Source organism: Pelomonas cellulosilytica (genome assembly GCF_021353265.1).
In the GTDB taxonomy this organism is placed as follows: Bacteria; Pseudomonadota; Gammaproteobacteria; order Burkholderiales; family Burkholderiaceae_C; genus Pelomonas; species Pelomonas cellulosilytica.
On record NZ_JAJTWU010000003.1, the window covers coordinates 1 to 115,343 of the forward strand.

The following is a 115,343-nucleotide window of genomic DNA, read 5'->3' on the forward strand; positions in this document are numbered from 1 at the left end:
GTCGACTTCATGAACCGCGACGACCAGGACATGGTGGCCTTCTACCAGCGCGTGGCCGAGGCCACCGCCAGGCGCCACCTGCTGCTGGACCTGCACGGCGCTTACGTGCCCGCCGGCCTGCAGCGCACCTATCCGAACTTCATCACGCAAGAAGGCGTGCTGGGCGCCGAGTGGAACAAGATGGACCGACGCGTCACGCCGCGGCACAACCTGATGCTGCCGTACACGCGCATGCTGACCGGGCCGATGGACTACACGCCCGGGGGCTTCCGCAACGCGACGCCGCAGACCTTCGAGGTACGCGCCGTCATGCCGCAGACGCAGACGACGCGTGGCCAGGCGCTGGCGATGTACGTCGTCTACGACAGTCCGCTGCAGATGGTGTCCGACGACCCGTCCAACTACCGCGGCGAGACGGGATTCGACTTCATCAAGCGCGTGCCGACCGCGTGGGACGAGACCCGCTTCATCAGCGGCGAGCCGGGGCGCGACATCGTGCTGGCCCGCCGCAGCGGCAAGACCTGGTACATCGGCGCGATGACGGCCGAGGAGGCGCGCACGCAGCAGGTGCCGCTGGCCTTCCTGCCGCCGGGCCGGTGGCGCGCCACGATCTGGCAGGACGGCGAGGTCGTGCGCGAGGTGCGCCGCACGGAACACGTCGTGACAGCCCGGGACCGGCTGACGTTGACGCTGGCCATGGCCGGCGGTGCCGCCGTGGTGCTCGAGCCGCTCCCGTCCCCCTGACCCGACGAGAACACCAGGACTCCCTTCCATGAAACATCTCCAGATGCACTACAGCAGGCAACTCACCGTTCTTTCTCTCGTCGCCGCAACGCTCGTGGCAGGCTGCGGCGGAGGCGGTGGCACCACGCCGCCACCTCCGCCGGTGTCCGATGGCGGCACGACACCTCCTCCCCCTCCTCCTCCCCCCCCTCCCCCTCCTCCCCCGCCACCACCTCCCCCGCCTGACGGCGGTAGCGGGACTGCTGCCCCTGCCGCGAGCTGGACGAGCGTCAAGTTCGGCGGCGGCGGCTATGTCACCGGCCTCATCTATCACCCGACGACGCCTAACCTGCTTTACGCCCGCACCGACATTGGCGGTGCCTACCGCTGGAGCCCGGCAACGTCGTCCTGGACACCCGTCACCGACGGCGCGGGATTCGGCGGCGGCGAAGGCAGGTTCCACGGCGTGGAGAGCATTGCCCTCGATCCAAACGACGACCAGCTCGTCTACATGGCCACTGGCATGTACACCTTCGAAGGCAACGGGCGCCTCTACATCTCCAACGACCGCGGCGACCATTGGACGCACGTCCCACTGCCCTTCGCCCTGGGCGGCAATAACCCCGGGCGCGCCATCGGCGAGCGTCTGGTGGTCGACCCCAACAAGCCGTCGAACCTGCTCTTTGGCTCGCGCCAGGCCGGCCTGTGGAAAAGCACCGACGCCGGAAGGACGTGGACCCAGGTCACGTCGCTGTCGTCCGTCACGATGACGGCGGACCAAGTGCAGGCGGCGGGCGGCAGCGGCGTGGGCATTGGCGTGGTCGTCTACGACACCGGCACCCAGGGCAGCGGCACCGCCACACAAACAATCTACGCTGCCATCGCGCCGGACTACGTCAGCGCGGCGGGCTTGAGCTCCAGCCTTTACAGGTCCACCGACGGCGGCACCTCATGGGCCCCGGTCGCCACCCCGGTCACCGGCATGCAGATTCCGCACATGGTGCGCGCTGCGGACGGCATGTTCTACATCGTGTTCACGAAGGACAAGGGGCCGGGCGCGGGTGGCCCGGGCCGGCTGTACAGGTTCGACGGCAGCAGCTGGACGCTTCTCAAGAGCGAAGACCCGACCGCGGGGACGAACTTCGGCCTTGGCGGCGTGTCGGTCTCAGGCAGAGGCAGCAGCACGCGCATCGCGCTGGGCGTGAGCAACTCCTGGGGCAACTGGAACGGACAGCAGATCGTGCAGCTGTCCGACGACGCTGGCGCGACCTGGCGCGAGATCGAGGCGACGATGCCGGGCGACGTCACCTCGGGCTGGGTCGACGATGTCGAGATCGACCCGTCGGACCGCGACCACATCCTGCACGTGCATGGCGGCGGCATCGTCGAGACCCGCAACGCCTCGGCGGCCACGCCCGGATGGAGCCACACCGTCAAGGGGCTGGAGGAAACCGCTACGCTGGCGCTGGTCACGCCGCCCGCCAGCGCGCCGTACCGGTTCATCAACAGCGCGGGCGATGTGGGCACCTGGGTCCAGACCGACCTGACGGCGGCGCCGACCTACGGCCCCGGGCTGGGATGGAGCAACGGCAACTCGGCTGACATGGCGTGGAGCGACCCGCTTTATATGGCCGGCATCGGTGTCGTTAACGCCAGCGGAACCGTGCGTGGCTACTGGTCGGGCGATGGCGGCAAGACCTGGACCGACTTCGCCAGCCTGCCGGCCGGCGCGACGACCAGCGGCAGCGCCGAGGGCGGCATCACCGTCACGTCGCGCAACAACGCGATCTGGGCGCCGCCCAACGCGGTGCCCTACTACACCACCAACAACGGTGTGAGCTGGGTCGCCACCAACCTGCCGGCACTGACCGTCGTCGGCAACGGCTTCAACCGCGGATACCGCCTGGCCGCGGACCGTCAGAACCCGAACAAGGTCTACGCCTTCGACTCGGGCGGCGCGACGTGGAGCAACTTGCAGGGCAAGGTTTATGTCTCGACGGACGGTGGCCACACCTTCACGCTCAGCCAGGGCTCCGTGTCGGCCAGGATGGCCCCTGACTCCTGGTGGGCCACTTCGATCGCAGTGAACCCGAATGCGGAGGGCGATGTCTGGGTGGCCGACGGCAACACCGTCTACCACTCGACGGACTCCGGCGCGACCTGGAAGAAGCTGCCCAACTTTGCGACGGCCAACGACGCGTCCGGCGCCAGCGTCATCGCGCTGGGCAAGGCCAAGGCCGGGTCCACCTACTCGGCGGCCGTCTACGTCGTCGGGGTCATCAACGGCACGTGGGGTGTCTACCGCTCCGACGACGGCGGCGCCAGCTGGGCGCGCTTCAACGACGACACACACCAGTTCGGCGGCATCGGCGTCATGGCGGCCGACCAGGGCGTGTACGGGCGCCTCTACGTCAGCGGTACCGGCCGCGGCCTCCTGTATAGCAATTGAGCCCGCATGACCGCAACGCGCTCCGTCGCGATGACCATGGTGACTCGTGAATGAAACGCCGTGACCTCTTCGGCCTGGCGGCATGCGCCTCGGCGGGCGCGCTGGCGCTTCCGGCCAGCGCCGCTTCCCGCCCGTCGGCACTGGATGCCGCCGGGCAGTTGCGGGCGCTGCCGCTGCACGGGTCGCCCGATGGCTTTGCCTGGCGGCGAGTCGCCGAGGGGCTGCAGTTCCGCATCGGCGGGCTGACCAAGAGTGTGCTGCTCTACGGCCCTGGCTTAGTACGCGTGGCTGCCCACCTGGGCCAGTGCTACACCACGCAGCCCAGCATCGTCGTCGTGGCCCGTCCGCAGCCACCGGCCTTCGACGTGATGGACACCGGCGACCAGCTGGCGTTGACCGGCGCCGGCCTACGCGTGACGGTGGACAAGCTTAGCGGTGCGCTGACCTTCTTCGCAGCCGATGGCCGCCTGCTGACGCGCGAGCGCACCACGTCGCCCACCGAGCTGCAGCGCGTTGAGATCGCCGGCAGCCCGAGCTACGCGCTGACGCAGACCTTCGCGCTGACGCCCGACGAATCGCTGTATGGGCTCGGGCAGTACGACGAGCCCTACATGGACTACCGTGGTTGCGACGTGCGCCTGGTGCAGACGAACATCGGCATCGTCGTGCCCTTCATGGTGTCAACGCGGCGCTGGGGGCTGCTGTGGGACGTGTACTCCAAGATGGGCTTCAGCGACCGACCCGAAGGCTGCACCTTCACGGCCGAGAGCGCGCCCGCCGGCGCCGACTACTACCTGACCGCCGGCACCGACATGGACACCGTCATTGCCGGCTACCGCCGCTTGACCGGCGCGGCGCCCATGTTCCCCAAGGCCGCCTTCGGTCTGTTCATGAGCAAGGAGCGCTACCAGACGCAGCAGCAGCTGCTGGACGTTGTGAGGCGCTTCCGCGCGGAGCACTTCCCGCTCGACTACATCGTGCAGGACTGGCAGTACTGGGGCGGCGAGAAGAACGGCCCGAACGGGCCCGAATGGGACGGCCAATGGAGCGGCATGGTCTGGGACGCCGAGCGCTTCCCCGCCCCCGCCGCCATGGCCCGCGAGCTGCACGACCAGCTGCACGTCAAGCTGATGGCGTCCATCTGGCCCGGCGTCGGCAACGAAACCGAACTGGCCCACGAGCTGGATGCCCAGGGCCTGCGCTTCGAACCGCTGCACTGGATCTCCAAGAAGGCGCGCATCTACGACGCCTTCAGCGCCGAGGGTCGCCGCATCTACTTCAAGCATGCCAAGAAGGGCCTGCTGGACATCGGCGTCGATGCGCTTTGGATGGACGGCACCGAGGTGGAGGTGGGCGGTGCCGCCCATGACCCGCGCGAGGTCGAGGCCGACATCAAGGGCCTTGGGCGCAACGCGATGGGCGACTTCACGCGCTACCTGAACGTCTACAGCCTCGTGACGACCCGGGGCGCCTACGAGGGCCAGCGAGCCACGAGGGACAGGCGCGTGCTGACGCTGACCCGCTCGGCCTGGGCCGGCCAGCAGCGCTATGCGGCCATGGCGTGGTCAGGCGACACGACGGCCTCCTGGGCCACGCTTCGTGCGCAAATCGCCGGCGGTCTGAACGTCGCGATGGCCGGCCAGCCCTACTGGACGCAAGACACCGGCGGCTTCTTCGTCAACTTCGGCGGCGGCCAGCACAACCCGGCCTGGCGCGAGATGTACGCGCGCTGGAACCAGTTCGCCGTCTTCAACCCCGTCTATCGTATCCACGGCACCTCGGTCGACCGCGAACCCTACCTGTTCAAGTCGCTGGACCCGCAGGTCTACGCATCGCTGCTCGGCGCGGCTCAGCTGCGCATGCGTCTGCTGCCCTACCTGTACGGCCTGGCATGGCGCAGCACGCACGAGGGCTACACGATGATGCGGGGCCTGGCGATGGACTTCCCCGACCAGCCGGCTCTGCGCAAGGTGGACGACACGTACATGTTCGGCCCCGCTTTCCTGGTGCAGCCCATCACGCGGGCAATGTTCCACCCCGAGGCGCCGCCGCCGCTGACGGTGCCCGCCGCGCAGCTGCGCACGCCGGACGGCCAGCATGGCCTGGTGCTGGAGTACTTCGCCGGCATCAACTTCGACCAACCCGCCAGCCGCACCGTCGCCCCCCTCGTCGACCACCGCTGGCCCGATCCACCGCTGGGCAGCGTGCCGCCCGGCCTGTCGGGTCTCAACAACTTCTCCGCGCGCTGGACCGGCGAGATCACCGTGCCGGAAAGCGGCGACTACGAAGTCGGCGTCGAGGGCGACGATGGCTTCAGGCTGTGGCTGGACGGCCAGAAGGTCGTCGACGAATGGAGCGTCGGCGGTGCACGCTTCAAGGGCCAGGTCATGACCCTGCGCGAAGGCCAGGTGCTCAAGGTCCGCATCGACTACTTCCAGGCCGCAGGTGGGCGCTTGCTGCGCCTGGCATGGCGCACGCCGGCGCAGCGCCGCGAGCTCGCGGAAGCCCAGCGACACATCGACCAGCGCCAGGCGACGCTACTGCCAGGCGGCTGCGACTGGTTCGATTTCTGGACCGGCCAGCGCCACACCGGCGGCCGCAGTGTCCAGCGGGAATACACACTGCACGAGTTCCCGCTCTTCGTGCGGGCCGGCGCCATCGTGCCGCTCGGCCCGGTGCTGGAGTACACCGGCCAGCAGCCCGACGCGCCGTGGGAGATCCGCATCTATCCAGGCGCCGACTCCAGCTTCACGCTCTATGAAGACGACGGCGAGACCTACCGCTATGAGCGGGGCGAACGGGCCACCACCACGCTGCACTGGAACGACGCGCACCGCACGCTGAAGTTCGGTGCCCGCCAGGGCCGCTACCCCGGCATGGTGTCGCGGCGGACGCTGGAGGTGCGACTGATGGCGCCGCCCGGCCAGCACGAGCCGACCCGAACCGTCACCTACCGGGGCCAGGCGTTGACCCTGAACTTCGAGCCCATTTCCAAGAAGCCCTGACGATGAAGACCCCTATCTCCTTGCTGCTGGCCCTGCTGGCCGCGACCGCTCAGGCCGAGGTGCATCTGGCCGAGGTGTTCGGCGAACACATGGTGCTGCAACGCGATCGCCCGCTGAACATCTGGGGCCGGGCGACGCCCGGCAAGACGCTGGGCATCGACCTCGGTGGCCGCAGCGGCACGGCCCACGTCGGCGCCGATGGCCGCTGGCGCGTGCAGCTGGCCCCCCTGCCCGCCGGCGGCCCCCACCGACTCGTCGTGCGCGGTGACGAGACCGTCGTGCTGAACGACGTGCTCATCGGCGACGTCTGGCTGCTGGGTGGGCAGTCCAACATGGAATGGCCGCTCGCGCAGACCGACACCGGCCCACAGGAAGTGGCGTCGCCGCAGAACGCCCGACTGCGCCACCTGCGTGTGCCGCTGCGTGCAAGCGTCACGCCCGAGGCCGAGATCGCGCCGGCCCCCTGGGTGGTGGCAGAGCCCGGCCGGGTTGGCGAGTTCAGTGCCGTCGGCTACCACTTCGCGCGGCAGATGCAGACCGTGCAGGGCATTCCCATCGGTCTAATCGGCACCGCCTGGGGCGGCTCAATGCTTGAGACTTGGATGAGCCGCGAGGCCGCCCTGCGCGACCCCGACCTAGCGCCTGCGGTGCGTGCGCTGCCTACCGACAACGCCGCCTTCACCGCGGCCCTCGGTCAACGCCTGCTGCCCCGCGTCGCTGCCTGGCAGAAGGGACTGCCGCTCGACGGCGTGGACGCCACCGGCTGGTCCGCCGCGGCCGACATCGACGCCGACTGGCCCATGCTGGAGGCCCCTGGCAACTGGGAGGGCCAAGGGCTGGCCGACGTGGATGGCGTCGTCTGGATGCGCAAGCGCATCGAGCTGCAGCCGGCCCAGGTGGCCGGCGCGGCGCAGCTGCATCTGGCGAAGGTCGATGACTGCGACGAGGTGTGGGTCAATGGCCGGAAGGTCGGCGGCCAATGCGGCTGGGAACAGGCCCGCCACTACCCACTGCCGGCCGGCCTGCTGCGTGCGGGCAGCAACTGGATCGCTGTGCGTGTAACCGACACGGGCGGCGGTGGTGGCATCCACGGCAACGGCGCCGACCTGCGGTTGGACACGGCCGCTGGCCCGGTGTCGCTCGTGGGCGCCTGGCACGCCCGCGTGGAGAAGCTGGTGGCCGCCGGCGGCCCCGTGGCCAACAACGCGCCGGCGCTGGGCCACAACGGGCTGATCGCGCCGCTGCAAGGCCTGTCGGTGCGCGGCGTGCTGTGGTACCAGGGCGAGGAAAACGCCGGACGTGCGGCGGCCTATGCCGACGGCTTCAAGCGCCTCATCCAGGACTGGCGCCGCCAATTCGCGGATCCCGGGCTGCCCTTCCTCTTCGTGCAGCTGGCGTCGTGGATGCCCATGGCCGAGAACCGGCCCGACGGCAACGGCTGGGCGGAGCTGCGCGCCAGCCAGGCCGCGGCGCTGAGCCTGCCGCACACCGGCATGGCCACCGCCATCGACGTAGGCGACACGGCGGACATCCATCCGCGCAACAAGCGCACCGTCGGCCAGCGTCTGGCCGCGCTCGCGATGCATGAGCTGGGCCTGCGTGCCGCACCTGCCACGGGCCCGCGGCTGACCGGCCATCAGGCCAGAGGCGGCGAGATCGAGCTGCGTTTCGACACCACGGTCGGCGGCCTGCGCACCGCCCGCGCCGGCGAACCGGCGCGCGGCTTTTTCGTCGCTGGCGCCGACCGCCGGTGGGCGCCGGCACAGGCACGCCTGGACGGCGACCGCATCGTGCTGAGCAGCCCGGCCGTACCGGCCCCGGTGGCTGCCCGCTACGCGTGGGTCAACAACGCCAGCGAGGCCAACGTCGTCGGCGGCGAAGGCCTACCGCTGCCGCCGCTGCGCACGGACGACTGGCCACTGCAATCCGCCGGCCGTCGCTACGGCCGCTAAGCCCATCGAACTTCCCTCTTCCCGAAGGATCCCATGCACACGCTGTTCCGACGCGCCTTGCAGGCGCTCGCGCTGCTCGGCCTCATTGCCGCCGCACCCGCCCATGCCCACGAGACGCTCAAGCTCGAAACGCCAAAGCCCGACCTGGCGCCTACGCCGCCGATGGGCTGGAACTCCTGGAACAAGTTCAAGTGCGACGTCAGCGAGGCCCTGATCCGCAAGCAGGCCGACGCGATGGCCGAATCCGGCATGAGGGACGCCGGCTACCAGTACATCGTCATCGACGACTGCTGGCAGAAGAGCCGTGATGCCGACGGCAATATCCAGGCCGACCCCGAGCGCTTCCCGAGCGGCATCAAGGCGCTGGCCGACTATGTGCACGGCAAGGGCCTGAAGTTTGGCCTTTACTCCGACGCCGGCTCGCTGACCTGCGGCGGCCGCCCCGGCAGCGCTGGCCACGAGTTCCAGGACGCCCGCCAGTACGCCAGATGGGGAGTGGACTACCTCAAGTACGACTGGTGCCACACCGGCCCCCGCAACGCCGAGGCGGCCTACACCATCATGGCGAAGGCGCTACGCGAATCGGGCCGTGACATCGTGCTGTCCATCTGCGAATGGGGCACCGACCATCCCGAGCGGTGGGGGCCGACCGTGGGCCACCTGTGGCGCACCACCGGCGACATCTACGATGCCTGGGAAGGGCAGAAGGACTGGTCGATGGGCATGACCAACATCCTCGATCTGCAGGTCGAACGCGCCGCCGCGGCCGGCCCCAATGGCTGGAATGACCCCGACATGCTGGAGATCGGCAATGGCGGCATGACAGTGACGGAGTACGAATCGCACTTTTCGCTGTGGGCGATGCTGGCTGCGCCGCTGATCGCCGGCAACGACATGTCGAAGATGGACGCGGACACCGTGCGCATCCTGACCAACAAGGACGTCATCGCCGTGGACCAGGACCCGCTGGGCAAGCAAGGCCGCCGCGTACTGCGCCAGGGCGACCTTGAAGTATGGGTGCGTCCGCTGCAGGCCGGCGAGTTCGCGGCCGTGCTGTTCAATCGCGGCAAGGCTGCCGCCGACATGACACTGAACTGGGATCGCCTGGGCCTGCCCGCCACGCAGAAGGCCGATGTGAAGGACCTGTGGAGCAAGAAGGTCGCGAAGAATGTCAGCGGCAGCTACGGCGCCAAGGTCGCCTCGCATGGCGTGGTCATGGTGCGCGTCACGCCGGCACGTTGAGCGGCTGACGGGCACCGCCATGATCCACCTTCTACGTCTGGGCGTGGCTATATGCCTCAGCCTTCTCGGCGCCATCGCCGCCGCGGCGCCGCGTAGCAGCGAGCCGCTCAACCGCGACTGGATCTTCACGCTCGGCGACCCGGCCGGCGCTCAGGAGCCGGCGCACGACACCTCGACCTGGGCCCGTGCCGACCTGCCCCACTCGTTCTCCGAGCCCTACTTCCTCGGCACGGGTTTCTATGTGGGCCATGGCTGGTATCGCAAGACCCTGGACCTGCCCAAGGGTGCGATGGGACGGCGCATCTCGCTGGAGTTCGACGGCGTCTTCCAGGACGCGGCCATCTGGGTGAACGGCCGCAAGGCCGGCCGCCACGTGGGCGGCTACACCGGCTTCAGCGTCGACATCACGCCGTTTGTGAAGTCCGGTGCCAACCTGCTGGCGGTGCACGTCAACAACGAGTGGAACGCCCGCGTGGCGCCGCGGGCGGGCGAGCATGTGTTTTCCGGCGGCATCTACCGCAACGTGCGGCTGGTGATGACGGACTCGGTCCATGTGGCCTGGTACGGCACCTTCGTCACCACGCCGCAGGTGTCCGACGACGAGGCCACCGTGCGCGTGCAGACCGAGCTGAAGAACACGCGCTCCCGGGCGGTCAGCGTGACGCTGGTCTCCGAGGTGCTGGACGCCAGCGGCAGGCGCGTCGCGCAGCAGCGCAGTGAACGCTGGGTCCCGGCCGGTGGCGCCGCCATCGACGTCCAGACGCTGCCGCGCATCGCCCGCCCGCGCTTGTGGTCGCCGGAGACGCCCTACCTCTACAAGCTAGTCAGCCACCTGTCCGTGAAGGGCCGGCCGGTGGACCGCTTCGAGACGCCGTTCGGCATCCGTACCCTCAGGTTCACGGCCGACCAGGGCTTCTTCCTGAACGGCAGGCACTACTACATGGTCGGCGCCAACGTGCACCAGGACCAGGCCGGCTGGGGCGACGGCGTGACCGACGGCGCTGCGCGGCGCGACGTGCAGATGGTCAAGGACGCGGGCTTCAACTTCATCCGCGGCTCGCACTATCCGCACTCGCCGGCCTTCACGAAGGCCACCGACGAAATCGGCCTGCTGTTCTGGTCCGAAGCGCCGTTCTGGGGCATCGGCGGCTTCGGCGCCGACGGCAGCTGGCTGTCCAGCGCCTACCCGCCAGACCCGGCTGACCGCCCCGAGTTCGAGGCCAGCGTGCTGCAGCAGGCTGCTGAAATGATCCGCATCCACCGCAACCGGCCGTCCGTCGTCATCTGGAGCGCCAGCAACGAGCCGTTCTTCACCGTCGGCGAAGCGATGGAACCCATGCGCGAGTTCCTCAAGCGCGAAGTCGCCTTCATGCACGCGCAGGACCCGACGCGGCCGGTGGCCATAGGCGGCGCCCAGCGCGGGGGCATCGACAAGCTGGGCGACGTGGCCGGCTACAACGGCGACGGCGCGACGCTGTTCATGAATCCCGGCGTGCCGTCCGTCGTGTCCGAATACGGCTCCACGATGGTGGACCGCCCGGGCGCGTTCGAGCCCGGCTTCGGCCTGATGCCCGAGACTCCGGACCAGAAGGCCAGCCTCCGCCCCTTCTCGTGGCGCTACCCGTGGCGTTCCGGCGAAGCGCTGTGGTGCGCGTTCGACCACGGCTCCATCGCGTCCATCGAGTTCGGGTCCATGGGCTTCATCGACTACTTCCGCCTGCCCAAGCGCCAGTACCACTGGTACCGCACGCATTACCGCGGCGTGCCGGAGCCGGTGTGGCCGGTGGACGGCACGCCGGCGCAACTGCGGCTGCAGGCCCACCAGACCGTCCTTCACGGCACCCAGGGGCTGGACGACGCCCATCTCGTCGTCAGCGTGCACGACGCGGCCGGCCGCGCACTTAGCAACTCGCCGGACGTGACGCTGAGCATCGTCAGCGGCCCGGGCAAGTTTCCGACCGGCCGCAGCATCCGCTTCAGCAACAAGTCGCTGGTGGCCATCCGCGATGGCCAGGCGGCCATCACGTTGCGCTCCTACTTCGCCGGGGAGACGGTCGTCGAGGCCACGTCGCCTGGACTGAAGCCGGCGCGCATCACGATCACCACCACCGGGCCGGACCGCTTCATCGCGGGCCGGTCGCCGCTGGAACCGGACCGGCCGGTCATCGCCTACCCCGCGATCCACCGCCAATCGCTTCCCGACGACCCCATCAACGTGACAACCAGCCGCCCCACGGCCAGCAGCGGTTCGCAAGCCGGCCACGAGGCGCCGCTGGCCAACGATGGCGATGCAGCGACTTTCTGGCAAGCCGACGCCCAAACCGGCGAGGCGTACTGGATTGGCCACCTGGAGAACGTCTATGCGCTGCACTGGCTGTCGGTGCAGATGCCCGACGACCAGGGGCCGGACTTCGTCGTGGAGATCAGTACCGACCAGCTTGGCTGGCGCCAAGTCGCTGACGTTAAGGAACGCCGCCAGAACCATGAGATCGCGCTGTTCGATGTCGGTCACAAGGCGGCCTTCCTGCGCATCCGCTTCCCGGCCGTCACGCCGGATCATCCGGCGCGACTCAGTGAAGTTCGGGTGTTCGCCAAGCCCGATCACTGACAAGCTGTTCGGGCCATGAAGCAGCGCCGCGTGGCCGATGAGCCGACCACGTGCCGTCCTTGAACCGAGGTTTTCAAATGAATCCCATGAAGAAGGTCTTGCTGGCCTGCACACTTGTCGCATCGGCACTGGGTGGCGTGCAGGCCCAGAGTGCGCGAAGTCCCGAAGGCCGGCCCGACTGGCCCGGCGCCGGACAGCTCTTCGTCGGCGTGAACTACCAGCCGGTGGATCGCAGCCTGGACCAAGTCAAGCGCGATGTCGGCCTGATGAAGCAGTCCGGCTTCAAGGTCGTGCGCATGGGCGACCTGGCCTGGGACTACTTTGAACCTGCGGAGGGTCGATTCGATTTCAGGCACTTCGACGCGGTCATGGACGAGATGCACGCCGCCGGCATCCGGGTCATCCTCGACATTCCCGGCCTACCTGCGCCGATGTGGCTGCACCACCGCTACCCGGGCGTCGACATCACGAACCAGGCTGGCACGCGGCTGGCGCCGGCCGAGCGCTATATGGACAACATCGGCGACCCCGACTACCGGCGCCTGGCCGCGCGCATGGCCGACACGCTGACCCGGCGCTACGCCCGGCATCCGGCGCTGCTGGCTGTGGGCTATGACAACGAGATCGGCAACGGCTTCATGTCGTACGCCGAGGCCGACCGCCAGCGCTTCGTGGGTTGGTTGAAGAAGCGCTACGGCAGCACCGAGGCGCTGAACAAGGCCTGGGCCACGCAGCGCTGGTCGCGCCGCATCGGCACCTGGGACGAGGTGCGCCTGCCCTATGCCGAGGGCCCTGGGCCCGCCGAGCGCTACCTGGACCTGCGCCGCTTCTGGTCCGACCTGACCGTCGCGACGCTGGATGACCTCGAGGCCGTGCGCCGCCGGAACACGCCTGACAAGCCTGCACTGTCCAACTACTGGGACTGGTCGGGCCGCAAGGGCTTCGACTACCTGGGCAGCTACCGCCAGCACGCCACCTTCGGCGCGATGGGCTTCTATGCCGGTGAACCGGTGGGCGGCGCCTGGGAGGCGACGCTCATCAAGGGCGGCATGAGCACGCCTACCTGGTTCAACGAGTTCACCGCGGGCGGGGGCGGTGCCTATGGCAGCAAGGGCTGGTCGCGCATGTGGGCCAATTTCGTGCTGCTGATGGGCGGCCAGGCCGTGCTGGCCTGGACCTTTAACAGCCATCTCGGCGGCGAGGAGCAGGTGCTGATGGGCCTGCTCGACCACGACGACCGCCCCTCGTGGAAGCTGGACGAGTGGGCCCAGATCGCCAAGGACTACGCCCGGCTCGAGAAGCTCGGCTTTCCGCGCCACGTGGCGCCCAAGGTGGCCATCGCCTATGCCTTCGACAACACGGCCGCTCACAGCGCCAACGGTCCGTCCAACACCTCGCGCCAATACCTGAAGACGTCCTACCTAAAGCAGGCTCATGGTGCGTTCGAGCCGCTGCTCAAGGACAACATCGACGTCGCCATCATCAAGCTGTCCTACGAGGACCTGAGCCGCTACCGCCTCATCGTGCTGCCTGGCATGTACCTGCTGGACAAGGCTTCCACCGAAGCCGTGCGCAAGTTCGTCGCCGACGGCGGGACCGTCGTCATGACTGCCCAGTCGGCCAAGGTGAACGACAACAACCAGTGGCACGCCACGCCATTGCCGGGCGGCCTGACTGACGTCTTCGGCCTGCAGACCCATGAGTTCTACGACGTGGCCGGCACGATGAAGCTGGGCGATGAGGAGATCCGGAGCACGATCGAGCACTACGAGCTGCTGGAACCAGCCGGCGCCGAGGTCCTGGCACGCTTCACCGACCTCGACGGCCAACCGCCGGCCATCACCGTCCACGCCTTCGGCAAGGGTCGCGCGGTCTACGTCGCCACGCCGGCCCAACCCGCGATCATGCGGCCGCTGCTGCGCCGGCTCTGCGCCGACCTCGGCATAGCGCCCGGCCCCAGCACGCCTGACGGCGTGTTTGCGCGGGTGGTAGACGGCCGGGTGTTCTATGTGAACACGCACGCCACGCCCGTCGAGGTCGCCATCGACGGCACGTTCAAAAGCGTGCTGAGCAGCAAGCGCTGGACCGGCAGCCTGCGGCTGGAGGCACGGGGCGCCGAGTTGCTGGAGCGGTGACCCGAGGCGGCGGCGACGCGGCGTCGTGCGATGTGTCCATCGCGGCGCCCAACTGATCGGCCGGCACTGCTGCAGGGCACCACGGCTGCAGCATTGTTCACGCTACCATGGTGGCGGACATGCGGATTTCGCCATCGACAAGATGGAGTGCAAACCTTCAGTCCGAAGAGCGAAGGTAACGTCACGCGCCCTATCAATTGGCCTAACCAAAACACGGGTTCAGCGGCGAACTTGCTACACTGGTAAGACCATTGAACGCTACCACGCTGTCGCGTTCGCCCCCGTCCCCCTCCTTACCCCTGATCCAATGAAACTCCTCCGCTACGGCTCGCCCGGCCAGGAACGCCCGGGGCTGCTCGACGCCCTGGGCCGCGTGCGCGACCTCTCCCAGCATGTCGGCGACATCGCCACCGAGGTGCTCACGCCCGCCGGGCTGGACCGCCTGCGCGGCATCGACGAGACCACGCTGCCGCTCGTCTCGGGCGTGCCTCAGCGGGACCTGCGTCTGGGGCCCTGCGTCGGTCGCGTCGGCAAATTCATCTGCATCGGCCTCAATTACGCCGACCACGCGGCGGAATCCGGTCTGCCGGTTCCCACTGAGCCCGTCGTCTTCGCGAAATGGACCAGCGCGATCTGCGGCCCCGACGACAACGTGCAGATCCCGCGCGGCTCGGTCAAGACTGACTGGGAGGTGGAGCTGGGCGTCGTCATCGGCCAGGGCGGGCGCTACATCAGCGAAGCGGAGGCGATGAACCACGTGGCGGGCTATTGCGTCGTCAACGACGTGTCTGAGCGCGAATGGCAACTGGAGCGCGGCACGCAGTGGGACAAGGGCAAGGGCTGCGACACCTTTGGTCCCCTCGGCCCCTGGTTGGTGACGGCCGACGAGGTGCCCGACCCGCAGCAGCTGGACCTCTGGCTGGAGGTCGACGGCCACCGCTACCAGAACGGCAACACGCGCACGATGGTGTTCACCGTCGCGCAGATCGTCAGCTACCTCAGCCGATTCATGAGCCTGCAGCCGGGCGACGTCATCTCAACCGGCACGCCGCCCGGTGTGGGTCTGGGCCAGAAGCCGCCGGTCTACCTGCGACCCGGCCAGACGATGAAGCTCGGCATCCAGGGCCTGGGCGTGCAGACGCAGAAAACCGTCGCCGCCTGACCATGGCGCGCATCACCAGCCTGCGCACGGTGGACGTGCGCTTCCCCACGTCACGGCTGCTCGACGGCTCGGACGCGATGAACCCGGACCCGGATTACTCGGCCGCCTACGTCATCCTCGAGACCGACGCGCCTGGGCTCGAAGGCCACGGCCTGACGTTCACCATCGGCCGCGGCAACGAGATCTGCTGTGCCGCCATCGAGGCGATGCGCCACCTCGTCGTGGGGCTGGAGTTGGGCTGGATTGCCGCCGACATGGGCCGATTCTGGCGGCACGTCACATCGGACAGCCAGCTGCGCTGGATCGGTCCAGACAAGGGCGCCATCCACCTTGCCACCGGCGCCGTCGTCAACGCGGTGTGGGACCTGTGGGCCAAGGCCGAAGGCAAACCCGTCTGGCGGCTCGTGGCCGACATGAGCCCCGCGGAGCTGGTGCGCTGTATCGACTTCCGCTACATCACCGACTGCATCACGCCCGACGAAGCGCTGGCGCTGCTGACTCGCGCCGCCGAGGGCAAGGCCGAGCGCATCGCCACGCTGCAGCGCGAGGGCTACCCCTGCTACACGACGTCGGCCGGCTGGCTGGGCTATCCGGACGACAAGCTGCGCCGGCTGTGCCAGCAGGCCGTGGACGCCGGCTTCAACCACGTCAAGCTGAAGGTCGGCCGCGACCGCGCCGACGACATCCGCCGGCTGCGAATTGCGCGGGAGGTGCTGGGGCCGGACCGCCAGCTGATGATCGACGCGAACCAGGTCTGGGACGTGCCGGTGGCCATCGACTGGCTGAAGGATCTGGCCTTCGCAAGGCCCTGGTTCATCGAGGAACCGACCAGCCCCGACGACGTGGAGGGCCATCGTGCCATCCGCGAGGCGGTCCGGCCGATGAAGGTCGCCACAGGCGAGATGTGCCAGAACCGCATCCTGTTCAAGCAATTCATGATGCGCGGCGCCATCGACGTGGTGCAAATCGACAGCTGCCGGCTGGGCGGCGTTAACGAAATCCTGGCCGTCATGCTGATGGCCGCCAAGCTGGACCTGCCCGTGTGCCCGCACGCCGGCGGCGTGGGGCTGTGCGAGTACGTGCAGCACCTGTCGATGATCGACTACCTCTGCATTGCCGGCACCCGTGAAGGCCGCGTCATCGAGTATGTCGACCACCTGCACGAGCATTTCGTCGACCCCTGCGTGGTCCGCGACGCGGCCTACATGCCGCCCGCAGCGCCGGGTTTCTCGATCACGATGAAGCAGGCATCGCTGAAGGCTTACACCTTCGGGTCGTGAAGCGACCCGTGCCACGACACCGCCACCTGGAGCCGCCTAACCTGAATTTCCGGCGCACTTCATCCGTCGCTTGCCGAAGGGCATGGGGCGACAACTCAACGACGCGTCACCCAGCCCGCATGACCGGCCACCAGACGATGGCCAGCAGTACGGGCACAAGCAGCACCCAAGGATAGAAACCCACCCCACGCTTCGGAAACGGAAATCGCATGTTCATGAGCAGAGCCAGCACCAACGCGACTGCCCCGAGCATGGCCGAAGGCCAATGCAGCTGTTCCTGTGCGACCAAAGCCGCCATCAGCACGATAGCGGCCACGGAACTGGGCAGGCCAACAAAGCATTCACCGAATCGATTGCGAATCAGGCCGACCTCCGAATAACGAGCGAGCCGCACCACGACGGCCACTACGAAGGCGGCTGTCACGAGTGACACCTGGGCGTCAGGCTCCCAGGTCGGCCGCATGGCCCGGGCCGCAGCAAAGGCCGGCAGAACCCCGAAAGCCAGCAGGTCTGCCAGGCTGTCGAGTTGCGCGCCCATCGGCGAAGAAAGCCCCAACTTACGGGCGAGCTTCCCATCCAGCACATCGCAGACCAGGCAGACCGACAGACAAAGCATCGCCACCGCGGTTGCGGCCACACCGCCTGGCCGGCTCAGAGACAACAGGCCGATCACTGCGGAGACGACCGACCCCAGCGTTAGAAGGTTTGGCAAGAAAGCAAGGCTGGGCATGAGGGCAAGGCATGTACGACAGCACCGCCAGACGGCACCTGACGGCAGTTTGGCTCTTCAATTCGTGATGGGACGCCGACGTCGTTGAGCCTCTGTCAGCACTCGGGATGGGATGGAGCTCCACGCGTTCGACGGGCGCGAAGTATGAAGCACGCCATAGCGGCTCCAGATGCAGTTTGCGGTCAGATTGCGCAGCCCGAGCAAACGAGCGGAGTCAGTTGTGCCGGCGCATCCGTGGCCTTGGGCATGATCCCGGGTTTTTCTTTCCGGGCAGACGCTCTCTTGATCAATAACTTCTCAGCGATCTGGCGGTTTTCGCCTGCGCCGGGCACGCTCTGGACCCTCGTGGGCGGTGGCCTGATCGCCATCACCGCCGCTATCGCGGTCACACGGCTGCACCCTTCACTTCGGAACCAACCCCGCGTCCAGCAAGCCGTGCAGTCCTGGCTCCCCGTCATCCTGATTGCGGCCCTGACCGTACTTCTGGGGCCCGCCTTGACCTGGGTGACGTGCATGCTCACCTCACTGGCACTGCTTCGCGAGGGCATGAGGCTGTTGCCACTGCCCACCGCCCACCGGCGCCTTCACGGCGTCCTCGCAGGACTGCTGAGCGTGGTGGCGCATGCGTTGGCGGCCGCAGGTCAGGGTCCGTTGGCTCTTGTCCTGTGCTTGATCTACACCAGCCTTCTCCTCGCCCCGGTGCACATGCTGACCGCGGGCCCGGCACAGTTCCTCGCACGAGTCGGAGGTCTGATCCTAGTTATCAACGCGTGCCTCACGCTGTTCCTTTTCGTCTGCCTGCTGGTGTTGCAGGCCCCCGCCGGCCGGCCTTACGGGGGGCCAGGTCAGGGCTGCTTCTTCTTTGTGTTGATCATCTTCTCCGATGGCATGCAATACGTGGGCGGCAAGCTTTGGGGCCGCCATGCCCTGGCCCCGTCCATCAGCCCTGGCAAGACCTGGGAGGGCGTGGCGTTTGCGGCAGGCGTCTGTGCCGCACTGGGTGCGGCACTTGGCCCTTCGTTGTTGGCTCTTCCCACCTGGGCCTGCGTGCTGCTGGCGTTTTCCATGGTCGTCCTGGGGCTGATTGGAGACCTGCTCGTCTCCTGCTGGAAACGCGACATCGGCGTCAAAGACACAGGCTCCGTTCTTCCCGGACAGGGCGGCGTGCTGGATCGCTGCGACAGCATGATTTTTGTGGCGCCCTGGTTCTGGGCGCTCATGCAGGTGACCGCCTAGACAGAGCCCAATAGAACTTCACAGACCCGATTTCGCACGAATGCCAAAAATAACAATGGGGATTCAACCCTTCCCGCAAGCGCCGACAGACCAGTCGGCCGCGTCATCGCTGACTGCGCTGCGCGCACAGCTTGAAGCCGCTGGCTGCTTCGAGCGCAAGCCGCTGCGTGCCGTGGCCGAACTGGTCGCGAATCTGCTGGGCAGCGTGCTGGCGTTTCTCGTGGCACGCCAGCTGATGCGGGCCGGAGCGCCGTGGGCTGCGGCACCCATGTTTGCCGTCGGCAGCTTCCTTTTCTATCGCAACGGCTGGTTGATGCATGACGCAGCGCACGGCGGCAGTTGGCCCGGCATCAAGGCCAACCGCTGGTTCGCCGCCCTCGTCGCAGGCGTGCTCGGTGAATTTCCCAGCGGCTGGCGGCATGGGCACAACCGTCATCACGCCCGCACCAATGTGCTCGGCGAAGACTGGGACCAGCGCGAGCGTTGGGATCCCACGCGGCGGTACAGCTCGCGGTGGCGGGCTTGGATGGGACTGTTCCTGTTCACCCGCTATCGCGGCATCTATCTGCCTGCCTCGCTACTGTTCATGGGGCTGCGCGATGGCTACTACTGCAATCGGCACTACCGAGACCGCTTTGCGGCGGAGCTGACGGCCGTGATCATCGGCTTGGGGCTGCAGCTTGGGGGCTTCATCTGCCTGGCAGGGGTCTGGCAGGGCGTGTTGCTGTTCCTGCTGCACACGCACCTGGGCATGATCTATTTGAACTCGGCGTTTGCAGGCAATCACTACGACTTGGAGACCTTCACGCCAGAACAGGCCCGCGAGCTCGATATGGCCAGCCTGCAGGCCCGAACCACTCGCAACTACGCCGGGGGCTGGTGGACACACTATGTCTTCGGCGGACTAGAAAAGCAGCTCGAGCACCACCTCTTCCCTCATCTGCCCCGCCATCATCTGCATCGCGCAGCCCCCTACGTTCGCGACTTTGTGCGAGCACGTGGACTCCCGTACCACGAAGCGCCCTTTTGGCACTGCTACATGCGCGTACTTGATTTCCACGTGGACCCACCACGCACCCAGGCGCCGCGCACATGACAGCGGGGCGCCGCTGGACAGCATCCCGGCAGCGCTGGGCCCGCAACCTTGGCTTCCTGTCGTTTTCGTTCGCCAACACTGCGGCGATCACGGTGTTTGCCCAGCACCATTTCTGGCGTCATCCACAGGAAGCACTGTGGACTTCCGTTGTGCTGCTCGGCGGCGCCGTGGCCGCGTTGCTGGGGCTGTCCTGGAGCGAATTCGGACCGGGAGCCAATACGCGCGCCGCACTCTGGCTCGGCTGGCCCGTGTTTGCCACGTCGCTACTGCTGGCAGGTACCGACGCAGTGTCCGGCGCTCCCGGCTTTGCCGTGCTGATGTGGGTGCTGTGCTTCAGCACCAGTTTGCTGATGCAGGAGTTCGATGCAAGGTCGGTGGAGCAGGCAGGCTTTGACGAACGGGTCAGCAATGATCTGTGTATCTCACTACTGCGCTTTGTCGGCATGCTGCTCGCGCCGTGTGCCTTCAGCGTGGTCACTCCGGGAGGCTGGGGCGCTGCACTATTGATGCTGGCTCTGGCCTCGATAGTGGCCTTGAGCGGATGGCGGTTGCTCGCCACTGAATCACCGGCAGTTCAGCAGGCTGCGCAGTCTCCTGCGCACACGCAGCTTCGTTTGCGCAGCCAGGCGGCCAAGCTTTGCGGCGAGCAGCGAGCTCGCCCCCCGAGCGGCGCCTCCATGTCCTGGGCAGAGCGCAGGCTCTGGGCCGCCGGCGTTGTCGTGTACGCCAACTACTGCGTACTGGCCAGTGCAGCGCCATTTCTACTGCGCGACCTGCTGGTTCAGCCGCAAGCCATGGAGCGGGCTTGGGTGCTGGTGTCGCTGGTCTACGCAGCAGCCATGCTGTGCAACGGCCTCGTCCAATGGCGCCGCTGGCAGCCACGCATCGGCTGGCTGCGTGTCGCACCGGCCACCCTCGCGGTGGCGGCGGCATGTCTGTGCTCGCCGGGCGCCGCAGCGGTCGGCTCATGGTGGACGCAGGGCGTGGCCAGTGTCGCACTGGGCGCTGCGTTCGGCCTATTCATGATGGGTTACCGGAACCACGTCACTCGGCTGGCATTGGATGAAGGTCGGCCCGAGATGGTCTCCCGCTACAACCGGATGCCACGCTGGGCCACACTGCTAGCCTTCGCTGTGCTCGCGGCTCTTGCGGCGGGGTCCTCGCGCACCGCGCCATCACTATCGACGAGCGTTGCAGGCTACCTGCTGGCGTCGTCGCTGCTGCTGACGCTGTTCGCCACTCGATGGGCGGGCACGCCTCCCGGAGCGCTTCGCGCAGCTTGAGGCTGCAGCTTGTGAAGCAGGTGCCGCCGGGTGCCTTCGCACACGAGACGGATATATTGGTCACGCGGCATGTCAAAGGCAGCGTGTGGCGACAGCTCAAATTGATAGGTCCTGTGCGTGAAGTACTGAAAGGAGCGGAACACGCTCTCCAGCACCTTTTCAAGCCGAGCGGCCTGTCGACCAACGATCGGGTTTCGCGTGAGCCGGGCCCACCGCCCGGCCAGCCGCAACGGCAGCAGGTGATACCACCAGTGCTGCAATTCACGCCATCGGGTGTGGCGGTCAAACGCTTTCAACTGGACGGAGCGCTGCTGCGGATGACGCTTGAAGTACTCCACGGCAAGTTCGGCGAATCTGTCCAGCGGCAAGTTGCGAGGCCGGCCGGCGACTGCGTGCACGATGGCTGAACCCGCCTCTGGCGCGACATCGAATGCATGCTGACGGATCATGGATGCGACCTGATCAACAGGCACCACGTCGAGCTGCGCGCGGCGATCACCTGAGACCACGCGCAGGTAGCCCGCTGCCAGGCACAGCACGAAACCGGCCAGAGCAGCCGAGCTGTCGATCCAGCCCGGATGCGGGAACTGCTGGGCCACCGAAATGATGCTGGGGCGCAGCAACGTGACCGGCACTCGGGCGCGGCGAGCAAGCAGCAAGTGTTCGGCGAGGCACTTGGTGAAGGTGTAGGTGTTCGGGTGTCCGCACAAGGCCAACGCCTGCGCCTCGTCCAGCTGACCGGCGTCGATCGCAGCCAGCAACGCCTCGGCACCGCCCGTGCCTTCAGGCAGCGGCTGCAGGGTTTGCTGCAGCACGCCCTCGCGATGCGGCTGCACATAAGCGGTGGAAACGCTGAGCAGATGCGGCAAGGACTGACATTGCTCAGCGAGGGACTGGACCTCTAGCGTGCTGCGGACATTAGCCTGAAGGGCCTCTTTCAGTGGCAGGTTGAAGTCCACCGACGCGGCGCAGTGCACGATGTGAGTCAGCTCGCGCTTCAGCCTCGCGAGCATATCGGCCTCCAGCCCCAACAGAGGCCGGGCCACGTCACCAGGCACCGCGACGACATCCCGATGCCAACCTGGTTCGAACTCGCGGAACGCTTCCGAGGTCAACAGTTGCTCGTTGAAACGCTCGGCTGCCGTGCGCCCCTTCTTGGGCCGGATCAGTACATAGATGGCCGACAGCCCGAGCACCTCACGGTGACGCACGAGATCAGCGAGCACAACCTTACCGAGAAAGCCGGTTGCACCGGTCAGCAGCACAGCCCGGGCGCGCGGCGGGAAGGACTTAACGGACATGGGCGATGGAGGGTTCGGCTGCAGGCTGGACAGTCGACGACGGAGAGGGCAAAGGCCCCGGCGCTCTGCGCCCCTGATTGCGCAACCCGAAGATGGCTTGAGGATCGAGGCTGTCGAACAGTTGCTGGCGCAGTGCGACTTCAGCACGACTCAAGGTGACACCCAGGAAGCCGGCGCGCAGCTTGCCGATGCCGTGATGGTGGGACAGCGAGCCGCCGCAGGCGAGGATTTCCTCTCGCGCCTCATGCTCAAGCTCGGCGTAGAGGGCATGCGCATCTTCGACGCCCTTCGCATAGATCGCCAGATAGAAATAGATGCACACGCCGGTCGGATAGACCTGCGTGACGCGGCAGCTGACGAAGGGAAGCCCGGGCAGCCCTCGCGCAGCATGCGCACGGCGCACGCGGGCCTTGACCTGCTCACAAAGCTGAGGCGCCTGCGACCATGCCACCGACGTCTCGAAGGACTCCGCAATCATGTGGTGCCGCATGATGAAGTCGCGGATATAGGCAATCGCGAACGTCAGCTGGTATCCACGCTGGCCATTCTCTGCGCCACCACGCATGCCACCGTGCCGTCGGGCGAGCTGTCTGAGTGCATGGGCCTGCCCGCTGACTTCGCCAGCCTCTCCTTCGTGGACGACCGTGCATGCGACCATGCGGTCGGCGTCGTATCCGAGCACACTCAGCACGAACCACTTCTCCAGGCGCGACTTCAGCCGCGCCAACCCGGAGGCGGGTGCGCCCTTGAGCGCTTGGCCAAACTGGAACTGCGCGTTATCCACGAGGCGCAGGCTCGCCGGCACCGAGCCACGGTCGGAGGCCGCCCGCATGAATGCAACACCCGACTCGAAGTCCTTGAACACATACGAGTCGTAGCGCTGGACAGGCGGCAACGGGTGCAAGCGCACGACAGCGCGGGTGACGATACCGACGTTGCCTTCACTGCCGAAAGCCAGCAGGCGAGGATCCATGCCGCAGGACTCTCGCGGAGAGGCATGGCGGCGGCTGACGAGTCCGTGACGGGTCGCGAGGTGCACGTCGAGCACGACGTCCTCGATATTGCCGTACCGATTCTTCTTCATGCCGCTGGCGTGGGTGGCGATCCATCCCCCAAGCGTCGAGAACTCAATGCTGTCGGGCTCGTGACCCATCGTGAACCCATGCTTGGCCAGATGCCGCACGATGTGTCTCCCCACCGCGCCAGCCTCGATGCAGGCCATCCGGTTGACGGGATCCAGCCAGATGAGCCGATTCATGCGGCGCATATCCACCGATACGATGCAACGCGTCTCCTCGGGCGGACAGCGCAACGCCTCGGACACGTTGGTGCCTCCGCCATAGGGCACCAGCACCCAGCACTGCTCACGCGCCAGTTCAATCAACGCAAGGATCTGATCCTCGGCATCGGGACAGACTACGACGTCCGGCACCCGATCCATACCGCCTCCGTACTTGATCGCCGCCATTTCATCCTGGGTATGGCCGTGACCGTGTCGCTGACGTGTGCGGTCATCGGTGACCACCCAGCTCGACCCCACCACCTGACGCAGCGCGGCAAGCTGACCACTTGTCGCCCGGCTGGCCGGCACGGGCACGCTAGGCAAGGACTCCCGGCGATCATCCGCACGCAACTCGATGTCCATCAGTCCCTCTATCCAGGGGACCAGAGAGGTCATCTTCTGCTGACTCAGCGCATAGCGCCCGCCTTGCATCACGACGCTGCGATCAGGCAGCAGCTCGAAACGGGAATCATCGAAGCCCCAGACAGTCAGGCTCTCAGTGCCATCGTCGGCGATGAGCGGTTCGTTCAGGATTTGCCGACTGGTGGGCGGTGGGGACTCGTAGCTGGTGGACATGTTCGCTGGGCGGATTCAAATACATCGGGTACCCGCTCGCGAAAGACTCCTGCGGCGATGCCGCTTGGCCGTCACGGGGTAGCCGAGGGGCGCCGATGCTAGCCGCGCCTCCAGCCATGCCAAGACAAGCGACTGATCATTCCGGTACTTGTCATCACCGAGGGCGAACCAAGGGGTGGTCGGTTCACGAGCACGGAGGCAAGGGCTGACCCTCGCATGCCGCAATGCGTGCGGAGACACCGACAGAAGCGCCAATCTTGCGGGACCCTGAGCCTCCGTCCCGTCGAACCGAATGTGGCGGGCACCTTCCATGACTCGCCTCTACAGTTGGCCAAACCTGCAAAGACTGTTCGCTACCCGCTTGGCTAGCTGACCGAAAGCGGCCGCCCGGTCGACGACAGCCCAGCCACACCCAGCGGCAGACGCATGCAGACCGGTGAGCAGCCGCCTGAGGCACTGCTGGCCCATCGGCAGCAATGGCCAAAGCGCTGGCGCATTCGGGCTGCTGTTAGCTGATGGCACTGGGCACAAGACCGAGCAAGGAAGCTGAAGGCCCCAATTGGCCTAACCAGAATACTGGCTCACCGTCGACTTCTCGACAGGGCATCAGGGCGGCCCGCGCTCAGCGAGCTGCACGATCTCGGCGACAACGAGTTCGGGCCACCGCAGCTTGGCGCGGTAATGTGACGACGATTGTGCTGCCTCGGCCACCACCGGCGTGGCGGCTGTCTCTAACGGCTGCCCACCCAGCATCAATGCGACGCCTTCGGCGCCGAGTGGCAGGTGTGCGCCGATTCCGCCCGGCCACTCATGCGGCCGCGAGCGGCGCATGGCGTCCGTCGATAGGCACGGCCACCAGATCTGTCGGCACGGGGTTGACGGCCATCTCGGCAGTGCTCAGATGAACGCGTCGATCGGCGTCCGCCAGCCGCATCGCGTCCAGCGCCGCCTCGACGCGCGACAAGGCCGCCTTCGTGGCGCGGGCAGCAGCCAGCGTGATGATCACGCCCTCTACGGCGCCCACGACCTCACGAGCATTTCGTCGAGCCCTGCGTCGTGCGCGACGCGGCCTACATGCCGCCCGCAGCGCCGCGGTTCTCGATCGCGATGAAGCCTGCATTGCTGGATCTTTATCGGTTCGCTGCCTGAGCGCGGCGCGGGTCACTCACGGCCGACGGGTCCGCTGCGGCACGGCGGGGTGATCAGCCCACCTTGAACACAGCCACTGAAGACAGCAGGTGCTCGGCTTGCTGCTTTAGGCTGGCCGCGGCGGCTGCGCTTTCTTCCACGAGTGCTGCGTTCTGCTGCGTGACCTGGTCCATCTGGGAGATGGCCTGGCCGACCTGCGTGACCCCGGAGCTCTGCTCCGAGCAGGCCGAGCTGATCTCTCCCACGATGTCACTGACGCGGCGGATCGCATCGACGATTTCCTGCATCGTCTGCCCGGCCTGGTCGACCAGCGTCGTGCCTTGCTCTACCTGCTCGACGCTGTTCGTGATCAGCGTCTTGATCTCCTTGGCTGCCTCGGCGCTCCGTTGGGCCAATGTGCGGACCTCCCCGGCCACAACCGCGAAACCGCGACCCTGCTCGCCAGCCCGCGCTGCTTCGACGGCGGCGTTCAGCGCCAGGATATTGGTCTGGAAAGCGATGCCGTCGATGACGCCGATGATGTCCGCAATCTTCTTGGACGACTCGTTGATGTTCTTCATCGTGTCGACCACCTGGCCCACGACGTCGCCGCCGCGGGCCGCCACCGACGAGGCACCGCCGGTCAGTTGGTTGGCCTGGCGGGCATTGTCGGCGGTATGCCGCACGGTGGCGCCCAACTCGTCCATCGTCGCCGCGGTCTGCTGCAGCGCGCTGGCCTGCTCTTCGGTGCGCTGGCTCAGGTCCAGGTTGCCCTGCGAGATCTGAGCGCTGGCGGTGGCCACGCTCTCCGAATTGCTACGCACGCCGGACACCACGTCGGCCAGCGACTTGCGCATGTCTGCCAGGCGGGCGATGAGGCTGGTGGTGTCGCCGGGCGCGACGTCGATGTGGATGCTCAGGTCGCCACGCGCCACGGCGCCCACCAGTTCCGCCGCCTTGCCGGGCTCACCACCCAGTTGGCGGAAGACGCTGCGGATCACCGTCATGCCCAGCGCGACGGTCAGTGCGGCCATTAGCAGCCCGCCGAAAATCAGCACCTTGGACGTGGTGTCGCTGGTCGACTCAAGCTGCTGGGACCGGACCTCGAGCAGCTTGGATTCCTCACCCATGAACTCGGCGACACCCGCGCGGAAGGCATCCATCGACGCCTTGTCCCGGCCTTCCTTGAACGTCGCCTGCAGATCTTCGAGCTTGGCCTTGCCGCTCGTCACATCGCGGCGCAGCGTCATCAGCGAGTTCGCGACGCTCATGAACTGGCGATGGTGGTCCATCAGCTTGCCCAGCCGGTCCTGCTGGGCGGCGTTGTCCGATGTCAGCTCCTTGGCCTTCTGGATGGCGCGACCGAAATCCGCCTCGCCGGCCTTGAGTGGATCAAGGAACCGTTCCTCGCCGCTGGCGACAAAGCCGCGCAGACCGGTCTCGATGTTAACCATGTTCAGCAGCATGGTTTGGCCGGCGTCCAGCACCTGGTAGGTGTGCGTGTTCCACGAGGTGGCCTCGCGCATGCGGCTGATGTTGTAGACCGCGGTGCCAAACAGCACACAGGCCAGCGCCAGGATGGCAGCAAAAGTCAGGGTCAGACGTTTCTTCAACGTCCAGGTGGACTGAGACATGGAGGTTTCTCGTTTTTGTGCGTTCCAGGACTGCGGGACGCAATACGACGAATGCGGGCATCGAGCCAGCGGCGGGCGCCCCGGCTGGCAACTCGCAGCCTGCACCATCAGGGCAGCTCAGCAATGTATAGATACAAATGCCTTCTGCGTCAGCAGATGACATCTCATGTGTGCAATATGACTTCATCTGATAAATATGATTCAACTCACACCATAAAAACACAGCCTTGAGCGCGCAAGACGCGCGTCGAGAACCGCGAGCTCCGTGCGACGGTGCAGGCCGCACGATGAACCTTCCGGACGCCGTAAGGCTGGACGCCCCCCGGAAGGTTTCCGGAAGGTCGACAAAACTCTCAGCACCTAGCGTCGACATCACCCCACCTGAGGCTTGCGGCCGCAGGTTGGCCCGAACTGGCCCTGGAGTGATGCCATGCCCCCCGCCTCCCCCCTCTCTTCCCGACTGGCTATAAGTGCGCGTGACGGCCTGCCATCGCGCGCGGGCAGACGCCGACGCGGCCCGCAGCCGAAGGCCCGACCCGCGGGCGCCCGGCAGTGGCGCGTGCGTCGTGCGCCGCCGACGGCCGCCACACCGGACCTCGCTCAACAGGAGCGCGAGCGCCTCGCGCTGCTGCTGCACGACAGGCTGGGCGGCCTGCTGGTGCAGTTGCGGCTGGCCTACGGCGCGTGGCGGCTTGACCATGGCGGCGGCGCCTCCGGCAGCCCCGAAGCCGTCTTCGACTCGCTGTTATCCGAACTCTCAGGCGCCGTGCGCCATCTCACCACCTGCCTGACTCCGCCGGACTGGCACGACGACCTGCCATCAGCGCTGGAGGCCGTCACAGCCGAGCTGCGGCTGTATGGCGCTCTGGATGTGCGGCTCGATGCCGAAGCGCTGCGGCGAATCGGCATGCCCGCGGTGCCCGAGCCTGCCCGACGGCTGGCTTGCAGAATCCTTAGGGAGCTAGGCCTGAACGTGCAGAAACACGCCAGGGCATCCCGGATGCACATTCGGGCGTATCTCGCCGGCGGGCGGCTGTGCATCGTCGTACGGGACGACGGCCGGGGCCTGCCGCGCGATGCCACAGCGCTTGCATCGGGCTGGGGGCTGCGCAGCGTGCAGGCCCAGCTGCATGCGCTGGGCGGCGGCCTGGCGCTGCGGTCAGCGCCAGGCCGCGGCACATGCGCCACGCTGACACTGCCGCTGGGCCTGCCGCCCCAACCGGCGGCTCCTTCCGGTGCCCTCGTCCCAAGGAGCAGGCCATGACACTCCGCATCGTCGTGGCCGACGACCATCAACTCGTCCGCGAAGGGCTTCGCGCGCTGCTGGCCCGCGACGCCGGCCTGGACATCGTGGGTCTCGCCGCCGACGGTGCCGCTGCCGTCAGGCTAGTACGTCAGCTGAAGCCGCAACTGCTGATCACCGATATTGCGATGCCCGGGCTCAACGGCCTGGAAGCCACGCGCCGCGCGGTGGCGCATGAGCCCGCGACGCGCGTGATCTGCCTGTCGATGCACGACGACCAGCGCAGCGTCGTGACCGCCATGCAGGCAGGCGCCAGCGGCTACGTGCTGAAGGACGCCTCCTGCGACGAGCTGCACACCGCCGTCCGCGAGGTGGCCGCCGGCCGCATCTACCTGAGCCCCGGCCTGGTGGGTGGGCTGGTGGACGAGATCCGCGAACGGCTTCGGCCCGAGAGCACCCAGACGGGCCCGGTGCTGACAGCCCGCGAGCGCGAGATCGTGCAACTGTTCGCCGAGGACCTGAGCACGCAGGAGATCGCCGACCGGCTGAAGGTCAGCGCCAAGACGGTGGCCACACACCGCGAGAACGTGACACACAAGCTGGGTGTGCACGGCATTGCCGGCATGACACGGTACGCCATCCGCGAAGGCCTGACCGTGGTGGTGGCATCGTGCCGCTGATCGTCTACACGCTACCCAACTGGGTGTTGGGGCTGGCACTGGTCGCCCTCTGGCTGGTCGCTGCCCAGGCCTTGTGTGCGCTCTTTCCCGACCGCTGGCGCGAACGGGTGACCGACCTGGATCGCAGCGTGGTGCTGGCCTCCCTGGGCGTCATCGCGACGATGAACTCGCTGCTGCTGGCCTTCTCGGCCGTCTCAGCCTGGGAGGCCTTCGGCAGCGCAGACACCGCCGTGCAGCGCGAGGGCACGGCTATCACGCAGTTGGCCCGCTCGCTGTCGCTATACGACACCGCGCCCTCGCGCCTGGCGCGGGAGCGATTGCGCGCGTATGGCCGCAGCGTTGTCACGCAGGAATGGCCGGCGATGCTGCAGGACAAACCTAGCCTGTCGACACGCGACGCGCTGGATGGCCTTTTCACCGCCCTGGGCGACCTCAAGCCCACCACCAGCAGCCAGACTGCACTGTTGAACCAAGCCTGGACGCAGGCCAACGACCTGCTGACCCATCGGCGAGAGCGGCTTCAGGCCAGCAAGGCCAAGGTGCCGCGTACGCTGTGGATCGTCGTGCTGGCCGGGTCGCTGCTGACGCTGGTGCCCCTCGCGGCTGCACCGAAGGGGGCGAGCAGCCGCTGCGCGCTGTTCGCGGTCGCCGCGGCGCTGGCCCTCGTCTTCCACTTCGTCGCGACGATGGACCGCCCCTTCCTCGGCAGCGAGCGCGTCACGCCAGAGGCAATCGAGGATGCACTGGGCATCGTTCAGCGGCTGAGTGCGCGCACGCCGTGAGGCGGGCGCGCGGAAGGCTTACGTTTTGCTGCTGCCGTTCTGAATCTCGGGATCCGTCGTGGCGATCAGTTCGGTCGCGTAGCCATCCGAGCGTTGAGGCCGACGGAACACCAGCACCACGCCTCGCCGCGTTTTCACGGGGATGTCGATGAACATCCCACCATCCCCAGGTGCCGCAAGGAAATTGTTGGGCAGGTGGTTGGTGTCACCCAACGTCTTCGCGGTCGCTGCGAACAGCGAGACTGTCGGGTCGGGGACGCAGCGCCGATGTCCCATCAGGTAGGTCAGCACCTGCTGAGGCACCGACTCCGGGTTGACGAATCTGACAACATCACTTGGCTGGACTGTGGTGAGCACGTTGCCTTCCACCCAATCCCAGTTTTCGTTGAAGTAGCGACAGGTCACCACCTTCTCGCGCAAGTCCGGCGGGTCGAGCTTCAGATCGAGTACAGGTACGACATAGAACTTGGTTGGGCCTTCGGTCATGGTTTGTCCTTCTGCAGGGGTGGGAAGATCACGACAGGGATGAGGAGCGGCTTGCCGACTTGCGCGCGATGCTGAGGCGAAGAGGCACATAGCCGTGGGCCGTCAGTGGTGCTGTCATCACGTCACTGGCCGCCTGTGAAGAAAAGGCCTCGGCCGGACTGCAGTCCCGGGCAGCGAGCCAGGCTTGCAGCACCAGACCTCCCTGGCCCGCATCCACGGCAGATCGCAACGCCGCACCCAGCCGCATGCAAACCGGCGCAGGCACCCCTGCAGCGCCGAGTTGCATCGTCAGCAGGGCGTGGCGGGCCTGCAGTTCCCGCAACTGCCAGTACGTGGGCCGCCGCTCCACCAAAGCCTGCAACTCGTGGTCGGCGTCGGCCAGTTGTCGCGTCGCCAAGAGAGTGTCGCCACGGTGCAACGCCTGCTCGGCCCCCGCCACCGCCACACGCAGTAGCGCCTCCCGGCGCACGAAATCGCGCGCAGCCTGGCCGTCTGCCACCTCGCCGGCGCCGGGCGCCAAGGCATTGAGCTGCGCGCGCAGGCCGGGGAGATCCTTGTCGACGGAGTCGCCCGCATCCAGACGCGCCAGCAACAAGCGGCTCTCTGCATGGAGGCGGTCCGCGCGCCAATAGGCGTTGCTGGGGTCGTGCCGCTCGGCCTCGCGCAGGCGCTGCACGCCCGACGCCATGATCCGCGCCGCCTCGGCCACACGGCCAGCAGCGCGCAACGCATCGGCACGTCGCAGCTCCAGCGTGCCGAGTGCCCACAGTCGCGACTGCTCCTCGGCACGCCCGGCGCTCAGCGTCTGACGCTCAGCCAGCGCGTCGTCGAACCATTGCAGCGCTTCCAGCGGCCGTCCGCGCACATAGGCCACCAGGCCCAGCCAGGTCTGCGTGTTCGCGACCGCTTCGCGGACTTCGGCATCCTGCGGTGCCCTTGCCAGTGCATCGCGCTTGAGGGCCAGCGAATCGTTGAACCAGCGCTCCGCAGACTGCCAGCGCGCCCGTCGCACGTCGATGGAGCCGAGGTTCTGCAACGCATAGCCCAGCTCCGCCGTCGCCGCGGCGTCTTCGGGCGCCGCGCGCTGCCACTGCAGGCTGGCTTCGCGATACCGCTCCATGGCGGCGGCGGCCGCGTCGAGGTTGCCGGCGTCGTGGTCCATCTGGCCCAGCCAGAACGACGCAGCACCCAGCGTCCGGTAGTAGTCACCCGGCTTCACCTCCGTGAGATGACCGCCGGCCGCCAGGCCTTCCAGCAGCGTCCGCGCCGCGTTCAGCGCGTCCACGGCGATGTCCGTGCGGCCGAGTCCGCGGCTGCTGTTGACTTCGCCGATGACGACCAGCGCGCGAGCGCGCTGCAGCACGTCGTCCGGTGAGCCGCCAGCCTCACCCGTGTCGGCCGGCCCCAGCAACTGCAGGCCCTGCTCGCCTATGCGACTCAGCAGCGCCAGCTTGCCGATGGGCCGCAGGCCGTCGGCCAGCTCGCCCAACATGAAGGACGCAAGCTGCCGGCTTTGCCGTTCGCGCTGCGCCGCCACGTCGGCCTGCCTGGCGTAGCCGATGGCTGCTGTCACGGCGGCGCCTGCCAGCAGCAGCGCGCCGGCGGTGGAAGCGCCCAGACTCCAGCGCTGGCGCAGCAGGCGGCGCCGCGAGCGCCGGATGAACTCGCGCTCCTGCATCCCGAACAGCTCGGGCGCCTCAGCCAGCGCGCGCGCCGCCGTCCACAGCGTGGCGCCGCGCGGCAGCAGCAGCGCGCCGGCGCGCGCGCCCTCGGCCCAGCGCGCCACCCAGGGCGCCACCGCGTCGCGCGCGACGAGCGCTGCGCGATGCGTGGCCACCCAGCCGGTCACGCGCGGCCAGCGCCGCAGCAGCGCTTCATGGGCCACGCGGTAGCCCTTGCCGCCGGTGGACATGTCGGCCACCAGCAGCCGGGCCTCGACGAAGGCCTCCACCAGAGCGCGTTCGTGGGAGTCCACCAGCTCGGTATCCGGCATCCAGCGGCTGGTGGGCACGGCCTCGTCGCCCGCGAGCGTCACCAACCGCGACAGCAGCGGCGTCATGGCCGCCTGCTGCGCCTCCGGCAGGTCGGCCACCAGGGCCTCGGCGCGGCGGCCGATGGCGCCCTCCAGGCCGCCCAGTGCCTCATACGACGCCCACGACAGGACGTCGCCCGGCTCCCGGTTCAGGTAGAGCTGCTGCAGCGTGTACTGCAGCAGCGGCAGTGCATCCGGCGCCTGCATCGCATCGGCGCACAGCCGGTCGTCCAGCCGGTTCATGCCGCTGCCGTCCAGCCCGTAGGCCAGCCCGGCGGCCTGCGCCGGCAGCCGAATCATCTGCGCGATTTCGCCAGCGTCCGGCGGCGCCAGGTCCAGGTGTGCACCGCCGTCTTTGCCGGCCATCAGCAGCGGCTGGCGCGCCAGCGCAGCATAGAAGTCGTTGCGGCAGACGCCCAGCACCAGCACCAGCCGGCTGCGCACTAGCAATTCCAGCGTGTTGAAGACGGGCTGCACAGTCGCCGTGTCGCCCTGCAGCAAGGCCTCCAGCCGGTCCAGCACGAGCAGCGGCGGCGCCAGCGCGCCCGGCCGCAGTGCCCGCGTGGCATCCAGCCCGATGGCCAACTGCCGCAGCATGTCCTGCGGGCGCTCGCGCAACAGCACCGACAGGCTGTCGATGCTGAATCCAGACAGCAGCGGCACGCCCTGGCACTCCCAGTCCAGCAACGCGCCGGCCAGCCCGGCCCACACGTCACCCCCATCGCCGCCTTTCGTGGCGGCCAGGGCGCCCAGGTCCACGGTTGCCGCCGTGCAGGCATGAAGTGCAACAGACGCCGGATCGGCAGCGTTGTCATCAGCTGGGGCTGACAGCAATGCCGGCAGCAACCCGGCCTGGACGAGCGAGGTTTTGCCGGACCCGCTCGGCCCCAGCAGCAACACCAGCGGATGCCCGCGGCGCCATTGCTCGGCCAGCCGCGCGCGCAGTGCCGCCACGGCCGCATCGCGACCGAAGAACACGCTGGCATGCGCCTCGTCGAACGACTCCAGCCCGCGGAACGGCGACTGGCCCCGCCAGCCGTCCGCATGACTGCGCGGACCCTGGGCCGACAACACGCGCACCGGTGCCAGCAGCCGGTAGCCCTGCTTGCGGATGGTCTCGATGTAGCGGGGCTGCGTGGCGCTGTCATGCAGCGCCCGCCGCAGGCCGGCGACGACCTTGTGCACGGGGTTGTCGCCCTGCGTGGAAGCGTCGGGCCAGCAGTCGTGCAGCAAAGCCTCGGCTGAAATGACCAGCCCGGGCTGCCGGCACAGCGCAACGAGGACGGCCATCGGCCGCGGCTCCAGCGTCACGCTCTCGTCACCCTGGCTGAGGCGCCGCGTGGGCACGTCCACGCACCAGTCGGACAGCATGAAGCGAGTCGGCGCGCCGCCAAGCTCACGGCCAGCGGCGGGTGCAGCAGGCGCGGCAGCCGGCGTCAGCGCGGTGCTGGGATGTGTGCCGTCGCTGGTCCGGGCCATCTTGCGTTCTCCCTGAGGTCGGCTCCTGGCGCCTCAAGAAACGAGTCTAGAGAGCGCGCACCGTGCCGTCAGCAGACCGCAGCCCCGAAGAGTTGACAGGTTGACAGCCGCCCCCGTTGCGCCTTCGGCGATGGAAACCCGCAGTCCGGGCGGCATCTCCGCAAAACGGAGGCCCGGAATCAGCATCCAGCCGATGGCCCACCGCAGGGGTGCTGCCTATCTTTGCGGCATCCAAGCCGACACCTCAAGGTCCGTGATCGACGCCGCCCTCCTCCACCTCGCCGGACACCTGAACGCCGTGCTGCGCCGCTCGCACCAGTCGGCGGAGGACCTCGTCGCCGTCACGGGGCTGCAGGAAGCCGACGGCAGCCCGGCCGCGGCGGCCACGCACCGGCTGTCGGCCTTCCTCGTGAACCTGGAGCCCGAACGCGTGCCGGGCCAGCCGTTCCATCCGATCGGCAGCGGCGAGCGGCTCGCCCGCTCGGCGACACCGCTGCACCTGAACCTGCTCGTGATGTTCGCCGCCAACTACGGCGGCACCACCTACCCCGAGGCGCTCAAGCTGATCGGCAGCACCATCGCCTGCTTCCAGGCCACGCCGGTGCTGGACGCGCAGAACTCTCCAGGGCTGGATGCGCGGCTAGACAAGCTCATGCTGTCGCTGGAGCCGCTCGGCCTGCAGGAGACCGCCACGCTGTGGGGCATGCTCGGCGGGCGCTACGTGCCGTCGGTGCTGTACCGCGTCCGGCTGCTCACCATCGATGCGCGTCAGCCCGACGCGCAACTTCCCGCCGTGCGCAGCCCGCGCGTCGGCGTTGCCGGCTGAACGGAGATGCGCATGGACGACTGGATCGCCCTGCTGCGCCTGGATGTGGGCCATGGCTACTACGCCGACGGCCGCTGCCGCGGCCTGCGCTTCGAGCCCGCTGCCGAGACGGCCGACACGCTGCGCCGCTGCGGCGTCCTCGCGCGCAGCGATGGCTCAAGTCTGCACCTGCACGCGCCTGCGGACACGTTGGACAGGCTGGAAACGTCCGATGGCGGTCTGGCCTGGCGCGTCTTCGCGACCGACGACGCCTTCGCCTGCGGCACCGACGACCGGGCCGAGCGCCCGGGGCAGCTGCTGTGGGTCGGTGGCCCGACGCCCGGCGGCGCGACAGATCTGGCGGCCGAGCCCCGCCCGCTGACTTCGCCCGACGTGGCCGCGCTGCTGCAGCCGCGCGACCGGCAGCTGCCGCCGTTCGCGCTGCTGTGGCTGCCGATCGATGGCCTGCTCGCCGGCGTCTCGCCACCCGTGCCGCTGCGGCTACGCTGGCAGCTGGCGCCACGCGCGACGGTGTGGAAGTACTGCCTGCACGGCAACTGGCCGGAGCCGGCGCTCGCCATCGTGGATGCCGCGGGCCAGACCGAATTTGGCGCGCCCGCCGCCGACCACATGGACGACGGCACGCCCGTGCTGGCCATCCGCTCGCTGGGCCGCCTGCCGCTCGGGCAGCGACCGCTCCAGCGCCTGCAACTGCGCAGCCGCCCCGAGCCGGACGGCCGTTCCGACAAGGTGCTGATCCGCCGGCTGCCCTTGCCGGCGGCGCAGTTCCTCGCCCGCGAAGTGATCGACGGCCAGCCGGCGGTCATCTCCGAAATCCACGTGCACCGATAACCCGCTGAGGAGCCTGCCATGGTCATGAAGACACCCGGTGTCTATATCGTCGAGAAGAACGCCTTCCCGAATTCCATCGTCGAAGTGGCCACCGCGGTGCCCGCCTTCGTCGGCTACACGCGCCGCGCCGAGAACGGCGGCAAGTCGCTGCGCAACAAGCCCTGGCGGATCAGCTCCATGGCCGAGTACCACAGCTATTTCGGCCATGGCCCCGACCCCAAGCTGGCCATCGAGGAGGCCGCGGCCAACGGCCGCTCCGACTTCCGCGCCGACGGCAAGGACTACGCGCTGACCCAGGCCGTCGGCGCTGCCGGTGGGCGATACCTGCTGTACCACGGCATGGTGCATTTCTTCCAGAACGGCGGTGGCCCCTGCTACGTGATCTCGGTCGGCGGCTACGACGAGGACGTCGACGCCCAGAAGCTCACGGACGGCATCACGCCGCTGATCAAGGAGCAAGAGCCGACGATGCTGGTCATCCCCGACGCTGTTCTGCTCAAGCGCCCCGACTGCGTCGCCGTCCAGCAGGCCATGTTGCAGCACTGCGGCGGCAAGATGCGCAACCGCATCGCCATCCTCGACGTGTGGGGCGGCTATCTGGACCGCAAGGACCCCGGCGGCGACCCGATCGAGGCCTTCCGCAACGACCTGGGGGTCAACTACCTGGACTTCGCCGCCGCCTACTACCCGTGGGTGAACACGACGGTGGTGCAGGACAAGGACTTGGACTACACCCGCATCGCCAATCCTGAGCTGCTCGCCACGCTGTTGCGCAAGGAGCTGTCACTGCCAGAGGCGGCCGATCCCAAGACCACGCCGCCGCGCTTGGCGCAGCAGATCCAGGCGGTGGCCGACATCACCAAGACCAACGCCGACTGGGAGAAGTACGTCACCGACCTCGTCAACGCGTCCACGAAGACCGATGAGGAAAAGGCCAAGGCCCTGACGCGCGCCGCGCTGGACGTGGCCATCGAGACGCACAAGTCGCTGCTGCACAAGAGCCTGGTGTCCATGAGCCCGCTCTACAACACGCTGATGACCGAGGCGCGCAACCGCCTGAACCTGCTGCCGCCGTCGGCGGCGATGGCCGGCGTCTACACGATGGTGGACAACAGCCGCGGCGTCTGGAAGGCGCCGGCCAACGTCAGCCTCAACGGCGTCATCTCGCCCGAAGTCAGCATCTCGCACGAGGAGCAGGAAGACCTCAACGTCACGACGCAGGGCAAGTCCATCAACGCCATCCGCAGCTTCATCGGCGAAGGCGTGCTCGTCTGGGGCGCCCGCACGCTGGACGGCAACAGCCTGGACTGGCGCTACATCAACGTGCGCCGCACGATGATCATGCTGGAGGAGTCTTGCCGGCTGGCCGCCAAGGCCATGGTCTTCGAGCCGAACGTGGCCAATACGTGGGTGACCATCAAGAGCATGATCTCCAGCTTCCTGACCGGCATCTGGAAGCGCGGCGGCCTCGCCGGCGCGGTGCCGGAAGACGCCTTCAGCGTCCATGTGGGCCTGGGCGAGACGATGACGTCCGAGGACATCCTCGAAGGCATCCTGCGCGTGACCGTGCTCGTGGCCATCAGCCGCCCGGCCGAGTTCATCGAGATCACCTTCCAGCAGCAGATGCAGAAGTCCTGAGCCGCCACCGCGCGACTGGATTCCCCCCTTTCCCCCAATCCCTAACCCTCGCGGAGGCAGGCAATGGCAGACGACGGATCAGCGCAATCGACCACGGTGTGGCCGCTCCCCAAGTTCCGCTTCGAAGTGAAGTGGGACTCGGCGGTCATGTCCTTCCAGGAAGTCTCGGGCCTGGACGTGGAAGCCCAACCCATCGAGTACCGGCGCGGTGACAGCCCGGAGTTCTCGGTCATCAAGATGCCCGGCATCAAGAAGTACAGCGACGTCACGATGAAGAAAGGCGTCTTCAAGGGCGACAACAAGTTCTGGGAATGGTTTGCCGAGATCAAGATGAACACGATCAAGCGCAAGCCGGTCACGATCAGCCTGCTGGACGAAGGCGGCGCGCCGACGATGGTCTGGACGTTGACCAACGCGTGGCCGACCAAGATCACCAGTACCGACCTCAAGTCCACCGGCAACGAGGTGGCGATCGAGACCATCGTGATCGCCCACGAAGGCCTCGTCATCGCCAACAGCTGATGCAGAACGAGCTACTCCACGCAGCTGGCGCGGCTCCCTCCAACGCGGAGGAAGAGGAGAAGGAGACGCCGGACCGTCCACCACTGGCGTTCCATTTCTCCGTGAGCTTCGGCGCCAACAGCCCCGACGACGACAGCGCGTTCCGCGAGGTCAGCGGCCTGGACGCCGAGATGGATGTGGAAACCGTTGTCGAGGGCGGCCAGAACGCGTTCGTGCATCAGTTGCCCAAAGCGGTCAAACATCCGCGACTGGTCCTGGCTCGGGGGGTTGCGCCGAAGGACTCACGGCTACTGCAATGGTGCAAGGACATCCTGGAAGGCGGGTTGGTGCAGCCCATCTCGCCGATCCTGCTGCGCGTCTCCCTGCTGAACGCGCGCGAGCAGCCGCTGCGGGTCTGGGTCGTCAGGAACGCCTACCCCGTCAAGTGGTCGGTCGAGGCATTCAACGCGACGCGCAGCGAAGTGGCCATCGAACGCATCGAGCTCGCCCACGCCGGCGCCACCAGGACCAAATGAGGAAGGCAGCATGAGCATCGAAGTCCGCCAGCTGTTAATCCGTTCGCAGATCACACCGGCGGTGCCGCCGGCGCCCGCCGCGATCCCGCCACGGGAACTTCAGCGGCTGCGCGAGCAGCTGCTGGCCGAGTGCCGCACCTGGCTGATCGAGCGGCTGCGCACCCAGCAGGAGCGCTGACGTGGCGGCCCATGCGAGCTCCGAACGCGGTGCCGGCTCGCCCGCCGACAGCACGCGCACCGCGTTCACGCGACTGCAGCTGATGCGCTATAGCCTATCGCGCACCGGCGCGGTGCAACTCGACGAAAACACCACCTTCGAAGCCCAGATCAACCCCGCGGAGTTCAGCCACAGCTTCGGTGTCCAGTACGGCAAGACAAAAGCACAAGGGTCGCCCGGCGAAGAGCCCAAGTTCAGCAGCATGGACGACGAGCGCGTGTCGTTCTCCATCGTGCTGGATGGGACCGGCGTCGCCCCTCCGGTCGGCGGCCAGCCGCCCGACGTGAAGAGCCAGCTCGCACAGCTGACCAAGGTCGTCTACGAGTACATGGACATCAAGAGCGAGCCGCCCTATGTGCGCGTGCTGTGGGGCACGCTGATCTTCTTCGGCCGGCTGGAGTCGCTGAAGTCGCAGTACACGCTGTTCAAGCCCAGCGGCGACCCGTTGCGCGCGAAGGTGGACATGAGCTTCGTCGGCGCGATGAGCAAGGAGGAGAAGAGCCGCGTCACCAGCCGCATCTCAACGTCCACGCGCAACGTCACGATGATCGAAGGCGATTCGATCGGCTCGCTGTGCGAGGACGTCTACGGCGATTCGTCGTCCTTCATGAAGGTGGCGCGCTACAACGGACTGACCGACTTCCGCAACATTCCGCCCGGCACGGTGCTCAAGTTTCCGCCGCGAGAGCAGCTGGGGTAAGCGCATGGCCGACTCCCCCCTGCTCGACAGCATCGGCGTCGTCACGCTGAGCGTGATGGTGGATGGCCAGCGCCTGGCGCACAGTGACGATCTGGTGTCGGTGACGGTTCAGCGCGCGGCCAACACGGTGCCCAGCGCGCGGCTGGTCTTCAACGACGGCGACATGCCCGAGCGCAAGTTCCCCATCAGCGACACCGACGACCTCAAGCCCGGCGCGCTGCTCACCGTCAAGGCGGGCTACGGCCAGCAGCAAGAGACGCTGTTCGAGGGCATCGTCGTGCGCCACGGCCTGCGCGTGCTGGGCGCCAACGATGCCCGGCTGGTGGTGGATTGCCGCGACAAGGCCGTCAAGATGACCGTCGGCCGCCGCAATGCCAACCACCTCGACGTAACGGACAGCGACGTCATCGACACGCTCATCGCCGCCCACGGCCTCACGGCCGACGTCGAGGCCACGACGGTGACGCACCGTGAGTTGGCCCAGCACTTCTGCTGTGACTGGGACTTCATGCTGGCCCGCGCCGAAGCCAACGGCCTGCTCGTCATCGCCACCGACGGCACCGTGGCCGTGAAGCCGCCCAAGGCGAGCGGCGCAGCAGCGTTGACGATCACCTACGGCGTGGACCTGATCTCCTTCGAAGGCGACGTGGATGCCCGTCATCAGTACGCCAGCGCGCAGGCCTTCTCGTGGGACCCCAAGGCGCAGCAAGCCCTGGAAGGAACCGCAGCCGACCCGGCCACGCTGCCCGCGCAAGGCAACCTCGACACCGAAGCGCTGTCCGCGGTGATCGGGCTGGACAGCTTCCGCATGCAAGCCGGCGCACCGCAGACCCAGGACATGCTGACGCAGTGGGCCAAGGCCCAGCAGGTCAAGTCGGGCCTGGCGCGCGTGCGCGGCCAGCTGAGCTTCCAGGGCTGCGCGAAGGTGAAGGTTGGCGAACTCATCGAGCTCAAGGGCGTGGGCAACCGCTTCAACGGCAACGTCCTCGTGACCGGGCTGCGCCACCGCATCGAGGACGGCGACTGGACGACCGAGGTGGAGTTCGGCCTGGACCCGGACTGGTTCTGCGGCCGCACCGACGTACCGGCGCCGGCCGCCGGCGCGCTGCTGCCGCCCATCACCGGCCTGCAGGTCGGCGTCGTCACCAAGCTCGATGCTGACCCGGCCGGCGAACACCGCGTCCAGGTCAAACTGCCGGTGCTGCAGGCCGAGACCGAAGGCGTCTGGGCGCGGCTCATGCAGGGCCACGCCAGCAGCGGCTTCGGCAGCTTCCTGCTGCCTGAGGTGGACGACGAGGTCGTGCTGGGCTACTTCGCGGGCGACCCGTCGCACCCCGTCGTGCTGGGCAGCCTCTACAGCAGCAGCCGCCAGCCCCCCTATGACCTGGCAGCGCCCAACGACACCAAGGCCTTCGTCACGCGCTGCAAGCACAAGCTGGAGTTCGATGAGAAGGACAAGGTCATCACGCTGACCACGCCTGGCGGCAACCGCATCGTGCTCAGCGACAAGGACAAGTCCATCCTGCTGGAAGACCAGAACGGCAACACCGTCAAGCTCAGTGACGCCGGCATCGCGCTGGACAGCCCCAAGGACATCACGCTCACCGCCAAGGGCGGCATCAAGCTGGATGCGGTCAACGCCATCACCCTCACGTCCAAGGCTGACGTCAAGGCCAGCGGCCTGAACGTGGCGTGCGAAGCGCAGATCGGCTTCACAGGCAAGGGCAACGCCACCGCGGAGGTCTCAGCCTCCGGGCAGACCACGGTGAAGGGTGCCCTGGTCATGATCAATTGACGACGCGAAGGAGCCGCCATGCCGCCCGCCGCCCGCCTCACTGACCTGCACGTGTGCCCCATGGTCACGCCAGGCCTGCCGCCGGTACCCCATGTCGGCGGCCCCATCATCGGCCCGGGCGTACCCACCGTGCTGATCGGCAACCTGCCCGCCGCCGTCGTGGGCGACAACGCCACATGCGTGGGGCCGCCAGATGCCATCGTCATGGGTTCCACGACGGTGCTGATCAGCAACCGGCCCGCCGCCCGCATGGGCGACCCCACGGCCCACGGCGGCAACATCGCACTGGGCCTGCCCACCGTGCTGATCGGCGGCTGAGAACCACCATGGACGGCGACATCGGGTTCCTCGGCACCGGCTGGGCCTTCCCGCCGGCCTTCGACCGGCGCAGCTGCAGCGCCGTGACGGCCTCCGGCGTCGAGGACGTGGAAGAGAGCCTGCACATCCTACTGGGCACGACGCCGGGTGAGCGGCTGATGCACCCGAGCTACGGCTGCAACCTGCGCCGCATGGTGTTCCAGACTATCAACACCAGCGCATTGACAGAGATCCGCAGCCTCATCGAGAAGGCCGTGCTGCTGTTCGAGCCGCGCATCGCGCTCGATGCCGTCACGTTCGACACCACCACATTGCCCGACGGCCTGCTGCGCATCCGGCTGGACTACCGACTGCGTGCCAGCAACAGCCCGCACAACCTCGTCTACCCGCTCTACCTGCGGGAAGGCCACGCGGCGGGAGGGCGCGCGCCATGACCGACGGCACCGCGCAGAGTGAGCGCTTTCCCCGGGCGCTGGAGCCGGGCTACTTCCGCCCGGACGAACTGGACTTTGCCCAGCGCGTGGAACTCACCGCGCGGCTCGCGCGCCAGCTGCGCTTCCACGACATGAATCACCAGGAGGTCGGTGACTGGAGCGCGCTGTTCACCAACGACCCCACGCTGATGATGGCCCGCATCGCTGCCGCCGACCTCTGGCCACGGCAGCAGCGCTTCAGCGCGGAAGCCGATACGGCCACGCCGGCCCAGCTGGCCGCGCAGGCGCTGTCGCTGGCTGGCGAGCTGGATGGCTGGTGGCGGGCACTGGCCGGCGCGGAAGACGAGGCGACCCGCCAGCTGTGCGATCGGCTGGAGCTGCTCATCACCCAGCAGCTGGCGCCGGACCTGCGCTGGATCGACCGGAGTTTTCTGCAGCCGCAAGACACTGCCGGCACGCCGCCCGCGCCGGGTGCCGTTGCGCGCGAGCTGTCGGCGCTGTGGCAGGCACCGGCCGACGAGGCATCCGCCGCGCTGCCTGCCGCCGCCGTCGACGACCGCGAGCGGCTGCGCGCCTGCTTCTTCACATTGCTCAGCGCCGCCGAGGACGTGCAGCACCTCGCCGAGGCGCTCCTGCCCGCCAGTCTGCCCACCCGCCGCCACGAGCCCGCCGCGGCGCTTCTGATCGCCTTCCTGCAGCTCTGCGAGGTGGCCCAACAGCAAGTCAACCGCCTGCCGGCCCGGCACGTGGCCTTCTACCTGCGCGACTGCCTGGGCTTCCAGCCGCTGCCGCCGCGGGCGGATCGCGCGCTGCTGGCCTGCGAGCGCGACCTCCGCACGGCCGGCGACGTGGAGTTGCCGGCCGGCACGGCTTTCGACGCCGGCAAGGACGCCGCCGGCCGGCCTGTGCGCTTCGTGACCGACGCACCACTGGCGCTGACCGACCTGCGTGTCGCCGCGCTGTACACGCTGCACCAGGAGCGCGACTCGCTGATCGCGCCCGAATGCCATGTCGCCTACGTCACGCGCTGCAAGCTCGCCCAGCCCGTGCCGGACGGCCGGCGCCCCTGGCCGCTGTTCGGCGGAGGCAGCATCCAGACGCAGGACGCGCGCATCGGGCTGGCCGTCGCGTCGCCGCTGCTGTGGCTGGCCGAGGGCGAGCGCGAGATCCGCCTGCTGCTGCGCCAGTCCGAGGCTGGCCCGGGGCCGCGCCTGCTGGCGCTGCGCGACGCCGTGCTGCAGGCCCGCACACCCGAGGCGCTGCGCGCAGCCTTCGGCGTGCTGCTGCCGCACTGGCTGATGGCCGTCAGCGACGCGCAGGAAGCGCGCGCGCTCGCCAGTGGCAACCCGATCCCCGGCGACCTCGACACCCGGGACTGGCTGGAACTGCGCGCCGCCTTCGAGCGCGTGCCGCGGCTGGCGATGCCCCTGATGCTGAAGGAGCGCCTGCCGCCGCGCCGCTCGCAGCTCTTCACGCGACTGCTGCAGGGTGCGCTGCGCGTGAGCCTCAGCGGCGCGACCGGCTGGCTGGTCGTGGACTGCCGGCTGGAGCGCGCCGAGCGGCGTGCCACCGGGTCACAGCCAGCCACGGCGGGCTGCGACCTCGCGCTGCGCATCCGCCTCAAGCCCGACGCGCCGGCGATCGTCGGCTGCGAGCCGCCCCTGCACGGTGCCGACTGGACCACGCGGCTGCCCGTGCTGCGGCTGGAGCTGACCACGCAGGGGCGGCTCTACCCCTACTCACTGCTGTCGCAGCTGTCGCTGGCGGCGGCCGAACTGTCCGTCACGGTCCGCGGCCTGCGGCAGCTCTACGTCGAAAACCACCTGGGCCGGCTAGACGCAAGCAAGGCCTTCATGCCGTTCGGCCCGCTACCCAACCTGTCCTCCTTTGTGGCCATCGGTGCGCAGGAGGCAGCCCGCAAGAACCTGGACCGCTTGTGGCTGGACCTCGCGTGGAGCGAGCTGCCGGCCGACGCCGGCGGCTTCGACGCGCACTACGCCGGCTACACCGGCCCGCACGCCGCGCTGCTGCGCCAGGGCGACTTCACGGCCAGCGCCGCGTGGCTGCGCGACGGCCGCTGGCACCCCAGCCGCACGCTGCCCGGCGACGAACGGCTGTTCGTGCAGGACGCACACAGCCGCGAACTACAGTCAAACCGCCACATCGAGATCGACCCCGGCTCGCTGCGCCAGCTCGGCCGCGCCAGCAGCGACGACTGGGGCCGCATGCCGCGCCCGCGCCATGGCCTGCTGCGGCTGCAGCTGGACGGCCCGCGGCCGGCCTTCGGTCACGCCGCCTACCCCGCCGAACTTGCTGCGGCCGTGTCCGCCAACGCGCGCCGGCGGCACCCACGGCCCCTGCCCAACCCGCCCTACACGCCGGTCATCGAGCGGTTGTCGCTGGGCTACGAGGCCAGCAGCGTCATCGCGCTGGACCGTGACGACGAGCCCGCCGGCGGGCCGGACTGCCCGCTGGGCGAACGGGTCTTCCACCTGCACCCGCTCGGGCTGCAGCCGCTCATCTCGGCCGCCACCGGGAGCACCCACCGGCTGCTGCCCGACCTGGGCGACAACGGCAACCTCTACATCGGCCTGCAGGGCTGCGACGCTGGCGGCCTGCTGACGCTGCTGTTCCAGCTGCACGACCCGCTGGCCGCCAGCGCGGCCGGCGACACAGCACGCCCGGCGCTGCACTGGGCGACGCTGACCGGCGACGACTGGCGCCCGCTGCCGCCGCACCGCGTGCTCGGCGACACGACGCACGGCGGCATCACATCCGGCATCGTCACGCTGGACCTGCCCTACGACATGGACACGCAGCACCGCATCATGCCGACCGGGCTGTACTGGCTGCGGCTGTCGGCGTCGAGTGACTTCGAGCACTTCGCCGGCCTGCTGTCGGTGCGCACGCAGGGCGTGGAACTGCAGCGTGAGCTGGCCGCCGCCGCCACCGCTACCGCCTCCGGCCGCGCACCGGCGCCGCCCGCCACGCTGAGCGATGGCGCCATCGGCAGGCCCGCTTCCGGCCTGCGCGGACTGGCCGCGGTGACGCAGGTAGGCCGCTCGTTTGGTCTGCGCCGCGAGGAGGATGAGCGTGCGCTCATTACCCGCGCCGGCGAGCGGCTGCAGCACAAGAATCGTGCGTCTCTGGGCTGGGATATCGAGCGGCTGCTGCTGGAGCGCTTCCCGGACATCTGCAAAGTGCGCTGCATTCCGGCCAGCGACGGCAGCGGCCGCATCACGGTCGTCGTCGTACCCGCACTGCCGCGCAACGACCCGGCGCTGGCCTGCGAAATGCCGCGCTTCAACGCGTTGGACCTGGCCCGCATGGCCGATGCGCTGCGCGCCGCGGCCTCGCCGTTTGCCGACTTCAATGTACGCAACCCCAGCTATGACCAGCTGCAGCTGCGCGCCACGATCAGCCTGCGCCGCGGCGCACATGAAGGCGCGACGCTGCGGCGCGTCAACGACGCCGTCTTGCGGGCGCTGTCGCCGTGGTTCGACGACGGCTACGGCCCACGTTTCGACTGGCTGGTGCGCGCCGAGGAGCTGGAAGCCCGCATCCGCACCATTGACGGCGTGCAAGGCGTGAGCCGCCTGTCGCTGCTGACGCTGACCTGCGATGACAGGCTGCACTACGGCCTGGACGACACGGCCATCTCCGACAGCCCCGGCGCGGCACATGCGCAGGCCCGGGTGCCGTGGAGCCTCGCCGTGCCGCTGTCCTACCACCTGCTCACCGCCACCGACGCGCCGGCCCTGCCCGACCCGCAGCCCACCGGGGTGAGCCAGCTAACCGTCGGCAGCACCTTCGTGATCGGCAGGGCCTCGCCATGACGACCCGCAACCGCGCCACGCTGAAGCAGTTCTTCGAGGAGGGCCGCCGGCCCACGAGCGACCATTTCGGCGACCTCATCGAGTCCATGCTCAACATGAGCGACGAGGGCTTCCGCAAGACGCCCCGGCATGGCTTCGAGATCACCAGCGACGAGGCGCTGCTGAGCTTCTTCCGCGAGCAGGACAGCGAGGACCCGATCTGGTCGATTGGCTTCGGCGGCGAACGCAACCAGCTGCTGCTGCGCGCCGGCGACGGCCAGGGCGACGGCGCACCCCAACCCGCGCTGTCGCTGGACCTCGACGGCCGCGTGGGCATCGGCACCGGTACGCCCGCCGCCACACTAGACGTGCGCGGCGTCGTCGCATCGCAAGGCCGCCGCGGCGAGCTGCACCGGCTCACGCCCGACGGCCAGCCACTGCTGGCCGACGGCCGCTGGCATGCGCTGACCGGCCCCTTGCAGGGTTGCCACGCCTTCGAGATCACGGCCGGCGTGGGCCGGCCCGACACCGGCCGCTTCGCACTGATGCATGCCTTCGCGATGAACACCTACAACCCGCTGCCGGGCTGGCTGAGCTGGCTGTCCAGCCGGCAGCGCATCCGCGCGCAGCATGCGTGGTACGGCCAGCGCTGCGACCGGCTGCAGCTGCGCTGGACGGGCGGCTCCGGCCGCCACGGCCACTACCAGCTGGAAGTGCGCACGCAGTGCGACTACGGCGACGACCGCGTCATCCAGGCGTCCGTCACGGCGCTCTGGCACGACCCCCACATGGCAGACGGCAGCCTGAGATGAGCGCCCGCCCCGCCCTGCCCGCCCCCACCGCGGTCGAGCGCCCGGCCGATGACGGCGATATCGGCTTCGACGAACTGCGCGAGCAGGGCATGGCGCTTCTGCGCACGCTCAGCGGCGACATCTGGACCGACCACAACCTGCACGACCCCGGCATCACTCTGCTGGAGCACCTGTGCTTCGGGCTGACGGACATCGTCTACCGCGCCGGTTTCCCGGTGGCCGATCACCTGACCGGCCCGGACGGTCGCATCGACCATGCTGACCAGTCGCTGCACCCGCCGGCCGAGGCGCTGCCCTGCCGCGCGACGACGCCGGCCGACTACCGCCGCCACCTGCTGGACGCCGTGCCGGGGCTGGACGACGCGAGCGTGGAGCCGCTGCCCGGCACCGGGCTGTACCGGCTGCGGCTGCAGCTCAGCGCCCAGGCCGGCGACAACGACGCCGCGCGCCGGGACCACATCGCCGCGGCCCGCGCCGCCTTCCTCGCACGCCGCAATCTCGGCGAGGACCTGGACGCGGACGTGGTCTGCCTGCGCGACGTGCCTTGTGAGCTGCTCGGCGAGATCGAGATCGCCGGCCCGCGCGACGCCGTCGACATCCTGGCCGAGGTCTACGACCGCTGCGCGCGCCACATCGCCCACGCGGCCGTGTCACGCACGCTGGACGAGCTGCGCCGCGAGGGCCGCACGCTGGAGGAGATCTACACGGGGCCGGCGCTGCAGCACGGCTTCATTGAGGACCGCGACCTGCCGCGCGCCGGGGCCGCGCCGCTCGCCGTCGCGGCGCTCGCCGCGCTCGTGCAGGCCGTCCCGGGTGTCGCCGACGTGCGCGGGCTGGCGCTGCAGCTGGAGGGCCAGCCACCCACAATGTGCCCCGTGCCCTGGCAGGGCACCGACTGGGCACTCGCGCTGCGCCTGCCCGAGCGCGACGTGCCGGTGCGCATGACGGTGCGCCGGCGCGGCAACCTCGTGCCCGTCGCCTGGCAGGACCTGCACCGCCGGCTGGACGACCTTTACGCCGCCAGCCTCGCCCAGCGCGCGCGCACCGACCGGCACCAGGCCGAGCGCGCCAGCGAGCTGCTGCCGCGCGGCCAGCATCGGCCGATGGACCGCTACACGTCTGTGCAGGAGCACCTGCCCGCACTGTACGGCCTCGGCCGGCACGGCCCGTCGGCCAGCGCGCCCCCACAGCGCCATGCGCGTGCCAAGCAGCTCAAGGCCTACCTGGCGATGCAGGAGCAGAGCATTGCGCAGGGGCTGGCCCAGCTACACCATCTGCGCGATCTGTTCTCGGTGGCGCCGGGTGCCAGCCAGGGGTTGTGGACGCAGATGATCGGCCCCGACGCCGTGCCTGGGCTGGACCAGCTCTATCTGCAGCCGCTGCCGCAGGTGGCCGACACCGTCTACAAGCCGCTGGACCGCACGCCCGAGCGCAAGCATCGCGCACTGGACCACCTGCTCGCGCTGCACGGCGAGACCTACACGCAGAACTCCATGCGGCAGTTCCTCGGCCACCTGCGGCCGCGCGAAGCCGAACGTCTGCTGCTGGACAACAAGGCCACCTGGCTGCGCGACATCGTCACGATCACGCGCGACCGCGCCGGGGGCTTCGACCCCGGCCAGCCGTCGTGGGACCAAGCCGGCAACTGCAGCGGCATGCAACGCCGCGCCAGCCTGCTGCTGGGCTTCAAGCTGTGGCACGACCGCCCGCTGACGCAGGTGCTGCAGGACGAGCGCCTGCAGCTCGTGCCCCAGCCGGACGACAGCCACGCGACCCGCCTGCTCGCCGCTGACGACCCAGCACTGGCGCAGGGCCAGGGCGTCAACGGTTCCACGCGGCCCGGCGACATGCAGCAGCTGCGCGCCGACCTGCGCCGCCTGCCATGGCTGCGCCAGCCGCTGCCGCTGGGCCTGTGGCGCGCGGGGCAGCACGAGTCCCGTTACCGACTGCTGGCCGGCCCCGGCGGCAGCTGGCTGCTGGCGCTGGGCCCCGACGACGACGGCCGCTGGTGGCGCCTGGCGGAGTTCGACGACGCGCCCGCCGCCCGGCGCGCGGCGGCGAGCCTGCGGCTGTACCTGCGGGGCGTCGATCAGGCCTGCGAAGGCCTGCACCTCGTCGAGCATGTGCTGCTGCGGCCGCTGCACCGCGGCTCCGCCCGGCATGCGCGCCTGCGGCTGGTGCCGGACTTTCACCGGCTGCGCGTCACCGCCGTGCTGCCGGGCTGGACACAGCGCACCAGCCAGCCCGCGTTCCAGCGCTTTGCGCGTGAGACGCTGCGCATCAGCTGCCCGGCGCACCTGACGCTGCACTGCCTGGTGCTAGGCGCGGAGGCCATGCAGCACTTCGAGGCGGTCCACGCGGCCTGGCTGCAGGCACGGCGGGCGTGGTGCCAGGCGCCGGACGACGAGGCCGCGCAATGGGCGGCCGACGGCCTGGCCTGCCAGCTCATCGAACGGCTGCTGGCCGCCGACCCGCGGCAGGCCAAGGCCTGGACCCTGGAGGACGACGGCGCACCGCCGGTCGTGCAGGGCCATGCTTGACTGGGACCGCCCCTCTCCCCATGTCGTCGAGCGGCTGACGTTCGACATGTGCTGCTGCACGGGCCTTGCTCCGCAGGAGGCCGAGGCCCGGCTGGCAGCCTGCGCACAGGGGCCGCTGCTGCGCGTCATCGACGAGGTCTTCGACGCCTGCTGCCCGGCCGACGAGCATTGGCGGCTGGACGAGCTGGCCATCGACCTCGGCGAGCTCCCCCCCGACGACTGGCAAGACGAGGCACCCCGCCGCCTGCGCGAGCGCCTGCAGCGCGTGCTTGCCGAACTGCGCGCCACCGGCGATGGCAGCAGCGCCGCCGGCCGCGCCACCGGCCTGCAGGTGCGCACACGGCCACAGGCGCGGCGCGACGTGCTGCTGCACTTCCTGCGCCACGGCCGCCTGCCCTGGCAGGCCCGCGGCGACGACGTGCAGGCGCTGCTTGTCGCCGCGCTGGCCGAGGACGCCACGGGCCTCGTCGCCGCGCTACGCGCGGTGCCCGACCGACCCCGGCTGCTGCTGCGCCTGGCCGAGCAGTTCGACGAGGCACTACTGGCCGCCCTGGTTCGCGCCTTCATGCCCGGCGAGCCGGGCGCGGCGGACCGGCTGCTGGAGGCGCTCGCGCCCGCCCGCCAGTTGGGCCTGTCGCCGCGCGCGCGCAGCGCGTGGTGGACGACCGTGCTCAGCCAGGCGCTGGACCATGCCACCACACCGCGCCCCGCCGTGCTGATGCTGCTGCGCGCCCAGTTGCTCGCGGCGCTGGACACCGACGCCGTGGCCGATGCCGACCCGCTGCACGGCCTGGCCCATGCGTGGGTGCCGCTGCTGCGCGAAGACCGCGACTGGCTGCGCACGACGCTGGAGCGCGCAGCCGACGCGCCCGCCGTGCGCGAAAGGCTGGCCCAGCTGCTGCCGCTGACACTGCTGCCCCAGCTGCTGGGCCTATGGATGACCGAGCCCGCCGGCCAGGCTGTCACGACGTGGATCAGCACCGTGGCCGCGGGCGACGGCACGGCGCAAGGCCCCAGCGTCGACGCACGTAAGCGCCGCCTGTGGCAAGCCACGCTGGGCCACGCGCTGCGCTACCGCGCCGTTACCTTCGACGTGCCACGCTTCGAGGCCCAGGTGCGTGACGAACTGGCGCAGCTGCCCTCGGCGGACCCGCCGGCCGGCTGGTTCGACCGCATCGTGCGCCGCGCCTCGTCGGCGCTGGCCGCGGCCGTGTCCGGCCTGCGGCTACCGTGGCGCTCCGTGGGCTCAACCGCGCCTTCGCCGGCGGCGGAGACCGCCCGGTCTGCAGCACAGCCGCCAGACCCCGAGCCCGCGCTGACGGCCGACGCCCCCGCGCCGCAGGCCGAGGCGCTCGCCATCGGCAATGCCGGCCTCGTGTTGTTGTCCCCCTACCTGCCGCGGCTGTTCTCGCATGTCGGAGTGCTGGCCCAGGGCGGCGCCGCCTTCGCCAGGCCTGACGCGGCGGCGCGCGCCGCCCTGCTGCTGCAGGCGCTGGCTACGGGCCAGGCCGCGGCGCCCGAGCCGACCCTGCTGCTGAACAAGCTGCTGTGCGGCCTGCCGCTGGACACACCGCTGCCCCGCGCCATCGAGCTGACGGCGGCCGAGGCGGCCGCCGTAGACGGTCTGCTGGGCGCCGTCATCCAGCATTGGCGCATCCTGGGCCAGACATCCGTCGCTGGCCTGCGCCAGACCTTCCTGCAGCGCAGCGCCACGCTGACGCTGCACGACGATGCCTGGCGCCTGGCGGTGGAGCACGGGCCGTTCGACATGCTGATCGACCAACTGCCCTGGGGTTATTCGACGCTGCGGCATCCGTGGATGGAAAGGGTGATCCATGTCGACTGGCGCTGACCTCCAGGCCCGCGCGCGGGCCAACGCGCAGGCATTGCAGGCCGAGCTGCACTGGCTGGACGGCGTGCTACGGGCGCGGCTGGCGGGGCATTTCGGCACGCTGGACGGCGCCGCCCAGCTGGCCGCCCCGCCGCCACTGGCCGACGGCCCCACAGCGGACGACCTTGCGCAGCTCGTGCAACGCTGCGGCCTCGGGCTCGATGAGCGGCTGCTGCTGGCGCTGGCGCTGGCGCCGTACCTCAGGCCGCAGCTGCTGGACCTGCTGTTTGTCACCAACGAGAACCTCAACCGTGGCTTCTGCGAGTTCGGCGGCTGGAAGGCGCGACAGCACGGCGGCTTCCTGCCCACGGTGGAGACAGCCGCCTTCCTGCTGGCCGGTGACGACCTGGCGCGGCGCTTCGAACTGCACCGGCTGCTGGACGATGGCGCGCCGCTGCGTCGGCACGGCCTCGTGCGGCTGCAGCACGACGCGCCCGGCGAACCGTGGGCCAGCGCGGCGCTGCTGGCCGGCCGCGACACGCTGGACCTGCTGCAACACGGCGAAGCGCGCAAGCCCGACTACAGCGCCAACTTCCCCGCCAAGCTCATCCAGACGCGGCTGACTTGGCGCGACCTCGTGCTGGACGCCGACGTGATGGACGAGGTGCAGGCCATCGCCACCTGGGCCCGCCACGGCGACACGCTGATGCGCGACTGGCAGCTGGAGAAGGCCTTGAAGCCCGGCTACCGCTGCCTGTTCTTCGGCCCGCCCGGCACCGGCAAGACACTGACGGCCACGCTGATCGGCCAGCAAGTCGGCGCCGACGTCTACCGCATCGACCTGTCGATGGTCGTGTCCAAATACATCGGCGAGACGGAAAAGAACCTGGCCGAGGTGTTCGACCAGGCCCAGCACCGCCACTGGATCCTGTTCTTCGACGAGGCCGATGCGCTGTTCGGCAAGCGCACCGCCGCCTCCAGCAGCAACGACCGCCACGCCAACCAGGAGATCTCCTACCTGCTGCAGCGGGTGGAGGACTTCCCCGGCACCGTCATCCTCGCCAGCAACCTCAAGGGCAACATCGACGACGCCTTCGCGCGGCGCTTCCAGTCGGCCATCTACTTCCCGATGCCCGACGCCGACCAGCGGCTGCGGCTGTGGGAAGGCATGGTGCGGCACACCGGCCGGCTGGACGTCGACGTGGACCTGGCCGACTTAGCCGAGCGCCACGAGCTGGCCGGCGGCGCGATCGCCAACGTCGTGCGCTTCGGCGCGATCAACGCGATGCAGGCCGGCCGCGACCGCATCAACGCCGCCGACCTGCGCCAAGGCATCGCCAAGGAACTGCGCAAGGAAGGGCGCACGGTGTAGACGCCATGCTCAAGCCTCGATTCCCGATGCGGCGCAATGCCTGGCTCGACGAGCCGCCCGCGCCGCCACCGCCACCGCCACCGCCACCGCCACCGCCACCGCCACCGCCGCCGGCCGGCGCCACGCCCTGCCCGCACTGCGCCCGCGTACGCGTCTTCGTCGCCGGCACGCTGCTGGCGGCCGGGCTGATGGTGCTGCATGCGCTGGCGCAGGGGCCGTCCAGCGGGGCGTCGGCGACATCGACTCCATCCGTCACACCCGCCACTAGCGGTGCCGTGGCCCACCCCGTGCCGCCAAGGCCCGAGCCGCAGGCCGCGCCGCTGCCGGCAGCACCCCCTGCTGCTGCCGCACCGGCGAGCCCGGCGGTCTCCGCCCCGCCCGGCGCGCTGATGCTGGTCTACCAGACCGTGCCGCTACCCGGCGGCCGGCTGAACCAGCCCTACAAGCCGCGCGACCTGGTGCGCGGCGGCCGCCCGCCCTACCGCTTCACGCTGGCCGGCACGCTGCCGCCCGGCCTGGCGCTGGACGCCACCGGCCGCCTGGCCGGCACCCCCACGGCCAGCGGCAGCTACCGCTTCCAACTGACCGTGACCGACGCCGCCGACCCGCCGCGGGTCGACGAGGCACCCTATGTGCTGACCATCCTGGACCCGGCGCCGCCCGCCAAGCCCGCCAGCAGCCCCTCGCGTGCCCGGCCGCTGACCGCCATCACGCTCGACCAGGCCGGCCGCAGCATCGAGGCCGACCCGCCACTGCCGATGACCTATACGCTGACCCAGGCCAAGCTTGAGCAGCTGTTCGCCAACACCGAGGCCCAGTTCGCCGACGCGCAGGCCCAGGCCGCCAGCCAGGCCGCGGGCGACGGCGCCGCCGTGGCCGCCCGACCCACCACCGGCCAGGCACTGCTGGGCCCGACGGCGGACCAGCTGCGCGAGATGCTGCTGCCGCTGCAGGACGTGGAGCATCCCACGCGCGCCGTCTTCCACGACTCGCTGCGCGCCCGCCAGTGCGACTACTTCCTGCGCCACGTCAACGCGCTGGCGCTGGAGCAACACCGCGACCTGCTGCACCGCTGCCCGCGGCTGCAGGACCTGGCCGATCACGACGCCAGCCAGCCCGGCCGTCCGGGCCGGCAGCACCCTGCAGAGCCTGCGGCTTCCGGTGCCAACACCACACCGCCCCCCACGCCCGGGGAGAAGGCGCTGCAGGCCGCGCTCGCGAGCGGCAAGCTGCCGTTGGCCACCTTCCTGGACCTGCTGATGCCCGCGGACAAGCGCGACGAAATCACCGAGCTGGCCGGCGAAGCCCACCCCATCACCAACACCAAGCCGCTGCAGCTCCTGCCCGGCGACTGCGGCTGCACGCTGCCGGACGCCGGCAACGACGTGTTCGCCTTCCTGCCCTACTGGATGAACGACGGCGACGACACGCCGCTGCCGGTGCGCTTCGACAAGTTCACGCGGCTGCAGTACATGGGCGTCGTGCTGCGCAACAACGGCGAGTTCATGCAGCCCACCGGATGGAGCAGCCCAGACGGCGGCTTCGCCCGACAGGTGGACCGCCACGGCGTCAACCTGGACCTCGTGCTGTACCGGCGAGACTTCAGCACGCTGTCGCAGTTGCAGGGCCGCGAGCTGCAGGCGGTGCTGGACACGGCCACCGGCCAGGCGCAGGACATGCTCAACCGCCAGCTCAACGACCTGCAAGGCCGCCTGGAAACGCTGCAGCCGCCGGGCTGGCGCGATTCGCGCTTCGTCTACGACGGCCTGACGGTGTTCTTCGACCCCACCGACGACGAGGCGCAGAACCCGGGCTTCGAGCGCTTCTACATGGCCTTCGTGCTGCGGCTGGTGAAGCTGATGGAGCAACAGCCCAGCCGGCATCTGCACCTCAACCTCGTCGTGCCGCAGCACCTGCTGGGAGACCCGGCCACCGCCTTCCGCTTCGGCAACCTGATGCAGGTCATGAAGACCGCCGAGCGTCGCCGTGTCGTGGGCAGCAACCTGGACCCGCGCGACCGCACCGCCGTTGCGGCCACGTACAAGTCCAGGACCGACTACGTGGGCCATGCCGACATCAACGTGCGCTTCCTCGCGCCGCTGGCCGCCGTGGGCGGCGACACCAGCAAGATGCAGCTGCGCGCCCGCACCGACTTCAACGACCAGCTCGTCGGCGAGGACCGCATGGCGCTGCTGGGCAGCCTCATCCCCGTGCTGCTGCACGCGGGCGGCGCGCCGGCCGACCTTTCGCCCAACGACGCCGACGCGCTGGACCGCGACCTCGTCTACATCGGCTGGTCGTTCGGCGGTGTCGCCTTCTGGCCGCTGCCCGTCGGCACGCGCGGCACCGGCAACAGCGTGCTGAACGGGCTGGACGCGCGTTTCTGGTCCTACCTGGACCAGGACACCGCCTTCTGCAAGTTCGTCTGCCCGCTGCGCCTGCCCTTCCGCCTGGGGCTGGAGGCGCTGCTGCTGGCCACGGGGGCCGCGCTGCTCGCCTACGGCTGGAACTGCCGTGTGCGCCGGCTGGGCCAGCTCTACCTGATGGGCCTGTGGGCCGGCGGCATCGCGACGCTGGCGGTGGCGTTTGCCGTGTTCACCTGCGATCCGTCGCTGAACGAGCTGCGCAAGGGCAACGTGCCGCTGCTGGTGATCATCCTGCTGCTCGTCGTGAGCGGGCTGTTCGTCACGTTCAGGCCGACGGTGGAAAAACCCTGAAGCCGATCGCTGTCCAACGGAACCTCTCAAGTCAGACGGAGCCGACATGAAAGAAATGACCCGGGATCATGCGTCCGAGCCGCAATCGCCTGCCGCGCAACGGGAGGGTCGCACGGGCGGCGGCAGCATGTCCGCTCAGTTGGCACTCAGTCCGCGATTGCTGGCACAGCGCCGAAGTCTCGACGACGCTGCGTGTGAGCCTGTTCAACGCGTTGAGCAACCGCTGGCACAAGAGGCTGGCAACAGAGTTCATCAACTCGCCGCCGTAGCCCAATTAAATACCGTCCGCTCGGCCCCCGTGCAGTTTCGCGGCACAGCGGAGCAACTCCGTCAGCTGATCCTTCAGTGGAATGCCCTCAAAGGCATCACGGTCCAGGTCCAAGCAACTGACTATGTATCCGACTCGCGCGACATCACAGGAACCTACACAGCCACATTCACCCAAAACGCCAACGGGCTCACTCAAGGCCAAGCCGACGACTGGGTTGACCGAGCTCTGGCTCACGCAGAGAGCTCCAGTTCCGACGAATCCCAGCACGAATCCAGCTCTGACGAAGCCACCACCGGCATCGTGGTTCAGTCCACCGACGGATTGATGACCCTGGGGGATTCGGCCACGCCCACCGGGGATGGTCGCTACTACGTCGTCGTACAAGGAGTTCATCACCTAGCAAGAAAAAACGGCAGCATCTACGAACTCCTCTGACAAGCAGGCCGAAGGAGCCCCACATGAAGAAGTCCGTTCGCGACACGCTATCGGTGAGGCACTTGCCCGCCGCCCAGCGCGACAACCAGCAAGACAACGGCCACTTGCCAGCACAGTCCGCGGCCGCCTCTCTGCAACAGACTCAGAGCCATCGTGTCAGCGCCGCTCTGGGCACACCAGTACAACGGACTGCTGCCCCGACGCTGAATTCCGATGACGTCACCAGCCGGCGACTTGCTGCACCCGTTGAGCGCGCCGAGAACCGCACCGGCATGCCCGACGCGCTGAAGGCGGGTATCGAATCGCTTGCCGGCATGGACATGTCGGATGTACGGGTGCACCGTGACTCTGGAAAGCCGGCACAGCTCAACGCCTTCGCCTACGCCCAAGGCAACGACATTCACCTCGGTCCAGGACAGGAGCATCACTTGCCCCACGAAGCCTGGCACGTGGTGCAGCAGGCGCAAGGTCGGGTGTCGCCGACCGGCAGCGTCGGCGGCGTGGCCCTGAATGACGATGCAAGACTTGAGCGCGAAGCGGATGAAATGGGGATCAGGGCACTGGACGGTGCCCGCGCCGCGCCGACTGTCCAGCGGCTCAGCTTTGGCCAGGCACCGCCCGCAATCGCCCAGCTCGTCAACTTCCCGAAGGACAGTACAGGCAGCCTGGACGACGTGAAAACAAAGGTCGGCGAGGGCGACAAGGAGCGGGAAGTCACCGGCACCAAGCTGCAGGAGGAGATTCTTGAACTGGCCCGCACGGCGGGACAGGAGGGTGGCTATAGGCTCGGCTCGTACTACCTCAGCCACGGGGGCCAACTGGCACGCAAACGGGAGGCAGATGACGAGAAGCATGGCATGCCGCTTCTCCCCGAGACCTTTGACGTCGCACCGCTTGACGAGCTCGTCAAACCGTACATCTTCCTTACGCTCGGCGATGCCAAGCAACTGGACTACATCAAGGAGAACGCCGACCAGATCTTCAAGACGCACGACGTCGTCATCGACGTCGATTGCCAGTTCGACCGTACCGGGCAAGTCGGCTTCCACAAGGACAGCCGCGGCACGACCACCTTCGTCAATCTCACCTTCACCAACGACAAGTCCATGCAGGGGACCGAGAACTACGAAGACTTGGAAGGTGATCCAGGTTTAGAGGAAAAGCTCCCGGAGGAGGTACGCAGGGACATCGAGAAGCGGCGTGTCGAACACAAGGAACCCGACGTGATACGCGCCCCCAGGCTCCGCGAACACGGTCGCATCAGCTTCTCAGACCCCAACATCTACCACTCGACCCCGCTCTTAGGTCATCGCAAACCATTCCAGGGCGAAACCCTCACCTATGGCTACATCAAGAAGGCCCTTGATGGCATGCTTCCTAAAGGCGAAGAGCTCGGAACGGATATGAATCACTGGGTTCAGCTGTACAAAAAATACATTGGGGGGATCTACAGCTCGCATGGATTCGAGGAACTTTCGAAACGCAAGGAGACGCGTGCCACCAAGCAGAACGCTACGCTGCATCGCACTCGCGCCTTGAGCACAGATCTGTCGTCAACGGCGACGCGGCAATGGCTCGCAGAACAGGTGAAGCTGACGCGGACCTTCATCCGCACCTGGGTTCGCTTTGTTCCACGGGTCGGCTAGTCTTACTGTGTCAATAAAATCAAGGCATTATGCGAACTTCTTGATTCTTTGGTTGAGGATCGATGAACGTCGCGGACCGCTTTGAGGAGTACCTGGAGCATTTGGCTTCGGGGCTGGGGCACGCCGACCGCCACGAGAGGCTCCGTGGCTATTGCACGGGATTGATGCTGCCTCTGGCTCGCAAGAGTGTTGAGCCCATGGCCGCTCGTGTGGACCCGGTTCACGCCAGTGCGCGACATCAGTCGCTGCATCACTTCGTGGCCAAGGCTGAGTGGTCCGACGAGCAAATGCTTCGTCGCGTCTGCCAGTGGGTCGTGCCGAAGATGGACTTCAGCGAAGGCGCTTGGTGGATCATCGATGACACCGGATTTCCCAAGAAGGGGCGCCATTCGGTCGGCGTCGCTCGCCAGTACTGCGGGGTCCTGGGCAAGCAAGACAACTGCCAAGTGGCGGTCAGCATCTCGCTGTCATGCAGTCAGGGCAGCCTGCCGGTGGCATGGCAGCTGTATTTGCCCAAGGAATGGATTGACGACGATGAACGCCGGCTAAAGGCAGGGGTTCCTGAGGCCGTGCGTTTCGCAACCAAGACAGAGATCGCGCTGCAGCAGCTGCGGCACTTGCTTGCGCAGGGGGCCCCGAAGCACTGCGTTCTGGCTGATGCCGGGTATGGCGTGGACACCGAATTCCGCCGAGCGTTGACCGAGATGGGGCTTGAGTACGTCGTCGGCGTGACCTCCGCAGTCGTGGTGTGGCCACCCGGCGTTGAGCCGTTGCCGGCCGCACCCTACAGCGGTCGTGGCCGCCCGCCTGTGATGCCTCGGCGCACGCCAGAGTTGCAGCCCATGAGCGTCAAATCGCTGGCGATGTCTCTGCCCGCCTCGGCCTTTCAAACGATCAGCTGGCGCGAGGGCACGAATCACACGCTCAGTGATCGCTTCGCGGCGGTCCGCGTGCGTCACGCCGGTGGGAACTCCGGCAAAGCACGACTTCGTGCGCAGCAGTGGCTGCTGATCGAGTGGCCGCATGGGCAAGCCGAGCCGACCAAGTATTTCCTGTCTACGCTGCCAGAAGCGACGCCGCTCAACGAACTTGTCAGCGCCGCGCACCAGCGTTGGCGCATTGAACGCGACTATCAAGACCTGAAGCAGGACTTCGGGCTTGATCACTACGAAGGTCGCGGCTGGCGCGGCTTTCACCATCACGCCGCCCTGTGCATCGCGGCGTATGGCTTTCTGATGGCCGAACGACTGACTGCCGAGAAGCCAATCGGTGGCAAAAAAAACTTCGCCATCCGCGCGCTGCCTGACCTTCCCAAAGATTACGTCCCGCGGGGTAGCCCAGCGCGCTCAGCGTCATGTACCGACGTCAATCACGTCCTTGCGGCACCTGCTGAGCTATGAGTTGAACCTTCGATTGGGCCCATGCACGTGCTGCGGCCGGACGTCGCTATTTTTATGACACAGTAAGACTAGGGCTCACACCCAGCACTTCGCAGGTTAGCGACACCGGCCAATGCTGGCAGTTGCGCTCGATCCAGGCGTACTTCACTCCCGCTGCTTCGCGAAATACGCCGTCGCTTCCTAAGAAACACTTTGCGGCGTTGCCTCCTGAAGCGTGAACCAAAACTCTGCGGCGCGCCGGTGCAACTGCTTGACGACGCGTTCGCGGTACTTGCGCTCGTATTGATCGGCATCTGGATCCACATACGCCATGCCGTAGCGCATTGCGTTGTAGTACAGCACAGCGATCTTGCGAGCCGTCGCGGTCAGGCGTAACGGCGCATCCAGCGAGATCAACATGACCGCAAAATCTGAGCTCTCCCGCACGTCGTCCCCAATGCACTACTTCGCGAAGGCTGAGGGCCTGCCCGAGCAGATCCTGTGCGTGAGACTGGTTGCGACGCCCAGGGACACGTGGGGACTTGGCGCGGGCAACTGCCGCCTCAGCGTGCTGGTGACGGCCGCCGGCGGCGAAGCCCTGCCGCCAGGGCCGCAGGACCGCGTCATCCCGTACCGAGACCGCTGCACGACTGACCTCACGATGAGCGTCCGCGGTCGGAAATGACGCTGATTTCAAGATGCGCAATCCAGAGCGGGTTTTCGGGCCGTTTTGAGACCTTTCGAGCCCTTTCCCGGGGCCTTTGGCCCCTCAGGACGGACTACTCCCTGCACACGGCTGTAGTCGCCCGCTTTGTGCAGCTTCCTCATCGCCTTGAGCAGGTTCACGCCCAGCGCCGCCCAGGCCATCTGCGCCTGCGTCTTGGCCGCCCCGAAGTACCGCGCCCGGTTCAGGTGGAAGCGCCGCTTCATCGTGCCGAAGCCTTGCTCGACCTTGTAGCGCAGCGTGGCGATGGCCCGGTTCATCTGGGTCAGCAACAGATGCACCGCACGACCCCGGCTGCCCTTGAACTGGATCAGGTCACCGATGCCCTTGGCCTGGAGGTACTCACGGTTGGCCGCGCTCGCAGAGCCTTTGTCGGCCAGCACGCCTTCAGGCTGGATGCCTTGCTCGATGAGCGCGTCGACGATGCCCGGCAGCTTGTTCACCTCGGACTGGTTGGCCGGGTGCATCTCGACGTGTTCGACATAGCCGTCCTCGGTGTCCACCGCGCTGTAGCCGCGATAGCCGAAGAAGGCCTCGTTGCCCTTCTTGACCCAGCGCGCCTCTTCATCGGCACTGTCCACCACGTCGGCCTGCCCCTCGTCATCGACTTCGACATGCTGGTTCGGCCGCGCCGCACTCTCGATGATGGTGGCGTCGATGATCGCGCCGCGGCTGCCGGCGACCTTCAGGCCCTGGCCTTCGAGATGGACGTTGACCCGGCGCAGCAGCACCTGGTCGAGCTTGGCCGTCACGAGCCGGTTGCGGAAGCGGCAGATGGTGGTGGCGTCGGTGAAACTGCCGTCACCGGGCTCGAAGCCGGTGAACACCATGAAGTCCAGTCGTACCTTGAGCGCGTGCTCCAGCTGCGTGTCCGACAGGCCGTGCCACTGGCCCCAGCAGCATCAGCTTGAACATGGACAACGGCGCGTACGGCTCAGGGCCGCCGCCGTGCGTGGCTTCACGCTTGTACAGACCCTTGAGCTTGTGCGCGATCTCGGCCCAGTCCAACAACTCATGCAACTTCATCGTCGGCAAGTCCTGGACGGGCTGCTCGGGCTTTGGCCGCAAGCTCTCGCGGCCGGCTGCCGCCATCTTGGCGGGCGCCGCGCGCCGGCCATGCGCTTCGAACTGGAGTTCACGCCAGAGCCGAGCACCGCGCCCTGCCCTCAGCCACCCAAGGCCTCCGGCAGCGCCTCGAGAATGCCGCTCCAGCCCCCCGGCGAATCGAACATGGCCTGCATGGCCTCGGCCTGCGCGCCGTAGTGCTCGAAGCCGACGTGCTCCAGCTCCAGCCGCGTCCGGCCCGCGCCTTCGGGCAGAAACCGCAGCTCGACGACGGTGGCGATGCTGGGGTCAGGCTGCCACTGCGCACTGACCTGCCAGCTCAGCCGCAGCATTGCGGGCGGCCGCCACGTCAGCACGCGCCCCCAATCGGCCTCGGCGCCGCTGTCGCCCCGCTCGTACCAGCGGCCGCCCTCGAAGCCTGCATCAGCGCCCGGAAACCGACGTCGCCGCCAATGTGGTGACTGCGTGGCCACCAGCGGTCCAGTTCACGCGTGAACAGCTCGAAGACGCGCTCGGGCGGGGCTGACAGATCCAGCTGCTTGCGGACGGCGAGAGAGGTGGAGTTGGACATGGCGCTGTTTGTGTTGAACGGAATGCAGGGGCGGAAGCTCAGAGATAGGCCCTGAAGTGGGCCGCAGCGGCGTCGCACGCGGCGCTTACCGGCGCATCGTGGTCGTAGAAGTCAAACTGCGAGACGTTGTCCAGCCAGAGTTCCGCCTTGGCGGCGCTCACCCGCGCGTAGAACTGCCGCGCGGCCTGGGGCAAGGCAGCGGCCTCGGACTGCACCGTCAGGAAGGGCCGGTGCAGCCGCTCCGCGCCCGTGAGGCCGTCAAAGTCCAGCCAGTCGGGCCAGAAGCCCGGGTCCGCCTCGTTGCGCCAGGCCGGGATCAGGCCTCGGTGAGCTTCGGTGTAGTACTGCGCGCCGAACATCAACGCGCGCTCGTCGCTCAGGCTTGCGGCCGGGATGAAGGGCTGCTGCCCGCTGGCGGCAAGCACGGCGCGGGCGTGCTCGCCGACCTGCCGCAGGGCCGCCACGCCGGCCGTCCCGCCGTAGACGGCGTCGACGACAGCGCGGTCCTGGAACCATGGGGCCACCACGGCCACGGCGCGCAGCGCAGGGCTGTTGCAGGCCGCCTCCGTCACATAGCCGGCGCTGGCGCACAGGCCCAGCGCGCCGATGCGACCATCGGCCACCTCGGGCCGCTGGCTCAGGAAGGCAGCGGCAGCCTGGATATCGGTGATCTTGTCGGCCGGCGTCTCGCGCTGGCGCAGCGCGCCGCCGCTTTCTCCGAAGCCGCGGAAGTCGAAGACCAGCGCCGCAAAGCCGCGCTCGGCCATCTCGTGCGCGTAGCGCAGCGGCATCTGCTCCTTGACGGTGAACCACGCGCCGGTGACGAGCACGCCCGGAACGCGGCGGTCGGCGCTGAAGCCGGGCGGCAGCAGCAAGCGGCCCACCAGGGTGTCGCCCTGGCTCTGGAATGTGATGCGGGTGTCCATCATCTCCCTCGTCGATGCAGGCTCAGACGCGGGCGGCGACGCGCGCCTGGGCGCGTTCACACAGGCCGCGGTCGCCCTGCTCCTGCAGGCACTGGAAGGTCATGCCGGTCACGCGCCAGCCGTCGGTGCCGCGGCGCAGCGGCCACTCGTAGCGCCCGACCAGGCGCCACAGCTGGCCCTCCAGCCAGTGGCTGGCGACGACGTCGGCCGTGGCCTGCGCGCTGTCGCCGTTCAGGCTGACCTGCACCGGACCGAGTTCATGCAGCGTGGCGTCAAAGCCCGGCACCAGGCCGCGCCAGGCGGCCAACAGGTCGGCAGCGGCCATGTCCTGCGCCTGACCGCCCCACAGCGAGCTGTAGTCGATGCGCACACGGGGTGCGAACGCAGCTTCGGCCAGCTCGTAACGCCCCAGGTCCACAGACAGCGGGATGGATCGCACCAGGCTGACGACACGGGCGACGGTCGGCGCCGTCGCGCTGGCGGGGGTGGGGTCGAACATCCGGGCTCCTCGGGAAGGGTTGGGATCGGGGTTCAGGGCAGCAGCCGCAGGCGCATCTGCTCGAAATCCATCACATAGCCGCGGCCCTGCCGCAGCACGTCTTGGCCGACCACGCCCTCGCGGTCGACGGCGGTCCTGGACAGTAGCGGCACGTCGGCGAGCTGCACACGGCGCGTGCCGACCTGCAGTGCGAGCGTGGGCAGCTTCAGCGCCTGGCTGTCTGTCCGGCTGCCGCCCGCGCCGCCCACGGTGAGGGCCTGGGACACCGCCTGCTGCAGCAACGCAGGGGTCTGCTCCGCGACGTTGCGGAACAGCTGGCTGTGGCGCGCACCGGTGTCGACGAACAGGCGCAAGCCTTGCGCGTCGGGAGCCAGGCCGGCGAGCAGCATCGGCTCCAGGCCCAGCATGATCAACGGCGCCCCGCCCGCGCCGGACGGCGCCGCCGTGCCGAGGCTGAGCTGCTCGGCTTCGTCCGGCCCTTTCTCCACGGCCAAGCGGCCGAGTTGCAGGAACACCGGCAGCCCCAGGATGGCATCGATACGGTAGCTGCCTCCGTTGAAGCTCAGCGCCTCGTCGGGCAGCACGATGAAGACGACGTCATGCAGCACCGCCTCGCCCAGCCGCAGCTCCCGCGCGACGGCGAAGCGCGTCGTGACGGCGTCCCGGCTGGCGCTGGACACGCTCGCCTCGCGCTTCAGCAGCGTCAGGCCGAGGCGCTGTGCGGTGGAGGTCGTGATGGTGGAGAACGCCGCGCCGGTGTCGACGACGGCGTCCTGCGCCTGCCCGTCGATCTGCGCCGTGACGCGTGCGAGGCTGGCGGCATCGCGCCTGACGGGCAGCCGGCCCGTGGCGCCGGCGGCGGCGCGCATGGGCGGCACGTCAGCCAGCGCGTCGGCAAAGACCAAGGTCTGGCGGCCCTCGGCGTCCAGTGGCTCCAGCGCGTCGGACGCCGCCAGGGCCTCCCGCGCCGCGCTGAAACGGCTGTTGCGCAGCTGCAGTGCGGCCAGCGTCTGCAGTGCCAGCACGCGTTGCGGCGGCTGCTGCTTCGGGCCGGCGAGCCGCTCCAGGGCCGGCAGCGCTGCGGCATCCTGGCGGCGCAGCGCGAGGGCCAGCGCCCTTGCGAGACCGGCTTCAGCATCAGTGCCGCGGGCCAGCGCTTCGAGGCGATCGATGTCACCGGCGCGCAGTGCCTCCCCCACCGTACCGGCCGGCGCCGCCAGCGGCACGGCCAGCATCAGCCATGCGGCCACACCCGTCACGACGCGCCGCCGCAGGATCAGCGTCAGGCGGCTCATGCGCGGGCTCCCGGGGCGGCGTTGCGATCAATGTCGGCATCCTCGTCGGCACCGGCGCCCGGCACATGGGTGAGCGTTCGCAGTCCGGGCGGCGCGCTGACCAGCAGGCCGAAGCGCTGCAGCGGATCACCACCGCCCTGCAGCGCGGCTGCCAGGCGCATTTCAGCGGACAGCCCGGCGTGATGCAGGCAGGCGAGGTAGCTCGAATCGCTCCAGAAGCCGTGACGCAGCGTCTGGCCGTCGGGAGCCACCAGCGCGACGAGCACCTCGCGCGCATCGGCGATCAGCGTGATCTGGTGGCCGGGCCAGCGCTGCGAGACGAAGTCCGTGCCGGGCGACATCACATTCGAGAAAGCGGCGTCTTCCAGCGGCGCGTAAGTGGTGCCGCCGACCAGCACACCGCGAGCGTGCGCCGCGTCCAGCTCGGCGCGCAGCTGGAGCAACGGCGTGGGGAAGAGATCGAACAGCAGCGTCTCGCGCGCGCCGGCGATGAGGCTGCGGGCGCGCTCCAGCGCCTGAGGCAGGTTCTTCAGCTGGTAAAGCCGATCTTCCTGCGGCGGGGCGTAGAGCGCGGCGAGCTGGGTCTCCGCGGCATCGGCCTGTGTGCTGAAACCCTGTCGCAGCACGGCGAACAGTTCCGCCGGCGGCACGGGGCGGAAACTGCGCGGTTCGGACTCGTCGCCGATGACGGCGCCCTTCTGCACCAGGCTGGCCAAAGCCTGGTAAGTGTTGGCTGCGGCCTTGCCGACCGTGCGCGCGAGCTTGTAGCCCGTGGCCGGCGCCTGGCGCAGCAGCGCGCAGTACAGGCGCGACTCCAGCTCCGTGAAGCCGAAGGGAAGCAGCAGCGCGTCTGAGTCAGGACTTTGGTTCATTATTAGTAGCTTAAACAACTAATATTCTTCGCGCAAGCTTGGAACCGGCCCAAAACTCTCCACGCCCCTTTCGTGGCCGACCGCCTCCCTGCAGCCCCTGTGTCGGCGCTGCCTGCCGTCACGTCGGGGCCTGTCGCAGCAGCGTCTACGCCACACCAGGGCGTGGGCAGCGAACAGGGCGCGCCGCTGACCGGCGGCGGTATCGGCCCCGGCGGCGGCGCCGCTACGCAGCAGGCAAGTACGCATGCGTCGGCCGCCGCCCGCTGAAGCAATGTCCAATAGGGTCGGCCAGCAGATCAACAACGCCATGCCCGACAAGGCCGCGACGAAGGCACACGCTAAAGTCCGGCCCCACCATGGAATATCCCGGCAATCTTTTCGTCGTCGCAGCGCCCAGTGGCGCGGGCAAGTCCAGCCTCGTGAAGGCGCTGTTGGAGCTGGACGCACGGCTGGCCGTGTCCGTGTCGCACACGTCACGCGCGCCGCGCGGACAGGAGCAGCATGGCCGGGAGTACTGGTTCGTCGGCGAGACCGAGTTCCGTGCGATGGCCGGCCGCGGCGAGTTCTTCGAGTGGGCCGAGGTGCACGGCAACCTTTACGGCACGTCGCGTGCCGGTATCGAGGCGCGGCTGCAGCATGGCGAGGACGTCGTGCTGGAGATCGACTACCAGGGCGCGCTGCAGATCAAGCAGTTGTTCCCGTATGCAGTGCTGATCTTCATCCTGCCGCCGAGTTGGGACGAACTGCGCCTGCGCCTGAGCCGGCGCGGCGACACCGAGCCCGAGGTCATCGCCAAGCGCATGGTCAACGCCCGCCACGAGGTGGCGCAGGCCCAGCACTTCGACTACATCGTCGTGAACGCGGTGTTCGACACCGCCGTTTTCGACCTCAAGACCATCGTCCACGCCCAGCGGCTAAAATACGCGGCTCAGCGCCGAAACCGCTCGGCCGTCTTTCTTGCGCTGGATCTCCCCTGATCGCGCAACCCACGAGGAACACCATGGCCCGCATCACCGTCGAAGACTGCCTGACCAAGATCCCCAACCGCTTCCAGCTGGTGCTCGCCGCCACCTATCGCGCCCGCATGCTGAGCCAGGGCCACAGCCCCCGCATCGAGAGCAAGAACAAGCCCAGCGTCACGGCGCTGCGCGAGATCGCTGCCGGCGAGGTGGGCCTGGAGATGCTGCGCAAGGTGCCGGTCTAAGCCGCTATCCGCCGCAGACAAGTCGGGCGCCTTCGGGCGCCCGTTTGCATTGCGGGCCGACCGCCGGGCTGCTCCAAGCCGCCCCGCATTGGGCAATGCTTGCGCCTCGATGCCGCGAGCATTGCCGCCCGCGGAGACCGTCCAAGGTCCACCTTGGACGAAGGGCTCCATGCCATCGGATAAATTCGGGCTCTCTATGGCCCAACGTTCCCTCACCGCCTGGTTCACCCTGCCGGGGCTGCGCCAGCCGGCGCCGCCGACCGCCGCGGAGGCGGCATCCTTCGACGCCCTCCTCCCCAAGCTCGGCTACCTGAACAAGGCCGAGGTCAAGCGCGTCCGCGAGGCATACAAGTTCGCCGACGAGGCCCACCTGGGCCAGAAGCGCGCGACCGGCGAGCCCTACATCACGCACCCCATCGCCGTCGCAGGCATCTGCGCCGAGTGGCGGCTGGACGCGCAGGCCCTGATGGCGGCGCTGATGCACGACGTCGTCGAAGACTGCGGCGTCTCCAAGGCCGAGCTGATTGAGAAGTTCGACGCGACGACGGCCGACCTCGTCGACGGCCTGACGAAACTGGACAAGCTGCAGTTTTCCACGAAGGAGGAGTCGCAGGCCGAATCCTTCCGCAAGATGCTGCTGGCAATGGCGCGGGACCTGCGCGTCATCCTCGTGAAGCTGGCCGACCGGCTGCACAACATGCGCACGATGGGCGCGATGGCGCCGCACAAGGCCCGCCGCATCGCGCGCGAGACCTTCGACATCTACGCTCCCATCGCCCACCGGCTGGGCCTGAACCAGACCTTCCGCGAGCTGGAGGACCTGTCCTTCCAGTATTTCCACCCTTGGCGCTACGCGGCGCTCAGCAAGGCCGTGTCCAAGGCGCGGGGCAACCGACGCGACCTGGTGTCGCGCATCGAGGCCGAAATCCGCGCGGCCTTCGCCAAGGCGAGCCTGCGCGTGGAGGTGCAGGGTCGCGAGAAGACGGTGTACTCCATCTACAAGAAGATGCGCGAGAAGGGCCTGATGAGCTTCGCGCAGGTCAGCGACATCTTTGGCTTCCGCATCCTCACCGAGGAGCCCCTGCAGTGCTACACGGCGCTAGGCGTGCTGCACCAGCTCTACAGGCCGCAGGCCGGCCGCTTCAAGGACTACATCGCCACGCCCAAGGACAACGGCTACCAGTCGCTGCACACGACACTGATGGGGCCGCTGGCCACGCCGCTGGAGTTCCAGCTGCGCACCGAGGGCATGCACCAGATCGCCGAGCAGGGCGTGGCGGCGCACTGGATCTACAAGAGTCGCGGCAGCAAGCAGGCGTCCGCGCTGATCGCCCAGCAGGCCAACGCGCGCTGGCTGCAGAGCCTCATCGACATCCAGGACGAGACGCGCGATGCCAACGAGTTCCTGGAGCACGTCAAGATCGACCTCTTCCCCGACGCGATCTACGTCTTCACGCCCAAGTCCAAGATCATGGCGCTGCCCAAGGGGGCGACGCCGGTGGACTTCGCCTACGCGATCCACTCCGACGTCGGCGATCACTGCGTGGCCGCGCAGGTCAACGGTGAGGCCGTGCCGTTACGCGCCGAATTGAAGAGCGGCGACATCGTCGAGATCATCACCGCGCCCGGTGCCAGCCCCAACCCGGCGTGGCTCAGCTTCGTGCGCACCGGCCGCGCCCGCTCCAAGATCCGCCATTACCTGAAGGATCTGGAGCAGGAGGAGTCCCGCGAGCTGGGCGAGAAGATGCTGGCCCAGGCAATGCGCGTGGAGGGCCTGGGCCTGCCCAGCCTGGAGATCGACGACGCGGCCGCGCCGCTGTGGCACAGCCTCGCGACCTGGGCAGGCAGCAACACGACGGAGCAGCTGCTGGTGGACATCGGCGCGGGCCGCAAGATCGCCACCATCATCGCCAAGAAGCTCGCCCGGCTGCTGGCCGAGCAGGGCCAGAAACCCGACGCGCTCGCCCTCACGCTCGGCCGTTTTGCCGAGGCGCCAGCCAGTCAGAACGGCGTCACCATCACCATTGACGGCAGCGAAGGCGCCTCGGTGCAGCTCGCCCACTGCTGCCGCCCCATCCCGGGCGACGAGGTGCGTGGCTACCTGGGCCGCGGCGAGGGTCTCGTCGTGCACACCTGCGACTGCGCCGTGGGCAAGCGGCTGTTCCAGCGGGACAGCGAGCACTGGATCCGCGTCGAATGGGCTGAGGAGCTGACGCGCAGCTTCGAGGCCGGCATCACACTGCTGCTGAAAAACGGCAAGGGCGTGCTGGCGCAGATCGCCCAGGCCGTCGCGCAGGCCGAGGCCGACATCACGCACATCGCCATGGGTGAGGAGGCCGCGCTGCGCGAGACGGCCGAGATGAACCTGTTGATCGCCGTGCGGGACCGGCTGCACCTGGCCGACGTGCTGCGCGTGCTGCGGCGCAGCCCCGCCGTGCAGCGGGTGTCGCGCGTCAAACCCTGACCGCTTTCCGCCCGGCCGGGAGGCCTGGCGTCAGGGGCGCAGAGGCCGTCTGCCAGCGCTGTCATCACTCACGGCCGTGACTGTTTAGACGGCGGCGTCCGGGTTAACGATTGTTTCTGCCCCCGATATTCCAGGGCGATATAGCAATTTTGAGAAATCGTATTTCTCGCTCCGTAACTCGATGTTTATGGTGCGCCCCGCCTGCAAGTTGGGGATCGCCAAAACGCTCCGTTCGCAGGCTCGCTGACAACACAACAGCGCGGGCCGGGCCAACGCCGGCCACCGCGACATGGAGACTGCATGACACCGATTTCCTTCCGCGCCCCTCGCCGGCATTGCCTCGGCACCGCCATGTCGATGGCCCTGGCCCTGTGGGCCAGCGAGGCCGCCCTGGCCCAGCAGCCCGCAGCCGCCGTACCTCAGGCCACCGACGCCGGCCCCGCCGACGCCAAGCCGGCGGAGCCCAAGCCCGCCGACGCCAAGCAGACGGCGGCCAAGCCCAAGCCGCCCACGCAGGAACTCGAAACGGTGCTCGTCATCGGCACCCGCCAGTCGCAGCAATCCGCGATCAGCCGCAAGAAGAACGCCGCGACTGCGCAGGACTCCATCGTGGCCGAGGATGTCGGCGCCTTCCCGGACCGCAACATCGGCGAAGCGATCTCCCGCATCGCGGGAGTCGCGCTGGACCGCGGCGACTTCGGCGAGGGTGTGAACGTGTCGATCCGCGGTAACGGGCCGGAACTGACGCGCGTCGAGATGGATGGCATGGCCGTGCGCTCCGGCGCCGGCACCGACCTGCTGGGCGGCGGCGACGGCCGCGGCACGGAGTTCCGCGAGCTATCGTCCGACCTCATCAAGAGCGTCGACATCGTCAAGGGCACCACGGCGGCGATGACGGAAGGCTCGCTGGGCGGCGGCATCATCATCACGACGCGCACCGGTCTGGACTTCGACAAGCTCTACTACTCCGCCAAGGTCGAGGCCTCACGCAGCGACCTGAACAAGAAGACCACGCCCAACTTCAATCTGGTGCTGGCCGACAGGTTCCTGGACAAGCGGCTGGGCGTCATCGCCAACCTGAGCCGCTCCTACTACAAGAACGAGCAGCACGGCATCGCGCAAGGCGGCAGCAACAGCTGGGAAGGGCTGTCGCGGCAGGCGGACTTCGACAACTCGCCCGAGAAGACCTTCACGTTCAACCCGTCGACGGCCTACGGCGACACGATCAACACGCCGCTTCATTCGGCACCACTGACGGCGGGCGGCACCTTCAACGCGGCGACACCCGTCGAACTGCTGACCAAGTCGGCGTCCGCCCAGACCAAAGCCGACTGCTTCACGCTGTTCCCCAACCTAACGACAGCCCAGACGAACGCAATCAGCGGCACGACCAACCGCACCAACGCCTACACCGCGCGCCAGAACGAGCAGCTGACTTGCCTGGCGCAGTGGAACGACTACACGCCCTCCAAGACCGTGGGTTTCCGCTACACCGTCAAGAGCCAGGACGACAAGCGCAACGGCGGCGACATCCGGCTGGACTTCAAGGTCAACGACAAGCTGACCGTCTTCGGCAAGTTCGCCCGCAGCGAACGCCATGTGGACGACACCGTCGGCTTCCTCGGCGTGGGCAGCACGCCGACCTTCAATGCCGCCAACAGCTTCACCGACAACACCACCGCGAACACGCGTGCGCTCGCCACGGGCGTCAGCGGCTCGCTGCTGCCCAGCTACTCCTGGCGCGCCAGCAATGCCCCGCTGGTGCTGGGCACCACCACGAGCATCCTGCCGGGCTACACCGTCGACGCCAGTCACCACGTGACGAGCTACTCGACGGACGGCGGCGTGCTGACGACCGACACGATCTTCAGCTCCATCGACACGAGCAACAAGACGCTCACCACCGGCGGTGAGTACCGCGACGGCCGCTTCAGCGCCAACTTCATGGCCGGCTCGACCAAGTCCACGGCCCTGCGCTACGACCGCCGTGCGTCGTACAGCTACACGTACGGCCGCGCCACGTACGCACTGCAGGACAACGGCCTGTGGGCGTTCACGCTGCCGGACGGCAGCAACAACATCAATCAGCTCAACTACGCCGCGTATTCGGCGCTGAATCCGGCCACGCCGCAGACGGCCGTGGCCGCGTCGGCGACGCAACTGGTCGGCACGCCGGCCTACACGGCCGCCCAGCGCGGGCAGTACACCAACAACCTGCTGCTGCAGGTCATCAGGTCGTTCGACAGCGAAAGCACCGAGCGCACCGGCAAGGTCGACCTCGCCTACAACCTCGTGGACAAGGTGCCCTTCCTGACCTCGCTGAAGGGTGGCCTCAACTTCCGCAATACCGGCGGCACGACCTGGAATGGCGGCGGCGGCACGCTGCAAGACCCGGTGGGCACCTTCGGCACCGCGGGCTTCAAGTACGGCGTGTACATGCCGCAGGTCAACACGCGCTGGAACGTCATCGGCTGCGAGAACACTGCGGGCTCGGTCGCCGCCGGCGGCCAGCCGTGTGCCTCCGGCTACGTGCCCAACAGCAATGTGCTCAACGCCGGCATCGGCGCCACGCCTGCGGGCACCACGACGATGACGCAGGCGCAATACCAGCAGCTGATCCAGTCGACGCTGACGTTGAACCCGGCCGCCCAGTTCTACGGCGGCTCCAAGGACCGCCCGGCCACGCTGCTCGACGGCTGGAACCAGATCGACATCGACAAGCTGTTCGCGATGGCCAACATCCCCGTGCGGCTGGATTGCTTCCGTCGCTGCACCGCCAGCGACGGCAAGGCTTACGACATGCCCTTCTCCAGCTTCAGCGAGAAGTCCACGGCGGCCTACCTGATGCAGGACTTCGAGGTGCCGGTGTGGGGTCAGATGGAGCTCACCGGCAACGTCGGCGTGCGCGTCGTCAAGACCGATGTGTCTGCGACGGGCTTCATGGCGTTCAGGTCGGTCCGCAAGAACCCCGACTGGAACCCGACGACCAATACCAGCGCCGTGACCAGCTACGTGGTCAGCCAGAACACGTCAATCAAGGACAGCTCGACCGATGTGATGCCGTCGCTGAACCTCGCGCTCTGGCCCATCGACGACAAGCTGGCGCTGCGCTACGGCATCAGCCGCACCGTCGCCCGGCCGCCGGTCTCCAAGCTGCTGCCGAGCGGCACGTGCACGATCAGTCAGGTCATCGAGGAGACCGAGCCCGATGACCAGGGCAACTCGCCGAACCAGACCTGCTCGGGCACCATGGGTAACCCGGCCCTGAAGCCGCAGACGAACACCAACCAGAACCTGTCGCTGGAGTGGTACGCCAACCGGGACACCAGCATGTCGGTCAACGTCTTCCGGCAGCGTGGGCTGATCGGCGCACCAACAATCGGCACGCTGCGCAACAACGACAACGTGTTCAGCAACAGCAGCGCCATCGACCCCCAGACCGGCACGCCGCTGAAGGACTACCAGTTCTCGTACGCGCAATGGGACAACGCGCCGCCGATCACGCGCCGCGGCATCGAGTTCGGCGTGAAGACGGCCTTCACCTTCCTGCCCTCCGTGCTGCGCTACACCGGCGTCGACGCCAACTACAGCCGTCTGCGTTCCAGCCAGGGCATGCCGGCGCGTGACCTGATCAGCGGCGACGTGCTGCCGGTCGTCAACGAGCCGAAGTACTCGTGGAATGCGTCGCTCTGGTATGACGACGGCGCCTTCCAGGCCCGCGTCGCGATGCAGGTGGTCGCGCCGCGCTACTTCGTGTTCTCGCCCAACACGGGCACGAACCTGGGCGTCAACAACTACCCGTCCGTAGGCACCTCCAGCTGGCGCGCCCCCTACAACCCCGGCGCACCGCAATTCGGCAACATGACCCGCTATGTCGACGCCAAGGTGTCTTACCGCTTCAAGAACGGCCTGGAGATCTTTGCCGACGTGCGCAACCTCACCGGGGAGCGCACGCAGAACACGACAGGCGGCTACCAAGACTATGCCGACGGCATCCCGAGCATCTACTCCGACGGCTACGCCGGCCGGCGCTACACCGTGGGGATGACCTTGCGCAGCCCGCGCTAATCCAGCGCTGCCAGGAGAGAAACCATGACCCGCTGCGTCCGTCCCTTCTTCAAAAAACTCCGGGCGGCGCAAGCCGGTCTGGCCTGTCTCTTGGCCGTCTCGGCGGCCCATGCGCAGCAGGCTGCAAGCGCACCGGCCGGCACGCCCAACACGCTGGACGCCGTCAAGGTGACGGGCCAGCGCAGCAACGGCAGCGTCGACCCGTCGATCGTCACCGCGGCTAAGAACAAGGTGCTGTCGCGCAGGTTCGCTTCGTCGTGCGCCTTCATGAGCGGCTATTCGGCCGCCGAGGATGAGGTGACGCTGGCCTACCTGCGCGACTTCAACATGTTGGACAACCCGTCCAGCGAGGCCGAGCGCTTCAGCGACCTCAGCCCCGACGGCAACGCGAAGGCGCAGGGCGCCACGAGCCCGTCCGATGCCGGCATCGACACTGCGTCGGGCCTGTCGACGCAGACACCCGGCGTCGCCTGCGCAGGCAGCGACAGGCGCTTCGCCGCCGGTCGCAACTGGATCGCCCGCAAAGACAAGTCGCTGCAGCAGGCTTTCGACGCCTATGAGGCCGGCCAGTACGCCGAGGCCCGCGCGAAGTTCGAGGAGGGTTGGAAGAAGCTGGGCTACGAGGAGGCGGCGCTGATGCTGGCGCGCCTGCACCTGCTGGGGCTTGGCACGGCGGCCAGCGCGCCCAAGGCCGTCGAGTGGCTCCGCGAGGTCGTCGACGCGCGCTACGACCCGGTGGCGGACCGCCTGACGTTCGATCCGCAGAAGCCCGACAACATCAACACCCGTGTCGAGGCCGCGCTGCTGCTGGCCCGCATCTACCTGACGGGCCAGGGTACGCCGCGCGATCCGGCACAGGCCTACAAGTGGTGGCGCAAGGCGCTGGACTACGGCTTCGAGCCCGCAGGCACGCTGCTGGCCCAGGCCCACCTGAGCGGCATCGGCACGCCGGTCGACGTGAAGCCCGCCCTCGCCTACCTGCAGGCCGCGGGCGAGGCCGGCGATGCGACGGCACTCTTCATGCTGGGCCAGCTCTACCACCACCAGCTGCCGCGGCAACCCGCCGGTGTGCCGCTGGACCTGAACCGTGCCGGGGCTTACTACCTGGCCGCGGCCAAGGCGGGCCACCTGGACGCCACCTACCAGGCAGCGCGCATGATGGACCTGGGTGAAGGCGCCACAGCGCCAGCGCCCGAGCGCGCCGTGGTGCTCTACAAGGACGCGGCGCTGAAGGGCAACGCGGACGCTCAGAACGCGCTGGCGACCTACTTCTACCGCGGGGAAGTGGTGCCCCAGAACCTCGCCACCGCACGGCAGCTGTTCCAAGCCGCGGCGGGGCGCCGGCAGCCGGACGCGATGTTCAACCTGGCCGTCATGCTGGCCCAGGGCCAGGGCGGCGAGAGGGACCTGGCGGCGGCGTATGCCTGGTGCACGCTGAGCCAGCGCCTGGGCCACGCGCAGGCGGCCGCCGCGCTGCCGGCCCTCGCCGCCCGGCTCGGCCCGGAGGACAAGGCGCGCGCGGACGCGATGCTGAAGCCTGCGACCCCGAAGCCCTGATCAGGCCTCGGCCGACGGCGCCGGAACTCCTGCTCAATTCCCGGCAACAGGCGCCGGGTAGTGCACCTCGACGACCTCGATCTTCTCCACGCCCACCGGCGTCACGAGGTTGAGCTCGTCGCCTACGCGCGCCTTCAGCAGCGTGCGGGCGATGGGCGAGATCCAGCTGACCTCGCCGGCCAGGCTGTCGGCCTCGTCGATGCCCTTGATCATGATCGTCTTCTCGTCGCCCTTCGCGTTGGCGTAGGTGACGGTCGCGCCGAAGAACACCTGGTCAGAGCCGAAGTGGGCGCTAGGGTCCACGACCTCGGCGATGTCCAGCCGCTTGGTCAGGAAACGCAGCCGCCGGTCGATCTCGCGCAGGCGCTTCTTGCCGTAGAGGTAGTCACCGTTCTCGGAGCGGTCGCCGTTCTTGGCCGCCCACGACACCGTCTCGACCATCTTGGGACGCTCGACATCGATGAGCTGCATGAACTCCGCCCGTAGCCGCGCATAGCCGGCCGGTGTCATGTAGTTGCGCGTGCCGGCCGGCAAGGCGGGCAGCGACGGGCCGTCGCCGTCATCGTCGTCGGCCTGATCTGTTTCCTTCGTGAAAGCCTTGTTCATGCGAGCATTGTGCGATGCGTGACGCCTCCACCTTCAAGGGCAACAAGGCCCACCTGCCGAGTAAACCGTGCGCGGCGTGCGGGCGCCCGATGAGCTGGCGGCGTGCCTGGGCGAAGAACTGGGACGACGTGAAGTACTGCAGCGAGCGCTGCCGGCAGAACAAGGGCAAGCCCGGTGCCTGACACGCTGCGCCGTCTCGTGCTCGTGCTGGGCGACCAGCTCGATCTGGGCGCCGCCGCGTTCGACGGCTTCGACCCCGCGTGCGATGCCGTTTGGATGGCCGAGGTGGCCGAGGAGTCCACGCATGTCTGGAGCAGCCAGCCGCGCATCGCCATGTTCATCGCGGCCATGCGGCACTTCGCCGCCGCGCTGCGCGACGCCGGCCTGCCGTTGCACTACCGGCGGCTCGACGACACCGACGCCCAAGAGGACCTGGCCGCCCAGCTGCGGGCCGACATCGCCACGCTGCGGCCGCAGACACTGGTGCTGACGCGCCCCGGCGACTGGCGCGTGCTGCAGGCGCTGCAGGCCGTGGCCTCGGAGGCCGGCCTGCCGCTGGCGCTGCGCGAGGACCGCCACTTCTACACGACGCCGGCCGACTTCGCCGCCCATGCCGCGCGCCGCAAAGGCCTGCGCATGGAGTTCTTCTATCGTGAGCTTCGCCGGCGCTTCGACGTGCTGATGGACGGCGACGAGCCGCTGGGCGGGCAATGGAACTTCGACGCCGACAACCGCCAGGCCTTCGGACCCGCAGGGCCCGGTTTCGACCTGCCGCAGCCGCCGCGTTTCGAACCGGATGCGATCACGCGCGAGGTCATCGCACTGGTGCGCGAGCGCTTCGCCGGCCACCCGGGCCGACTCGACCATTTCGCGTGGCCGCTGACGCGCACGCAGGCGCTGCAGTCGCTTGACGCCTTCATCCGAGAACGGCTGCCGCTGTTCGGCCCCTATCAGGACGCCATCTGGCCCGGCGAGCCGTGGCTGTACCACGCGCAACTGTCGGCCGCGCTGAACCTGAAGCTGCTGACGCCGCGCGAGGTGGTGTCTGCCGCGCAAGCGGAGGTGCGCGCCGGGCGCGTGTCGCTGGCCAGCGGCGAGGGTTTCATCCGCCAGATCCTTGGCTGGCGAGAGTACGTGCGCGGCATCTACTGGACGCGCATGCCGGCCTATGCCGAGGCGAATGCGCTTGACGCTCGCCACGACCTGCCCGCCTGGTACTGGACCGGCGACACCGACATGGCCTGCCTGCGCGACGCGATCACCCAGACGCTGGACCACGGCTACGCCCACCACATCCAGCGACTGATGGTGACCGGCCTGTTCGCGCTGCTGTACGGCGTGGAGCCGGCCCAGGTCCATGCCTGGTACCTGAGCGTCTACGTGGACGCGGTGGAATGGGTGGAGCTGCCCAACACGCTGGGCATGAGCCAGTACGCCGACGGCGGCGTCATGGCCAGCAAACCCTACATCGCCAGCGGCAAGTACATCGACCGCCAGAGCCCGCTGTGCGGCGGCTGCCGCTACCGACCCGACGAGCGCACCGGGGAGCGTGCCTGCCCGTTCACGACGCTGTACTGGGACTTCCTGCTGCGCCACGAAGCGCGCTTTGCAGAGCACCCGCGACTGGCGCTGCAGGTGCGCGCGCTGGGCCGCGTCGGCGACGCAGAGCGGCACTGCATCCGCGAGCAGGCCCGCGCGCTGCGCAGCCAGGGCTGAGCGGGCTCAACCGGTCTCGCGGCCGGACTCGCGGGCCCCGGTCAGAAACTATGGCGGATGCCGGCAGCCAGCACCTGCGGCGATTCACCGGCGCTGACGCCCAGACCATTGATGGCGAAGTCGTACGCGGCGGACGACTGATTGGCGATACGGCTGGCATACACGTAAAGCCCCGTGCGGCGCGAGAAGCTGTAGTCGTAGCCAAGAGTCCACTGCCGTGCGCCGGTCCGGGGACCGGCCGCGACCGCGCCGACCCGAACGCCGGCGGGCCCGACGCCGTTGCCGGCGCGCGTGACCCCCAGCCTCAGGCTGCCTGCGCCGAACTGCCGGGTCACGCTTGCGTAGGCCGCATTGCGGCGCAGCTGGCCCGACGGCAACGCGTAGCGCAACTGCTCGATGGCGGTGGCCACACGCCAGTCGCCCCAGCGGCCGGCCCAGCCGACCTTGGTGCCGCTGTCGTTCAGACCCGGGCCCTGATAGGCACGATGGATTTCGTGCGCCAGCACGAAGCTCAGCGGTCCGTGGTCCCAGCTCAGCGCAGCGGACCACAGGTCTGGGCGACTGCCGCCCGGACCGCGGTCGCCGTCGTTGGCGGCATAGGCCAGGCGGGCGCTGAAGGACGAGCCCGCCGGGCTGGCGTACTGCACGACGTTCTGCTGGCGCCGGTCGAACGAGGCGCGGTCGATGACGTGGTTGGTGGTCGACGCCGAGCCGTTGCCCATCAAGGCCATGTAGCCAGCGGTGGTCGGGTAGAACGGATCGAAGCCGCTGGTGGCTTGCAGGTAGGGTGTCGTCCAGTGGCCGAGAAACAGCTGCCCCCACGGTGCCGACAGCCCGACGCGCGTGTCCCGGTTCGAGAACGATCCGCCGCCACCGGTGTCGATGGCCAGGGCCCCCTCGATCTGGAACAACGCGCGGTAGCCGTCGCCCAGGTCCTCGGCGCCCTGGAAGCCGAGCACCGAGCGGTTATTGCTTTCACGGTGCAGCGCGGCGCGGCTGAGCGAATGCGCCAGCTCCACGGCTTCCAGCGCCACGTTCAGACGCCCGTAGACGAGCGTGTCGGCCGCGCAGCCCATGGGCAGAAGGGCCGCCGTCGCAAAGGCGGCCCAGCGCTGTCGGACCTTCATGCGCCGTCACGGCCGCCAGGTGCCTCGGTGCTCGATCCACACAGCGCTTGCTCCAGCCACTCGGCGGGCAGCGCCCAGTCGTCGTCCGCGGCAATGGACTCGCGCAGAAAGGCCGCCTGGGCCGGCGTCCAGACCGGCGCGTCCGGTAGCGCGCAGCCCTGGGCCGCCGGGCGGTGGCGGGTGATGAAGGCGTCGATGGCCTCGGGCTCGGACGGCAGACCGAGTTGATCGAAGAGTTCGCGCAGGCGGTGCTGGCCAGGGTGCATGACGGGCTCCGATCAGCTGCGGCCGGACTCGAACAGGAACCACACGCGCTGCTCGGCCTCCTCCAGCCAGTTCTCGACGAGGCTGGCGGTGGCGACGTCGCCATGCTCATCGCACAGCCCGTGCACGGCGCGCAGCCAGTCGGCCAGGCGCCGGTTGTCGTCGCACAGTTCGGCCAGCATGCCGGCGGGCTGCACGAGCTCGGCATCGTTGTCGGCCAGGCGCTGCAGCCGCGCGATGTGGCCGATGGAGCGCAGCGTGCTGCCGCCCAGCTTGCGCACGCGCTCGGCCAGCGCATCGGTCATCGCGAACAGCTGCGTGGACTGCTCGTCCAGCAGCGCGTGATAGCTGGGGAACGACGGACCCCACATGTGCCAGTGGAAGTTCTTCGTCTTCATGTACAGCGCCCAGACGTCGGCCAGCAGCTGGTTCAGGGCGGCGGACAGGTCCTGGCGGGCCTGCTCGCCGAGGCCGGCGGGCGTGGCGAGCGGGGCACGGCGGTGGCGGCGGGCGGTGGCGATGTCTTTCATGTCGCGGCTCCTTCGAGGTCGTTGCGGGTCAGGGCGAGCAAATGGCGCACGGCTGGCGGCTCGGGCGAACGGTGCAGCCGGCGCAACCGGACCTGCAGCCCGGCGGCGGCCTGGCTGGCACGGTGATGCTGGCGCAGGTGCTCCTGCCACGACGGCAGCAGGAACCACTCCACCAGCTGTTGCGGGTCGGCGGTGTCTTCGGTCAGGCCCCAGTCGCTCGCGCCATCGCCACGGCGATGGCGGGCGAGCTGCTGCAGCAGGTCTAGCGCGGCAGCGCGGTCCGCGAGGTCGATGCGATAGCTCACGAGCACCAGCACCGGCCCACGGTCGGCCGTGACGGGCGCGGCCAGCGGCGGCTCGGGCCAGTGGTGGGCCGGGTCCAGCGGCGCCTCACCCGCAGGCAGCGGCCAGCGGCGGCCCAGCAGCGCGGCCACGGCCAGCAGGCCAGAAGCAATCATTAGCGCCGCTACCAGGCCCAGGCCCTGGGCCACCGTGCCCCACGCCAGGCTGCCGATGGCGAGTGCACCGTTGAGCAGCGTCAGGTAGACCGACAGCCCGCGGCCGCGCACCCAGTTGGGCAGCACCGCCTGCGTCGTGGCGCCCAGCGTCGTCAACGCGATGATCCAGGCCACGCCCAGCCCCAGCAGCGCCGCGAGCGCGACGGTCGGCGGCGGCCGGCTGGCAAGCAACGCGAGCACGACGGCGCACAACAGCGCCGAGGCGGTCATCAAGCCATCCGCTCCCAGGTAGGGCCGAAACCGTGGCAACAACAGCGCGCCGGCGATGGCACCCGCCCCCACCGCGCCGAGCATGACGCCATAGAACGCCGCGCCACCGTGAAGCAGGTGACGCCCCACCAGCGGCAGCAGCGCCCAGGCCGCACTCGACAGCGTGAAGAACACCCCCGCCCTCAGCAGCACGCGCTGCAGGTCGGCATTGGCCAGCGCATGCCGCAGGCCGGCACGCAGCGCGCCGCCGAACTGCTCGGCCAGCGGATCGGCCGCGGCGGGCGCCGGCCGCCACCACCACAGTGCGGCGATGACGACCGCATAGGCCAGCACGTTCACTCCATAGGTAATGGCCGCGCCGCAGGCCGCCAGCAGCAGCCCGCTGGCGGCCGGTCCCACAGCCCGTGACAGGTTGATGCCCAGCGAATTCAGCGCGACGGCTGAGCGCAACTGGTTGCGCGGCACCAGCGCCGGCACGATAGCCTGCCAGGTGGGTGCCATCAGTGCGGCGCCGATCCCACCGACAAAGGTCAGCGCCAGCAGCCCCGCGAGGTCCAGCGTTCCGCTGTGCGCCAGCAGCATCAGCAGCGCGCTGACGATGGCCAGCGTGACTTGCACGGCGATCAGCAGCCGGCGGCGGTCGAGGATGTCGGCCAGCACGCCGGCCGGCAGGCCGAACAGGAAGACCGGCAGCGCCGCGGCGGCCTGCACGGCGGCAACGGCTGTGGGGCTGGGGCTGAGCTCGGTGGCGAGCCAGGCGCTCGCCACGTCGCGCATGAAGCTGCCGACGTTGCCCAGCACCGTGGCGATCCACAGTACGGCGAACACGCGCTCGCGCAGCGGCGCAAAGGCGCCTTCGTCCGACGAGGTCATGCACTGCCCTTCCTGTCCAGCAGGTCATGCCAGGCCACGAGCACGAAGCCGCCGGCCAGGCCCAGGTGCTCGACGAAGGCATGCAGCGCATCGATGCGCGGTGCACCAGCCATCGCCCAGAACGGGTTGGCGACGATGCTTGCGGCGAGCGTGAACACTCCAAGCGCCAGCGCGCCGGCCCAGCGCCAGCGGCCACTGAGCACCAGCGCCGCGCCACCCAGTTCCAGCGCGATAACCGCCGCCGCCAGCGGCGCGGCGGGCTGCAGGCCGAAGTGCTGCATCTCGGCGACGGCGCCACCGAAGTCCAGCAGCTTGGCCAGGCCGCCCTGCAGGTAGGCGGCGCACAGCGCAAGCAGCGCCAGCGCGTGCAGCGCTCGGGCGGCGGGCGCGTTCATACGGCCCAGCAGGCGCAGCCGAGCGCCCCCCAGAAGCCGGCGTTGTCGTCCACCGGCACGCTGCCGGCCCAGGCCCGGGAGTGCGCATGGCCGTGCACGTTGCAGGCACTCGCACAGGCACAGGCGGCGGCGAGTGCCGCGGCACTCAGCGGCGCGGCGCCTTCACCGCCTTCGCGGTACGCACCCCAGGCGCCATACCCGCCCCAGCGGCGCACCGGCGACCAGTCCGGCATGGCCGGCGGCGGCGGCGCCTCGTCGAGCGGCGCGAACGGCCCGGCGCCCCAGACGATGCGACCGCCCACCAGCGTCAGCAACGCAGACGTGTCGGCGATCTCGGACTCCGGGCAGGCGAAGAAGTCGCGGTCCGGCACGACGAGGTCGGCGTACTGGCCCACCTCAATGCGGCCCTTCTTGCCCTCTTCATTGCTGAACCAGGTGACGTTCTCGGTCCACATGCGCAGCGCCGTCTCGCGGGAGAGGCAGTTGCGCTGCGGCGTGATCTGCAGGCCGCCTACCGTTTTGCCGGTGATCAGCCAGGCCAGCGACACCCAGGGGTTGTAGGAGGCCACACGGGTTGCGTCGGTGCCGGCCGAGGTGCGAATGCCCTTCTCCAGCATCTTCGCGACCGGTGGCGTCGCCTCGGCGGCGCGGGCGCCGTAGCGCTCGACGAAGTACTCGCCCTGGTAGGCCATGCGGTGCTGCACAGCCACGCCACCACCCAACGCGGCGATGCGGTCCATCGAGCGCTCGGAGATGGTCTCCGCATGGTCGAAGAACCAGTTCAGCCCGTCGATGGGCGTGTCGCGGTGCACCTTCTCAAACACGTCCAGCGCGCGGCTGATGGTCTCGTCGTAGGTGGCGTGCATGCGCCAGGGCCACTTGTTCTGCGCAAGGATGCGCACGACCTCTTCCAGCTCCGGCTCCATCGCGGCCGACATTTCGGGCCGCGGCTCGCGGAAGTCCTCGAAGTCAGCGGCCGAGAACACCAGCATCTCGCCGGCGCCGTTGTGGCGGAAGTACTCGTCGCCCTGCTTGTAGGTGACGCTGCTCGTCCACTTCAGGAAGTCGTCCTTCTCCTGCTTGGCCTTCTGAGTGAACAAGTTGTAGGCCAGGCGGACGGTCAGCTGCCCTTCGTCCGCCAGCTGCTGGACGATGGCGTAGTCATCGGGGTAGTTCTGGAAACCGCCGCCGGCGTCAATGGCGCCGGTGACGCCCAGCCGGTTCAGCTCGCGCATGAAGTGGCGCGTGCTGTTGAGCTGGTACTCGGGCGGCAGCTTGGGGCCGCGGGCCAGCGTCGCATACAGGATGGCCGCGTTGGGTTTGGCCAACAGTAGACCCGTCGGGTTGCCAGCCGTGTCGCGCACGATCTCGCTGCCGGGCGGCGCGGGCGTGTCTTTGGTGTAGCCCACGGCGCGCAGCGCGGCACCGTTGAGAAGCGCGCGGTCGTACAGGTGCAGGATGAAGACCGGCGTGTCGGGAGCGACGGCATTCAGTTCCGCCAGCGTGGGCAGGCGCTTCTCGGCGAACTGGTGCTCCGTGAAGCCACCCACGACGCGCACCCACTGCGGCGCGGGTGTCACGTCCACCTGGGCCTTCAGCATGGCCATCGCGTCGGCCAGGCTCCTCACGCCGTCCCAGCGCAGCTCCAGGTTGTAGTTCAGTCCACCGCGGATCAGGTGCAAGTGGTTGTCGATCAGGCCGGGCAGCGCACGGCGGCCCTTCAGGTCCACGCGGCGCGTGGCGGGGCCGGCCAGCGCCAGCACGTCTTCGTTCGTGCCGACGGCGGCGAAGCGGCCGGCAGAGATGGCCACGGCCGTGGCTTCGGGCTGGGCACGGTTCAGCGTCGTGAAGCGGCCGTTGAAGAGGATGAGATCGGGTTCAACCATGGCGGTGCTCCGGGTCGGGTCGAGTATTGGCTTCGGCGCAGCGCGGCAGCTCGCCGAACATGTGCGGCTTGACTTGGTGGTGCAGCCACGAGGTCTCGGTGGTGCTCGGCGCCAGCCAGCGCTTGACCAGCGGCGGGATCTGCTCGCCGGCCAGGATGCCCAGCAGCCCGACGAGCGCGATCACCGGCGGCGCCGGCGAGCGCACGTTGAACAGCGCATAGATGACGCCGACGAGCAGGCCGATCGCGGCGGAGAGGAGATAGGGCTTCATCGTCAGTGTCCTTGCGTTACTTCCTACGGTTGTGGCGCGACCATGTTCGGACCGAGCGCCGGGCCTGCCATGGGCCAGAGGCCCATGGCGTTCAGTGGGCACAAGCAGTCCGCAGGGATTGCTTGTGTCCGACTGCACCCCCAAGCCGGCGTGGCAGGCGATGTGCTTGCGGCTCGATGCCGCACGCATCGCCGTCCCTTCGGGGGCTGAAGCCGGACCGCCCAGGCGCGCCCGCGTTCAGCGGAGCGAGACTGGGCGAGGGGCACATATGTTTAGCCTTCGTGCGCGCCAAACATCGTCTTGGCGTAAGTCACGCCGATGCCATAGGCCCCGCCGACCTTCTTGGCGATGCCGGTGGTCAGCTCGTAGGTCTCGCCGCGGGCCCAGTCGCGTTGCAGCTCCAGCAGGTACTGCAGCGACGTCATCGGCTGCGCACCGGCCTGCACCATGCGTTCGATCGCACGCTCATGCGCCTCGGCAGACACGTCGCCGCAGGCGTCGGTGATGACGTAGACCTCAAAACCCTGGTCCAGCGCGGACAGCGCCGGGCCGACGATGCAGACGCTGGTCCACAGGCCGGCCAGCACGATGCGCTTCTTGGCGATTCGGTTGACTTCCTGGATGACGGCCACGTCTTCCCAGGTGTTCATCGACGTGCGGTCCAGCATCTTCTGGCCGCCGAAGGGCGCGGTGACCTCGTCGAACATCGGGCCGGAGAAGCTCTTCTCGGCGACAGTCGTCAGGATGGTCGGCACCTTGAAGCCGGCCGCGGCCTGCGCGACGAGCGAGGCGTTGTTGCGCAGCTCGATGGCGGGGATGGAATGCGTTGCAAAGGCCATCTGCGACTGAAAGTCGATCATGACCAGCAGGTGGTCGGTCGGGTTCAGCAGCTTGGTGCCGGGGGTGGCCTTGGCGGTGGGGATGCTCATGGTGGGTTCCTCGTGAGGTAGGTGGGGGGGGTGGGGGAAGTCAGATCAATCCGAGGGCGACGGCCACGCCGGCGCCATAGGCGGGGTCGGCCTTGCAGCAGTTGTCCACGTGGCGCTCGCGCACCTCGCGGCTGACGCCGTGCATGGCCCGGGCGGTGTTGTCGAAGAGGCGCTGGCGCTCGTCGGCGCGCAGCAGGCGGAACAGCGCGCCCGCCTGGCCGAAGCAGTCGTCATCAAGACGGTGGTCCCAGTGCGTAGCGGTGCCTTCCAGCGGCAGTGGCGGCTCGGCCGGGTGCTGGCGGTCGGGCCACAGGCCTGCGCTGTTGGGCACGTAGCCCGGCGTGGAGCCGTGGTTGCCGTCCACTCGCATCGCGCCGTCGCGATGGAAGGCGTGCACCGGGCAGCGCGGCGCATTCACCGGGATCTGGTTGAAATTGACACCCAACCGGTAGCGCAGTGCGTCGCCATAGCTGAACAGCCGCGCCTGCAGCATCTTGTCGGGCGAAAAACCGATGCCGGGCACGACGTGCGCCGGCGAGAAACCCGCCTGTTCGACCTCGGCGAAGTAGTTCTGTGGGTTGCGGTTGAGCTCCAGCACGCCGACCTCGTGCAGCGGGTACTCCGCGTGCGGCCAGACCTTGGTAAGGTCGAAGGGGTTGAACGGGCAAGCCTTGGCCTCGCCCTCCGTCATCAACTGCACGCACAGCGTCCAGCGCGGGAAATCGCCACGGGCGATGGCGTCGAACAGGTCGCGCTGCGCGCTCTCGCGGTCGCGGCCGATGAGGGCCTCGGCCTGTGCGTCGCTCAACCAGCGCACGCCCTGCTGGCTGCGGAAGTGGAACTTGACCCAATGCCGCTCACCTTCGACATTGATGAAGCTGAAGGTGTGGCTGCCGAAGCCGTGCATGAAGCGGTAGCCGTCAGGCAGGCCCCGGTCGCTCATCAGGATGGTGACCTGGTGCAGCGCCTCGGGCATCAGCGTCCAGAAGTCCCAGTTGCTCTGCGCGTTGCGCAGGTTGGTGCAGGGGTCGCGCTTGACGGCGTGGTTCAGGTCGGGGAAGCGCAGCGGGTCGCGCATGAAGAACACCGGCGTGTTGTTGCCCACCAGGTCCCAGTTGCCTTCGTTCGTGTAGAACTTGACCGCGAAGCCACGGATGTCGCGCTCCGCGTCCGCCGCGCCGCGCTCGCCGGCCACTGTCGAGAAGCGCACGAACACCTCGGTCTGCCTGCCGATCTCGGAGAACAGGTCCGCCTGCGTGTAGCGGCGGATGTCCTGCGTGACGGTGAAGGTGCCGTAGGCGCCCGAGCCCTTGGCGTGCATGCGCCGCTCAGGGATGACCTCGCGATCGAAATGAGCCAGCTTCTCGAGCAGCCAGATGTCTTGCAGCAGCGCCGGCCCGCGCGGTCCGGCGGTCTGGATGTTCAGGTTGTCCGCCACCGGCGCGCCGTTGGCGTGGGTCAGGCGCTGCGTGGTCATGGCCTCAACCCTTGATGAAGGCCAGCAGGTCGGCGTTGAGCTGCTCGGCGTTCACCGTCAGCATGCCGTGCGACAGACCGGGGTAGACCTTGAGCGTGCCGTTCTTCAGCAGCTTGACGGCCTTGAGCGCCGCGTTGGCGATCGGCACGATCTGGTCGTCGTCGCCGTGCATGACGAGCGTCGGCACGGAGATGGCCTTCAGGTCTTCCGTCTGGTCGGTCTCGGAGAAGGCCTTGACGCCCTCATAGTGGGCCTTGGCGCTGCCCATCATGCCTTGGCGCCACCAGTTGTTGATAACGCCCGGCAGCGGCTTCACGCCCGGCCGGTTGAAACCATAGAACGGGCCGGAGGGGAGGTCCAGGAAGAACTGCGCGCGGTTGTCAGCCACGCCCTTGCGGATGCCGTCGAAGACGTCCATGGGCAGGTGGTCGGGGTAGGCGGCGGACTTGGCCATGATGGGCGGCACCGCAGCCACCAGCACGGCCTTAGCCACGCGGCCGGACGGCTGGCCGTGCTTGGCGACATAACGCGCCACCTCACCGCCGCCGGTGGAGTGGCCGATGTGCACGGCGTTGCGCAGGTTCAGGTGCTCGACGACGGCGAAGGCGTCGGCAGCGTAGTGGTCCATGTCATGCCCCTCGCTGACCTGCGCCGAGCGGCCATGGCCGCGGCGGTCATGCGCGACGACGCGAAAGCCGCGCTGCACGAAGAACAGCATCTGCGTGTCCCAGTCGTCGCTGGACAGCGGCCAGCCGTGGTGGAAGACGATGGGCTGGGCGTTCTTCGGGCCCCAGTCCTTGTAGAAGATCGTGGTGCCGTCCTTGGTCGTGATGGTGCTCATGGTCATGCCTTGCGGTGGGGGGGAGGAAGTGGCGGCGTGGGCGTCGCCAGGCGTGGCCAGCGTGGCCGCCAGCGGAAGGGCCAGGGCAGTGCCGAGGCCGGCGCCGATCGCCAGCAGCTGCCGGCGGTCGGGGTCGAGGGGTCCGTGGAGTTCAGGGGTCATGTCGTGGTCCTGACGTGGTGAAGCGCTGGACCGGATGCTAGGAACGCCACCGCTCGGTGCAGAGCCTCGTTGGGGGGCGTCCGGCCTCATCCTTTGGAAGGGTTTCGTGCTCGGCCATCGGTCACAACAATGACTCGATGCGCCTGCCCTGCCCCATCACCGCCTGCTGGCGCCTGCTCAAGAGAGCCGCCGTGGCCGGGGCGCTGGCGGTAGCGGCGGGCCAGGCACCCGCCGAGCCGGAATTCCCGCCCCTGCAGGGGCATTTCCACCGCGCCTGGCTGTCACGTCTGGGGGCACCGGCGGAGGTGGTGGAGGTCGTGCAGACGCCGGACGGCTTCCTGTGGCTCAGCACCGACCAGGGCCTGATGCGTTTCGACGGTCAGCGCTTCGCGCGGCTCGACCTGTTCCCCGACGATCCGCGCCGGTCCCAGGCGATGGCACTGATGCGGGTGATGCCTGATGGCACCTTGTGGGCCGCGCTGCGTCTGGGCGGCATGGTGCGGGTGCGCGGCACGCAGGTCGAGTTCTTCGGCCCGGAACAGGGCTTCCCGCTAACTCGCCCTTACGCGGGCGCCGTGGACGACGACGGGGTGGTCTGGATGGCCACGCCGCTAGGGTTGATGCGCTTTCTGAATGAGCGTTGGCAGCGCGTCGATCGCGAAGTCGGCCTGCCGCCCAAAATCGTTGACAACCTGTACCGGACGGCGGGGGGGGATCTTTGGCTGCGCATGCAGGACGACTGGTACCTGCGCCGCAAGGGCGATCAGGCGTTCGCGCCTCAGCCGCGCTGGGAGGGCATGCAGGAGGTCATCGAGGAGCCTGGCCAGGGCTTCTGGGTGATGCGCCCGCGCGGCCCGCTCGAGCTGGTGGACGAGCGAGGCAAGGTCCTGCAGCGCCTGCCGCTGTCGCTGGGCGAGTCCGTCACGCTGATTCGCGATGGGCAAGGCGACCTCTGGGTGGTGGACTACGGCAAGGGGCTGTACCGCGTGCCGGCCGCCCCGGCGGGGCCGTCTGCGGTCGGCGCCCGGCCGCAGATCCAGCATCTGTCGGCCCGCGACGGGCTGAGTAGCGACCAAGTCATGTCCGTGCTGAAGGACCGCGACGGACAGATCTGGGCGGGCACCCAGTTGGGACTGGACCGGGTCAGCCGGGATCGCGTGACCCTGGTGCCGCATCCCGAGGGCAATTCGGCCGGAACCGTACGCTTCGACGCCCAGGGGCGTGCTTGCATGGTGAACTACGCCGACCCTGTGGCTTGCCAGGACCGCGAGGGTACGTTCCAGGTGCTTCGCGGCGGGCAGCCGGCAGCACCCGTTCGGGCCGTGGTGCTGGCACCGGATGCGCAAGGAGGCATGTGGATCGCGGGGCTGGGCGGGGTCTGGTTCCGTGATGCTGCGGGCGGCCTGACGGCCATGCCCAGGCCCGACGGCGTGAGCGTGGACATCGTTCAGTCCCTCGCTGTGGCGCCGGACGGCAGTGCCTGGCTGGCGACTCTCGGCGAACCGGTGCGGCGCTGGGTGGACGGCCGGTGGTTGCCCGAGGACGCGAGCCTGCCGACGGAAGGCGCGCTGACCTTGGCGGCCGACCCGGCGCGCGGGATGTGGCTGGGCACGGCAGACGGCCAGGTGCTGCACTGGCGAGACGGCAAGGTCCAGCGATTCGGTACCGCCGAGGGACTTCCACCCGGCCGTGTACTCGCCCTGCTTCCCGCCGGTGATGCGCTGTGGATTGGCGGCGAGCAGGGCCTGCTGCGCCTGAAGGACGGGCACGTTGAGCGCGTGAGTCGCAGTGACGGCGTCGAGTTCGGCCGCATCACGGGGCTGGCGGAAACGGCGCAGGGCGACCTCTGGATGAACGAGACCCGCGGCGCGCTGAGGCTCGCAGCGCTCGACCGTGCCGCGCTGGCCCGCTCAGCCGGTGCACCCGTCAGCGTGCTGCAGGTCGGGCCGGAGGACGGGCTCGTCGGCTCGCTGCCGCCGATCAGGCCGGCGAACTCGATGGTGCGAGCGCCGGATGGCCAAATCTGGCTGTCGCGGGCGTCCGGCATCTACCGCTTCGACCCGGGGCGGTTCGGCGGCACCGAGCGCGCGCCGCCGATCGCGGTGCTGGACACGCTGGGCGACCCCGCATCCGGCCACGTGCAGGACGGCCGCGTGACGTTGCGCTTCACCGCGGCGGACCTGTTCGCGCCCAACCGTCTGCGCTTTCGCTACCGGCTACTGGGCCAGGACCACGACTGGGTTGAGGCTGGCGAGCGCCGCGAGGCGCGCTACACCAACCTCGCGCCGGGCCACTACCGCTTCGAGGTGCAGGCTGACAACTGCGGCGGCGGGGCCTGGCCCGAGGACGCGAAGACGGCGAGCGCGGAGATCGACGTCCCCGCGGCATGGCACCAGCTCGGATCGGTCCGGCTTGCCGCCGCGGCGGCCGTGCTGGTGCTGGTGTGGCTGACGTGGCGGGCATGGTCGGCCCGCGCAACCCGGCGTCTGCAGGAACGGCTGCAGGCCCGGCTCGCCGAACGCGAGCGCATCGCGCGACACCTGCACGACCACCTGCTGCAGGGCGCTGCAGGGTTGACGCTGCAGGTGCAGGCCGGCCTGCAGGACCTGCCCGACGAACACCCCGCCCGCCGCCAGCTGGAGCGGGCGCTGGACCGCGCCGACCGGCTGCTCAACGAGACGCGCGAGCAGGTCGAAGGCCTGCGCATCCACCAGCACGACTGCGACCTCGGCGAGGTGTTGATGAACCAGGCACGGGCGCTGCGCGGCGAGGCCGCTGAACCGGCGCTGCGGCTGGACGTGCTGGGAACGCCGCGCCGGCTGCGCGCCGCGCTGCTGGGCGAGGTGCAGGGCATCGTCATCGAGGCCGTCAACAACGCGCTGCACCATGCAGCAGCGCGCGACATCCTGCTGCAGCTGGACTACCGGCCGCGCGGCCTCGTGCTGTCCGTGAAGGACGATGGTCGCGGCCTGCCGGACGGGTTCCGGCCGGAAATCGGCCGGCCCGGCCACTGGGGTCTGCGTGGCATGCAGGAGCGCGCCGGCCTGCTGGGTGCCCAGTTGCACTGGACCAGCGCGCCCGGCCAAGGCACCACCGTCACGCTGTCGCTGCCAGCGGGCACGTTCGACGGCGGCACGGATAGCTGAAGCCCGGCGCGGCTACAGCTGGATCAGCCCGCGCTGCAGCGCGATCGTCACCGCGTGCGTGCGGTCGCGCGCATTGAGCTTCAGCAAGATGGACTTCATGCGCGCCTTGATCGTCTCTTCGGCGACCGACAGCAGCGCGCCCACTTCCCGATTGGAATGACCCTGGGCGATATGGCGCAGCACCTCGATCTCACGCTCGGTCAGCATCTCGTCGCCGGCATGCCGCGCCAGATCCACCGCCACCTCGGCCGGCACCCAGCGGCCACCGGCATGCGCGGTGCGGATGGCGTCCACCAGCGTCGCGCGGATGGCCGTCTTCACGAGATAGCCACAGGCACCCGACTTCAGTGCGCGCCAGGCCTGGAAGTCGCCCTGGTAGGTCGTCAGCACCAGCACGCGGGCCTGCGGCACCATCGTGCGGATCCTCTCGATGGCCGCGAGCCCGCCCAGGCGCGGCATCTGCAGGTCCATCAACGTCACGTCGGGGCGCAGCGTGTTGAACTGCTCGATGGCCTCGACCCCGTTGCTCGCCTCCCCTGCGACGACCATGTCGGCCTGGCGTTCGATGACGGCGGCGATGCCCTCCCGCATCAGCGGGTGGTCATCGGCAACCAGCAGTCGGATCGAAGGGGACGAAGCGCTCATGAAGGAAAAATGTGCCCGATGGCGCTGACCGCTGCCGAGAAATGCCGGCGCCGTCCAGCCCTCGGGAAAACCCGCGATTTTACAAATCATCCGCAGCCCTACGCGGAACCCACCGCCAACTGACCACGGGTTGAAGAAAAGGTCCGTCCGCTGCGGACATCGGACCCCCTTTCTGGGGTGGTGGGCGACGCTGCATCGCCCGAGGATTCGTCGATGCAACTCCTATCTTCGGCCGCGCCGCCAACCGACGCTGTCCCCAGGTTCTGGGTCGCACATCCGCACGCGCTGCTGGCCGAGGGGCTGGCCGCCGTGCTGGCCGGCTGCGGCCTCACGGCTCGGCGCAACGTGGCGGTCGACGGCCTGCCATGCGCCGGGTGCACGGCCGCCATCCTCGTGACGGACCGCGGCGTCGATATGGCCAGCCTGCAGGCGCAGTGCTGCCGGCCGCCGCAGGTGCTGGTCGTGGACTTCCATCTGCCCGGCACCGACGTGAAGCGGCTGCTGGACCAGGGCGTGCGCGGCTGCGTCAATGCCGACAGCGGCCCCGAGGAACTGGGCCGGGCCGTCAAGCAGATGGCGGCCGGCCACACCTATCTGTGCCCGCTGGCGTCCAAGGCGCTGGCAGACAACCTCGTCAACCGCCCGCTGACGCCGCGTGAACGCGACGTGCTGGTGCTGATCTGCGATGGCCTCGACAACAAGACCATCGGCCGACGGCTGAACATGGCGCTGCCCACCGTCAAGTCCCACGTCAAGGCGCTGATGGCCAAGACCCAGACGAACAAGCGCACGCAGATCGCCGCGACCGCCTTGCGGCAGGGCTGGGTGTGAGCCCAGGCCAGCGCCTGTCGGAGCCCTAGCGCCTCAGGAAATTGCAAATCTGCGCGTAGAGCCCCGCCGCACGGCGGGTGGAGACTTCCAGCTCCTGCAGCAGTGGCGCCACCGGCGGGCCGCCACGGGCATCGGCGATGTCCATGGCCGCGAGGCTGGCGTTGGTCAGGATGGCCGAAATGACCTCATCGGCCTCGCTGGCCGTGCTCTGCGCGGCCAGGCGCAGCGAGCTTTCCAGGTTGATCCGCGCCGTGTCGGCCCGGCGTGCTTCGCGCAGGTCCACCAGAGTCACGACGAACCCGAGCGGCCGGCCATCGTTGCCCGTGATGGGCTCTGCATGCAGGGCGACGGGCACAGTGCCGGCACCCGCCAGCAGCAGATCCAGCTCACGGCGCCAGCCATGCTGCGACGTGCGCATCTGCTCCAGCGCCTGGCGGACGACGTCCTCATGCGCAAAGAGCCCGGCCATGGGGCTGCCCTTGTCGACCGGCGCGCCGCGCAACGCCTGCAAGGCGTCGTTGACGAAGATGACCTCGCCCAGCGCGTTGCCCACCAGTACCGGCTCGCGCGCGCCGGCCACCGTGCCGCGGATCTGCAGCAGTTGGTGCTCGGCGATCAGCAGCCGCACCGCCTGCACCTGCACGATGATGTCCACAAGTGCCACGCCGATGCCGCGCGCCAGGGCCACCTCGGTGGTGGACCAAGGCACCGCCGTGCCACGCACGAGCTCCGACCACGCTGCGAACGACCGCCGCGGCGACAGCTCCAGCGGGTTGCTGGCCACCATGGGCTTGGCCGGGTCGCCCGCCCAGGTGACGCTCTGCAGCTGCTCCTTGCGGAACCACATCAGCCAATCCGGACTGCGGCTGGACAGTCTCACGGCCAGTACGCCGCTGGCCGTGGGCGTGAGGCTGGCCAGCGCGGGGTTGGCCTGGCCCACCGACGAACAGGCGAACGGTGCATCGCCCGCCACCGGCTGCTCCTGAACCCAGGCCATCAGCGCGCGCAGCTCGGGCGTGGAAGGCGCCTCGCCCGTGGTCAGCACCTCGCCTTCGCAGAACAGCGCCGCGCCCGTAGCCTCCAGCGGCTGCAGTAGCGTGCGCGGGTTGCGGAACAGTGCGTAGCGCCATTCGCCCTCGGTGGATGTGGCCTCCACGAGGCGCTGCTCCAGGCGGCGCACCATCAGCGCGACCTGCGCATGCGCGTAGTTCTCGATCGCCGAGATGCGCGTGGAGGCCACTTCCGCCAGCAGGTCGGCCGCGGCGCGCACCGTGCAGCGCAGATAGCGCGGCGAGTAGTGATGGCAGGCGATCAGGCCCCACAGCTGGCCCTCGCGCACGAGCGAGGCCGTCAACGTCGCCGTGACACCCATGTTGCGCAGGTACTGCAGGTGAATGGGCGACATGCTGCGCAGCTGGCACATGGACATGTCCAGCGGCGCCCCGGGGCCGGGCAGCAATGCCGGCATCAGCGGCGCCTGCACGGCATCCACGTCCACCAGCATGCGCACGCGGTTGAGCAGGTACAGCGCGCGGGCGCGCTGCGGGATGTCACTGGCCGGATAGTGGTGGCCCAGCAGCGATTCCAGCCGCGGATGACGCGCCTCGGCGATGACCTTGCCATGGCCGTCGGGGTCGAACTTGTAGACGACGACGCGGTCATAGCCGGTCAGGTTGCGCACCACCTCGACGACGGCGTCGGCCAGCACGCCGACCGACGGTGCCGCGCCGAAGCGCTGCAGCGCAGCCGACAGCGTGGCGGCCATCACGTCGGGGGCCAGGTCCTGCAGCTCGACCGCGGCATGTGCGCCGGCCGAGGGCTCCAGCTCCAGCACGAGCGGGCCGCCAGGCACCTGGTGCAGCGCGGCATCGAATGGCTGGAGGTCAGGGCCGATTCGGCACTGCAACGCCACCGGCTCGCGCAGGTCGGCGTCGCGCAGCCGGGTGATGCAGGCCTCGACGTCGCCACCCAGCACGCCCAGCGGCTGCTGCAGCAGCGCCCCGGGCGCCATGCCCAGCAGCGTCGCGACGTTGCCGCTGACCTGCAGCACATGCAGGTCAGCGGCGTCCAGCGATAGCAGCGCGCCATGTGGCTGCACGGCACCGGCCAGGTGGATGAGCTCGCGCTCGCAGTTGGTCAGGTCAGCCTGGCCGAATGCGGGTGCCGGCTGAGGCGATGCAGGATCTCGCACGGTGATCGGCGCGGCGCTCAGTTGACCGAGGGCGGCTGGCCGACCGGACCCGCCGCGGGCGCGAGCGCCGCCAGGCCATGGCGCTGCAGGCGCTGGGCCAGCGCCTCGGGCGTCATGCCCAGCGCCTCGGCGGCCACGTCGCGCTGGCCGCCCACGCGCAGAAGCGCGCTGGCGATCAGCTGGCGCTCGGCGCGACTGGCCACCTCGACCAGCAGGTCCGCCAGCGGCACGCGGCCCACCTGGTCCAGCAGGCCGGACAGCACGTCGTCGCCGGCCAGGTGCGCCGGCAGGCGGTGGTCGGGCCGCAGCACGAAGCCCAGGCAGGTCTGCTCGCCCTCGGCCATCAGCGCCGCCGACGCCCGCACACGCTGCCGTCCGCCGTTGAGCGCCGGAAGGTCCAGTGCCATACCACCGACCAGCCCGCGGTCGCGTGCCTCGGCCACCAGTTGCGCCCAGCCGCCCGTGCCGTCCTGGAACAGCTCCGGCAGCGGCCGGCCGCGCAGCGCAGCCTCGTCTGCTTGGCGCACTAGCCTCAGGAAGGCCGGATTGGCCATCAGCACGCCGCCCGCGGAGTCGGTGATGACGAGGGCGTCCGGCGTCGTCTCGACGAATTCGGCCATGCGCGACACGGCCTGGCCGTCGTCGATGCGGCCGTCGTCGCGCCGCGCACGCAGCATCAGCTGCCGGCGGCCGTCGGCGCTGAATGGCGTCGCGGCGATGTCCAGTGCGACCGGCAGCCCCGGCCCGCGAACCCGCATCTCACCCGCCCGCCCGGTGCTGCGCGCGGCGACCAGCAACTCCAGCACCGCCTTGCTGGCACCCGGCGGCAGCAGGTCGGGCAGCGAGTGGTTCAGGAGGTCGGCCACCTCACGGCCGAGCAGCTCCCCCGTGACCGCATTGGCCTGCATGACGACGAGGCTGCTCGCGTCCAGCACCAGCGTGGCGTCGTTGGCGACCTGGAAGAGCAATTGATAGCGGTTCTCGGCCTGGCGGCGGCTCCAGTAGTGCCGCTCCATGTCCTTCTGAGCCTCGACGAAGCGCTGCTGGATGGCAGCCACGGCGCGCAGGTCGCGGCCCACGGCCAGCACGGGGCCGTCGGCGCCGAGCCGGATCGCCGACCAGGTGACGGGCAGTTCATCCCCGCCCTGCCCCGGGTGCATGACCTCGCGCCGGCGCGAGACCACGCCGCTGCTCGACACCTCGTCCAGCAGCGACTGGATCTTGGGACGCGTGACGGCGCTGACAGTGTCGATCCAGCGACGCCCCACCCACTCACGGCAGCCCTGGGCCTGCACCGCGGCGCCCTCGGCCACGACGGAGATGATGCCGTCGCGGTCTATGACGAGCGCAATGTCGCTGGCGACGCGGGCGATGGTCGTCGCCAGCTCACTGGCCAGCGGCGACAGCGCACTGAGGTCGGGGTCTTGAGGTGTGGGCACCGGAGCGATCTCGATCAGTTGTGAGGCACGGACGCGATGTGAACGGCACATCCCGCGTGGTGAACTGATTATGACGAACGAGCCGGTGCCGAGCCGCGCCCGGCGCGCTCAGCCGGGTGCCGCCGCCGGCTTGGGGTCTGCGGCCGGCAGCGCCTGCAGCGCCTTCAGGTCGCCCTCGGTCACGGCGGCCACGCCGGACGCCGCCGGCGCAGGCGACTTCACGAGCAGCTCGGGGTGGAACTTGGCCATCTCGGCGCCGTACAGCGGCTTGTTCGCGCCCTGGTGGCAGGTCGCGCAGTTGACCTTGGCCACGTCGCCGGCCGGTCCGCGCCGGTTGGCGGGGAAAGTGTCGGTCAGCGGCACGAGGAATTCCTGATTCAGCGCCCGCGCCATGCGGATGCCGTGCCAGGCCGTGAGCCGCGGCGGCGAGCTGTTCTCCCACGAGCCGAGTGAGCGCGTGTTGTGGCACAGCGTGCAGTTCACGCCCAGCGACTTGGACATGTGCATCATCAGCCCGTACGTCCACTCGGTCTGCTTGATGGACTGGCGGTTGCCGGCCGGCAGCGCCTCGGTGCCGGCCACGCGGATGTTCTCCGCGCCGAGCAAGAAGGGCGTGAACGGGTCGTTGGGCAGCGAGGCGAGGCCAACGCTCGCCGCTGGCGCGTTCTGCCCGGCCTTCTCGCCGGCAAAGCCGTTGGCACCCTTCGGAGCCAGAGGCTGGAACCAGACCTCCTTGGGCACCGGCTCGCCACGGTGGCAGGTGAAGCAGGTGACGCCGGTTTTGCCGACATGGCGCTGCCAGTCGGCGTTGATGGTCTGCGTCATCTGCAGCATGCGCCGCGCGACGACCTTGGCGTAGAGCGTGTCCTCGGCAAAGTTCTGAACGTTGTGGCAGTGCACGCAGCCCTGCTTGGGAGCCACCCACGCCGTCATCGCGGCCATCGTACGGTTGAACTCGCCGACGCTGAGGTTGCCCAGCACCTGCACGTTCTTGTAGATCTGCGCGGCCTTCGGGCCATCGGGCGACGCGGCCTCGATGGCTGCGGGCGCCTCGTTGGCCGGCGCCTGCGCGGCCAGCGTGCGCGGGTTGTAGACCTGCTCCATGCCCGTGCCGCGGTAGCCGCGCTGCACGGTCAGCACCGGGGGCCGCTCGCAACCGGCCAGCAGGCTCAGCACCAACGCCAGGGCCAGGCCCTGCATGACTTGGGTTCGCTTCATCGTCATACCCCCGAGGTCGCTTCGGACCGCCGCGCCGCATCGCCCGGCACCGTGACGGCACAGCCGTTCTGCATGGCCAGCATGGCGCCGGTTTCGCAAAGCCCGTGGCACAGGCCCGCCCACAGCGTGTGGGCCCAATGCGTGATCTGCGCGCGGCTCATGGCATCACCCCCGAGGCGGCCAGCGCCGGGTCGGCCACCGGCGGGAAGACAGACGGATAGGCCGGCGCAATGTGATGCTTGACGCCCCACAGGTACCAGTTGTCCACGACCGTGCCGGTCAGCAGGATTCCGATGCCGCCACACAGCGGGCACAGCACCGCGAACCACCAGGCCCAGCGGTGGATGGACTCCATCGTCGCGTTGAAGCCCATGGTCCAGCGCCAGAATAGCGCGGCGCGCTCGCTGGCCGTGCCGCGGTCGGTGATCTGCTCGATCTCGCGCTCGCCGCCGAAACGGCTGACCGCCAGGATCGTCGCGCCGTGCATCGCGAACAGCAGCGTGCTGCCGTACAGGAAGGCGATGCTGAGCATGTGGAAGGGGTTGTAGAACAGGTTGCCGTAGCGCAGCGAGAAGGCCGCCGTCCAGTCCAGGTGCGGGAAGATGCCGAAGGGCACCGCCTCGCCCCAGCTGCCCATCAGCAGCGGCCGGATGAAGCCCAGCACCAGGTAGAGCCAGATCGCCGCCGCGAAGGCCCAGGCCACATGCGTGCCCATGCCGAGCTTGCGCGCGCGCCGGTACATGCGCACCCACCACAGCAGGATGGACGACGTGAGGAACAGGCCGGCCAGCAACCACCAGCCGCCCTGGTTCAGCGGCGGCAGGTGCAGCCCGTAGCTGGGCGGCGGCGGCTCCAGCGCCAGCCAGGGGAGCTGGCGCACGAACTGGACGGGGTCCCAGCCCACCGAGGCCCACATGTTCAGGCCGATGATTTCGATGGCGATGAAGCCGCAGATCAGCGAGCACAGGCCCAGCCAGCCGAGGTAGATCGGCCCCAGCTGCGCGTCGCCGAGGCGGCCCAGCAAGTGCACGTGCACCGAGCCGCCGCTGCGCTGGTATTCGTCACGCCCCAGCGGCACGCCGGGGTAGGACGGTGCGGCGACTTGCACGCTGGTGAAGAGGTTCTGGTATTCGGCCATGGTGGTGTCTCCTCACTTCCAGACCGGCAGGTTGAGCCACCAGCTCCACCATTCCGGCCAGCCGCGCGTCCAGAAAGGCCCGCTGATGACGATGCAGACGGCGCTCCAGAAACCGGCGGACAGCGCCAGGAAGAGCCCCAGACGGTGGATGCCCAGCGTGCCGATCGAGTAGCCGATGGCATCGCGGAAGAAGGTGTTCTCGTGCTCGGCCGTCTTGACGACCTCTCCCGGCGCCGGGTTGGTGGCCGACAGGATCAGCGCGCCGTGCAGGCTCAGCGCAAACGTGGTGGCGAAGAAGAAGCTCACCGCCAGCATGTGCGCCGGGTTGTAATGGAAGTGCAGGTACTGGTAGCCGGTGTTGGACACCCAGTCCAGGTGGCTGATGATGCCGTACGGGAAGCCGTGCCCCCAAGCGCCCATCAGCACCGGGCGGATCACCACCAGCGTCACGTACGCGAAGATGGCCACCGCGAAGGCGAAGGGCACGTGATAGCCCATGCCCAGCTTGCGGCAGATCTCCACCTCACGCAGCGCCCAGGACACGAAGGCGCCGATCGCGCAGACCGTGATCAGCTGCCACAGGCCGCCTTGGTTCAGCGGTGCGAGCCCCAAGCCGTATTTGAGGTCGGGCGGCGCGATGCTGATCTGCCAGAGGTTCCACGTGCCGCCTTGCGACGCGCCCCAGACGATCAGCAGCGTGCCGACCAGCGAGAAGAACGTGGTCGTCACGCCGAAGAAGCCGACGTAGAAGGGCCCGACCCAGAAGTCGAACAGGTCGCCTCCCAGCAGGGTTCCGCCGCGGACGCGGTACTTCCGTTCGAAGTTCAGCATGGCCATGCTTGCCACCTCAGGTAGTGGGGCGCCCGCGGGATGCGGGGCCCCGTGCAGTGCGAACGCGACGCGGGGTGCGATTCCCACGCCGCGCGTGCTGCGGTGCGTCGGCTACTTCGGCGCAGGCGCCGGCATCGCCGAGTTCTGCACCACCGGTTTGGTGTTGGGCCCGTCGAGCCAGTTGTACTTGTTGGTACTGAGTAGCACGAAGTGAATCACCAGTGCCAGTACGAACAGGAACGCAAACAACGCGACCAGCGCTCGGCGCGGGTCGAACAGCAACCAAATCTTCCACATGCTTGGATCTCCTATTGCAGGTGAGACATGAAGGTGTAGACACCCGAACGCACACCCCGGATCAACGATTTCTCGCCTTCCGCGCCGGGCAGCCACGTTCGCCAGTCCAGGAACAGCACCTGGGCGGCAAGCGCGATCAACAGCACGAGGACGAAGCTGACGAGGAACAGGCCCCCGAAGGCTTGGCTGTCCTGCGACGCCGCGGGCGCGGCTGGGAGGGTCGTGATCTGGGCCATGGCGGACCTCTTTCCTTCAGTGGGGGGTCAGAGCCAGGGACGCCACATCCACACCAGCACATGGGCCACGGCGGCAACCACCGTGAACCCGATGAAGCTGGACATGAAGATGCCGTGGAATTCCCTGGCTTCGTTCTCGGTGAGCCCGGACAACGAGCCCGATCTGTTGTCAGCCATATCAATCGCTCCTAAAACGGCCTCGCGGCCAGTACCGCGCAGCTCCCGCGCGGCAGGGACTTCCATGGCAGCAGGCCCACGGCAAGACTTGGGACGCCATGGCCTCGCGGGCACGTCGTCATGACAGGGCTCCCAGGGCCGCCTGGGCAAGCTGGCGGGTACGTCCCTCCAGGTCCTGCTCACCGACCACGGCCGCGCCGCGGGCCCGGGCTGCAGCCTCGGCCTGGTCGCGCAACCGCTTGGCGGCCGAGATGCGCACCAGCACCGGCTGGACCTCCAGCAGCTCGTCCATCAGCGCGCGAGCCTCGTCGCTCCACGGCAGCGCGGCCAGCGCGCGGGCGGGCGTGGGGTCCACGCGGTCCAGCTCGGTGCCCAACGGCAGGATGTGGAAGAGCGCGTCGAACAGCGCGTTGCAGAACTCCTGCAGCACGTAGGTCGCGCCGGCATAACCCATGAACGGGGTGCCGGTGGCGCGGCGCACCAGCGCGCCCGGGAAGGAGGCCGGGATGAAGACCGGCTTCATCGGCCCCGCACCCGGTGCCTCGGCCAGGTACATGCGTTCGTTGAAGCTGCCGTACAGCACCAGCGGCGGCTTCTCGTGCACAAGGTCGCGGATTGCGGCGTTGTCGGTCTTCTCGCCCGGCTTGCGGGCAATGGCGAAGTGGCAGGGCAGGCCCAGCTCGTCTTCCAGGTAATGGCGCACGCCGCGCGCATAGGTCTCGCTCGCCACGATGCCGAAGCTGGCGGTGGCGAAGAAGTCTTGCGTGACCGAACGCCACAGATCCCACACCGGCTTGATCGTGGTGTGCTTCTCGCGCTCGATGAAGGGCTCCGGGTCCAGTAGCAGCAGCCGGCCCAGCTCGCGCAGAAAGGCCGTGGTGCTGTGCAGGCCGATGGGCGCCTGCAGCCACGGCCGCTCCAGCGTTTCGCACAGCAACTGGCCGAATTCGCGGTACAGGCACACATTGACGTCCGCGTCCGCCAGCTTTTGCACGTCGGCCAGGTGGCTGCCCAGAGGGAACGTCATGTTGACCTCGGCACCGATGCCTTCCACCAGGCGGCGGATCTCGTGCAGGTCGCTGGCGCTGTTGAACTGGCCGAAGCAGGGGCCGATGAGGTTCACGCGCGGCTTCTCGCCCGACGGGCGCTCCGCAAAAGGCTTGCGCGCCGGGATGTGACGCAGGCCGTGTTCGGCCCACAGCCAGAACATCGCGCGGTTGGCGCACTGCCACTGGTCTTCGTCGATGGTGCGCGGCAGAAAGCGCGCGATGGTCGTGCCTTCTGGCGTCACGCCGCCGCCGATCATCTCGGCGATGGAGCCGGTCACGACGACACTCGGCAGGTCCGGGTCCAGCGTGGCGTGCGCGCGCTTCATGCTGCCCTCGGTGCCTTCACGGCCCAGCTGTTCCTCGGCCAGCCCGGTCACGACGATGGGCAGCTCGTGCGGTGGCAGCGCGTCGGTGTAGTGCAGCACCGAGGTCACCGGCAGGTTCTCGCAGCCCACCGGGCCGTCGATGACGACCTGCAGGCCCTTGATGGCCGTGAAGACATACACGGCGCCCCAGTAGCCGCCGGCGCGGTCGTGATCCAGCACAAAGTTGACAGGGTGGTTCACAGCATCTGCTCCGATTGCCGGCGCTTCATGATCTTGATGACCTGGCGCCGCGTGTCCGCGCGGAACTCCGGGCGCAGCACCGGCGTGTCCGTCCAGATGCCGGCCTTGTCGCCCGCGCCGGTGTCGCCGAAGAAGTCGAGCATCGTGTCGAAGCGCGCCTGGTTGGCGATGGCGCCGTTGATGACCTGGGCCAGTGAGCCCGCGCCGGCCGGCCCCATCAGCGGCCGGGCCGAAATGAGGTTGGTGAAGTACAGCGCAGGCAGGCCGCGCTGCTTGCAGGCCTGCACCAGCGGCGTGGTGCCGATGGCAAGCTGCGGGCGGTGGTGGTCTACGGCAGCTAGGTCTTGTTCGAGCGAAGCGCGGTACTGCACCTCGCAGCCCCGCGCTTCGAGCCACACACGGTCGGGTTCGGACCACGGCGTGCGCGGGCAGGCCGTTCCGACGTACGGCACGGTCGCGCCGCTCTCGATCAACAGGCGCGCCACCAGCAGCTCGGAGCCTTCATAGCCGCTAACCGTGACCGTGCCGCGGATGGGTAAACGCGCCAGCGCGCCGCGGATGGCCGGCATGAAGGCGGCGATCGCGGCCTCGACCTGGGCGGCGGGCACCTCGGCGGCCTCACCGATGGCGCGCATCCACGCGGCCGTGCCTTCGGCACCGACCGGGGCCGAGCCCACGATCGGGCGGCCGGCCGCCTGCAGCTCGCGCACGCTGGCCGTGTAGAACGGGTGGAGGGCGGCGGCCACCGTGCAGTCCAGCGCCGCGTACAGCTCGCGCCATTCGCGTGTCGGCACGGTCGGACCGGCCTTGAGGCCCAGCGGCGCCAGCAGCCCGCCGATGACCATAGGGTCGGCCGGGAACATCTCACCCAGCAGGCTCACCGTCTTGGCCTCCGCCAGCCCCTGCTCGCGCCAGCCCTTGGGCGCGGCCACCGGGCCAGCCTCGGCCTCGCTACGGGCGCGCTGCAGCATGGCGCCGGCCAGCACGTCCTTGGCCTCGGCATGTGTCGGCACGCCAAAGCCGGGCACGTCGATGCCGATGATGCGCACGCCGTTGATGACCTTGGGCAGCAGCTGCAGCGGCACGCCGCTGGCGGTGGGTACGCACAGATTGATGACGACCAGCGTGTCCAGCTTCTCGGGGTCGGCCTGGGCATGGACCGCGTCGCGGATGTCCTCGAACAGCTTGCCGGTCACCAGGCTCTCGCTGTTGAACGGCACATAGCCCACGCTGCGCTTGGCGCCGTAGAAGTGCGACGTGAAGGTGAGCCCGTAGACGCAGCAGGCCGAGCCGCTGAGGAAGGTGGCCGTGCGGCGCATGCGCAGGCCCACGCGCAGCGCGCCGAAGGCGGGACACATGCTCTGCGGCTGGTCGTGCGGGCCCTTGGGATAGTCGGCCGCGTAACGGTCCAGCGTCTCGCGCGTGGCGGCGCTTTGGCTCTGGCTTTGGGCCAGGGCCATTTCCGGGGTCGCGTGGCAGTGGGACATGGCGGCGTGCTCAAGCGGCGTCGTAGACGACTTGCAGCGTCGGCTTGACGAATTCCGTCTTGCCGACCATGTCGAACAGCGTCGCCGGCTCCATCTGGAAGTCGCGCCCCGTCACCTCGGCGGAGAACAGGCCCAACAACTGGTCCTGCGTCTGTGGCTTGGGCCGCACCGGCGGCGCCTCGCCGACGTTGGTGGCCAGCGTCTCGAAAAGCGACGCCCACTGCGTGCCGGGCCGGCCGATGATTTCGTAGCTGGCGCTCTTGCGGCGGATGTCCTCGTGGGCGGGAATGGCCGCCAGCACCGGGATGCCAGCGTTCTTGGCGAACGCCGCGGCCTCGCCGGTGCCATCGTCCTTGTTGATCACCATGCCGGCCACGCCGACGTTGCCGCCCAGCTTGCGGAAGTACTCCACCGCGCTGCAGACGTTGTTGGCGACGTAGAGGCTTTGCAGGTCGTTGCTGCCGACGACGATGACCTTCTGGCACATGTCGCGCGCAATCGGCAGGCCGAAGCCGCCGCAGACCACGTCGCCGAGGAAGTCCAGCAGCACGTAGTCGAAGCCCCAGTCGTGGAAGCCGAGCTTCTCCAGCGTCTCGAAGCCGTGGATGATGCCGCGCCCACCGCAGCCGCGGCCCACCTCGGGACCACCCAGTTCCATCGCGTAGACGCCGTCACGCTTGAAGCAGACATCGCCGATAGCGACGACCTCGCCGGCCAGCTTCTTCCGGCTGCTGGTCTCGATGATGGTGGGGCAGGCCTTGCCGCCGAACAGCAGGCTGGTGGTGTCGCTCTTGGGGTCGCAGCCGATCAGCAGCACCTTCTTGCCCTGCTGGGCCATCATGTAGCTGAGGTTGGCCAGCGTGAAGCTCTTGCCGATGCCGCCCTTGCCGTAGATCGCGATGATCTGCGCCGTCTTCGTGACCGGGCCGGTGGCCGGCGCGTCGGGCTCGATGGCGGCTTCAGCACGCAGCTTCTGGAAGCGCACCGGCGCCTCGCTCGGAATCGTCGAGGTGCTCATGCGTGGTGTCTCCAGTCCAAGACCATCTTCAAGCAGCCCGCATCGCTGAAGGCCTGGTGGTAGGCGAGGCTCGCCTGATCGGCCGGCTCGCAGTGCGTCAGCAGCCCGTCCAGCGACAGGCGCCCGGCGTGCAGCAGCGCGTTGACGGCCAGCATGTCGGGCCGCTTCCACTCGGCGGCCACGCGGATGCGGGCCTCACGCATGAAGGCGGGCGCGAAGCTGAGCGACAGCGGCTGGGCGTAGAAGCCCGCCAGCACCACCTCGCCGCCAAAGGCCAAGCGGCCGATCAGCGTGTCCAGCAGGCCGGCGTCGCCGCTGACGTCGTAGATCGCGCCGTAGTCACGCCGCGGGTCGTCATGCGGATGCAGCACGCGATAGCCCTCGGCGCCGGTCTGGCGGACCGGGTTGGTCTCCCAGACGGTGAAGTCGGTGATGCCGGCGGCCACGTTCATGCGCGCCAGCAGGCGGCCCAGCACGCCGTGGCCGACGATCAGGTCAGGCGGCGTGTGCGGCGCGGTCTGTCCGCCGCCGGCCACGCTGTGATAGGCCGTGGCCGCCAGCGCCAGCAGCACGGCCTGCGGCCCCAACTTGTCGTCCACCGGCACGACCTTGCCGCCCGGCACCACCAGGCGCGAGGCGGACGCGCCGAACAGCCCCCGCACCTCGCCGAAGCAGCGGGCGCCCGGCACGAACACGCGCTGGCCGATCCAGTTGTCACTGCGGGGGCCCACGGCCATCACGCGCCCCACGGCCTCGTAGCCCGGCACCAGCGGGTAGCCCATGCCCGGGAACATCGGCATCGTGCCGTTCCAGATCAGCCGCTCGGTGCCGGTGCTGATGCCGCTGTACTCCACCTCCACCACCACGTCGTCGTCCTGCAACGTCGGCAGGCGAAGCGCCGACAGGCTCAAGCGCTCGGGCTGCTCGATGACAACGGCCAGCGTGTTCATCGGGCCCGCCCTGGAAGGGTGCATGGTTGGCGACTCATGAAAGTCATCCTACGCTGACAAACATAAACGTCAATCTAGATTTACATTGAATCAGTTCAGGGTTTTCGCGAGGATCACGCTGGCTTGCAGCGGCACCCGCGTGGGCAGTCGCCGCACGTCGGTGAAACCGGCCTGCGCCAGCAGCTCGCGCAGCCGGGCCTCGGTGCGCGGCTCGCCGCGTCCCATGGCCCACAGGTAGAAGCCGAAGTACGCATGGCCCATGCGCTCGGCGCCCGGCGTGTCTGCCAGCGGCTCGGCCAGCAGCAGCCGCCCACCCGGCAGCAAGGCCCGCCGCACCGCACGCAGCAGGCGCAGCACACGGGCGTCGTCGTGGTCGTGCACGACGCGCAGCAGCGTGACGAGGTCGGCCCTGGGCGGCAGTGCGTCCTCGAAGAAGTCGCCGCCCACCGCCTCGCAGCGCGCGGCCAACCCCGCGCGCTCGAAACGGGCCGGCGCGCCCGCTACGACGCCGGGCAGGTCGAACACCGTCACGCGCAACTGCGGCGCGTGCGCCGCGGCCAGGCAGGCGAAGGCGCCGTCACCGCCGCCCACATCCAGCAAGCGGCGATGGCGGTGCAGTGGGTAGGCCTGCAGCAGCTGCTCGGCCACCAGTGGCTGCGAGGCGGCCATCAGCGCCGAGTACCGCGCCACGCCGTCGCGGCCCAGCGCCTGCGGCGTGTCGGTCCCCGCATAGGGCCAGTAGCCGGCCAGTTGGCCCCGCCCCGCGTCGCCGCGCAGCAACGCGACCGGGTCGGCAAGGTCGCGGTACAGCGCCGCATGGTGCTCGACCATCGCCGCCAGCCCCGCGTTGCCTGCCAGCGGCGCGCCCAGCGGGCCCAGCCCGAAGCGCGTGCCGGGCCGGACCTGGAGCAAGCCGAGCGCCTCGCCCGCGCGCAGCAGGCGCTCCGCCGCCTCCGGAGGCAGCTGCAGCCTGCGAGCCAGCGCCTCCGTCGTCTGGGGCCCCTCGGCCAGCAGCAGGTCGAACACGCGCAGCTGCACGCAGGCCTGCAGCACCTGCGAGTAGACGAAGCCTGCCATCAGGTCGAACACCTGCGCCGCGCGTCGCCGTGCCACCCAGCGTGTCGGCGGAAAACCCTGCGCCCACAACCGGAACCGCGGGCTCGCCTGCAGCCGGTCCCGCCATGCCAGCCACGCGTCGGTCCAGTGAGACCGGGCAGGAGTCGCGGTGGCTTCGGGCATGGCTATGCCAACGCCGCCACCTGTGCGCACAGTTGCTGCGGCACCAGCCGGTCGGCCTCCTGGCGGATGAGCTGGCGGAACTGCGCAGCCCCCGGACACACCGGCACGGTCAGCAGCGTGGCCTGCACGAGGCGCTGGAACTCGGCCAGCGCGCCCTCCAACCCCAGCGCACGGGCCGAGCTCGGCCGGTCCCGCGCCACATCCTGGCCGCGCGGCTTGCCCAGCGCCTGCGCATCGAGCATCACGTCGCGGATGTCGTCCGCCACCTGGTAGGTGTGCCCCAGCCGCTCGCCCAGCGCCCGCCAGGGTTCGCCGTCGGCCCCGGTCGCCTGTGCGCCGGCCATCGTCGCGGCGGCGAACAGCGCACCGGTCTTGGCCTGTTGGTAATCGGCCAGCGACAGCTGCGGCTCGCATTCCCAGGCCTGGCCCGCGACGATGCCCAGTGGCATCCCCACGCCCTGCGAGACGGTGCGCAGCAGCACCGGCAGCCGCGACAGGTGCCGCCGGGCCGCCGACCCCAGCACCTCGAAGGCGGCCACGATGAGCGCATCCCCCGCCAGCACCGCCAGCCGCTCGCCAAAGGCACGGTGAACGGATGGGCGGCCGCGCCGCGTCTCGGCCGCATCGAAGCACGGCAGGTCGTCATGCACGAGCGACGCGCAGTGCAACAGCTCAATGGCGGCGGCTGCGCCGTCGGTGAGCTGGGGATCGTCCTCGCCGCAGGCGCGGGCGACGGCCAGCGTCAGCTTCGGCCGGATGCGTGCGCCGCCAGGAAAGACGGCATGCCGCATCGCGGCAGCCAACCGGGGCGGGTGGCCCGCAGCCAGCGCGGGCGCGAGGCTGGCCTGCAGGAAACGTTCGATCCGGTCGTCATGCGGCATAGCGGCCTTTGCTGGAGGTGGACCCGGCCGCATGTCGCAGCCGAATTACATTACCATGTGTCAATCAGAATAGACACGTCTCCGAGTCGCGTCAATGAGCCCCATCCCGTCGTCAAGTTTTCGGCGACCGCCGCGCGTGGTGGTGGTCGGCGCGGGCGTTGGCGGGCTGGCGTCGGCGGCCCTGCTGGCGCACGCCGGCCTGGACGTGCAGTTGCTGGAACGCGCCGCCGCCCCGGGCGGCAAGATGCAGCCGGTGGAACTCGGCGCGCTGCGTCTGGACGGCGGCCCCACCGTGCTGACGATGCGCTGGGTGTTCGACGCCCTCTTCGAGCGCCTGGGCGAGTCGCTGGACCGGCACGTCCACCTGCGGCGCTGCGAGGTGCTGGCCCGCCATGCCTGGGGCCCGGGCGCGTCGCTGGACCTGCATGCCGACCTTGAACAGAGCGTTGCCGCCATCGCCGCATTCAGCAGCCCGGCCGAGGCGGCCCGCTACCGCGCGTTCAGCCAGCGTGCCGCCCAGGTCTACGCGACGCTGGACCGGCCCTTCATGCGCAGCCCCCGGCCCTCGCCCGCATCGCTGACCTGGCGGGTGCTGCGCCAGCAGGGACCGGCGGGCCTCGGGCAGTTGCTGCGCATCTCGCCGTTCACGACGCTGTGGCGCGAACTCGGCCGCTACTTCCACGACCCGCGGCTGCGTCAGCTTTTTGGTCGCTACGCCACCTACTGCGGCTCCTCGCCGTTCGACGCGCCGGCCACGCTGATGCTGGTGGCCCACGTCGAGCGCGAGGCCGTCTGGCAGGTCGAGGGCGGCATGGCGCGACTGGCGCAGGAGCTGGTGCGCTGCGCACAGCGGCAGGGGGTACGGCTGCGCTGCGGCAGCGAGGTGACCCGGCTTCTCGTGACGGACGGTCGCGTCAGTGGCGTGCAGCTGGCCGACGGCGAGACGCTGCCGGCCGACGCCGTCGTCTTCAACGGCGATGCGCGAGCGCTGACCGCCGGCCTGCTGGGCCCCGACGCGCCGCGCACCCTGCCGCCGGCCAGCCCGTCGCTATCGGCGCTGACCTGGCACGCAGAAGCCGAGACCGGCGGGTTCGAGCTGTCGCACCACAACGTGTTCTTCGGCCCGGCGGCCGGCTACCGCGCCGAGTTCGACGCCATCGCCGCCGGCCGGCTGCCGCCGACGCCCACCGTCTACGTCTGCGCGCAGGACCGCAGCGGCCAGCTGCGCGCAGCCCGCCCTGGCCCCCGACGGCCCGAGCGACTCATGTGCCTGGTCAACGCCCCCGCCGACGCCCACGGGCGCGGCCTCACCGCCGAGGAGATCGCACGATGCGAAGCACAGATGTGGGACCGGCTGCGCGCCGCCGGCCTGCGGGTGACGCTTGCGGCGCCGCCGCTGCTGACCCGGCCGCAGGACTTCGCGCAGCGCTTTCCGGCCAGCCAGGGCGCGCTGTACGGCCCGGCGAGTCAAGGCTGGCGTGCGAGCTTCCGGGCGCGGCCCGCGGGCCGCACGACGTTACCGGGTCTGGTGCTGGCGGGAGGCTCGGTCCACCCGGGGCCGGGCGTGCCGATGGCGGCGTTGTCGGGCCAACTGGCGGCCGAGCAGATCCTCGCGGGCCTGGCTTCGACGTGGCGCTCCCGGCCGGTGGCTATGCCTGGTGGTATGTCGATGCGCTGAGCGATGCCCAGGCGGACGGCAGCGTGCATGCGCTGACGCTGATCGCCTTCATCGGCAGCGTTTTCTCGCCCTACTACGCCTGGGCCCGCCGGCGCCACGGCGACGACGGCGCGGCGGCCGAGGCGCACTGCGCGCTGAACCTGTCGCTCTACCGCCGCCCGCCCGGCACACGCCAGTTCTCCCGGCTCTGGGCGATGACGGAACGCGGGGCCGGCGCGCTGCAGCGCGGGGCCGCGCAGCTGCAGCTGGGGCCCAGCCGGCTGGCCTGGCAGGCGGACGGCAGCCTGCAGGTGGACGTCGACGAATGGACCGCGCCCTGGCCGCGGCGGCTGCAGGGCCGGCTGCGGCTGCACCCCGGCGCCATGCCCGGCTGCGACTTCGCGCTCGATGCTGCCGGCCGGCACCGCTGGCACCCCGTCAGCCCGGCCGCGCGCATCGACGTGGAATTCACCCAGCCCGCGCTGCGCTGGCAGGGCGAGGCCTACCTCGACGCCAACCACGGCCAGCGACCGCTCGCCCGGGACTTCCGCAGCTGGCAGTGGGCCCGCAGCGCACTGCCCGGCAGCCGCAGCCGCGTGCTGTACGACGTAACCACGGCCGACGGCGACGAGCGCGCGCTGGCCCTGCACATCGATGCAGACGGCCGCCTCACGCCGCTGCCCCCACCCCCCTGGCAGGCGCTGCGCCCCACCGCCTGGGGCGTCCCCCGCAGCAGCCGGGGCCTGCAGCCGCCCGAGCTGCTGGGCACGCTGGAGAGCGGCCCCTTCTACGCCCGCTCGCTGCTGCGCGACGCCAGCGACGGCACGCTGGCCGTGCACGAGAGCCTGTCGCTGCAGCGCTTCCAGCGGCCGTGGGTGCAGGCGCTGCTGCCGTTCCGCATGCCGCGCCGCGCGGGCGGCTCCGGAGGGAGGGGCTGATGGCCCGCGTCATGCTGCTGGGCGCCACCGGCACCCTCGGCCAGGCCACGGCCCGCGCGCTGCGCCGCCGCGGACAAGCCGTGGTGGCGCTCGTGCGCCCGCGGGCCGGCGTGGGAGGCAGGCTCGACGCCCAGGCCCTGGCGGCACGGCTGCCCGGCGTGGAGCTGCGCTTCGGCGAGGTCTGCGATCCGCTCTCGCAGGCCCGCGACGGTTGGCGCGGCGAGCGCTTCGATGCGCTGGTGTCCTGCCTGGCCTCGCGCACCGGCGCACCCTACGATGCCTGGGCGGTGGACCATGCCGCCCACCACCACGCGCTGGCAGCCGCCCGGGCAGCCGGCGTCACGCAGATGGTGCTGCTGTCGGCCCTATGCGTGCAGAAGCCCCGCCTGGCCTTCCAACACGCCAAGCTGGCGTTCGAGCGCGAGCTGATGGCGTCCAACCTGGCCTGGTCCATCGTGCGGCCCACGGCCTTCTTCAAGTCACTGAGCGGCCAGGTCGAACGCGTGCGGCGCGGCCAGGCCTTCCTGCTGTTCGGCAGCGGTGAGCTCACCGCCTGCAAGCCCATCGGCGACGACGACCTGGCCGACTACCTCGCCGACTGCCTGCACGACCCGGCACGCGCGAACCGGGTGCTGCCCATCGGCGGCCCCGGCCCGGCGCTAACGCCACGCGCCCAGGGCGAGCTGCTGTTCCAGGCGCTGAGCCTGCCACCGCGCTTTCGGCATGTGCCGGTGGCGCTGATGGACGCCATCGTCGGCACGCTCGGCGTGCTGGGCCACGCTTGGCCTGCCGCGGCCGCCAAGGCCGAGTTGGCGCGCATCGGCCGCTACTACGCGACGGAATCCATGCTGGTGCTGAACCCGCGGACCGGCGCCTACGACGAGCGGCTCACGCCGTCCACCGGCCGGCAGACGCTGGGCGACTTCTACGCCGCGCTGGCCTGCGGCCACGTGGAGCAGCCGGAGCGGGGCGATCACGCGGTGTTCTGACGAGGGGCCGGGCCAGCCCCCGTGACCCCATCCGTTCGGATGGCTTCGCTGACTCGAGCCATGGTGCATCATCGATTGATGGACCAGCCCACCGTGTTGCCAGCGCCGCGCACCCAGCCGCGCGAGCGGGCGCCTGCCCTCCTCGTCCGATGCGCTGGCTGACCCGTCGGCACGATGCCGCAGACGAACGCACGCAGCGTGCCATGCTGCGGCTCTTATACGGGCAGAGCGGTGTCAGCCTCGTGGCGGCGGCGCTGCTGATCGTCGTCCATATGGGCTACACGTCCGCCAGCACGCCGGCGCCGCTGCTGGCGGCGCAGGCCGGGTGCTTCGCAGCGCTGCTGGCGATTCGGGCCCGCTGGCGCGCCCGCGTGCTGCGGCTCGACGACGCAACCTCCCGAGCGAGAAGCGCAGGGCTGGAGGCGGCGCGCCGTGGCCAGCGCGGCGGTGACCGGGCTGCTGTGGGCGGCCGCACTGGCGATGGCCTTCCGCAAGGATAAGCCGGCGACCGAGGAGTGCGCGTACGACTTCCAGACCCGGAAACGCGCGACGCTGGTCGGCCAGACCTCGGGCGGCGGCGCCAACGCGGGCAACCGTTTCACGCTGGGGCATGGGCTGGTCATCAACATCCCGACGGCACGTGCCATCAACCCCATCACGAAGACCAACTGGGAAGGGGTGGGCGTGAAGCCCGACGTCGAGGCGCCGGCTGCCCAGGCCCAGCAGACTGCCTACGTGGCCATCCTGAAGACGCTGGTCGCTAGCGCCAAGACCTGCGCGATTCCGGCCAGCTGAAGGCGCTGCTGGCCTTGGCCGAGAAGGGCGAGAGCGAAGCGCCGGTGTATGAGATGAGACCCTGAGGCCCGGCCCCGCACCTCCTTGACCCCTGCAGGGCGGGCGATGCACGCCAGCAGCGCGAGAATCGCGGCCTTTCCGCCCCCTGCTGGCTGCGCCGCCCGCGCCTGTCTGCAGCGGGCGCCGACAGCCTCCCCATGACCGACGCTCCCTACACGACCTTGCCGCTCTGGCCCCATGCCTATCCGGCCAGCGGCGCCAGCGCCACGCTGAAACGCCTCAACGAGGACTTCATCGTCACTGAGCTGCCGCTGCAGCTGCCCTCCGGTGAAGGCGAACACCTGTGGCTGGACGTCGAGAAGAACGGCGCCAACACCGCCTTCGTCGCCCAGCAGCTGGCCGACGCGACCGGCGTGCAGGAACGGGACGTGGGCTACGCCGGCCTCAAGGACCGCTACGCCGTCACCCGCCAGTGGTTCAGCATTTATCTGCCTTACGGGAAAGGGAAAGGCGAGACGCCCGATCTGACGCAATTGCAGCACCCGGAGTTCAAGGTGCTGAGCCAGAGCCGCCACGTGAAGAAGCTGCGCCCCGGCGACCTGCAGGGCAACCACTTCCGCATCGTGCTGCGCGACGTGGCGGGCGACCGCAGCGCCATCGAGGCCAACCTGAAGGCCGTCGCGTCGCAAGGCGTGCCCAACTACTTCGGCGCACAGCGCTTCGGCTTCGACGGCGGCAACGTCGAGCAGGGACGCGCGATGCTGGCGCGCGAGATCCGCGTGCGCAATCCGAAGAAGAAGGGCATCTACCTGTCAGCGCTGCGCTCGTTCGTCTTCAACGAGGTGCTGGCGCTGCGCATCCAGCAGGGGCTGTGGGGCCGGACCGTGCCCGGCGACGTGATGGACGAGGCGGGCCGGCCCACCGGGCCGATGTGGGGTCGCGGCCGCGTCAGCACCACCGACCAGGCGCAGGTGCTGGAGATGGGCGTGGCCGAGCGTCACGCCACCTTGTGCGACGGCATGGAACACGCGGGCCTGGACCAGGAGCGCCGCGCGCTGGTGGCCAGCCCCTTGGACATGGCCTGGGACTGGCCGCAGGCCGACCAGCTGGTGCTGACCTTCTCGTTGCCAGCAGGCAACTACGCCACGTCCGTGCTGAACGAAATCCTCCGCACGACCGAGCCCGAGCGGCACACGGACAGCGAGCCTGCAGCCGCCGACTAACGGCGTCCGCCGGCCCGCTACGGTGGTGCGTCGCCGTCGCCCTTGCCACTCGCGCGCCGCTGCTGGTCGCGCCGCCACCGCCGCCAGCCCCACCACTGCCAGCCGGCCCAGCCGAGGATGGCGCCAAAGACCAGGCCCAGCTCGATGACGCCGTACCAGCGCGGGTCGATCACGGCGGGCGGCTCGACCCGTCAGGCGGTGTCGCGCAGGAACAGGCGCTGCAGCGAGTCGGCCCACTGCTGGTGGGCCTCGCCGGCGCTGCCGTGCAGCTCGCTCAGCGCACCGTGCATCAATTTGCGCGTCAGCGCCGTGGCCAGCGTGTCCATCACGGCATCCACGTCTCGGCCGCGGGCCAGCGCGCGGCGGGCCTTGGCGAGTTCCGCCTGGCGCCAGGTCTCGGTCTGGCGCTGCAAGGCCAGGATCAGCGGCACGCTGGCGCGCTGGTCCAGCCACTGCGAGAAGCTCTTCACGCCCGCGCTGACGATGGCCTCGGCATGCGCTACCGCGGCCTGGCGGCGTTCGCCGTTGGCCTGCACCTGCTGGGCAAGGTCATCCACGGTGTAGAGGTACACGTCCGGCAGCCGCGCCACCTCGGGCTCGATGTCGCGCGGCACGGCCAGATCCAGCATCAGCATCGGGTGGCGCTTGCGCGCCTTGAGCGCGCGCTCCACGGCCCCCAGGCCGATCAGCGGCAGGCTGCTGGCCGTGCAGCTGATGACGATGTCGAACTGCCCCAGGACCTGGCCCAGCTCGGCCAGCGGCAGCTGCGCGGCGCCCAGCCGCTCGGCCAACAGCCGGCCCCGCTCGGTACTGCGGTTGGCCACGGTCATCTGCAGCGGCTTCTGCGCGGCAAAGTGGGTGGCGACGAGGTCGATCATGTCGCCCGCGCCGACGAACAGCACGCGCCGGCGCGGCAGGTCGTCGAACAGCTGCTGGGCCAGCCGCACGGCCGCCGCCGCGAGGCTGACGGCATGGCTGCCGATCTCCGTGCGGCTGCGCACTTCCTTGGCCACCGCAAAGCTGCGCTGGAACATCTGGTGCAGCGTGGTACCCAGGGCACCGGCACTGTCGGCCTCGCGCACGGCGGCCTTCATCTGGCCGAGGATCTGCGGCTCGCCCAGCACCATCGAGTCCAGCCCCGCCGCGACGCGGAAGGCATGACGCGCTGCGTCCGCCCCGGCACGCAGGTAGCTGTGGTGGCGCAGCTCGGCCGGCGCGGTGCCGCCTTGCGCCGCCAGCCATTCAATGGCGGGCTCGGCCAGCTCCATCGCATGACGCGGGCAGGCGGAGGCGCCCAGCGCCGGCAGGCCCACGTAGACCTCGGTGCGGTTGCAGGTGGACAGGATGGCCACCTCCGGCTGCGCGCGCGCCAGGTGCTGGCGCAGGCCCTGCACACGCTCACCCAGTGCATCCAGCGGGACCGCAAAGCGGCCGCGCAGGTCCAGCGGCGCGCTGCCGTGGTTCAGTCCCAGCGCCAGCACGGTCATGCCACGCTCCGGCCCCAGCGGCGCTGCGTGGCGCAGCGGTCCTGCTGCTCCAGCCGGGCGAACAGCTCAAGCACCGCCTCGGCCGCTGGCCGCGCGCACGGTGCAGGCGCGCTGGCCACGGCGGCCAGCAGCGGCGCGCAGGCCGGCAGCACCGGCTGCCTCAGCAGCCGCGTGAACGGCCGCAGCCGCAGCGCCGCCTGCACCAGCAGCCAGCCCTTGCGCCGGCCCGGCACCACAGCCCGGCGGCTGACCGAGTCGCCCCCCGCACGTGCCACCTCGTGGCCCACGGCGGCGTAAAGCAAGCGCGCCGCGTTGATGCCCGGGCGGCAGCCCCAGGGCAGCCGCGCCACTCCAGCACCGGCGCGGGCGTAGAGCACGTCCGCCGCATCCAGCAGCCGCTGCACCACGCCGGCCAGCGCGGGGCTGAAGGTGGGCGCGGCCAGCCAGGCGTCGGCGTCCAGCCCGGCCTCGCGCATCCAGTCACGCGGCAGGTACAGGCGCCCCATGCGGGCGTCCTCGCCCACGTCGCGCGCGATGTTGGAGAGCTGCATGGCCACGCCCAGGTCACAGGCGCGGGCCAGCGCGTCGGGCTCGCGGGTGCGCATCAGCAGGCTCATCATCGCGCCCACGCTGCCGGCCACGCGGGCGGCGTAGTCCTGCAGCTCGGCCAGCGTCTCGTAGCGGCGGCCGTCCACGTCCCAGGCCAGGCCCTCCAGCAGCAGGTCCAACAGGCCGCGCGGGATGCCGAACTGCGCGACGACGGCGGCCAGCGCCCGGTCGGCCGCCACCGGCTGGGGCCGGCCCTCGAACACGCGGTCCAGCCGGCGGCGCAGCTGCGTAAGCGCCAGGCGCCGGCCGCCCTCGACGTCCACAGCGTCGTCGGCCAGCCGGCAAAAGCCGTAGAGCACGGTCGCCGGTGCGCGCACGGCGGGCGGCAGCAGCAGCGACGCGGCATGGAAGGTCCTGGAGTGATGGGCCAGGCTGGCGCGGCAGACGGCGAGGTCGGCCTCCAGCAGTTCAGGCGTGTCTGACATGGGGCAGGCCCTCCGCGATGAGCGTCGATTGGGGACAAGCGAGTTCATGCCCGTGCGGCACGACCGCATCCAGCACGCGCGCCGACGACAGCACGCCCGGCAGGCCCGCACCTGGGTGGGTGCCGGCGCCGACGAGGTAGAGCCGGTCCACCTCCTCGCTGTGGTTGTGCGGGCGGAACCAGGCGCTCTGCGTCAGCACCGGCTCCATCGCGAACGCGGCGCCCTTGTAGGAATTCAGCCGGTCCTGGAAGTCCTGGGGCGTCAACATCAGCGACGTGACCACCTCGCCCTCCAGCCCCGGCAGCAGCGTCTCGCCCAGCCGCTTCGCGATGGCCGCGCGGTAGGGCTCGGCGCGCTCGCGCCAGTCCACGCCGGCGTCCAGATGGGGCACGGGGGCCAGCACGTAGAAGGCGTCGCAGCCGGGCGGCGCCAAGCTGGGGTCGGTCGCCGTCGGGCGGTGCAGGTAGAGGCTGAAGTCGTCGGCCAGGTGCTTCTTCGTGAAGATGTCGTCCAACAGGCCCTCGTAGCGCGGGCCCAGCGAGATGGTGTGGTGGGCCACGTCCGGGTACTGGCGCCGCGTGCCGAAGTACCAGACGAACAGGCTCATCGAGTAGCGCGCGCGGGCGATGCGCCGGTCCGTCCAATGGCGCCGATGGCGGGCGGGCAGCAGGTGTTTGTACGTCCACGCGGCATCGGCATTGCTGACCACCACGTCGGCCGGCATCACGGCACCCGACTCCAGCCGCACGCCGCACGCTGCACCGCGCGCCACGACGATCTCGTCCACCGCCTGCCCGCACAGCACGCGGCCGCCCTGCCCTTCGATCAGCTTCACCAGCCCCGCGACGAGCGCGCCCGTGCCGCCCATCGCGAAGTGCACGCCGAAACGCCGCTCCAGGAAGGCGATCAGGCAGTACACCGACGTGGTGGCGAACGGGTTGCCGCCCACCAGCAGCGACTGGAAGGTCAGCACCACGCGCAGCTTCTCGTTGTTCACGTGCTTGCACGCCAGCCCCCACACCGTGCGCCAGCCTTCCAGCTTCAGCAGGTCGGGCAGCGCCTTGGCCATCGTCGTCCAGCGGTCGAAGGACACGTGGCCCAACTGCTCGAAGCCGACCTTGTAGATGGCCTCGCTGGCCGCCAGGAAGCGCTCGTAGCCGGCGATGTCTTCGGGCGCCAGCCGGGCGATCTCGGCGCGCATCGCGTCAGCATCACCGCTGTAGTCGAATGTGCTGCCGTCGTCGAAGCGCACGCGGTAGAACGGCGACACAGGCCGCAGGTCCACGTCGTCGGCCAGGCGCTTGCCGCACAACGCCCACAGCTCCTCGAACAGGAAGGGTGCCGTGATGACCGTGGGGCCGGCATCGAAGGTGAAGCCGTCCTGCCGGTGCACATAGCCGCGGCCGCCGGGGGCGTCGAGCCTCTCGAGCACGGTCACGCGGTAGCCCCGCGCGCCCAACCGCACGGCCGCCGCCAGCCCGCCAAAGCCGCTGCCGATGACGACGGCCTGCGCCGCGGGCGCAGACGTGGGGAGCGCCGCCGTCGGGAGAGAGCCCTGGCTTGGTGTCAACATCGTTTGATCCTATGCTTGTCCACTTTAGTTGACAACTCAGGATGCACCCGCTCCCGCCTACGCCTCCGGCCTCGTCTTTCGCGCCTTCCGCGGCGTTGGCCTGCGGTCTGCGCTGGCGGCTGGTGCGCAGCGGGCCGCCGGGGGCACCCGGCCTGCTGCTGCTGCATGGCACCGGCTCGTCGGGCCAGTCCTGGGCCAGTTGCCTGCCCGGGTTGGTCGAGCATTTCCATGTGCTGGTGCCCGACCTGCCGGGTCACGGCAGCACCGCCGCATTTGCCGACCGCGAGGCCAGCCTGCCCCGCATGGCCCAGGCCGTGGCGGCGCTGCTGGAGGCGCTCAACTGGCAGCCGCACCTGGTGGCCGGCCACTCGGCCGGCGCAGCCGTGATGGTGCAACTGGCACTGGACGGCCACCTGCCAGCAGCGCGCGGCCTGCTGGCCGTCAACGGTGCTCTTGAGCCCCTGCCCGGGCTGATGGGCCTGGTGGCCCCGGCCGTCGCGCGGCTGGCCTCACGCAGCGCATTGCTGCCCGCCTGGGTGACCCGCCACGCCGCCCAGCCCCGCGCCTTAAGCCACCTGATCGCCTCCACCGGCTCGCGGCTCAGCGAGGACGGCGTGGCCCACTACCGCCAACTGCTCGAGCGGCCCGAGCATGTTCGCGGTGTGCTGGACATGCTGGCGAACTGGCGGCTGGACGAACTGCAGGCCCGGCTGCCGCAACTGCGCCTGTCACTGTGGCTGGCCGCGGGCCTCGCCGACCGCACGCTAGCGCCGGTGCGCTCGCTAGAGCTGGCCCGGCGGTTGAAGGGCGCGCGGTTTGTGCCGCTACCGGGGTTGGGGCATCTGGCGCATGAGGAAGCGCCGGCGGTGGTCAATGGGTTGCTTACGGAGCTTCTGGATCATGTCTACACACGTGATGATGGGACGCTGGTCAACAAGCGTTGATCGGCTTGGCGCGAACCAGCGGCGAAGGCGGCAAAAGGCTGGTTGCTGACGCTTGCAGTCGGCGCTCGAGGGTCAGCAAAGTGCCGATTCTGTTGAAAAACTCCCCGCCCAATTTGGCCCTCAATTCGTACACTTAGAGCGTTAGCAGTTCTGATCTTGGAGGGCGCCGAGATGAT

Annotated in this window: 97 protein-coding genes and 1 pseudogene (1 of these 98 running past the window's edge); 53 read left to right on the plus strand and 45 right to left on the minus strand. The window is 69.2% G+C overall.

Annotated elements, in window-relative coordinates; translation table 11 throughout:
* The 9 genes from LXT13_RS07525 to LXT13_RS07565 all read left to right on the plus strand — a co-directional run.
* Positions 1-744: glycoside hydrolase family 97 C-terminal domain-containing protein (locus LXT13_RS07525; protein ID WP_233371223.1), on the plus strand; the 744-nt coding region annotated here is incomplete at its 5' end.
* Between the two features lie 28 nt (positions 745-772).
* Positions 773-3,172 carry a beta propeller repeat protein gene (locus LXT13_RS07530; RefSeq protein ID WP_233371224.1) on the plus strand — a complete coding sequence of 800 codons (2,400 nt, stop codon included), beginning with the start codon at positions 773-775 and terminating at the stop codon, positions 3,170-3,172.
* Positions 3,173-3,222: 50 nt separating this feature from the next.
* Positions 3,223-6,177: a glycoside hydrolase family 31 protein gene (locus LXT13_RS07535; protein WP_233371225.1), complete on the plus strand. Its 2,955-nt coding sequence runs from the start codon at positions 3,223-3,225 to the stop codon at positions 6,175-6,177.
* Positions 6,178-6,179: 2 nt separating this feature from the next.
* Positions 6,180-8,129 (plus strand): sialate O-acetylesterase, encoded by a 1,950-nt coding sequence (locus LXT13_RS07540; protein WP_233371226.1) that lies wholly within the window; start codon positions 6,180-6,182, stop codon positions 8,127-8,129.
* Positions 8,130-8,162: 33 nt separating this feature from the next.
* Positions 8,163-9,371, plus strand: a complete 1,209-nt coding sequence (locus tag LXT13_RS07545; RefSeq protein WP_233371227.1) for a glycoside hydrolase family 27 protein — start codon at positions 8,163-8,165, stop codon at positions 9,369-9,371.
* A 19-nt stretch (positions 9,372-9,390) separates the two neighbouring features.
* The gene (locus tag LXT13_RS07550) at positions 9,391-11,979 is read left to right on the plus strand and encodes a glycoside hydrolase family 2 protein (RefSeq protein ID WP_233371228.1); all 2,589 of its coding nucleotides are present in this window, start codon (positions 9,391-9,393) and stop codon (positions 11,977-11,979) included.
* Positions 11,980-12,065: 86 nt separating this feature from the next.
* Entirely contained in the window at positions 12,066-14,114 is a 2,049-nt protein-coding gene (locus LXT13_RS07555) for a beta-galactosidase (protein ID WP_233371229.1), read from the plus strand.
* Positions 14,115-14,421: 307 nt separating this feature from the next.
* A complete protein-coding gene (locus LXT13_RS07560) occupies positions 14,422-15,276 on the plus strand; it encodes an ureidoglycolate lyase (protein ID WP_233371230.1) in 855 nt (284 codons plus the stop codon).
* Positions 15,277-15,278: 2 nt separating this feature from the next.
* Positions 15,279-16,556 carry an L-fuconate dehydratase gene (locus tag LXT13_RS07565; RefSeq protein WP_233371231.1) on the plus strand — a complete coding sequence of 426 codons (1,278 nt, stop codon included), beginning with the start codon at positions 15,279-15,281 and terminating at the stop codon, positions 16,554-16,556.
* A 106-nt stretch (positions 16,557-16,662) separates the two neighbouring features.
* On the opposite strand, the gene LXT13_RS07570 is transcribed toward LXT13_RS07565, so the two are convergent.
* Positions 16,663-17,286 carry a CDP-alcohol phosphatidyltransferase family protein gene (locus tag LXT13_RS07570; protein ID WP_233371232.1) on the minus strand — a complete coding sequence of 208 codons (624 nt, stop codon included), beginning with the start codon at positions 17,284-17,286 and terminating at the stop codon, positions 16,663-16,665.
* 282 nt (positions 17,287-17,568) lie between these two features.
* On the opposite strand from LXT13_RS07570, the gene LXT13_RS07575 reads away from it, so the two are divergent.
* The 3 genes from LXT13_RS07575 to LXT13_RS07585 all read left to right on the plus strand — a co-directional run bounded on the left by LXT13_RS07575 (position 17,569) and on the right by LXT13_RS07585 (position 20,901).
* On the plus strand, positions 17,569-18,522 hold the full coding sequence (locus LXT13_RS07575; RefSeq protein ID WP_233371233.1) for a phosphatidate cytidylyltransferase: 954 nt from the start codon (positions 17,569-17,571) through the stop codon (positions 18,520-18,522).
* A 55-nt stretch (positions 18,523-18,577) separates the two neighbouring features.
* Positions 18,578-19,618, plus strand: a complete 1,041-nt coding sequence (locus tag LXT13_RS07580; RefSeq protein WP_233371234.1) for a fatty acid desaturase family protein — start codon at positions 18,578-18,580, stop codon at positions 19,616-19,618.
* Positions 19,619-19,710: 92 nt separating this feature from the next.
* Positions 19,711-20,901: a hypothetical protein gene (locus tag LXT13_RS07585; protein WP_233371235.1), complete on the plus strand. Its 1,191-nt coding sequence runs from the start codon at positions 19,711-19,713 to the stop codon at positions 20,899-20,901.
* Here the strand turns inward: LXT13_RS07585 and LXT13_RS07590 are convergent.
* The 4 genes from LXT13_RS07590 to LXT13_RS07605 form a co-directional block, all read right to left on the minus strand.
* Positions 20,817-22,202 carry a fatty acyl-CoA reductase gene (locus tag LXT13_RS07590; RefSeq protein ID WP_233371236.1) on the minus strand — a complete coding sequence of 462 codons (1,386 nt, stop codon included), beginning with the start codon at positions 22,200-22,202 and terminating at the stop codon, positions 20,817-20,819. The genes LXT13_RS07585 and LXT13_RS07590 overlap by 85 nt on opposite strands.
* Complete coding sequence (locus tag LXT13_RS07595; RefSeq protein WP_233371237.1) at positions 22,192-24,060, minus strand: FAD-binding oxidoreductase; 1,869 nt, start codon at positions 24,058-24,060, stop codon at positions 22,192-22,194. Before LXT13_RS07595 ends, LXT13_RS07590 begins: the two co-directional genes overlap by 11 nt.
* Before the next feature lie 808 nt (positions 24,061-24,868).
* Complete coding sequence (locus LXT13_RS07600; RefSeq protein ID WP_233371238.1) at positions 24,869-25,084, minus strand: FCD domain-containing protein; 216 nt, start codon at positions 25,082-25,084, stop codon at positions 24,869-24,871.
* A 178-nt stretch (positions 25,085-25,262) separates the two neighbouring features.
* Positions 25,263-26,822: a methyl-accepting chemotaxis protein gene (locus LXT13_RS07605; RefSeq protein WP_233371239.1), complete on the minus strand. Its 1,560-nt coding sequence runs from the start codon at positions 26,820-26,822 to the stop codon at positions 25,263-25,265.
* A gap of 430 nt (positions 26,823-27,252) precedes the next feature.
* Here LXT13_RS07605 and LXT13_RS28650 point away from each other — a divergent pair, with 430 nt between their 5' ends.
* The 3 genes from LXT13_RS28650 to LXT13_RS07620 are packed head-to-tail and all read left to right on the plus strand — an operon-like array spanning position 27,253 to position 29,527.
* Positions 27,253-28,086, plus strand: coding sequence for a sensor histidine kinase (locus tag LXT13_RS28650; RefSeq protein ID WP_304622804.1), 834 nt, complete (start codon positions 27,253-27,255; stop codon positions 28,084-28,086).
* Positions 28,083-28,745 (plus strand): response regulator, encoded by a 663-nt coding sequence (locus tag LXT13_RS07615; protein WP_233371240.1) that lies wholly within the window; start codon positions 28,083-28,085, stop codon positions 28,743-28,745. Before LXT13_RS28650 ends, LXT13_RS07615 begins: the two co-directional genes overlap by 4 nt.
* Entirely contained in the window at positions 28,736-29,527 is a 792-nt protein-coding gene (locus tag LXT13_RS07620; protein ID WP_233371241.1) for a bestrophin-like domain, read from the plus strand. The genes LXT13_RS07615 and LXT13_RS07620 overlap by 10 nt, the downstream gene beginning before the upstream one ends.
* Positions 29,528-29,545: 18 nt before the next feature.
* On the opposite strand, the gene LXT13_RS07625 is transcribed toward LXT13_RS07620, so the two are convergent.
* Entirely contained in the window at positions 29,546-30,013 is a 468-nt protein-coding gene (locus LXT13_RS07625) for a hypothetical protein (protein ID WP_233371242.1), read from the minus strand.
* A gap of 28 nt (positions 30,014-30,041) precedes the next feature.
* Positions 30,042-33,524: an nSTAND1 domain-containing NTPase gene (locus LXT13_RS07630; protein WP_233371243.1), complete on the minus strand. Its 3,483-nt coding sequence runs from the start codon at positions 33,522-33,524 to the stop codon at positions 30,042-30,044.
* 253 nt (positions 33,525-33,777) lie between these two features.
* Here LXT13_RS07630 and LXT13_RS07635 point away from each other — a divergent pair, with 253 nt between their 5' ends.
* The 19 genes from LXT13_RS07635 to LXT13_RS07725 all read left to right on the plus strand — a co-directional run bounded on the left by LXT13_RS07635 (position 33,778) and on the right by LXT13_RS07725 (position 58,159).
* Positions 33,778-34,350, plus strand: a complete 573-nt coding sequence (locus tag LXT13_RS07635; protein ID WP_233371244.1) for a Pvc16 family protein — start codon at positions 33,778-33,780, stop codon at positions 34,348-34,350.
* A 12-nt stretch (positions 34,351-34,362) separates the two neighbouring features.
* Complete coding sequence (locus tag LXT13_RS07640; protein ID WP_233371245.1) at positions 34,363-35,181, plus strand: hypothetical protein; 819 nt, start codon at positions 34,363-34,365, stop codon at positions 35,179-35,181.
* 18 nt (positions 35,182-35,199) lie between these two features.
* Complete coding sequence (locus LXT13_RS07645) at positions 35,200-36,819, plus strand: phage tail sheath family protein (protein WP_233371246.1); 1,620 nt, start codon at positions 35,200-35,202, stop codon at positions 36,817-36,819.
* Between the two features lie 96 nt (positions 36,820-36,915).
* Positions 36,916-37,341 (plus strand): phage tail protein, encoded by a 426-nt coding sequence (locus LXT13_RS07650; protein WP_233371247.1) that lies wholly within the window; start codon positions 36,916-36,918, stop codon positions 37,339-37,341.
* A complete protein-coding gene (locus LXT13_RS07655) occupies positions 37,341-37,856 on the plus strand; it encodes a phage tail protein (protein ID WP_233371248.1) in 516 nt (171 codons plus the stop codon). The genes LXT13_RS07650 and LXT13_RS07655 overlap by 1 nt, the downstream gene beginning before the upstream one ends.
* A 10-nt stretch (positions 37,857-37,866) precedes the next feature.
* On the plus strand, positions 37,867-38,034 hold the full coding sequence (locus tag LXT13_RS07660) for a DUF5908 family protein (protein ID WP_233371249.1): 168 nt from the start codon (positions 37,867-37,869) through the stop codon (positions 38,032-38,034).
* Position 38,035: 1 nt separating this feature from the next.
* Positions 38,036-38,773, plus strand: coding sequence for a CIS tube protein (locus tag LXT13_RS07665; protein WP_233371250.1), 738 nt, complete (start codon positions 38,036-38,038; stop codon positions 38,771-38,773).
* Between the two features lie 4 nt (positions 38,774-38,777).
* A complete protein-coding gene (gene vgrG / locus LXT13_RS07670) occupies positions 38,778-40,568 on the plus strand; it encodes a type VI secretion system tip protein VgrG (protein ID WP_233371251.1) in 1,791 nt (596 codons plus the stop codon).
* Positions 40,569-40,586: 18 nt separating this feature from the next.
* Positions 40,587-40,886, plus strand: a complete 300-nt coding sequence (locus LXT13_RS07675; protein ID WP_233371252.1) for a PAAR domain-containing protein — start codon at positions 40,587-40,589, stop codon at positions 40,884-40,886.
* Positions 40,887-40,894: 8 nt separating this feature from the next.
* The gene (locus tag LXT13_RS07680) at positions 40,895-41,320 is read left to right on the plus strand and encodes a GPW/gp25 family protein (RefSeq protein WP_233371253.1); all 426 of its coding nucleotides are present in this window, start codon (positions 40,895-40,897) and stop codon (positions 41,318-41,320) included.
* A complete protein-coding gene (locus LXT13_RS07685) occupies positions 41,317-45,156 on the plus strand; it encodes a baseplate J/gp47 family protein (protein ID WP_233371254.1) in 3,840 nt (1,279 codons plus the stop codon). Before LXT13_RS07680 ends, LXT13_RS07685 begins: the two co-directional genes overlap by 4 nt.
* Entirely contained in the window at positions 45,153-45,947 is a 795-nt protein-coding gene (locus LXT13_RS07690; RefSeq protein ID WP_233371255.1) for a hypothetical protein, read from the plus strand. Before LXT13_RS07685 ends, LXT13_RS07690 begins: the two co-directional genes overlap by 4 nt.
* Positions 45,944-48,487: a hypothetical protein gene (locus LXT13_RS07695; RefSeq protein WP_233371256.1), complete on the plus strand. Its 2,544-nt coding sequence runs from the start codon at positions 45,944-45,946 to the stop codon at positions 48,485-48,487. Before LXT13_RS07690 ends, LXT13_RS07695 begins: the two co-directional genes overlap by 4 nt.
* Positions 48,480-50,339, plus strand: a complete 1,860-nt coding sequence (locus tag LXT13_RS07700) for a contractile injection system tape measure protein (protein ID WP_233371257.1) — start codon at positions 48,480-48,482, stop codon at positions 50,337-50,339. The genes LXT13_RS07695 and LXT13_RS07700 overlap by 8 nt, the downstream gene beginning before the upstream one ends.
* The gene (locus LXT13_RS07705; protein WP_233371258.1) at positions 50,323-51,690 is read left to right on the plus strand and encodes an ATP-binding protein; all 1,368 of its coding nucleotides are present in this window, start codon (positions 50,323-50,325) and stop codon (positions 51,688-51,690) included. Before LXT13_RS07700 ends, LXT13_RS07705 begins: the two co-directional genes overlap by 17 nt.
* A 5-nt stretch (positions 51,691-51,695) precedes the next feature.
* Entirely contained in the window at positions 51,696-54,407 is a 2,712-nt protein-coding gene (locus tag LXT13_RS07710) for an Ig domain-containing protein (protein WP_233371259.1), read from the plus strand.
* Between the two features lie 46 nt (positions 54,408-54,453).
* On the plus strand, positions 54,454-55,113 hold the full coding sequence (locus LXT13_RS07715) for a hypothetical protein (RefSeq protein WP_233371260.1): 660 nt from the start codon (positions 54,454-54,456) through the stop codon (positions 55,111-55,113).
* Between the two features lie 23 nt (positions 55,114-55,136).
* The gene (locus LXT13_RS07720; RefSeq protein ID WP_233371261.1) at positions 55,137-56,759 is read left to right on the plus strand and encodes an eCIS core domain-containing protein; all 1,623 of its coding nucleotides are present in this window, start codon (positions 55,137-55,139) and stop codon (positions 56,757-56,759) included.
* A 62-nt stretch (positions 56,760-56,821) separates the two neighbouring features.
* Positions 56,822-58,159 (plus strand): IS701 family transposase, encoded by a 1,338-nt coding sequence (locus LXT13_RS07725; protein ID WP_233371262.1) that lies wholly within the window; start codon positions 56,822-56,824, stop codon positions 58,157-58,159.
* Between the two features lie 180 nt (positions 58,160-58,339).
* On the opposite strand, the gene LXT13_RS07730 is transcribed toward LXT13_RS07725, so the two are convergent.
* Positions 58,340-58,558 (minus strand): hypothetical protein, encoded by a 219-nt coding sequence (locus LXT13_RS07730; RefSeq protein WP_233371263.1) that lies wholly within the window; start codon positions 58,556-58,558, stop codon positions 58,340-58,342.
* On the opposite strand from LXT13_RS07730, the gene LXT13_RS07735 reads away from it, so the two are divergent.
* Complete coding sequence (locus tag LXT13_RS07735) at positions 58,557-58,823, plus strand: hypothetical protein (protein WP_233371264.1); 267 nt, start codon at positions 58,557-58,559, stop codon at positions 58,821-58,823. The genes LXT13_RS07730 and LXT13_RS07735 overlap by 2 nt on opposite strands.
* A gap of 131 nt (positions 58,824-58,954) precedes the next feature.
* Here the strand turns inward: LXT13_RS07735 and LXT13_RS07740 are convergent.
* The 6 genes and pseudogenes from LXT13_RS07740 to LXT13_RS07765 form a co-directional block, all read right to left on the minus strand.
* Positions 58,955-59,954 (minus strand): annotated as a pseudogene (locus LXT13_RS07740) (IS5 family transposase); the annotation flags it as partial.
* Between the two features lie 74 nt (positions 59,955-60,028).
* On the minus strand, positions 60,029-60,400 hold the full coding sequence (locus tag LXT13_RS07745) for an SRPBCC domain-containing protein (protein WP_233371265.1): 372 nt from the start codon (positions 60,398-60,400) through the stop codon (positions 60,029-60,031).
* A 136-nt stretch (positions 60,401-60,536) separates the two neighbouring features.
* Entirely contained in the window at positions 60,537-61,424 is an 888-nt protein-coding gene (locus LXT13_RS07750) for an alpha/beta hydrolase (protein WP_233371266.1), read from the minus strand.
* A gap of 22 nt (positions 61,425-61,446) precedes the next feature.
* Positions 61,447-61,923: a nuclear transport factor 2 family protein gene (locus LXT13_RS07755; RefSeq protein ID WP_233371267.1), complete on the minus strand. Its 477-nt coding sequence runs from the start codon at positions 61,921-61,923 to the stop codon at positions 61,447-61,449.
* Positions 61,924-61,955: 32 nt separating this feature from the next.
* Entirely contained in the window at positions 61,956-63,218 is a 1,263-nt protein-coding gene (locus tag LXT13_RS07760; protein ID WP_233371268.1) for a retropepsin-like aspartic protease family protein, read from the minus strand.
* Positions 63,215-64,090 carry a TrmB family transcriptional regulator gene (locus LXT13_RS07765; protein WP_233371269.1) on the minus strand — a complete coding sequence of 292 codons (876 nt, stop codon included), beginning with the start codon at positions 64,088-64,090 and terminating at the stop codon, positions 63,215-63,217. The genes LXT13_RS07760 and LXT13_RS07765 overlap by 4 nt, the downstream gene beginning before the upstream one ends.
* A gap of 72 nt (positions 64,091-64,162) precedes the next feature.
* On the opposite strand from LXT13_RS07765, the gene LXT13_RS07770 reads away from it, so the two are divergent.
* From LXT13_RS07770 to LXT13_RS07795, 6 genes are all read left to right on the plus strand, one after another.
* The gene (locus LXT13_RS07770) at positions 64,163-64,357 is read left to right on the plus strand and encodes a hypothetical protein (protein WP_233371270.1); all 195 of its coding nucleotides are present in this window, start codon (positions 64,163-64,165) and stop codon (positions 64,355-64,357) included.
* An 89-nt stretch (positions 64,358-64,446) separates the two neighbouring features.
* Complete coding sequence (gene gmk / locus LXT13_RS07775; RefSeq protein WP_233371271.1) at positions 64,447-65,067, plus strand: guanylate kinase; 621 nt, start codon at positions 64,447-64,449, stop codon at positions 65,065-65,067.
* 23 nt (positions 65,068-65,090) lie between these two features.
* Positions 65,091-65,294 carry a DNA-directed RNA polymerase subunit omega gene (gene rpoZ / locus LXT13_RS07780; RefSeq protein ID WP_233371272.1) on the plus strand — a complete coding sequence of 68 codons (204 nt, stop codon included), beginning with the start codon at positions 65,091-65,093 and terminating at the stop codon, positions 65,292-65,294.
* A 196-nt stretch (positions 65,295-65,490) separates the two neighbouring features.
* Positions 65,491-67,758 carry a RelA/SpoT family protein gene (locus LXT13_RS07785; protein WP_233371273.1) on the plus strand — a complete coding sequence of 756 codons (2,268 nt, stop codon included), beginning with the start codon at positions 65,491-65,493 and terminating at the stop codon, positions 67,756-67,758.
* A gap of 300 nt (positions 67,759-68,058) precedes the next feature.
* On the plus strand, positions 68,059-71,826 hold the full coding sequence (locus LXT13_RS07790; RefSeq protein WP_233371274.1) for a TonB-dependent receptor: 3,768 nt from the start codon (positions 68,059-68,061) through the stop codon (positions 71,824-71,826).
* Between the two features lie 24 nt (positions 71,827-71,850).
* Entirely contained in the window at positions 71,851-73,383 is a 1,533-nt protein-coding gene (locus tag LXT13_RS07795) for a tetratricopeptide repeat protein (protein ID WP_233371275.1), read from the plus strand.
* A 33-nt stretch (positions 73,384-73,416) separates the two neighbouring features.
* Here LXT13_RS07795 and greB read toward each other — a convergent pair whose 3' ends face one another.
* The gene (gene greB, locus LXT13_RS07800) at positions 73,417-73,989 is read right to left on the minus strand and encodes a transcription elongation factor GreB (RefSeq protein ID WP_233371276.1); all 573 of its coding nucleotides are present in this window, start codon (positions 73,987-73,989) and stop codon (positions 73,417-73,419) included.
* Between the two features lie 14 nt (positions 73,990-74,003).
* Between greB and LXT13_RS07805 the strand changes: the two genes are divergently transcribed.
* A complete protein-coding gene (locus LXT13_RS07805) occupies positions 74,004-74,171 on the plus strand; it encodes a DUF2256 domain-containing protein (RefSeq protein WP_233371277.1) in 168 nt (55 codons plus the stop codon).
* Positions 74,164-75,705, plus strand: coding sequence for a cryptochrome/photolyase family protein (locus LXT13_RS07810; protein WP_233371278.1), 1,542 nt, complete (start codon positions 74,164-74,166; stop codon positions 75,703-75,705). Before LXT13_RS07805 ends, LXT13_RS07810 begins: the two co-directional genes overlap by 8 nt.
* Positions 75,706-75,746: 41 nt before the next feature.
* Here LXT13_RS07810 and LXT13_RS07815 read toward each other — a convergent pair whose 3' ends face one another.
* The 10 genes from LXT13_RS07815 to LXT13_RS07860 all read right to left on the minus strand — a co-directional run bounded on the left by LXT13_RS07815 (position 75,747) and on the right by LXT13_RS07860 (position 85,026).
* On the minus strand, positions 75,747-76,832 hold the full coding sequence (locus LXT13_RS07815; RefSeq protein WP_233371279.1) for a porin: 1,086 nt from the start codon (positions 76,830-76,832) through the stop codon (positions 75,747-75,749).
* The gene (locus LXT13_RS07820) at positions 76,829-77,098 is read right to left on the minus strand and encodes a DUF2789 family protein (RefSeq protein WP_233371280.1); all 270 of its coding nucleotides are present in this window, start codon (positions 77,096-77,098) and stop codon (positions 76,829-76,831) included. The genes LXT13_RS07815 and LXT13_RS07820 overlap by 4 nt, the downstream gene beginning before the upstream one ends.
* 12 nt (positions 77,099-77,110) lie before the next feature.
* Positions 77,111-77,626, minus strand: coding sequence for a Dps family protein (locus tag LXT13_RS07825; RefSeq protein WP_233371281.1), 516 nt, complete (start codon positions 77,624-77,626; stop codon positions 77,111-77,113).
* Positions 77,623-79,227 carry an MFS transporter gene (locus tag LXT13_RS07830; protein ID WP_233371282.1) on the minus strand — a complete coding sequence of 535 codons (1,605 nt, stop codon included), beginning with the start codon at positions 79,225-79,227 and terminating at the stop codon, positions 77,623-77,625. The genes LXT13_RS07825 and LXT13_RS07830 overlap by 4 nt, the downstream gene beginning before the upstream one ends.
* Entirely contained in the window at positions 79,224-79,622 is a 399-nt protein-coding gene (locus tag LXT13_RS07835; RefSeq protein WP_233371283.1) for a DoxX family protein, read from the minus strand. Before LXT13_RS07835 ends, LXT13_RS07830 begins: the two co-directional genes overlap by 4 nt.
* Positions 79,619-81,508 carry an amidohydrolase gene (locus tag LXT13_RS07840; RefSeq protein ID WP_233371284.1) on the minus strand — a complete coding sequence of 630 codons (1,890 nt, stop codon included), beginning with the start codon at positions 81,506-81,508 and terminating at the stop codon, positions 79,619-79,621. The genes LXT13_RS07835 and LXT13_RS07840 overlap by 4 nt, the downstream gene beginning before the upstream one ends.
* Positions 81,501-81,779, minus strand: a complete 279-nt coding sequence (locus tag LXT13_RS07845; protein ID WP_233371285.1) for a XapX domain-containing protein — start codon at positions 81,777-81,779, stop codon at positions 81,501-81,503. The genes LXT13_RS07840 and LXT13_RS07845 overlap by 8 nt, the downstream gene beginning before the upstream one ends.
* Before the next feature lie 272 nt (positions 81,780-82,051).
* Positions 82,052-82,708 carry a hydrolase gene (locus LXT13_RS07850; RefSeq protein ID WP_233371286.1) on the minus strand — a complete coding sequence of 219 codons (657 nt, stop codon included), beginning with the start codon at positions 82,706-82,708 and terminating at the stop codon, positions 82,052-82,054.
* Between the two features lie 40 nt (positions 82,709-82,748).
* Positions 82,749-84,185, minus strand: a complete 1,437-nt coding sequence (locus LXT13_RS07855; protein ID WP_233371287.1) for a catalase — start codon at positions 84,183-84,185, stop codon at positions 82,749-82,751.
* A 4-nt stretch (positions 84,186-84,189) separates the two neighbouring features.
* Positions 84,190-85,026 carry an alpha/beta fold hydrolase gene (locus LXT13_RS07860; protein ID WP_233371984.1) on the minus strand — a complete coding sequence of 279 codons (837 nt, stop codon included), beginning with the start codon at positions 85,024-85,026 and terminating at the stop codon, positions 84,190-84,192.
* Between the two features lie 299 nt (positions 85,027-85,325).
* Here LXT13_RS07860 and LXT13_RS07865 point away from each other — a divergent pair, with 299 nt between their 5' ends.
* Entirely contained in the window at positions 85,326-88,334 is a 3,009-nt protein-coding gene (locus LXT13_RS07865; RefSeq protein WP_233371288.1) for a sensor histidine kinase, read from the plus strand.
* Positions 88,335-88,346: 12 nt separating this feature from the next.
* On the opposite strand, the gene LXT13_RS07870 is transcribed toward LXT13_RS07865, so the two are convergent.
* The gene (locus LXT13_RS07870; protein ID WP_233371289.1) at positions 88,347-88,979 is read right to left on the minus strand and encodes a response regulator transcription factor; all 633 of its coding nucleotides are present in this window, start codon (positions 88,977-88,979) and stop codon (positions 88,347-88,349) included.
* Between the two features lie 213 nt (positions 88,980-89,192).
* On the opposite strand from LXT13_RS07870, the gene LXT13_RS07875 reads away from it, so the two are divergent.
* Positions 89,193-89,810: a helix-turn-helix transcriptional regulator gene (locus LXT13_RS07875; protein WP_233371290.1), complete on the plus strand. Its 618-nt coding sequence runs from the start codon at positions 89,193-89,195 to the stop codon at positions 89,808-89,810.
* Positions 89,811-89,835: 25 nt separating this feature from the next.
* Here the strand turns inward: LXT13_RS07875 and LXT13_RS07880 are convergent, their stop codons facing one another.
* The 15 genes from LXT13_RS07880 to LXT13_RS07950 all read right to left on the minus strand — a co-directional run bounded on the left by LXT13_RS07880 (position 89,836) and on the right by LXT13_RS07950 (position 104,527).
* Positions 89,836-92,001, minus strand: coding sequence for a GAF domain-containing protein (locus LXT13_RS07880; protein WP_233371291.1), 2,166 nt, complete (start codon positions 91,999-92,001; stop codon positions 89,836-89,838).
* 17 nt (positions 92,002-92,018) lie between these two features.
* Positions 92,019-93,440, minus strand: a complete 1,422-nt coding sequence (locus LXT13_RS07885; RefSeq protein WP_233371292.1) for a PAS domain-containing protein — start codon at positions 93,438-93,440, stop codon at positions 92,019-92,021.
* A 108-nt stretch (positions 93,441-93,548) separates the two neighbouring features.
* A complete protein-coding gene (gene pufC / locus LXT13_RS07890; protein ID WP_233371293.1) occupies positions 93,549-94,658 on the minus strand; it encodes a photosynthetic reaction center cytochrome PufC in 1,110 nt (369 codons plus the stop codon).
* A gap of 2 nt (positions 94,659-94,660) precedes the next feature.
* A complete protein-coding gene (locus LXT13_RS07895; protein WP_233371294.1) occupies positions 94,661-94,819 on the minus strand; it encodes a hypothetical protein in 159 nt (52 codons plus the stop codon).
* Positions 94,816-95,796, minus strand: a complete 981-nt coding sequence (gene pufM / locus LXT13_RS07900; RefSeq protein WP_233371295.1) for a photosynthetic reaction center subunit M — start codon at positions 95,794-95,796, stop codon at positions 94,816-94,818. Before pufM ends, LXT13_RS07895 begins: the two co-directional genes overlap by 4 nt.
* Before the next feature lie 12 nt (positions 95,797-95,808).
* A complete protein-coding gene (gene pufL, locus LXT13_RS07905) occupies positions 95,809-96,633 on the minus strand; it encodes a photosynthetic reaction center subunit L (protein ID WP_233371296.1) in 825 nt (274 codons plus the stop codon).
* Positions 96,634-96,738: 105 nt separating this feature from the next.
* Positions 96,739-96,924: a light-harvesting antenna LH1, alpha subunit gene (gene pufA / locus LXT13_RS07910; protein ID WP_233371297.1), complete on the minus strand. Its 186-nt coding sequence runs from the start codon at positions 96,922-96,924 to the stop codon at positions 96,739-96,741.
* Between the two features lie 11 nt (positions 96,925-96,935).
* On the minus strand, positions 96,936-97,160 hold the full coding sequence (locus LXT13_RS07915; RefSeq protein ID WP_233371298.1) for a hypothetical protein: 225 nt from the start codon (positions 97,158-97,160) through the stop codon (positions 96,936-96,938).
* A gap of 27 nt (positions 97,161-97,187) precedes the next feature.
* Positions 97,188-97,403: a light-harvesting antenna LH1, beta subunit gene (gene pufB / locus LXT13_RS07920; protein WP_233371299.1), complete on the minus strand. Its 216-nt coding sequence runs from the start codon at positions 97,401-97,403 to the stop codon at positions 97,188-97,190.
* A gap of 52 nt (positions 97,404-97,455) precedes the next feature.
* Positions 97,456-98,952: a chlorophyllide a reductase subunit Z gene (bchZ, locus tag LXT13_RS07925; protein ID WP_233371300.1), complete on the minus strand. Its 1,497-nt coding sequence runs from the start codon at positions 98,950-98,952 to the stop codon at positions 97,456-97,458.
* Positions 98,949-100,412 carry a chlorophyllide a reductase subunit Y gene (bchY, locus tag LXT13_RS07930; protein WP_233371301.1) on the minus strand — a complete coding sequence of 488 codons (1,464 nt, stop codon included), beginning with the start codon at positions 100,410-100,412 and terminating at the stop codon, positions 98,949-98,951. Before bchY ends, bchZ begins: the two co-directional genes overlap by 4 nt.
* A 37-nt stretch (positions 100,413-100,449) precedes the next feature.
* Positions 100,450-101,457 carry a chlorophyllide a reductase iron protein subunit X gene (locus tag LXT13_RS07935; RefSeq protein ID WP_233371302.1) on the minus strand — a complete coding sequence of 336 codons (1,008 nt, stop codon included), beginning with the start codon at positions 101,455-101,457 and terminating at the stop codon, positions 100,450-100,452.
* Entirely contained in the window at positions 101,454-102,431 is a 978-nt protein-coding gene (gene bchC, locus LXT13_RS07940; protein ID WP_233371303.1) for a chlorophyll synthesis pathway protein BchC, read from the minus strand. Before bchC ends, LXT13_RS07935 begins: the two co-directional genes overlap by 4 nt.
* A gap of 66 nt (positions 102,432-102,497) precedes the next feature.
* Positions 102,498-103,646, minus strand: a complete 1,149-nt coding sequence (locus LXT13_RS07945; RefSeq protein WP_233371304.1) for an acetylserotonin O-methyltransferase — start codon at positions 103,644-103,646, stop codon at positions 102,498-102,500.
* A 2-nt stretch (positions 103,647-103,648) separates the two neighbouring features.
* Positions 103,649-104,527, minus strand: a complete 879-nt coding sequence (locus tag LXT13_RS07950; RefSeq protein ID WP_233371305.1) for a polyprenyl synthetase family protein — start codon at positions 104,525-104,527, stop codon at positions 103,649-103,651.
* A 94-nt stretch (positions 104,528-104,621) separates the two neighbouring features.
* On the opposite strand from LXT13_RS07950, the gene crtD reads away from it, so the two are divergent.
* The 6 genes from crtD (at position 104,622) to truD (ending at position 110,129) form a co-directional block, all read left to right on the plus strand.
* Positions 104,622-106,205, plus strand: coding sequence for a 1-hydroxycarotenoid 3,4-desaturase CrtD (gene crtD, locus LXT13_RS07955; RefSeq protein WP_233371306.1), 1,584 nt, complete (start codon positions 104,622-104,624; stop codon positions 106,203-106,205).
* On the plus strand, positions 106,157-107,122 hold the full coding sequence (locus LXT13_RS07960; protein ID WP_233371307.1) for a carotenoid 1,2-hydratase: 966 nt from the start codon (positions 106,157-106,159) through the stop codon (positions 107,120-107,122). Before crtD ends, LXT13_RS07960 begins: the two co-directional genes overlap by 49 nt.
* Positions 107,122-108,111 (plus strand): NAD(P)H-binding protein, encoded by a 990-nt coding sequence (locus tag LXT13_RS07965; RefSeq protein WP_233371308.1) that lies wholly within the window; start codon positions 107,122-107,124, stop codon positions 108,109-108,111. Before LXT13_RS07960 ends, LXT13_RS07965 begins: the two co-directional genes overlap by 1 nt.
* A gap of 149 nt (positions 108,112-108,260) precedes the next feature.
* Complete coding sequence (locus tag LXT13_RS07970; RefSeq protein WP_233371309.1) at positions 108,261-108,611, plus strand: hypothetical protein; 351 nt, start codon at positions 108,261-108,263, stop codon at positions 108,609-108,611.
* Entirely contained in the window at positions 108,544-108,906 is a 363-nt protein-coding gene (locus LXT13_RS07975) for a S41 family peptidase (protein ID WP_233371310.1), read from the plus strand. Before LXT13_RS07970 ends, LXT13_RS07975 begins: the two co-directional genes overlap by 68 nt.
* A gap of 197 nt (positions 108,907-109,103) precedes the next feature.
* Positions 109,104-110,129: a tRNA pseudouridine(13) synthase TruD gene (gene truD, locus LXT13_RS07980; RefSeq protein ID WP_233371311.1), complete on the plus strand. Its 1,026-nt coding sequence runs from the start codon at positions 109,104-109,106 to the stop codon at positions 110,127-110,129.
* Between the two features lie 17 nt (positions 110,130-110,146).
* Here truD and LXT13_RS07985 read toward each other — a convergent pair whose 3' ends face one another.
* The 4 genes from LXT13_RS07985 to LXT13_RS08000 are packed head-to-tail and all read right to left on the minus strand — an operon-like array spanning position 110,147 to position 114,223.
* On the minus strand, positions 110,147-110,302 hold the full coding sequence (locus tag LXT13_RS07985; RefSeq protein WP_233371312.1) for a hypothetical protein: 156 nt from the start codon (positions 110,300-110,302) through the stop codon (positions 110,147-110,149).
* A gap of 18 nt (positions 110,303-110,320) precedes the next feature.
* Positions 110,321-111,616, minus strand: coding sequence for a glutamyl-tRNA reductase (gene hemA / locus LXT13_RS07990; protein ID WP_233371313.1), 1,296 nt, complete (start codon positions 111,614-111,616; stop codon positions 110,321-110,323).
* The gene (locus LXT13_RS07995; protein WP_233371314.1) at positions 111,613-112,650 is read right to left on the minus strand and encodes a phytoene/squalene synthase family protein; all 1,038 of its coding nucleotides are present in this window, start codon (positions 112,648-112,650) and stop codon (positions 111,613-111,615) included. Before LXT13_RS07995 ends, hemA begins: the two co-directional genes overlap by 4 nt.
* Positions 112,634-114,223, minus strand: coding sequence for a phytoene desaturase (locus LXT13_RS08000; protein WP_233371315.1), 1,590 nt, complete (start codon positions 114,221-114,223; stop codon positions 112,634-112,636). Before LXT13_RS08000 ends, LXT13_RS07995 begins: the two co-directional genes overlap by 17 nt.
* A gap of 41 nt (positions 114,224-114,264) precedes the next feature.
* Here LXT13_RS08000 and bchO point away from each other — a divergent pair, with 41 nt between their 5' ends.
* Complete coding sequence (gene bchO, locus LXT13_RS08005; RefSeq protein ID WP_233371316.1) at positions 114,265-115,167, plus strand: alpha/beta fold hydrolase BchO; 903 nt, start codon at positions 114,265-114,267, stop codon at positions 115,165-115,167.
* Between the two features lie 171 nt (positions 115,168-115,338).
* A protein-coding gene (locus tag LXT13_RS08010; RefSeq protein WP_233371317.1) for a transposase crosses the window boundary here: on the plus strand, positions 115,339-115,343 show its beginning. It continues 1,384 nt past the right edge of the window; the window shows 5 of its 1,389 coding nt (coding positions 1-5); its start codon is at positions 115,339-115,341; its stop codon lies off the right edge, out of view.

Bases quoted from the DNA above. Each gene is read 5' to 3' on its own strand.
- LXT13_RS07555 (WP_233371229.1), top strand. From the start codon at position 12,066: ATGAAGAAGGTCTTGCTGGCCTGCACACTTGTCGCATCGGCACTGGGT.
- LXT13_RS07580 (WP_233371234.1), top strand. From the start codon at position 18,578: ATGGGGATTCAACCCTTCCCGCAAGCGCCGACAGACCAGTCGGCCGCG.
- LXT13_RS28650 (WP_304622804.1), top strand. From the start codon at position 27,253: ATGCCCCCCGCCTCCCCCCTCTCTTCCCGACTGGCTATAAGTGCGCGT.
- LXT13_RS07965 (WP_233371308.1), top strand. From the start codon at position 107,122: ATGGCCCGCGTCATGCTGCTGGGCGCCACCGGCACCCTCGGCCAGGCC.
- LXT13_RS07915 (WP_233371298.1), bottom strand. From the start codon at position 97,160: ATGGCCCAGATCACGACCCTCCCAGCCGCGCCCGCGGCGTCGCAGGAC.
- LXT13_RS07830 (WP_233371282.1), bottom strand. From the start codon at position 79,227: ATGACCTCGTCGGACGAAGGCGCCTTTGCGCCGCTGCGCGAGCGCGTG.
- LXT13_RS07660 (WP_233371249.1), top strand. From the start codon at position 37,867: ATGAGCATCGAAGTCCGCCAGCTGTTAATCCGTTCGCAGATCACACCG.
- LXT13_RS07755 (WP_233371267.1), bottom strand. From the start codon at position 61,923: ATGTTCGACCCCACCCCCGCCAGCGCGACGGCGCCGACCGTCGCCCGT.
- LXT13_RS07545 (WP_233371227.1), top strand. From the start codon at position 8,163: ATGCACACGCTGTTCCGACGCGCCTTGCAGGCGCTCGCGCTGCTCGGC.
- LXT13_RS07970 (WP_233371309.1), top strand. From the start codon at position 108,261: ATGCGCTGGCTGACCCGTCGGCACGATGCCGCAGACGAACGCACGCAG.
- LXT13_RS07870 (WP_233371289.1), bottom strand. From the start codon at position 88,979: ATGAGCGCTTCGTCCCCTTCGATCCGACTGCTGGTTGCCGATGACCAC.
- LXT13_RS07540 (WP_233371226.1), top strand. From the start codon at position 6,180: ATGAAGACCCCTATCTCCTTGCTGCTGGCCCTGCTGGCCGCGACCGCT.
- LXT13_RS07550 (WP_233371228.1), top strand. From the start codon at position 9,391: ATGATCCACCTTCTACGTCTGGGCGTGGCTATATGCCTCAGCCTTCTC.
- LXT13_RS07875 (WP_233371290.1), top strand. From the start codon at position 89,193: ATGCAACTCCTATCTTCGGCCGCGCCGCCAACCGACGCTGTCCCCAGG.
- LXT13_RS08000 (WP_233371315.1), bottom strand. From the start codon at position 114,223: ATGTTGACACCAAGCCAGGGCTCTCTCCCGACGGCGGCGCTCCCCACG.
- LXT13_RS07790 (WP_233371274.1), top strand. From the start codon at position 68,059: ATGACACCGATTTCCTTCCGCGCCCCTCGCCGGCATTGCCTCGGCACC.
- bchO (WP_233371316.1), top strand. From the start codon at position 114,265: ATGCACCCGCTCCCGCCTACGCCTCCGGCCTCGTCTTTCGCGCCTTCC.
- LXT13_RS07565 (WP_233371231.1), top strand. From the start codon at position 15,279: ATGGCGCGCATCACCAGCCTGCGCACGGTGGACGTGCGCTTCCCCACG.
- LXT13_RS07760 (WP_233371268.1), bottom strand. From the start codon at position 63,218: ATGAGCCGCCTGACGCTGATCCTGCGGCGGCGCGTCGTGACGGGTGTG.
- bchC (WP_233371303.1), bottom strand. From the start codon at position 102,431: ATGCACCCTTCCAGGGCGGGCCCGATGAACACGCTGGCCGTTGTCATC.
- LXT13_RS07735 (WP_233371264.1), top strand. From the start codon at position 58,557: ATGACCGCAAAATCTGAGCTCTCCCGCACGTCGTCCCCAATGCACTAC.
- pufA (WP_233371297.1), bottom strand. From the start codon at position 96,924: ATGTGGAAGATTTGGTTGCTGTTCGACCCGCGCCGAGCGCTGGTCGCG.
- pufM (WP_233371295.1), bottom strand. From the start codon at position 95,796: ATGGCCGAATACCAGAACCTCTTCACCAGCGTGCAAGTCGCCGCACCG.
- truD (WP_233371311.1), top strand. From the start codon at position 109,104: ATGACCGACGCTCCCTACACGACCTTGCCGCTCTGGCCCCATGCCTAT.
- LXT13_RS07630 (WP_233371243.1), bottom strand. From the start codon at position 33,524: ATGGCCCGGACCAGCGACGGCACACATCCCAGCACCGCGCTGACGCCG.
- LXT13_RS07605 (WP_233371239.1), bottom strand. From the start codon at position 26,822: ATGTCTCAGTCCACCTGGACGTTGAAGAAACGTCTGACCCTGACTTTT.
- LXT13_RS07590 (WP_233371236.1), bottom strand. From the start codon at position 22,202: ATGTCCGTTAAGTCCTTCCCGCCGCGCGCCCGGGCTGTGCTGCTGACC.
- LXT13_RS07710 (WP_233371259.1), top strand. From the start codon at position 51,696: ATGCTCAAGCCTCGATTCCCGATGCGGCGCAATGCCTGGCTCGACGAG.
- LXT13_RS07705 (WP_233371258.1), top strand. From the start codon at position 50,323: ATGTCGACTGGCGCTGACCTCCAGGCCCGCGCGCGGGCCAACGCGCAG.
- greB (WP_233371276.1), bottom strand. From the start codon at position 73,989: ATGAACAAGGCTTTCACGAAGGAAACAGATCAGGCCGACGACGATGAC.
- LXT13_RS07640 (WP_233371245.1), top strand. From the start codon at position 34,363: ATGGACGACTGGATCGCCCTGCTGCGCCTGGATGTGGGCCATGGCTAC.
- LXT13_RS07680 (WP_233371253.1), top strand. From the start codon at position 40,895: ATGGACGGCGACATCGGGTTCCTCGGCACCGGCTGGGCCTTCCCGCCG.
- LXT13_RS07715 (WP_233371260.1), top strand. From the start codon at position 54,454: ATGAAAGAAATGACCCGGGATCATGCGTCCGAGCCGCAATCGCCTGCC.
- LXT13_RS07535 (WP_233371225.1), top strand. From the start codon at position 3,223: ATGAAACGCCGTGACCTCTTCGGCCTGGCGGCATGCGCCTCGGCGGGC.
- LXT13_RS07950 (WP_233371305.1), bottom strand. From the start codon at position 104,527: ATGCCGCATGACGACCGGATCGAACGTTTCCTGCAGGCCAGCCTCGCG.
- LXT13_RS07695 (WP_233371256.1), top strand. From the start codon at position 45,944: ATGAGCGCCCGCCCCGCCCTGCCCGCCCCCACCGCGGTCGAGCGCCCG.
- LXT13_RS07835 (WP_233371283.1), bottom strand. From the start codon at position 79,622: ATGAACGCGCCCGCCGCCCGAGCGCTGCACGCGCTGGCGCTGCTTGCG.
- LXT13_RS07860 (WP_233371984.1), bottom strand. From the start codon at position 85,026: ATGAGCACCATCACGACCAAGGACGGCACCACGATCTTCTACAAGGAC.
- LXT13_RS07720 (WP_233371261.1), top strand. From the start codon at position 55,137: ATGAAGAAGTCCGTTCGCGACACGCTATCGGTGAGGCACTTGCCCGCC.
- LXT13_RS07935 (WP_233371302.1), bottom strand. From the start codon at position 101,457: ATGAGCACCTCGACGATTCCGAGCGAGGCGCCGGTGCGCTTCCAGAAG.
- LXT13_RS07655 (WP_233371248.1), top strand. From the start codon at position 37,341: ATGCAGAACGAGCTACTCCACGCAGCTGGCGCGGCTCCCTCCAACGCG.
- LXT13_RS07945 (WP_233371304.1), bottom strand. From the start codon at position 103,646: ATGCCCGAAGCCACCGCGACTCCTGCCCGGTCTCACTGGACCGACGCG.
- LXT13_RS07820 (WP_233371280.1), bottom strand. From the start codon at position 77,098: ATGCACCCTGGCCAGCACCGCCTGCGCGAACTCTTCGATCAACTCGGT.
- LXT13_RS07815 (WP_233371279.1), bottom strand. From the start codon at position 76,832: ATGAAGGTCCGACAGCGCTGGGCCGCCTTTGCGACGGCGGCCCTTCTG.
- LXT13_RS07685 (WP_233371254.1), top strand. From the start codon at position 41,317: ATGACCGACGGCACCGCGCAGAGTGAGCGCTTTCCCCGGGCGCTGGAG.
- LXT13_RS07825 (WP_233371281.1), bottom strand. From the start codon at position 77,626: ATGAAAGACATCGCCACCGCCCGCCGCCACCGCCGTGCCCCGCTCGCC.
- LXT13_RS07865 (WP_233371288.1), top strand. From the start codon at position 85,326: ATGCGCCTGCCCTGCCCCATCACCGCCTGCTGGCGCCTGCTCAAGAGA.
- LXT13_RS07995 (WP_233371314.1), bottom strand. From the start codon at position 112,650: ATGTCAGACACGCCTGAACTGCTGGAGGCCGACCTCGCCGTCTGCCGC.
- bchY (WP_233371301.1), bottom strand. From the start codon at position 100,412: ATGGCCCTGGCCCAAAGCCAGAGCCAAAGCGCCGCCACGCGCGAGACG.
- LXT13_RS07570 (WP_233371232.1), bottom strand. From the start codon at position 17,286: ATGCCCAGCCTTGCTTTCTTGCCAAACCTTCTAACGCTGGGGTCGGTC.
- LXT13_RS07645 (WP_233371246.1), top strand. From the start codon at position 35,200: ATGGTCATGAAGACACCCGGTGTCTATATCGTCGAGAAGAACGCCTTC.
- hemA (WP_233371313.1), bottom strand. From the start codon at position 111,616: ATGACCGTGCTGGCGCTGGGACTGAACCACGGCAGCGCGCCGCTGGAC.
- pufL (WP_233371296.1), bottom strand. From the start codon at position 96,633: ATGGCCATGCTGAACTTCGAACGGAAGTACCGCGTCCGCGGCGGAACC.
- LXT13_RS07765 (WP_233371269.1), bottom strand. From the start codon at position 64,090: ATGAACCAAAGTCCTGACTCAGACGCGCTGCTGCTTCCCTTCGGCTTC.
- LXT13_RS07750 (WP_233371266.1), bottom strand. From the start codon at position 61,424: ATGGACACCCGCATCACATTCCAGAGCCAGGGCGACACCCTGGTGGGC.
- pufB (WP_233371299.1), bottom strand. From the start codon at position 97,403: ATGGAAGTCCCTGCCGCGCGGGAGCTGCGCGGTACTGGCCGCGAGGCC.
- LXT13_RS07725 (WP_233371262.1), top strand. From the start codon at position 56,822: ATGAACGTCGCGGACCGCTTTGAGGAGTACCTGGAGCATTTGGCTTCG.
- LXT13_RS07855 (WP_233371287.1), bottom strand. From the start codon at position 84,185: ATGACCACGCAGCGCCTGACCCACGCCAACGGCGCGCCGGTGGCGGAC.
- crtD (WP_233371306.1), top strand. From the start codon at position 104,622: ATGAGCCCCATCCCGTCGTCAAGTTTTCGGCGACCGCCGCGCGTGGTG.
- LXT13_RS07840 (WP_233371284.1), bottom strand. From the start codon at position 81,508: ATGGTTGAACCCGATCTCATCCTCTTCAACGGCCGCTTCACGACGCTG.
- LXT13_RS07560 (WP_233371230.1), top strand. From the start codon at position 14,422: ATGAAACTCCTCCGCTACGGCTCGCCCGGCCAGGAACGCCCGGGGCTG.
- LXT13_RS07845 (WP_233371285.1), bottom strand. From the start codon at position 81,779: ATGAAGCCCTATCTCCTCTCCGCCGCGATCGGCCTGCTCGTCGGCGTC.
- vgrG (WP_233371251.1), top strand. From the start codon at position 38,778: ATGGCCGACTCCCCCCTGCTCGACAGCATCGGCGTCGTCACGCTGAGC.
- LXT13_RS07785 (WP_233371273.1), top strand. From the start codon at position 65,491: ATGGCCCAACGTTCCCTCACCGCCTGGTTCACCCTGCCGGGGCTGCGC.
- LXT13_RS07795 (WP_233371275.1), top strand. From the start codon at position 71,851: ATGACCCGCTGCGTCCGTCCCTTCTTCAAAAAACTCCGGGCGGCGCAA.
- LXT13_RS07690 (WP_233371255.1), top strand. From the start codon at position 45,153: ATGACGACCCGCAACCGCGCCACGCTGAAGCAGTTCTTCGAGGAGGGC.
- LXT13_RS07615 (WP_233371240.1), top strand. From the start codon at position 28,083: ATGACACTCCGCATCGTCGTGGCCGACGACCATCAACTCGTCCGCGAA.
- LXT13_RS07675 (WP_233371252.1), top strand. From the start codon at position 40,587: ATGCCGCCCGCCGCCCGCCTCACTGACCTGCACGTGTGCCCCATGGTC.
- LXT13_RS07850 (WP_233371286.1), bottom strand. From the start codon at position 82,708: ATGAGCATCCCCACCGCCAAGGCCACCCCCGGCACCAAGCTGCTGAAC.
- LXT13_RS07625 (WP_233371242.1), bottom strand. From the start codon at position 30,013: ATGACCGAAGGCCCAACCAAGTTCTATGTCGTACCTGTACTCGATCTG.
- pufC (WP_233371293.1), bottom strand. From the start codon at position 94,658: ATGAAGCGAACCCAAGTCATGCAGGGCCTGGCCCTGGCGTTGGTGCTG.
- LXT13_RS07805 (WP_233371277.1), top strand. From the start codon at position 74,004: ATGCGTGACGCCTCCACCTTCAAGGGCAACAAGGCCCACCTGCCGAGT.
- rpoZ (WP_233371272.1), top strand. From the start codon at position 65,091: ATGGCCCGCATCACCGTCGAAGACTGCCTGACCAAGATCCCCAACCGC.
- LXT13_RS07700 (WP_233371257.1), top strand. From the start codon at position 48,480: ATGCTTGACTGGGACCGCCCCTCTCCCCATGTCGTCGAGCGGCTGACG.
- LXT13_RS07595 (WP_233371237.1), bottom strand. From the start codon at position 24,060: ATGTCCACCAGCTACGAGTCCCCACCGCCCACCAGTCGGCAAATCCTG.
- gmk (WP_233371271.1), top strand. From the start codon at position 64,447: ATGGAATATCCCGGCAATCTTTTCGTCGTCGCAGCGCCCAGTGGCGCG.
- LXT13_RS07530 (WP_233371224.1), top strand. From the start codon at position 773: ATGAAACATCTCCAGATGCACTACAGCAGGCAACTCACCGTTCTTTCT.
- LXT13_RS07730 (WP_233371263.1), bottom strand. From the start codon at position 58,558: ATGTTGATCTCGCTGGATGCGCCGTTACGCCTGACCGCGACGGCTCGC.
- LXT13_RS07895 (WP_233371294.1), bottom strand. From the start codon at position 94,819: ATGAGCCGCGCGCAGATCACGCATTGGGCCCACACGCTGTGGGCGGGC.